This is a genomic window from Pseudomonas sp. SWRI81 (genome assembly GCF_014268545.1).
Lineage (GTDB): Bacteria > Pseudomonadota > Gammaproteobacteria > Pseudomonadales > Pseudomonadaceae > Aquipseudomonas > Aquipseudomonas hamedanensis.
Map to the genome: position 1 here is coordinate 113,620 of NZ_JABWQS010000005.1, position 82,182 is coordinate 195,801.

Annotated in this window: 78 protein-coding genes and 1 pseudogene; 23 read left to right on the forward strand and 56 right to left on the reverse strand. The window is 60.8% G+C overall.

Annotated elements, in window-relative coordinates:
* Positions 1-288 precede the first annotated feature (288 nt).
* From HU765_RS05220 to HU765_RS05295, 16 genes are all read right to left on the reverse strand, one after another.
* Complete coding sequence (locus tag HU765_RS05220) at positions 289-1,809, reverse strand: sigma 54-interacting transcriptional regulator (protein WP_186619284.1); 1,521 nt, start codon at positions 1,807-1,809, stop codon at positions 289-291.
* 10 nt (positions 1,810-1,819) lie between these two features.
* Positions 1,820-4,477 (reverse strand): type VI secretion system ATPase TssH, encoded by a 2,658-nt coding sequence (gene tssH, locus HU765_RS05225; RefSeq protein ID WP_186619285.1) that lies wholly within the window; start codon positions 4,475-4,477, stop codon positions 1,820-1,822.
* An 11-nt stretch (positions 4,478-4,488) separates the two neighbouring features.
* Positions 4,489-5,496: a type VI secretion system baseplate subunit TssG gene (tssG, locus tag HU765_RS05230; RefSeq protein ID WP_186546084.1), complete on the reverse strand. Its 1,008-nt coding sequence runs from the start codon at positions 5,494-5,496 to the stop codon at positions 4,489-4,491.
* A complete protein-coding gene (gene tssF, locus HU765_RS05235) occupies positions 5,460-7,247 on the reverse strand; it encodes a type VI secretion system baseplate subunit TssF (protein WP_186546086.1) in 1,788 nt (595 codons plus the stop codon). Before tssF ends, tssG begins: the two co-directional genes overlap by 37 nt.
* A gap of 69 nt (positions 7,248-7,316) precedes the next feature.
* On the reverse strand, positions 7,317-7,739 hold the full coding sequence (locus HU765_RS05240) for a hypothetical protein (RefSeq protein WP_186531076.1): 423 nt from the start codon (positions 7,737-7,739) through the stop codon (positions 7,317-7,319).
* Between the two features lie 7 nt (positions 7,740-7,746).
* Positions 7,747-8,265: a hypothetical protein gene (locus HU765_RS05245; RefSeq protein WP_186531078.1), complete on the reverse strand. Its 519-nt coding sequence runs from the start codon at positions 8,263-8,265 to the stop codon at positions 7,747-7,749.
* On the reverse strand, positions 8,213-9,142 hold the full coding sequence (locus HU765_RS05250; RefSeq protein ID WP_186531080.1) for a DUF6402 family protein: 930 nt from the start codon (positions 9,140-9,142) through the stop codon (positions 8,213-8,215). Before HU765_RS05250 ends, HU765_RS05245 begins: the two co-directional genes overlap by 53 nt.
* Before the next feature lie 12 nt (positions 9,143-9,154).
* Positions 9,155-9,679 (reverse strand): PAAR domain-containing protein, encoded by a 525-nt coding sequence (locus tag HU765_RS05255; RefSeq protein WP_186619286.1) that lies wholly within the window; start codon positions 9,677-9,679, stop codon positions 9,155-9,157.
* 11 nt (positions 9,680-9,690) lie between these two features.
* Positions 9,691-10,098, reverse strand: coding sequence for a type VI secretion system baseplate subunit TssE (tssE, locus tag HU765_RS05260; RefSeq protein WP_186531084.1), 408 nt, complete (start codon positions 10,096-10,098; stop codon positions 9,691-9,693).
* A 9-nt stretch (positions 10,099-10,107) separates the two neighbouring features.
* Entirely contained in the window at positions 10,108-11,583 is a 1,476-nt protein-coding gene (gene tssC / locus HU765_RS05265) for a type VI secretion system contractile sheath large subunit (RefSeq protein WP_016772499.1), read from the reverse strand.
* 28 nt (positions 11,584-11,611) lie between these two features.
* A complete protein-coding gene (gene tssB / locus HU765_RS05270; protein WP_003229587.1) occupies positions 11,612-12,115 on the reverse strand; it encodes a type VI secretion system contractile sheath small subunit in 504 nt (167 codons plus the stop codon).
* 32 nt (positions 12,116-12,147) lie between these two features.
* On the reverse strand, positions 12,148-13,710 hold the full coding sequence (tssA, locus tag HU765_RS05275; protein ID WP_186619287.1) for a type VI secretion system protein TssA: 1,563 nt from the start codon (positions 13,708-13,710) through the stop codon (positions 12,148-12,150).
* A 643-nt stretch (positions 13,711-14,353) separates the two neighbouring features.
* On the reverse strand, positions 14,354-14,629 hold the full coding sequence (locus tag HU765_RS05280; protein ID WP_003213368.1) for an HU family DNA-binding protein: 276 nt from the start codon (positions 14,627-14,629) through the stop codon (positions 14,354-14,356).
* A 190-nt stretch (positions 14,630-14,819) separates the two neighbouring features.
* A complete protein-coding gene (locus tag HU765_RS05285; RefSeq protein ID WP_186619288.1) occupies positions 14,820-15,968 on the reverse strand; it encodes an FAD-dependent oxidoreductase in 1,149 nt (382 codons plus the stop codon).
* Positions 15,969-15,988: 20 nt separating this feature from the next.
* Entirely contained in the window at positions 15,989-16,156 is a 168-nt protein-coding gene (locus HU765_RS05290; protein WP_003177199.1) for a rubredoxin, read from the reverse strand.
* 19 nt (positions 16,157-16,175) lie between these two features.
* Positions 16,176-16,316: a hypothetical protein gene (locus tag HU765_RS05295; RefSeq protein ID WP_186546115.1), complete on the reverse strand. Its 141-nt coding sequence runs from the start codon at positions 16,314-16,316 to the stop codon at positions 16,176-16,178.
* A gap of 41 nt (positions 16,317-16,357) precedes the next feature.
* Between HU765_RS05295 and HU765_RS05300 the strand changes: the two genes are divergently transcribed.
* Positions 16,358-16,918: a chorismate lyase gene (locus HU765_RS05300; protein WP_186619289.1), complete on the forward strand. Its 561-nt coding sequence runs from the start codon at positions 16,358-16,360 to the stop codon at positions 16,916-16,918.
* Positions 16,918-17,808 (forward strand): 4-hydroxybenzoate octaprenyltransferase, encoded by an 891-nt coding sequence (gene ubiA, locus HU765_RS05305; RefSeq protein WP_186619290.1) that lies wholly within the window; start codon positions 16,918-16,920, stop codon positions 17,806-17,808. Before HU765_RS05300 ends, ubiA begins: the two co-directional genes overlap by 1 nt.
* A gap of 113 nt (positions 17,809-17,921) precedes the next feature.
* Here the strand turns inward: ubiA and HU765_RS05310 are convergent, their stop codons facing one another.
* Positions 17,922-18,305 (reverse strand): hypothetical protein, encoded by a 384-nt coding sequence (locus HU765_RS05310; protein WP_186619291.1) that lies wholly within the window; start codon positions 18,303-18,305, stop codon positions 17,922-17,924.
* A gap of 150 nt (positions 18,306-18,455) precedes the next feature.
* Between HU765_RS05310 and phoB the strand changes: the two genes are divergently transcribed.
* The 3 genes from phoB to HU765_RS05325 all read left to right on the forward strand — a co-directional run bounded on the left by phoB (position 18,456) and on the right by HU765_RS05325 (position 22,033).
* A complete protein-coding gene (gene phoB, locus HU765_RS05315; protein ID WP_007896474.1) occupies positions 18,456-19,145 on the forward strand; it encodes a phosphate regulon transcriptional regulator PhoB in 690 nt (229 codons plus the stop codon).
* Positions 19,146-19,282: 137 nt separating this feature from the next.
* A complete protein-coding gene (gene phoR, locus HU765_RS05320; protein ID WP_189663955.1) occupies positions 19,283-20,569 on the forward strand; it encodes a phosphate regulon sensor histidine kinase PhoR in 1,287 nt (428 codons plus the stop codon).
* A 123-nt stretch (positions 20,570-20,692) separates the two neighbouring features.
* Complete coding sequence (locus HU765_RS05325) at positions 20,693-22,033, forward strand: hemolysin family protein (protein WP_186546126.1); 1,341 nt, start codon at positions 20,693-20,695, stop codon at positions 22,031-22,033.
* Between the two features lie 206 nt (positions 22,034-22,239).
* Here the strand turns inward: HU765_RS05325 and HU765_RS05330 are convergent, their stop codons facing one another.
* The 12 genes from HU765_RS05330 to HU765_RS05385 all read right to left on the reverse strand — a co-directional run bounded on the left by HU765_RS05330 (position 22,240) and on the right by HU765_RS05385 (position 34,585).
* Complete coding sequence (locus HU765_RS05330; RefSeq protein ID WP_186619293.1) at positions 22,240-23,136, reverse strand: M23 family metallopeptidase; 897 nt, start codon at positions 23,134-23,136, stop codon at positions 22,240-22,242.
* Between the two features lie 209 nt (positions 23,137-23,345).
* Complete coding sequence (locus tag HU765_RS05335; protein WP_186619294.1) at positions 23,346-24,290, reverse strand: response regulator; 945 nt, start codon at positions 24,288-24,290, stop codon at positions 23,346-23,348.
* A gap of 167 nt (positions 24,291-24,457) precedes the next feature.
* Complete coding sequence (gene phoU, locus HU765_RS05340; RefSeq protein ID WP_186531114.1) at positions 24,458-25,219, reverse strand: phosphate signaling complex protein PhoU; 762 nt, start codon at positions 25,217-25,219, stop codon at positions 24,458-24,460.
* A gap of 120 nt (positions 25,220-25,339) precedes the next feature.
* Positions 25,340-26,173: a phosphate ABC transporter ATP-binding protein PstB gene (gene pstB / locus HU765_RS05345; RefSeq protein WP_186546130.1), complete on the reverse strand. Its 834-nt coding sequence runs from the start codon at positions 26,171-26,173 to the stop codon at positions 25,340-25,342.
* 126 nt (positions 26,174-26,299) lie between these two features.
* Positions 26,300-27,169 (reverse strand): oxaloacetate decarboxylase, encoded by an 870-nt coding sequence (locus tag HU765_RS05350; RefSeq protein WP_186619295.1) that lies wholly within the window; start codon positions 27,167-27,169, stop codon positions 26,300-26,302.
* A 189-nt stretch (positions 27,170-27,358) separates the two neighbouring features.
* The gene (astA, locus tag HU765_RS05355) at positions 27,359-28,393 is read right to left on the reverse strand and encodes an arginine N-succinyltransferase (RefSeq protein WP_186619296.1); all 1,035 of its coding nucleotides are present in this window, start codon (positions 28,391-28,393) and stop codon (positions 27,359-27,361) included.
* 61 nt (positions 28,394-28,454) lie between these two features.
* Positions 28,455-29,471: an arginine N-succinyltransferase gene (locus tag HU765_RS05360; RefSeq protein WP_186619297.1), complete on the reverse strand. Its 1,017-nt coding sequence runs from the start codon at positions 29,469-29,471 to the stop codon at positions 28,455-28,457.
* 119 nt (positions 29,472-29,590) lie between these two features.
* On the reverse strand, positions 29,591-30,940 hold the full coding sequence (locus HU765_RS05365) for an APC family permease (RefSeq protein ID WP_186619298.1): 1,350 nt from the start codon (positions 30,938-30,940) through the stop codon (positions 29,591-29,593).
* 79 nt (positions 30,941-31,019) lie between these two features.
* Positions 31,020-31,772 carry an N-formylglutamate amidohydrolase gene (locus tag HU765_RS05370; RefSeq protein ID WP_186619299.1) on the reverse strand — a complete coding sequence of 251 codons (753 nt, stop codon included), beginning with the start codon at positions 31,770-31,772 and terminating at the stop codon, positions 31,020-31,022.
* Positions 31,756-33,087: a glutamine synthetase gene (locus HU765_RS05375; RefSeq protein WP_186619300.1), complete on the reverse strand. Its 1,332-nt coding sequence runs from the start codon at positions 33,085-33,087 to the stop codon at positions 31,756-31,758. Before HU765_RS05375 ends, HU765_RS05370 begins: the two co-directional genes overlap by 17 nt.
* Positions 33,084-33,728 (reverse strand): isochorismatase family cysteine hydrolase, encoded by a 645-nt coding sequence (locus HU765_RS05380; RefSeq protein WP_186619301.1) that lies wholly within the window; start codon positions 33,726-33,728, stop codon positions 33,084-33,086. Before HU765_RS05380 ends, HU765_RS05375 begins: the two co-directional genes overlap by 4 nt.
* A gap of 2 nt (positions 33,729-33,730) precedes the next feature.
* Entirely contained in the window at positions 33,731-34,585 is an 855-nt protein-coding gene (locus tag HU765_RS05385; protein ID WP_186619302.1) for a MurR/RpiR family transcriptional regulator, read from the reverse strand.
* Between the two features lie 323 nt (positions 34,586-34,908).
* Here HU765_RS05385 and HU765_RS05390 point away from each other — a divergent pair, with 323 nt between their 5' ends.
* Positions 34,909-35,478, forward strand: coding sequence for a histidine phosphatase family protein (locus HU765_RS05390; RefSeq protein WP_186619303.1), 570 nt, complete (start codon positions 34,909-34,911; stop codon positions 35,476-35,478).
* A pseudogene (gene cobF / locus HU765_RS05395) lies at positions 35,478-36,232 on the forward strand (precorrin-6A synthase (deacetylating)). The gene HU765_RS05390 and the pseudogene cobF overlap by 1 nt, the downstream one beginning before the upstream one ends.
* Positions 36,233-36,454: 222 nt before the next feature.
* Here cobF and HU765_RS05400 read toward each other — a convergent pair.
* Genes HU765_RS05400 through HU765_RS05410 form a run of 3 tightly spaced genes read right to left on the reverse strand, consistent with a single transcriptional unit; the run spans position 36,455 to position 39,036 of the window.
* A complete protein-coding gene (locus HU765_RS05400) occupies positions 36,455-37,636 on the reverse strand; it encodes an acetyl-CoA C-acetyltransferase (RefSeq protein WP_186619304.1) in 1,182 nt (393 codons plus the stop codon).
* Positions 37,637-37,647: 11 nt separating this feature from the next.
* Positions 37,648-38,313 carry a CoA transferase subunit B gene (locus HU765_RS05405; RefSeq protein WP_016774134.1) on the reverse strand — a complete coding sequence of 222 codons (666 nt, stop codon included), beginning with the start codon at positions 38,311-38,313 and terminating at the stop codon, positions 37,648-37,650.
* A 24-nt stretch (positions 38,314-38,337) separates the two neighbouring features.
* A complete protein-coding gene (locus HU765_RS05410) occupies positions 38,338-39,036 on the reverse strand; it encodes a CoA transferase subunit A (protein WP_186619305.1) in 699 nt (232 codons plus the stop codon).
* A 217-nt stretch (positions 39,037-39,253) separates the two neighbouring features.
* Between HU765_RS05410 and HU765_RS05415 the strand changes: the two genes are divergently transcribed.
* Positions 39,254-40,150, forward strand: a complete 897-nt coding sequence (locus tag HU765_RS05415; RefSeq protein WP_186619306.1) for a LysR family transcriptional regulator — start codon at positions 39,254-39,256, stop codon at positions 40,148-40,150.
* 502 nt (positions 40,151-40,652) lie between these two features.
* Here the strand turns inward: HU765_RS05415 and HU765_RS05420 are convergent.
* The 6 genes from HU765_RS05420 to HU765_RS05445 form a co-directional block, all read right to left on the reverse strand.
* Positions 40,653-41,492: an NAD-dependent protein deacetylase gene (locus HU765_RS05420; protein ID WP_186619307.1), complete on the reverse strand. Its 840-nt coding sequence runs from the start codon at positions 41,490-41,492 to the stop codon at positions 40,653-40,655.
* A 54-nt stretch (positions 41,493-41,546) separates the two neighbouring features.
* On the reverse strand, positions 41,547-42,593 hold the full coding sequence (locus HU765_RS05425; RefSeq protein ID WP_186619308.1) for a class I SAM-dependent methyltransferase: 1,047 nt from the start codon (positions 42,591-42,593) through the stop codon (positions 41,547-41,549).
* A 134-nt stretch (positions 42,594-42,727) separates the two neighbouring features.
* Entirely contained in the window at positions 42,728-43,780 is a 1,053-nt protein-coding gene (locus HU765_RS05430; RefSeq protein ID WP_186619309.1) for an NAD(P)/FAD-dependent oxidoreductase, read from the reverse strand.
* A complete protein-coding gene (locus tag HU765_RS05435) occupies positions 43,767-45,950 on the reverse strand; it encodes a hypothetical protein (protein WP_186619310.1) in 2,184 nt (727 codons plus the stop codon). The genes HU765_RS05430 and HU765_RS05435 overlap by 14 nt, the downstream gene beginning before the upstream one ends.
* A 230-nt stretch (positions 45,951-46,180) precedes the next feature.
* Positions 46,181-47,491, reverse strand: coding sequence for a HAMP domain-containing sensor histidine kinase (locus tag HU765_RS05440; protein WP_186619311.1), 1,311 nt, complete (start codon positions 47,489-47,491; stop codon positions 46,181-46,183).
* Positions 47,488-48,228, reverse strand: a complete 741-nt coding sequence (locus HU765_RS05445; protein ID WP_102902756.1) for a response regulator — start codon at positions 48,226-48,228, stop codon at positions 47,488-47,490. The genes HU765_RS05440 and HU765_RS05445 overlap by 4 nt, the downstream gene beginning before the upstream one ends.
* 298 nt (positions 48,229-48,526) lie before the next feature.
* Here HU765_RS05445 and HU765_RS05450 point away from each other — a divergent pair, with 298 nt between their 5' ends.
* The 5 genes from HU765_RS05450 (at position 48,527) to HU765_RS05470 (ending at position 51,789) form a co-directional block, all read left to right on the forward strand.
* Entirely contained in the window at positions 48,527-48,790 is a 264-nt protein-coding gene (locus HU765_RS05450; protein ID WP_016775158.1) for a DUF2790 domain-containing protein, read from the forward strand.
* 32 nt (positions 48,791-48,822) lie between these two features.
* Positions 48,823-49,203, forward strand: coding sequence for a hypothetical protein (locus tag HU765_RS05455; RefSeq protein WP_186551641.1), 381 nt, complete (start codon positions 48,823-48,825; stop codon positions 49,201-49,203).
* Between the two features lie 88 nt (positions 49,204-49,291).
* Positions 49,292-50,503 (forward strand): cytochrome c biogenesis protein DipZ, encoded by a 1,212-nt coding sequence (locus HU765_RS05460; protein ID WP_186619312.1) that lies wholly within the window; start codon positions 49,292-49,294, stop codon positions 50,501-50,503.
* Positions 50,504-50,670: 167 nt separating this feature from the next.
* Positions 50,671-50,943, forward strand: a complete 273-nt coding sequence (locus HU765_RS05465) for a DUF4242 domain-containing protein (RefSeq protein ID WP_186551639.1) — start codon at positions 50,671-50,673, stop codon at positions 50,941-50,943.
* 33 nt (positions 50,944-50,976) lie between these two features.
* Positions 50,977-51,789, forward strand: a complete 813-nt coding sequence (locus HU765_RS05470) for a class I SAM-dependent methyltransferase (protein WP_186619313.1) — start codon at positions 50,977-50,979, stop codon at positions 51,787-51,789.
* A 121-nt stretch (positions 51,790-51,910) separates the two neighbouring features.
* Here the strand turns inward: HU765_RS05470 and pcsA are convergent, their stop codons facing one another.
* Positions 51,911-52,633, reverse strand: coding sequence for a phosphatidylcholine synthase (pcsA, locus tag HU765_RS05475; RefSeq protein WP_186619314.1), 723 nt, complete (start codon positions 52,631-52,633; stop codon positions 51,911-51,913).
* Positions 52,634-52,890: 257 nt separating this feature from the next.
* On the opposite strand from pcsA, the gene HU765_RS05480 reads away from it, so the two are divergent.
* Together HU765_RS05480 and ligD are read left to right on the forward strand one after the other, a co-directional pair.
* Positions 52,891-53,637 carry a tellurite resistance TerB family protein gene (locus tag HU765_RS05480; RefSeq protein WP_186619340.1) on the forward strand — a complete coding sequence of 249 codons (747 nt, stop codon included), beginning with the start codon at positions 52,891-52,893 and terminating at the stop codon, positions 53,635-53,637.
* A gap of 533 nt (positions 53,638-54,170) precedes the next feature.
* Positions 54,171-56,792, forward strand: a complete 2,622-nt coding sequence (gene ligD, locus HU765_RS05485; RefSeq protein WP_186619315.1) for a DNA ligase D — start codon at positions 54,171-54,173, stop codon at positions 56,790-56,792.
* Here the strand turns inward: ligD and HU765_RS05490 are convergent, their stop codons facing one another.
* On the reverse strand, positions 56,793-57,194 hold the full coding sequence (locus HU765_RS05490) for a hypothetical protein (protein ID WP_186619316.1): 402 nt from the start codon (positions 57,192-57,194) through the stop codon (positions 56,793-56,795).
* A gap of 80 nt (positions 57,195-57,274) precedes the next feature.
* Positions 57,275-57,589 carry a DUF2388 domain-containing protein gene (locus HU765_RS05495; RefSeq protein WP_186551634.1) on the reverse strand — a complete coding sequence of 105 codons (315 nt, stop codon included), beginning with the start codon at positions 57,587-57,589 and terminating at the stop codon, positions 57,275-57,277.
* 160 nt (positions 57,590-57,749) lie between these two features.
* Here HU765_RS05495 and HU765_RS05500 point away from each other — a divergent pair, with 160 nt between their 5' ends.
* Positions 57,750-58,403 (forward strand): DUF2238 domain-containing protein, encoded by a 654-nt coding sequence (locus tag HU765_RS05500; protein WP_186619317.1) that lies wholly within the window; start codon positions 57,750-57,752, stop codon positions 58,401-58,403.
* A 4-nt stretch (positions 58,404-58,407) separates the two neighbouring features.
* Here HU765_RS05500 and sodC read toward each other — a convergent pair whose 3' ends face one another.
* The gene (gene sodC, locus HU765_RS05505; RefSeq protein WP_186619318.1) at positions 58,408-58,929 is read right to left on the reverse strand and encodes a superoxide dismutase family protein; all 522 of its coding nucleotides are present in this window, start codon (positions 58,927-58,929) and stop codon (positions 58,408-58,410) included.
* 243 nt (positions 58,930-59,172) lie between these two features.
* Here sodC and HU765_RS05510 point away from each other — a divergent pair, with 243 nt between their 5' ends.
* Entirely contained in the window at positions 59,173-60,786 is a 1,614-nt protein-coding gene (locus tag HU765_RS05510) for a methyl-accepting chemotaxis protein (RefSeq protein WP_186619319.1), read from the forward strand.
* Positions 60,787-60,946: 160 nt separating this feature from the next.
* Here HU765_RS05510 and HU765_RS05515 read toward each other — a convergent pair whose 3' ends face one another.
* Entirely contained in the window at positions 60,947-61,378 is a 432-nt protein-coding gene (locus HU765_RS05515) for a nuclear transport factor 2 family protein (protein WP_186619320.1), read from the reverse strand.
* A gap of 462 nt (positions 61,379-61,840) precedes the next feature.
* On the opposite strand from HU765_RS05515, the gene mqo reads away from it, so the two are divergent.
* Complete coding sequence (gene mqo, locus HU765_RS05520) at positions 61,841-63,490, forward strand: malate dehydrogenase (quinone) (protein ID WP_186551629.1); 1,650 nt, start codon at positions 61,841-61,843, stop codon at positions 63,488-63,490.
* Between the two features lie 89 nt (positions 63,491-63,579).
* On the opposite strand, the gene HU765_RS05525 is transcribed toward mqo, so the two are convergent.
* Entirely contained in the window at positions 63,580-64,008 is a 429-nt protein-coding gene (locus HU765_RS05525) for a nuclear transport factor 2 family protein (protein ID WP_186619321.1), read from the reverse strand.
* Between the two features lie 438 nt (positions 64,009-64,446).
* Here HU765_RS05525 and HU765_RS05530 point away from each other — a divergent pair, with 438 nt between their 5' ends.
* Complete coding sequence (locus HU765_RS05530; RefSeq protein ID WP_186551627.1) at positions 64,447-65,250, forward strand: OBAP family protein; 804 nt, start codon at positions 64,447-64,449, stop codon at positions 65,248-65,250.
* A 1-nt stretch (position 65,251) separates the two neighbouring features.
* On the opposite strand, the gene HU765_RS05535 is transcribed toward HU765_RS05530, so the two are convergent.
* Positions 65,252-66,118 (reverse strand): CAP domain-containing protein, encoded by an 867-nt coding sequence (locus HU765_RS05535; protein ID WP_186619322.1) that lies wholly within the window; start codon positions 66,116-66,118, stop codon positions 65,252-65,254.
* A 246-nt stretch (positions 66,119-66,364) separates the two neighbouring features.
* Entirely contained in the window at positions 66,365-67,135 is a 771-nt protein-coding gene (locus tag HU765_RS05540; protein WP_186619323.1) for an alpha/beta fold hydrolase, read from the reverse strand.
* A gap of 112 nt (positions 67,136-67,247) precedes the next feature.
* Between HU765_RS05540 and HU765_RS05545 the strand changes: the two genes are divergently transcribed.
* Positions 67,248-68,207, forward strand: coding sequence for an aldo/keto reductase (locus HU765_RS05545; RefSeq protein WP_186619324.1), 960 nt, complete (start codon positions 67,248-67,250; stop codon positions 68,205-68,207).
* 167 nt (positions 68,208-68,374) lie between these two features.
* Here the strand turns inward: HU765_RS05545 and paoC are convergent, their stop codons facing one another.
* From paoC to HU765_RS05565, 4 genes are all read right to left on the reverse strand, one after another.
* Positions 68,375-70,573, reverse strand: a complete 2,199-nt coding sequence (gene paoC / locus HU765_RS05550; RefSeq protein WP_186619325.1) for an aldehyde oxidoreductase molybdenum-binding subunit PaoC — start codon at positions 70,571-70,573, stop codon at positions 68,375-68,377.
* On the reverse strand, positions 70,570-71,526 hold the full coding sequence (locus HU765_RS05555) for a xanthine dehydrogenase family protein subunit M (protein ID WP_186619326.1): 957 nt from the start codon (positions 71,524-71,526) through the stop codon (positions 70,570-70,572). Before HU765_RS05555 ends, paoC begins: the two co-directional genes overlap by 4 nt.
* Positions 71,523-72,146, reverse strand: coding sequence for an aldehyde dehydrogenase iron-sulfur subunit PaoA (gene paoA, locus HU765_RS05560; protein ID WP_186619327.1), 624 nt, complete (start codon positions 72,144-72,146; stop codon positions 71,523-71,525). The genes HU765_RS05555 and paoA overlap by 4 nt, the downstream gene beginning before the upstream one ends.
* 285 nt (positions 72,147-72,431) lie before the next feature.
* Positions 72,432-74,183 (reverse strand): L-lactate permease, encoded by a 1,752-nt coding sequence (locus HU765_RS05565; protein WP_186619328.1) that lies wholly within the window; start codon positions 74,181-74,183, stop codon positions 72,432-72,434.
* A gap of 243 nt (positions 74,184-74,426) precedes the next feature.
* Here HU765_RS05565 and HU765_RS05570 point away from each other — a divergent pair, with 243 nt between their 5' ends.
* Positions 74,427-74,633 (forward strand): hypothetical protein, encoded by a 207-nt coding sequence (locus HU765_RS05570; protein ID WP_186551619.1) that lies wholly within the window; start codon positions 74,427-74,429, stop codon positions 74,631-74,633.
* Positions 74,634-74,681: 48 nt separating this feature from the next.
* Here the strand turns inward: HU765_RS05570 and HU765_RS05575 are convergent, their stop codons facing one another.
* Positions 74,682-74,954: a hypothetical protein gene (locus HU765_RS05575; protein ID WP_186619341.1), complete on the reverse strand. Its 273-nt coding sequence runs from the start codon at positions 74,952-74,954 to the stop codon at positions 74,682-74,684.
* A 336-nt stretch (positions 74,955-75,290) separates the two neighbouring features.
* Between HU765_RS05575 and HU765_RS05580 the strand changes: the two genes are divergently transcribed.
* Positions 75,291-76,373: a hypothetical protein gene (locus HU765_RS05580; protein ID WP_186619329.1), complete on the forward strand. Its 1,083-nt coding sequence runs from the start codon at positions 75,291-75,293 to the stop codon at positions 76,371-76,373.
* Positions 76,374-76,705: 332 nt separating this feature from the next.
* On the opposite strand, the gene HU765_RS05585 is transcribed toward HU765_RS05580, so the two are convergent.
* Positions 76,706-76,900 (reverse strand): hypothetical protein, encoded by a 195-nt coding sequence (locus tag HU765_RS05585; RefSeq protein WP_186619330.1) that lies wholly within the window; start codon positions 76,898-76,900, stop codon positions 76,706-76,708.
* Between the two features lie 107 nt (positions 76,901-77,007).
* Here HU765_RS05585 and thpR point away from each other — a divergent pair, with 107 nt between their 5' ends.
* Positions 77,008-77,547, forward strand: a complete 540-nt coding sequence (gene thpR / locus HU765_RS05590; protein WP_186619331.1) for an RNA 2',3'-cyclic phosphodiesterase — start codon at positions 77,008-77,010, stop codon at positions 77,545-77,547.
* 248 nt (positions 77,548-77,795) lie between these two features.
* Here the strand turns inward: thpR and HU765_RS05595 are convergent, their stop codons facing one another.
* From HU765_RS05595 to potA, 4 genes are all read right to left on the reverse strand, one after another.
* Positions 77,796-78,893 carry a polyamine ABC transporter substrate-binding protein gene (locus tag HU765_RS05595; protein WP_186619332.1) on the reverse strand — a complete coding sequence of 366 codons (1,098 nt, stop codon included), beginning with the start codon at positions 78,891-78,893 and terminating at the stop codon, positions 77,796-77,798.
* A gap of 200 nt (positions 78,894-79,093) precedes the next feature.
* Positions 79,094-79,966, reverse strand: coding sequence for an ABC transporter permease subunit (locus HU765_RS05600; protein ID WP_186619333.1), 873 nt, complete (start codon positions 79,964-79,966; stop codon positions 79,094-79,096).
* Complete coding sequence (locus tag HU765_RS05605) at positions 79,963-80,877, reverse strand: ABC transporter permease subunit (RefSeq protein ID WP_186551613.1); 915 nt, start codon at positions 80,875-80,877, stop codon at positions 79,963-79,965. Before HU765_RS05605 ends, HU765_RS05600 begins: the two co-directional genes overlap by 4 nt.
* Complete coding sequence (gene potA / locus HU765_RS05610; RefSeq protein WP_186619334.1) at positions 80,874-82,016, reverse strand: polyamine ABC transporter ATP-binding protein; 1,143 nt, start codon at positions 82,014-82,016, stop codon at positions 80,874-80,876. The genes HU765_RS05605 and potA overlap by 4 nt, the downstream gene beginning before the upstream one ends.
* Positions 82,017-82,182: the final 166 nt, after the last annotated feature.

The window sequence follows — 82,182 nt, forward strand, 5'->3', positions numbered from 1 at the left end:
TCCAGGTGTAGACAAAGCACAAAGCGCCGACCCTTGCGGGCGGCGCCGTTATTAGCGAATTCATTGTTTTGCGAGGCTCTGAACCGGGGCTCAGAGCCAATCCAAGCAGGCGCCACGATCTCCTGTGGCGAGGGGACTTGTCCCCGTTGGGGTGCGCAGCGCCCCCAAAACCTGCCAGCGCGGTCTCTCAGTGAAACCGTATTTACCGGACTGCGACTGCTGCGCAGCCGGACGGGGATAAATCCCCTCGCCACAGGGTATGTTTTGGGTCCGAAGAAGTGCCGTAGCTCAACCATCGAAATCTCCCAGATTGATATTCAAGCGTCCCAGGCGATACAACAGTGTGCGCCGCGGCAGGCCCAGTTCGCGGGCGGCGAGGGTCTGGTTGCCATCGTTCTTGCGCAGGCAATCGAGTAGCAAAGTGCGCTCGACCTGCTCCAGCCGTTCGCGCAGATTCAGGCCGCTGTTGTCCTCGGGCATCGGTTCCAGACGCAGGGAAAAATGCTCGGCGAGCAACTCGCCGCCTTCGCATAAAAGCACCGCGCGCTCGACCAGCGCTTTGAGTTCGCGGACGTTGCCGGGGAAGGTGTAGCCGCACAGGTGTTCCAGCGCGGCGTCCGACCAGCGCACCGGATCGCGTTGCAAGAAGGTGCAGGTTTTCTCGGCGAAGTGACGGGCCAGATCGAGGATGTCGCCTTCGCGCTGACGCAGGGCCGGTAGCTCGATCGGGAATTGCGCGAGGCGGTAGTACAAGTCCTCGCGGAATTTGCCTTCGCTGACCAGCACCGCCAGATCACGGTGCGTCGCGGCGATGATGCGCACGTCAATCTTGTGCGTGTCGTTGGAGCCCAGCGGACGGATCTCGCCTTCCTGCAACACGCGCAGAATCTTCGCTTGCAGCGACAGCGGCATGTCGCCGATTTCATCGAGCAGCAGCGTGCCGCCATTGGCCGCGTCAAACAGCCCGGCGCGATCGCGATCGGCGCCAGTGAAGGCGCCTTTGCGGTAGCCAAACAGTTCGCTTTCCAGCAGGTTTTCCGGGAACGCCGCGCAGTTCTGCACGATGAACGCCTGAGAACGACGCGGGCCGCAATCGTGAATCGCCCGCGCAACGACTTCCTTGCCGGTACCGGTCTCACCGCGCAACAGCACGGTGTATGGGCTGTGCAAGACTTTGCTGATCAGCGAGTAGGTCTGGCGCATTGCCGCGCTTTTGCCGATCAAACCGTAGCCACTGATGCTCGGCACACTGCGCGTGACCGTGGCCGATTCAGCCAACGGCTGGCGCAAGCGCTGCAGCAAATGCAGCTGACCGAGCACGAACGAGCCGAGCTGGCCGAGGGAATCGGCAAAGCCTTGCAGGTCGGTGCGACGGTGGCTGGCGCACAGCAACAGACCTTCAACCGCCTTGTGCTGATTGACCAGCGGCACGCACAACAACGACTGCCACGGCGCGGTCGCCGCCGGCAGGAAACTGGTCTCGTGCAGGCTGGCGCTCAGGTCATCAAGGCACACCACGCGGTTCTGGCACAGGGCGAATTGCAGCAGTTGCTCACCGTTGTAATCCGCCGGCAGACTCGCCGCCTGGCGCGGTTGCAGCGCGCCGTCGAGGCACTCGGCGTTCATCCCCAAACACGTGTGAGTGGCGTCGAGCAGGTACAGCTGAGTCAGTTCGCAACCGCTCAGTTCGGCCAGGCCACGGACGAATTCACCCAGCAACGCAGCACCGTTCGCCGCCCGCGACAGACTGGCGAACTGCGCCAGCAACGCTTCGGCGTAGACCAGTGGCTGCGGCACCTGAGTGAACATCACGCCCACCTCAGGCGAACTCGCACATCACGCTGGCGTTGCCGTCGAGCGTGGCATGCACACGCTTGAGGCTTTCGCCGGTCGCCATCGCGTCGAGCAGACGATCGGCCACCAGCGGCAGCACGTGCTGATCGAGCAAATGGTCGATCAGGCGCGCGCCGCTTTCGCTTTGCGTGCAGCGCTCGGACAGGTGATCGACGAGGTTCTGGCACCAGCTGAATTCCAGCTGACGACGGTTCAGACGCTCGCCGAGACGGCCGAGTTTGATCTCGATCAGCTCGCGCAGCACCGGGCCGCCCACCGGGTAGTACGGCACTACTTTCATCCGCGCCAGCAGCGCCGGCTTGAAGTGTTTGCTGAGCACCGGGCGAATGGTTTCTTCGAGCACTTCGGCGGTTGGCCGCGCGCCGTCTTCGCAGAGGTCGCTGATCTTGTCGCTACCCAGATTCGAGGTCATCAGGATCAGCGTGTTGCGGAAATCGATCTCGCGACCTTCGCCGTCGTTGGCCACGCCCTTGTCGAAGATCTGGTAGAACAGGTTGAGCACGTCCGGGTCAGCCTTCTCGACTTCATCAAGCAGTACCACCGAGTAAGGCTTCTGGCGCACGGCTTCGGTGAGCATGCCGCCCTCGCCGTAACCGACGTAGCCCGGCGGTGCACCGATCAGGCGCGAGACGGTGTGCTTCTCCTGGAACTCGGACATGTTGATGGTGGTGATGAAGCGATCGCCGCCGTACAGCAGGTCAGCCAGGGCCAGCGCGGTTTCGGTCTTGCCGACGCCGCTCGGGCCGACCAGCAGGAACACACCGACCGGTGCATCCGGTTTGTTCAGACCGGCAGCGGTGGCCCGCATCGAGCGATCCAGTGCGTGCACGGCTTGTTCCTGACCACGGATACGCGTGCGCAGATCGGTAGCGAAACTGGCGACCTTGGCGTTGTGCTCACGGGCCAGTTGCGCCAATGGCACACCGGTCCAGGCGCTGATCACTTCGGCGACCAGACGCGGGCACACTTCGAAACTGACCAGACGTTCTTTGACTTGCGCAGCGGTCAGCGCGGCGTGGGTTTCATGCAGCTGAGCTTCCAGCGCTTCGACGCTTTGGCCTTCTTCGACTTCGGCGATCACGGTCTCAATCACGGTGCCTTCGGCGTCTTCTTCAACGCTGACGGTCGGCTCGACGGCTGCGGCTTCGCGGGCCTTGGCCAGTTGCTGACGCAGCTCCAGCAGGCGCTCGGCCAAAGCTTTCTGCTCACTCCACAAGGTTTCCAGCGCGACCATTTCGCTTTCGGCTTCGTCCAGCCGCGCTTCCAGTACGTCCAGCGCTTCGTGGTCGATCAGCAGACCAGCCTCGGCATCGCGGCGCAGGGCTTGGCGCTGACGGCCACCTTCAGCCAGTTCACCGCGCAGGCGCTCAAGGCTTTCCGGGGCAGCAGCAAGACTGATGCGCACGCGGGCACACGCGGTGTCGAGCACATCAACGGCCTTGTCCGGCAGTTGCCGACCGGCCAGATAACGCGCGGACAATTCGGCGGCGGACACCACCGCGTCATCGCGCAGGTAAATGCCGTGACTCTTTTCATAGACCTGGGCCAGACCACGCAGAATGGTCACCGCTTCGCTGACGGTCGGTTCGTGCAACTGCACCGGTTGGAAACGACGGGCCAGTGCCGGATCTTTCTCGAAGTATTTCTTGTACTCGGCCCACGTGGTCGCGGCGATCGTGCGCAGTTCGCCACGGGCCAGCGCCGGTTTCAGCAGGTTGGCCGCGTCGGAACCGCCAGCGTTGCCGCCAGCGCCGATCAGCGTGTGGGCTTCGTCGATGAACAGAATGATCGGTTTCGGCGAAGCTTTGACTTCGTCGATCACGCCTTTCAAACGACGCTCGAACTCGCCTTTGACGCTGGCGCCGGCCTGCAACAGACCCATGTCCAGCGACAGCAGTTCTACGCCCTTGAGCACCTGCGGCACTTCACCGGCGGCGATGCGCGAAGCGAGACCTTCAACGATGGCGGTTTTACCGACACCGGCCTCACCGACGACGATCGGGTTGTTCTTGCGACGACGGGCAAGGATGTCGACCATCTGCCGGATCGCACCGTCACGGCACAGCACCGGGTCGAGTTTGCCGTCGCGGGCCTGTTGGGTCAGGTTGTGGGTGAAGCGCTGCAACAGTGATTCGCCCTGTGCGGCCGGTTTGCCATTGGCCGCCGGTTGCTCCTGTTGCGACAGGGCAAATTCTTTCAGGCGATCGATGTTCAGCTTGGCGAGCAGCGGCTGATAACGGCTGCCGGCATAACGCATCGGGTTACGCAGCAAAGCCAGAATCAGCGCGGCGTCTTCAACCTGGGTCTGGCCCAGTTCAAGGTTGGCCACCAGCAGCGCATCTTGCAGCCATTGCACCAGTTCCGGAGCGAACACCGGGTTGCGTGAAGCGCTGTGCTCGACCCGCGATTGCAGTGCCGCGGTCAGTTCACCGGCATCGACGTCAGCATCTTGCAGGGCGCGGCTGAGCAAGCCGTTCGGACGCTCCAGCAGGCCAAGCAGCAAGTCTTCGACGAGAATCTTGCTGCCGCCACGGGCGACGCAACGCTCGGCCGAACGTTCCAGATCACGACGGGTTTCGGCGTCCAGCGCCTGGATGAGTTGTTGCAGGTCTACGTTGATCATGGCTCACGTCCTTAATGAATTTTGCTGCCCAGGGTCACCACGCCGTCCGCTTTTTCGCGGCCCAGCCAACTGGTCCAACCGAGGCGACAGGCGTTCTGCTCACCGATGCGCAGTTCGCGGATTTCTTCCTGGCGCAGAACCAGGCGAATGTCGTAGTCGAGCGGGTCACGCAAGGTGAACCGCACCAGCGCGCAGAGCGGCTGGTAGCCGAAACCGATCGGCAGGAATTCATGGAATCGCTGCCAGTCGAGTTCGGTAATGTGAATGCGGAATTTGCCGCTGCGGTCGCGCACGTGTTCGCCCAGCACCAGGTCTTCGCCGAGCAGGCTGTTGGCGCGGCCCAAACGATTGCGCTGCTCTTCGAGAATTTCCACGCGGCGCTCGATGCACTGCTCGATGACCAAGTCTTCGTGCTTGAAGTAGTAACGCAGCACGGCTTCGATCAGCGCCGCCGAGTGCGCCCGCAGGCTGAGCAGGCCGAGGTACGGCAGCAGGCGTTTCCAGTTGAGTTCCTTGGCCTTGCGGATCTCGTCGCCACCCAGGCCGATCAGCGCAAACAGCTGCGCCGAGAACGGGTCGATCGCGCCGCTCTGGAAGCTCGCGCGGTAGCGGTACTTGCGCCAGATCGGCAGCATCAGCCGTTGCAGGCGATGATGGAACAGATCGAGGAAATTGCGCGTCGGGTTGCCGTCCTCGCTGTCGCCCAGGGCCTGCTCGCCATAGAACGCCGGCAACGGCGAACCGGAGCCGACCAGGCCGATCAGGTTGAAACGCACGCGCGCGCGCATCTTGCCGTGCTCTTCGAAAAACTCCACGCGATCGACGTCGCTGCGCGGAAAACCCAGGCTCGGGTTGGCCTGGAACTCGACCTGGTCGTACAGATCGTCTTCGCTCAGATGCGGGTGGGCCTCGCGCAGCCGGTCGATCACCAGCAGCACGGCCTGAAACAGCGAGTACTCGCGTATTACCTTGGTCAGCCCGCTTAAAGCAGGGGCTGCAGGCCCATACGTGGTGTCCATTGGTACACCTCTCCCTGTGTGCTTTTTACCCGCAGCTCATGGAATGAATTGAGACTGGCGTAAAGCGCGAAAAACTCGTTGAGAACCGAAGCGAAGACGAACAGATCGCCCTCGCCGATATAGCCTTCCGGGTCGATGGTCAGTTCGGTGCGCAAGCCGCGCACCGGCAGACCGCGATGCAGCCGGTCGACGTGATGATGTTTGATGTGCTTGAGGCCGCCGAGCAGGCGTTTGCTGACCTTCTCCGCGTGCTGGTCGTAGTAGCGCGGCAGGTCGTAGGTTTCCAGAATCACCTTCAACGCATTGACGTCCGCCAGCGACAGATAGTTAAGCGACATGTTGCTGATCAGCTTCCACAGGAAGTCACGGTTCAGCGGCGGCGCGAAACTCGGGGTGGCCGGGGTGATGTTGCGGAAACTGAGGAATTCCGGGGTCTGCTCGCTGGCCATGCAGATGTCGCCGAGCTTGAGCTTTTTCGGCAGGTTCTGATTCGTGCACATCAGCTCGATCGACAGGGTTTCGTGGGCTTCGGTGTGGCGAATGCCGAAGCTCAGGTAAGTGTCGAGGCCGTCGTGCAGCAAGGACGAACGCTGGCGGATGCTGTAATGCGGACGGCTGTTGGGCACGTCGAAACTCGGGTCGTGCTCGAAGGACTCGAACGGCACGTATTCCTGATAACCGAGACCGCCGGGCTTCCAGCCAGTGACGGTTTCCACCGAGAACACGCCGCAGTTTTCCAGATCGAATTCCGCCGGCAGCAGCAGGTACTCGTCCTGCTTGCCGTCGAGGCGGATCGGCAGTGCGTCGTGCTCGAACAGGTTCACAATCGGCGTGCAGAACAGCTTCACGTTGTCCAGGGTCGGACGCATGCGCATGATGCCGCTCTTGCGAATGTCGAAGCGCAATTCAAGACCGCGCATTTGCTTGAGCGTGTCTTCCGGCAACGCCTTGAGGATGTCGAGGCCGTTGACATCGACGAAGAGGAATTTGTCCTGGAAGGCGAAGTATTCCTGCAAATAGCGATAGCCACGGAAAGTGTTCAGCGGATACGGGATCAGCGCCTCTTCTTCGGCAAAACCCACCGGTTTCACCCGGTCGCCGGGGATCTTGAACGCCATCGGCTTGCCGCTGACGCCATCGATCGGCTTGCCGGCGCCGTCGAGCGGGATCAGCTCGATGCCGTCGAGGTTGCGCAGCAGGCTCAGGTACAACATCTGGCTGATGTAACGCTCGCCGGCAAAGTGCAGGCGCAACTTGCTCAGCTCCAGTTCGCCGAGGTGGCCGTCAGCGCTCATCTCCAGGCGCAGGCTGAGCAGCGAGCCATCGCCCTTCACCGAGTAATTCAGCGCAGCCAGATCCAGCGGCAAGACTTCGGTCGGATAGCAGGTGCGGAAGCGGCAGCGCACGTCTTCTATCGGCTTGCTCTCGATCGGCGTATCGCGCTCGACCAGCAGCGCCGGCCCGGAACGCTTGAGCGGATCGAACTGCAGAATGCTGAACGCCGGCAGCGGGCGCATGTAGTTCGGCCACAGCAGCTGCATCAGCGAATGGCTGAGCTCCGGCAGTTCGTCATCGAGCTTCTGCCGCAGGCGCCCGGTCAGAAACGCAAAGCCCTCGAGCAACCGCTCCACATCCGGATCCCGCCCGGCCTGCCCCAGATACGGCGCCAGCGCCGGACTACGCTCGGCGAAACGGCGACCGAGCTGGCGCAGTGCGGTGAGTTCGCTTTGGTAGTAGTGGTTAAAGGACACGGGTTACCTGCCTGGTAGTGGAGCTCATGGAAATACCGACCTGTGGATTACGTTCGACGCCCGACTTGGTCATTGGATTGCACCTTCAGGCCGACTTGGCTGAATGCGACCTGCGATGTTTCGCAAAGCCCAGCGCAACTCGATGACTTGAGTGGTGAGGATCGCCAGCAACGTGACACAGCCTTGGGCCACGCCGTAGAACAGGGCTCTTAACGGGTTGTCGGGTAGCATCCAGAGCAGGATGAAGCCCACCATCAGAAAAAGGATGACCAGCTTGGCAATCAGATTTGGAATCAGCGCAACGATCAGGTTGACGCCCAGAAAAATGTAAAACAGTGCGTAAGTCGCAATGCCGATGGCGACACCATGGGAGGTAAATCCGCCGTTAAAAAGCTTGTAAGCATGCACAACCGCGTCATTAAAAAATGCATAAGCCACGCATCCGAGGGCGTGGGTTAATAAACATAGGGCGAGACGAACGTAGCTGTTCATACTGCTATCAGTTTTCCAGAATCTCGTAGGGTGTATTACTGATGAAAATATTCAGCCAGTTTTCTTCCCATTGCGGCATGGAAATTACAAAAGCCTTATCTTTCTTCTCGAAGGCGATCCAAGTAATTCCAACCTCGGCATCATCTTCGAATGTGCGCATATCCAATGACTGAGTATCATACAGCGGGGTTCGATATACCTTTTCTGGCTCTTTTGAATCGATAATTCTTAAATACGCCATACCCCCAAGCATGAAGATCCTGCCGACACGCACATTCTCAATTGTGTAGCGGCCCGAGGGACTAGCTGTAGTTGTACTTGCAGGATAGCCTAGCATTGCGCTCACGCAATAAACGAGCAATGCAATCAACACCAAGAGCAAACTGATAGGCACTAGCCACTTCTTTTTAAGCGTAGTCATTTTTTCGCCACACCCAGTTCGACAGCGGATTGTAGATGAGTAAAAATGCGCATCATTTATTCCAAACATTAATAACTGTCGTGGGAACGCTTTGATATTGGACATCAGACAAAACCTGGAAATCACCGCCTTTTTTAAATTCCGTCCGATATTTTACAAAGTGAGAATTCGTAATATAGAAATAACGCGAGTTTTCTATTTCCCTAAACATCGCCTGAGAATCTTTCGCACTGATATAGGGGTTTGAAGCGATGTCTGACTTCATCTGCGCCGCACCGGCATTTGCGGTGGCCGCATAGGCAGGGTTGGCTATACCATCAAAGTTCCAGAACCCCAATGGCTGACTGAAATTGTCATCCGGTGCGTCATTGAAGTCATAGGCGTCCTCAGCATAAAACCCAATTCGTTCCACAAACAGCTGAATGCTGTCTACGGAAATCACCAGTTTTCCTTCTGGAAATACGCGGATGTTAAAGTTTGCCAGCGCAGCTCGCAACTCATCAGTCTTCTCTATCAGACCGAATTTAACTGCTCGATTATTACTGTATCCAAACTCTTCAACCTTCCTAGCGCTCGTAAACTTAAAAGGATAGACACCCGGTGCCGAGCCAAGATACTTATCTTTAATCTTCTTGCTTATATTATTACGACCTGCAGTATTATCCCAAGCAGACTTAAGCTCTTCAATGACAGTTTTCGCAGGTTCAAACTGCTTCAACCAGTCCATTTTTACGATGGTGTCATTTACGTAGGCGATGTCAGCAAGAGCAATATGGTCTTTGACCTCTTTACTCATCGCACCATCGGCAGTTGGCCATGGTTTGCCATCAAACCAGTGGCGCATAAGCTTCGCAGCAACTGGCCATTTCATCTTATCCATCGCATCAGGTATATCTGAGATTTTGAATTGACGGACAGCTGCAGACTTACCAGTTTGGTTACTGGCCGGCGTCAGACTTGATGCTATTTTCGTATCCGTCATAACAAAATCCTTTTATCCAATTACGACTTCAGATTGCTGTTCAATAATCAACTCATAGGACTCCGCTATAGAGGACGAGATTTTTTGCGTCTTCCCGTCGGCTCCCGTGACTCCACTGATAACTTTCCCCGAGGCTGTTTTGAAACTGTATGCCACTCCCGCCAGTGGCCTCCCGGAGTCCTGACAATTGATGACGTAGTGCTCGTTAAACGGCCATTTGATCTCCACCGGCAACGGCGGCACAAACGGCGCCGGCGTATGCGAATTGCCAATAATCACCGTCCCGGAACCTGCCGTGACCTTGTTGCCGTGAGATCCAACCGAACCTACTGTCGCAGCCGGCTTGCCGTTGATCAAAACGGTAGTGGCAAGATCGCCGACCATCGCACCACCACACACCGAGGCATCGCCTTGGCGGGCGGCCGCGAGGCCGTCGAAGAACACGTCGCCGGAACCGGCGGCGATCGGGTTGGTACCGTGGCCTGGAAGTGGGCAAGCGGTAGGGTCGGATACGCGTGCTGCGGGTTTGCCAGACATCGGGGATCTCCTTAGGTGACCTTGACTTGACCGCTGCCATCCAGGCGCGCGGAAAAACTGACCTGACGCTTGAAACCCTCGATTTCCAGCAGGCCTTCGATACTGAAGGCCAGGCGGAGCTGATCGTGGTCACGCGGCAGGGAAATGACACGCACGTTGCTGAGACGCGGCTCGTAGGCTTCGATGAAGCTTTCGATGGCCAGGCGGGCCTGACTCAGGGAGTCGTGCAGGCTCAGGCGCATGTCATTGAGATCGGGCAACCCGTAGTCGGCCAGCGTTTGCACGCTGCCGGCCCGGGTGCTGAGCATTTTTGCCAGATGGGCAGCCACCGACGCCATGGCGCAAACCTCGAGGCTCTTGCCATTGCGTAGTTGTGCGTCGCCGTTGAGGCGTTCGAACAGGCTGCCGTATCCGTCCATGAGTCGCTCTTACTCTTTGTCCAGCTTGCCAACCAGCGACAGGGTGAAATCGGCACCCATGTACTTGAAGTGCGGACGCACGTTCAAGCTCACGCGGTACCAGCCCGGCTCGCCTTCAACGTCGCTGACGATCACTTGCGCAGCGCGCAGCGGACGACGGCCACGGACTTCGGCGCTCGGGTTTTCCTGGTCGGCAACGTACTGACGGATCCACTTGTTCAGTTCCAGCTCGAGGTCGGTACGCTCTTTCCACGAACCGAGTTGCTCGCGCTGCAGCACTTTCAAGTAGTGAGCCAGGCGGTTGACGATCATCATGTACGGCAGTTGGGTGCCGAGCTTGTAGTTCAGCTCAGCGGCCTTGCCTTCTGCGCTGATGCCGAAGAACTTCGGCTTCTGCACCGAGCTTGCGGAGAAGAACGCCGCGTTGTCGGAGCCTTTGCGCATGGTCAGGGAGATGAAGCCTTCCTCGGCCAGTTCGTATTCACGACGGTCGCTGACCAAAACTTCGGTAGGAATCTTGGTTTCGATTTCGCCCATGCTTTCGAAATGGTGCAACGGCAGGTCTTCAACCGCGCCACCGCTCTGCGGGCCGATGATGTTCGGGCACCAGCGGAATTTGGCGAAGCTGTCGGTCAGCTTGGTGCCGAACGCGTAGGCCGTGTTACCCCACAGGTAGTGCTCGTGGCTGTTGGCAACGGTTTCCTTGTACACGAACGATTTGACCGGGTTTTCTTCCGGATCGTACGGGTTACGCAACAGGAAACGCGGCACGGTCAGGCCAACGTAACGCGAGTCTTCCGAAGTACGGAAGCTCTGCCATTTGGCGAATTGCGGGCCTTCGAAGTGGTCTTTCAGATCTTTCAGATCCGGCAGGCCGGTGAAGCTTTCCAGGCCGAAGAATTTCGGGCCGGCAGCAGCGATGAACGGCGCGTGGGACATGCACGAAACGCTGGCCACGTACTGCATCAGCTTGACGTCTGGCGAGCTTGGCGACATGTAGTAGTTGGCGATGATCGCGCCAACCGGCTGACCACCGAACTGGCCGTATTCAGCGGTGTAGATGTGCTTGTACAGGCCGGATTGCATGACTTCCGGCGAATCTTCGAAATCGTCCAGCAGGTCTTCTTTGGAGACGTTGAGGATTTCGATCTTGATGTTTTCGCGGAAATTGGTGCGGTCGACCAGCAACTGCAGGCCACGCCACGACGATTCCAGCGCCTGGAAATCCGGGTGGTGCAGGATTTCGTCCATCTGACGGCTGAGCTTGGCATCGATCTCGGCGATCATGCGGTCAACCATGGCCTTCTTGACCGGCTCACCGTTGTTCTGCGGCTTGAGCAGCTCTTCGATGAAAGCCGACACGCCACGCTTGGCGATGTCGTAGGCTTCGTCGTCAGGCGTCAGACGGGTTTCGGCGATGATGCTGTCGAGAATGCTGTATTCGCCGCTGGCGGCGCTCTTCTCTTGTGCTGCGCTAGTGCTCATTGTGTTGGCTTCCTTGGCTACTGGAGTCTCAAGCGTCCGGGGCTGCGGCGTTCAGGCCCAGCTCACCGAGTACGCGACCGCGGGATTCGTCGTCGGCGAGCACGCCTTCGATGGCTTTACGGAACGCAGGTGCGTTACCCAGCGGGCCTTTGAGGGCCACCAGCGCATCGCGCAGTTCCATCAGTTTTTTCAGCTCAGGCACTTGCTCGACCAGGCTGGCCGGGTTGAAGTCCTTCATCGAATTGACGCGCAGTTGCACGGCCAGCTCGTCGGCCTCGCCATCTTCCTGCAGACGGTTCGGCACGCTCAGCGTCAGACCCAGCTCTTGCTTGGCCAACACTTCGTCGAAGGTCATCTTGTCGATGCTGATCGGCTTGCGATCTTCGATTTTGCGATCGTCCTTGCGGTGGGTGTAGTCACCGATTGCCAGCAGCTTCAGCGGCAGTTCAATCTCTTCCTGAGCACCGCCGGTGGCGGGTTTGAAGGTGACGTTGATGCGTTCCTTGGGGGCTACCGAGCCTTCTTTGGCCATGGCTTTTCTCCTTGCGGTTGTGGCCCTGGGGCCTATTCGAGTACCACTTCGAGGTCGAGGTGGCACAGCCTGCGATAAATCTCTTCCTTGCGTTCACGTACGGCATGGTTCTGCGGCAACAACTCGCAGCAACTGTGCAGCAGGTGCAGCACTTGCAATGCAAGATCGGGCTCCCAGGCGTGCAGGCCTGAGTCCAGTAATGTCTGATCGAGGGTTTCCAGCTGGTTCTTGGCCAGTTCGTATTTCTTGGCCAGGAAGCACAGCCGCGCGAGCGCGAACTGCCAGAAGAAGCGTTCGCGGCCACCGTGGGCCGATTGCAAACCCTGCTTGAGGATCTGCACGGCAGGCTTCAAACCTTCCTTGCGCAGAATCGGCTGGACTTCCTCGACGGCTTTTTCCCAGGCCGGCTGGGTTTCGACGTTCTCGCTTTCGACCTTGCGCGGCGCGCTGGCGCTTTGCAGGTGCGGCATGACGTTGGCAGCGATCCACGCCCGTGTGGACGGATCGGCAAACGGCGCGCCGTCATGGAAGCGCAACTCGATGATGCCCGGCAGGCGCTGAATCAAAAGCGCGAAGTGGATTTCCACTTCGCGCATGGCCAGCTCGGCGTTGAGGTTCTGGAGACATTCCCAGACCATCCTCTGGCCATCGAACCAGAACGGCGCCTTCGCCAGGCTCGCCTCCAGTTCCACCAGCAGGTCGGCGTATTTGCCCTGATCGAAACGGTCCTGGTAGAGCTTGAGCTTCTCCAGCGGCAGGCCGCGCAACACGGTGATCTGCTCGGCGTTACGCTCGGGCACCGCGTCGATGGTCATCCACAGCAGTGTGCGATTGAGGCGCAGGGCGCGCAGGTCGGTGGCCTTCTGTTTCAGCCACCAGGCACACAGTGGGCGGGCGCTCTCCTGCTGGGCGCGCAGGGCTTTGTGCGCGTCTCGCTCGTTGTCGATCGGCGCGCCGGGGGTGAGCAACTGGCTCGCTGCCTGCTTGACCTGCGCTACCGCCGCACCGACCACGCCGGGGGCCGGCTGGTTGTCAGCGGCGCGCTGGATCATGGTTTTCAGGCGACGGGAGATCGGCAGCAGCAGCGGCGCGTCATCGCCCAGATGTTCAGTGCAGGCTGCTTCCAGACCGGCCAGGTGCTCGGACAGCTGCCGGAACATCGGCAACTGTTCTTTGATCGCAATGTTTTCGGTAATGACCTGCTCGAGACGCGGCACCAGCCAGCCGATCGCGGCGGCACGGGTGCGGGGTTTGAGCGGGTGAACGTCGGCCCAGTGATTTTCCGACAAATGGTGCAACAGACCGAGGCCGGCGAGCAGCCCGGGGAAGGATTCACGCTGGTACAGCGACCAGGTCAGCCAGGCGCCGACACGCAGATCCTTGGACTGGGTACGCAGCAGATTTTCGCTGTTTTCGCGGATTTTAAGCCAGTCGATCTGCCCGCTTTCGTGCATCGACGAAGCCTTGGCCAGCTCACTTTCCAGCGCCTCGAATTCGCTCGAAAAACGAACGTCTTCGCCCGCGAAATTCTCTTTGGAAACAGAGACTTTGGCGAGTTCGAGGTAATGGGCGGAAAGTTTGCTTGAGTAGGACATCCATGGCCTTTATTAAGGATTACAGTCATGCGCGCAAAGGGAATTGCAGCGACGCGGGACAGTATCGAAGAGCAGTTATGCGACTCATCCAATTGAGATGTGCTCTTTCAAGTGGGCGCATCGTAATCACAATGATGGCCACTAGCAAGCATCCGATTAAACAACAAGACGAAGTGTTCTTTGTTTGTTGTAGGAGGTTTCCCTATATTCCGTCAGGGAATCCCCTACCCCCATTTTTTAAGCCGATCGACCCGGAGGATGCCTGAAAAGCCTGATTTAGAGCGGGCGTACCAAATCCATGAGACATACGGAAAAACGGCAATCAGGATCCGGGCAGAGCATGACGGTATTTGCAAAATCCGGATGTAGGATGATTCCGAAAGATTTCGGTATTGTTTCAACAAAACGCGGCGAGACAATCGATAACTATAAAAGTGCCATCATTATGATGGCCTTTATATATACGCGTATTTCGAACGCATCTGGCGACGGCGAATAACCCACCGATGCGTCGCTGGGTATAAAGGGCAGAACAGTGACTGCATGTCTGGCTTAATCCGCACACATAAAAAATGGGCATTCGACCGCAATCGATATGCCCATTTTTCCTTGCGGTTCTCCCCGTCCGGGGAGTACGCCGCAATTATGGATTAACGCTGTCTTTCAACGATTTGCCTGGCTTGAACGCCACGGTGTTGCTGGCCTTGATCTTGACCGGTTCGCCGGTTTGCGGGTTTTTGCCGGTGCGGGCACCGCGGTGGCGTTGCAGGAAGGTGCCGAAGCCGACCAGCGTCACGCTGTCCTTGCGGTGCAGGGCGCCGGTGATTTCTTCGAGGACGGCGTTGAGGACGCGGTTGGCCTGTTCTTTGGTCAGGTCTGCTTTTTCAGCGATTGCAGCGGCGAGTTCTGGTTTACGCATTAGTGAAGCCCCTTTGACGGTTTTTTGTTGTTATGTCCGTGCTGTTCTCGTTGGAACAGCGCCCAAGGCGCCGCAGGCTCTACTCTGCGGCAGACGGGAGTGAGAATGGCACGCCGCCAACGGCGGCGCCAGTCTCCCCACGACCTTTGTCGGGGCAAAAGAGCGGCGATTGCGACAGAACGGCTGGTATTTACGCCAGCAGCGGCGGAAGCTGTTTGTTCAGGGCCAGTTTTTCCATGACCGCTGCACCGGTCAGGGCATAACCGAGCAATTGTCCGTCGGCGCTGTGGCACAGAACCTTGATATCGGCGCCCTGCCCTTCAACGCTCCAGACGCCTTCGCTGCCCCGTGGCGGCGGCGACACCACCAGCGGACACACCGGGGTTTTCACGGTGATCGGCATCGGGCCGTAGCTCACCGCCGTAGGGTTTCCCGCCAGGGTTTGCGCCAGCGCACGTGCGCAGCTCATCAGCGGCATCACGTAGAGCAGATTGAGCCCGTCGACTTCGGCGCAATCGCCCAAGGCGAAGATGTTGGCGTGGGAGGTTTTCAGGTAGCGATCAACCACCACGCCCCGATTGACCTGCACGCCGGCCGCCGCTGCCAGATCAATACGTGGACGCAGGCCGATCGCCGAGACCACCACGTCGCACGGGATGACCTGACCGTCGGACAGATGCGCTTCCAGACCGCCGGCGACTTTCTGCAGACGGGTCAGCACCGGGCCGAGGTGAAACTTCGCCCCGATACTTTCCAGCCCGGCCTGCACGGCCGCCGCCGCAGCGGGATGCAGCAGCATCGGCATGACTTGTTCGCACGGCGCGACCAGCTGTACCTCGTAGCCACCGAGAATCAAGTCATTGGCGAACTCACAGCCGATCAGCCCGGCCCCGAGCAACAGCACCCGGCGCTTGCCCGCCGATGCGGCACGGAAGCGCGCGTAATCTTCGAGATCGTTGATCGGGAACACCCGGTCAGCGCCATCGCCTTCGATCGGCACGCGCACGGTTTCCGCGCCCCAGGCAAGAATCAGGTCGCGATAAGGTACGGCTTCTTCGCCGATCCACAGGCGTTTGTGGCCGGCGTCGATGCCGCTGACGCGCGTGTGCGTGCGCACTTCGGCGTTCAACTGCTCGGCCATGGCGCCCGGTTCGGCCATGCTCAGGCCGTCGGCGTCCTTGTTCTTGCCAAAACCGGTGGAGAGCATCGGCTTGGAGTAAGAGCGGCCGTCATCGGCGGTAATCAACAGCAGCGGGGTTTCGCTGTCGAGCTTGCGAAACTCCCGGGCCAGGTTGTAGCCCGCCAGGCCGGTGCCAATGATGACGACAGGTGCGCTCATGCCTTACTCCTTGGTTGTACTCAGTTGATTTCGATCATTTCGAAGTCCATTTTGCCGACGCCGCAGTCGGGGCACAGCCAGTCTGCCGGTACGTCTTCCCAGCGGGTGCCCGGCGCGATGCCGTCATCCGGCCAGCCGTCGGCTTCGTTATAGATCAGGCCGCAGACGATACATTGCCACTTCTTCATTCAGGTACTTCCTCAGGGTTCAGGCGTAGTGCCGGCGCGGACGGTCGATGGGTGTTGCGCTGCCATCCGGCTCAGGGCGTTTTGTACTGAGGGTGCCGGGCAGATGCAAGCCTGTTCGGCGCAATGGCGGCCGGCGCCGATCAATATCGTGATCTGCCATGGTAAGCTCGCCGCCTCATTTGCGGCCAATAATGACTCATTGTGCAACATTCAAATGCCTGCCCCGCCCCGCTCTGGCTGACCCAGAACCGCCTGACGCCCTGCCCCGATTCGTTGACCCTCGACTGGTTGTTCGACGAAGGTTCGCTGACCCGTCGCCTGACCCGTTTGTCCAACGATGGCTTCAGCGTGTCGCCGTTGTTTGAAGGCTGGGACACCCTGCGCGCCGATGAATGCGCGGCGCTGGAACTGGCCGAAGGCAGCGAAGGCTGGGTGCGCGAGGTGTATTTACGCGGTCATGGCGAGGCTTGGGTGTTTGCCCGCAGCGTCGCTTCACGCGCGGCCTTGCAGGGCGACGGCCTGCACATGGACGAACTGGGCAGCCGATCGCTGGGCGAATTGCTGTTTTGCGATCAGGCGTTCCAGCGCCGCGCCATCGAAGTTTGCCACTACCCTGAACAATGGTTGCCGCCCGCCGACCGAGCACCCGAGCTGTGGGGCCGGCGTTCGCGTTTCGACCGTGGCGCGCTGAGCGTCCTGGTCGCGGAAATTTTCCTGCCGAGCCTGTGGCGCGCCGCCCGCGCCCATCCGGAGAACTGCTGATGTATCAGAGCCTGCTCAAGTCGCTGAACCGCTTGAACCCGCGCGCCTGGGATTTCATTCAGTTGACGCGCATGGACAAGCCGATCGGCATTTATCTGCTGCTGTGGCCAACGCTGTGGGCGCTGTGGATTGCCGGCAAAGGCTCGCCGTCGCTGGCCAACGTTGTCATCTTCGTCCTCGGCGTGGTGCTGACCCGTGCCGGCGGCTGCGTGATCAACGACTGGGCTGATCGCAAGGTCGACGGCCACGTCAAACGCACCGCGCAACGACCGTTGGCCAGCGGCAAGATCAGCTCGAAGGAAGCACTGGTGTTCTTTGCCGTGCTCATGGGCATCAGTTTTCTGCTGGTGTTGTGCACCAATGCACCGACCATCTGGTTGTCGCTGGGCGGGCTGGCGCTGGCGTTCACCTACCCGTTCATGAAGCGCTACACCTATTACCCGCAGGTGGTGCTCGGCGCGGCGTTTTCCTGGGGCATGCCGATGGCGTTCACCGCCGAGACCGGCGAGCTGCCGGCGGCGGCGTGGCTGCTGTGGATCGCCAACCTGCTGTGGACGGTGGGTTACGACACCTATTACGCGATGACCGATCGTGATGACGATTTGAAGATTGGCGTGAAGTCCACGGCGATTCTGTTCGGCGAGGCGGACCGGGTGATCATCCTCACCTTGCAGGCGCTGTCGCTCGGTTGCCTGATGCTGGCGGGGTCGAAGTTCGAGCTGGGCATGTGGTTCCACCTCGGCTTGCTGGTGGCGGCGGGCTGTTATGTGTGGGAGTTTTGGTACACGCGAGATCGCGACCGCATGCGTTGCTTCAAGGCGTTTTTGCACAACCACTGGGCAGGGTTGGCGATTTTTGTCGGGATTGTGCTGGATTACGCACTGCGCTGAACGCACATCCTTGTAGGAGTGAGCCTGCTCGCGATAGCGGTGTGTCAGCTAACGAAAATGCCGACTGATACACCGCTATCGCGAGCAGGCTCACTCCTACAAGGGGACCGTGGTTATTTGGCTTTGGCGACTTTCCAGGCGCCGTCCATTTTGCCCTCGCCGGTCATGTCGCCGGCTTTCTTGTCCATGACGAAGGTATACAGCGGCATACCCTGATAGGCCCACTGCATCGAGCCGTCGTCGCGCTTGACCACCGTCCAGTCGCCCATCGATTTATCGCCGGCCTCAGCCATCAACGGCGGCCAGTTCGCCGCGCATTTGTCGTTGCAGGCAGACTTGCCAGCGGAATCCTTGGCGAATGTGTACAGGGTCATGCCCTTGTGGTCGGTGAACATGCCGTCCTTTTCCATCGCCGGATCGGCCGCCATGGCCAGTCCAGGCAGAGCCAGCGCAGCCGCCAGCAACAGTGCTTTCAAGCAAACAGTCATCTGAGTCATGGAAACCTTCCGGAGTGGTTGTCAGGTTCGGACTTAGAGCTTAGTCCAGGATCCCGATAATCGCCGCCCGACTAAAATACTGTCACACGACTGCAATAATTCCGTTATCTAATGCGGCGCAAGACAGTTAAATGACAAGAGGATTAAGGCATGGTTGGCAGGAGCATTCTGATCGTCGACGACGAAGCGCCCATTCGCGAAATGATCGCCGTTGCATTGGAGATGGCCGGCTATGACTGCCTCGAGGCAGAGAACTCGCAGCAGGCCCACGCCATCATCGTTGATCGCAAGCCGGACCTGATCCTGCTCGACTGGATGCTGCCCGGCACCTCCGGCATCGAGCTGGCCCGGCGCCTCAAGCGTGACGAGCTGACCGGCGACATCCCGATCATCATGCTCACCGCCAAGGGCGAAGAGGACAACAAGATTCAGGGCCTGGAAGTCGGCGCCGACGATTACATCACCAAACCGTTTTCCCCGCGCGAGCTGGTCGCCCGCCTCAAAGCCGTGCTGCGCCGCGCCGGCCCGACCGATGGTGAAGCGCCGATCGAAGTCGGCGGCCTGTTGCTCGACCCGATCAGCCACCGCGTGACCATCGACGGCAAACCCGCCGAGATGGGCCCGACCGAATACCGTCTGCTGCAATTCTTCATGACCCACCAGGAACGCGCCTACACCCGTGGCCAATTGCTCGATCAGGTCTGGGGCGGCAACGTCTATGTTGAAGAACGCACCGTCGACGTGCACATCCGCCGCCTGCGCAAGGCCCTCGGCGATGCCTACGAAAATCTGGTACAAACCGTGCGCGGCACCGGCTACCGCTTCTCCACCAAAGCATAAAAAGCAGCTGCAAGTTTTCAGCTACAAGCGGCAAGAAAAAGCGAGCCGCTCTGGCTTGCAGCTTGTAGCTTGAAACTTGACGCTGCGGCTAAGGACGCCCCGTGAATCAAAACTGGCATGGCACTCTGATTCGCCACATGCTGTTGCTGGTCACCGCCTGCCTGGTGGTCGGCCTGATCAGCGGCTATTACGGCTGGAGCCTCGCCGCGGGCCTGGGTCTTTACCTGGCCTGGACGCTCAAGCAATTGCTGCGTCTGCATGAATGGCTGCGCCAGCACCAACCCGACGAAGCGCCGCCCGATGGTTACGGCCTGTGGGGCGAGGTTTTCGACAGCATCTATCACCTGCAACGCCGCGACCAACGCGTACGCGGGCGTCTGCAAGCGGTGATCGACCGGGTGCAGGAGTCCACCGCCGCGCTGAAAGACGCGGTCATCATGCTCGACAGCGACGGCAACCTGGAATGGTGGAACCGCGCCGCGGAAACCCTGCTCGGCCTCAAGACCCCACAAGACAGCGGCCAACCGGTGACCAACCTGGTGCGCCATCCGCGCTTCAAGGAATACTTCGAGCAGGACAACTTCGCCGAACCGCTGGAAATCCCCTCGCCGACCAATGATCGCGTGCGCATCCAGCTGTATCTGACCCGCTACGGCAACAACGAACACTTGATGCTGGTGCGCGATGTCACGCGGATCCATCAGCTGGAACAGATGCGCAAGGACTTCATCGCCAACGTTTCTCACGAACTGCGCACACCGCTGACGGTGATCTGCGGCTATCTGGAAACGCTGCTCGACAATGTCGAAGAAGTGAATCCGCGCTGGAGCCGCGCCTTGCAACAAATGCAGCAACAGGGCGGGCGCATGCAGACGCTGCTCAATGACTTGCTGCTGCTGGCGAAACTGGAGGCCACCGATTACCCGTCGGACAACCAGCCCGTGCAGATCGACACGCTATTGCAGTCGATCACCAGCGACGCGCAGCAATTGTCCGGCGCGAAGAACCAGCACATCACGCTGCAAGCCAGTGCCGGCGTGCTGCTCAAGGGCAGCGAAGCGGAGTTGCGCAGTGCGTTTTCCAACCTGGTGTTCAACGCGGTCAAGTACACCCCGGCCGAGGGCAACATCCGCATTCGCTGGTGGGGCGACGAGCAGGGCGCGCACCTGAGCGTGCAGGATTCCGGGATCGGCATCGACAGCAAGCACCTGCCGCGCCTGACCGAACGCTTCTACCGCGTCGACTCGAGCCGCAACTCCAACACCGGCGGCACCGGCCTGGGCCTGGCCATCGTCAAACATGTGTTGCTGCGCCATCGCGCACGCATGGAGATCAGCAGCGTGCCCGGCCACGGCAGCACGTTCACCTGCCATTTCGCCCCGGCCCAGGTGGCCAGCGCAAGGGCTATCAGCGCCGCCGAGTGATGCCGCCCGGCACACGCCACTAGGCAATTGCCCGGTCAGCCGCTACATTGGCTGACTTGTGCCTGCCTTCCAGGCGCTTTTTCCCCTTACTTTCGAATCACACGGAACCCGCAAAACTCCATCATGGACCCTTCCCCTGGCTTGTCCCTCGCTACGCTTTTCGCCGATTTCGGCATGATTCTTTTTGCTCTGATCCTGGTGTTGCTCAACGGCTTTTTCGTTGCGGCAGAATTTGCCATGGTCAAACTGCGCTCGACCCGGGTCGAGGCCATCGCTGAACAACACGGCTGGCGCGGGCACATCCTGCGCACCGTGCACAGTCAGCTCGATGCCTACCTGTCGGCGTGCCAGCTCGGCATCACTCTCGCCTCCCTTGGCCTGGGCTGGGTCGGCGAACCGGCGTTTGCGCACATCCTCGAGCCGCTGTTGAGCGCGATCGGCGTCGACTCGCCCGAGATCATCAAAGGCGTGTCGTTCTTCACCGCGTTTTTTATCATTTCGTATCTGCACATCGTGGTGGGTGAACTGGCGCCAAAGTCGTGGGCGATCCGCAAACCCGAGCTGCTGTCGCTGTGGACGGCGGTGCCGCTGTACCTGTTCTACTGGGCGATGTACCCGGCGATCTATCTGCTCAACGCCAGCGCCAACGCCATTTTGCGCATCGCCGGCCAAGGCGAGCCCGGTCCGCACCATGAGCACCATTACAGCCGCGAAGAACTGAAACTGATTTTGCACTCCAGCCGTGGCCAGGATCCGAGCGATCAGGGCATGCGCGTATTGGCCTCGGCGGTGGAAATGGGCGAGCTGGAAGTGGTCGACTGGGCCAACTCCCGGGAAGACCTGATCACCCTGGAATTCAACGCGCCGCTGAAGGAAATCCTGGCGATGTTCCGTCGCCACAAGTTCAGCCGTTATCCGGTGTACGACAGCGAGCGCCAGGAGTTCGTCGGCCTGCTGCATATCAAGGATCTGTTGCTGGAACTGGCCGCCCTGGATCATATCCCCGAGTCGTTCAACCTGGCCGAACTGACCCGCCCGCTGGAGCGCGTGTCGCGGCACATGCCGCTGTCGCAACTGCTGGAGCAGTTCCGCAAGGGCGGCTCGCACTTCGCCGTGGTCGAGGAGGCTGACGGCAACATCATCGGCTACCTGACCATGGAAGACGTGCTGGAAGTGCTGGTCGGCGACATTCAGGACGAACACCGCAAGGCCGAACGCGGCATCCTCGCCTATCAGCCGGGCAAGCTGCTGGTGCGCGGTGATACGCCTCTGTTCAAGGTTGAGCGCCTGCTGGGCATCGACCTCGATCACATCGAAGCCGAGACCCTCGCCGGGCTGGTCTACGAAACCCTGAAACGGGTGCCGGAAGAGGAAGAAGTGCTGGAAGTCGAAGGCCTGCGCATCATCATCAAAAAGATGAAAGGGCCGAAGATTGTGCTGGCCAAGGTGTTGATGCTGGATTGATCACGATTGCGGGGCAGCTTTTGTGGCGAGGGGATTTATCCCCGATGGAGGGCGCAGCCCTCCCTAAGCCGGTGAATGCGATTCGTCAGGTGAGGTGCGGTTGTAGGATTTGGGACGGCTGCGCCGTCCAACGGGGATAAATCCCCTCGCCACAGATAAATCCCCGCCACAGATACATCCAATCGCCACAGTTGATCCCATTACTTTCACTGTTTGCCCAACGCAAAGTTGGGCAACGCCCCCAGCGGCTGGTTGAACTGATACGGAATCGACACCAGCCCTTCCCCGGTATTGCGCTGCACCACAAAGTGCAGATGCGGGCCGCTGCTGTTGCCAGTGTTGCCCGACAGCGCCAGCGGGCTGCCAACCTTCACGCGCTGACCTTCGCGCACGCTCACCGAACCCTGCTTGAGATGCAGGTACACGCCCATGGTGCCGTCATCGTGCAGGACCCGGACGAAATTGCCCGACGCATCGGTGCCGCGCCCGCTCTGTGAATTCTCGGTCTTCACCACCACCCCGGCCCGCGCGGCGATGATCGGCGTGCCCACCGGCATGGCGATGTCCATGGCATAGCGATTCTTCGGCCCGTAGTGGCTGTACTGGCCGTTGGCGCCCTGGCTCAGGCGAAACGGTCCACCACGCCAGGGCAACGGATAGCGATAGCTTTGCGCGGTGCCTGCGGGGTCACCCAGCGAATATTGGAACTGCGGCGAATACACCAGCGGCTTGTCACCGCTAATCGCCGTCAGCAGCGCCAGACGGGTATTGCTGCGCGCCGGTAGCACCCGGCGGATCGTTTTGGCCGGCGCGCCACGCACGTTGCTCATGCCGATAAAGGCCAGGGCAACCTCGACGGGTGCATACAGATCGTTGCGCGCAAACACCACGTCGACGCCTTTTTGCTTCTTGATGTCCAGGTACACCTGTCGCTCCAGGCGTTCGACCATGCGGTCCTGGAACACGAACACTTTCGCGCCTTTACTCGGCTGGTCACTGTACGAGACCACGCCGTTGGCATCGGTGGATTTGTAGATGGTCATGGCCATCGCCAAGTGGGAGGCCAGGCAAAGACCACAGAAAAACAGCAGGCGCGCGAGCATGGGCAAAAGTCTGTCGAAGGGAGGCCTGGGAATCAGCCTAGCAGCTGAGACAGACCAGGCTAGTCGACAGATGTTTCAAATTGGCCAGCGCAGGAGATGCGCGGTGTTCTTTGACGACCCCTTCGCGAGCAGGCTCGCTCCCACATGTGAAATGCATTCCAGGGTGGGAGCGAGCCTGCTCGCGAAGACGGTGTGTCAGGCGACGAAGGTCAGGCGCCAGGCACGAAGTGTTTTTGCGCCGTGCCACGGGCGATCAGGCGCGAGATGTAGTCGAGCTTCTGCGCGTCCTGGTCGACAAAACGGAAGGTCAGTTGCAGCCAGTCGCTGTCGGCTTTCTGCTCGTGGGCGACGATCGCGTGCAGGTAACCATTGAGGCGGGCGATCTCGGCATTGTCGCCCTGCTCCAGATCGAGCACGGCGCTGTCGAGGATCTGCGGCAGGGTCTCGGTGCGTTTCACCACCAGCAGCGCTTCCTTGATGCTCAAGGCCTTGATCACGCATTGCTGAGTACCGCTCGGCAGGCGCAATTGCCCCTGACCACGACCACCGACTGGCGCTTTCGACGTGCCAGGTGCCTGCACCGGCGGGCTGTTGAGCAGACCGCGCGATGGCGCTGCGGCCGGGGCTGGCGCCGCCACAGCGGGCTTGGCGAACGGATTGGCAGCCGCTGCGCCGACCACGGCAGGCTTGCCGCCAGTCAGTGCGCTCAGGGAATCATTGCCGAACGCCGAATTCATTTTGGTCGGTGCGCTGTTCATCAAGGTGTCGAGCTTGCCGACCTTGTTCAGCGCCTGCTTGACCTTGGTCAGCAACTGCTCATTGGTGAACGGCTTGCTGACGTAGCCGGAAACGCCGGCCTGGATCGCCTGCACGACGTTTTCCTTGTCGCCACGACTGGTGACCATGATGAACGGCATGGTCTTGAGGTTGTCCTGCTCGCGGCACCAGGTCAGCAGTTCGAGGCCAGACATTTCCGGCATTTCCCAGTCGCACAGCACCAGGTCGAAGGCCTCTTTGGCCAGCATGGCCTGGGCCTTTTTGCCGTTGATGGCGTCCTCGGTGCGGATCCCCGGGAAGTAATTACGCAGGCACTTTTTCACCAGGTCACGAATGAACGAAGCATCGTCCACGACCAACACACTGATCTTGCTCATCCAACACCCCTAAAAAAAATCCCGGCAAGCATAACGCTTGAATGATGGCACTTTGCCAAAACTTTTCAGTCACGCCGGGACTTTTCGTTCGCGGGTGCTGCTTTTCAATACAAAAGCCGTAAACAAAAACGCCCGGCCAAAGGGCCGGGCGCTTTTCTCAGGCAATCTTACTTATCGTCAGCTTCGCCCGGAACATTAGCGGTTTCACCGCTTGTGCCTTCAACTTCTTCCTTCATGCGCTTGAGACCCATGTGCCGCACGTCGGTGCCGCGTACCAGGTAAATCACTAGTTCGGAGATGTTGCGCGCATGATCGCCGATGCGCTCCAGCGAACGCAGGACCCAGATGATGCTCAGAACCCGCGAGATAGAGCGCGGATCTTCCATCATGTAAGTCGCCAGCTCACGCAGCGCGGTCTTGTATTCGCGGTCGATGATCTTGTCGTACTGCGCGACCGACAACGCCAGATCGGCGTCGAAACGGGCAAATGCATCCAGCGCATCGCGAACCATGTTACGCACCTGGTCGCCAATGTGACGAACCTCGACATAACCGCGCGGCGCCTCGCCTTCTTCGCACAACTGGATGGCGCGGCGGGCGATCTTGGTGGCTTCGTCGCCGATGCGTTCCAGGTCGATCACCGACTTGGAAATGCTGATGATCAAGCGCAGGTCAGATGCCGCTGGCTGGCGACGAGCGAGGATGCGCAGGCATTCTTCGTCGATGTTGCGTTCCATCTGGTTGATCTGGTCGTCGATCTCGCGGACCTGCTGAGCCAGCCCGGAATCGGCCTCGATCAGCGCCGTGACCGCATCGTTGACCTGCTTCTCGACCAGCCCGCCCATGGCCAGCAGGTGGCTGCGCACTTCTTCCAGTTCGGCGTTGAACTGCGCGGAAATATGATGAGTAAGGCCTTCTTTGGAAATCATTCGTTCGCTCCGCGAAAGTTGCAAGCTTCAAGCCGCAAGCTTCAAGCAGTTATGTGTTAGTCCTGTCAATCACACCGTTTCAAACTTGCCGCTCGCAGCTCCAGGCTTGCGGCTCTACGGTTAGCCGTAGCGACCGGTGATGTAGTCTTCGGTCTGCTTCTTCGCCGGATTGGTGAACAGGGTATCGGTATCGCCGAATTCCACCAGTTTGCCCATGTACATGAACGCGGTGTAGTCGGACACCCGCGCCGCCTGCTGCATGTTGTGGGTCACGATGACGATGGTGAACTTGGATTTCAGCTCGTAGATCAGCTCTTCGACTTTCAGTGTCGAGATCGGGTCGAGGGCCGAGCACGGTTCGTCGAGCAGCAAGACCTCCGGCTCAACGGCGATGGTGCGGGCAATGACCAGACGTTGCTGCTGGCCGCCGGACAGGCCGAGCGCCGACTCATGCAGACGGTCCTTGACCTCATCCCACAGCGCTGCGCCTTTGAGTGCCCACTCGACGGCTTCGTCGAGGACGCGCTTTTTGTTGATGCCCTGGATGCGCAGGCCGTACACCACGTTTTCGTAGATGGTTTTCGGGAACGGGTTAGGCTTCTGGAACACCATGCCGACGCGACGACGCAGCTCGGCCACGTCCTCGCCCTTGCGATAGATGTTGTTGCCGTACAGGTTGATCGCGCCTTCGACGCGGCAGCCGTCAACCAGATCGTTCATGCGGTTGAAGGTACGCAGCAGCGTGGACTTGCCGCAGCCGGACGGGCCGATGAAGGCGGTCACGCGCTGTTTCGGGATGTTCATGCTGACGTCGAACAGTGCTTGTTTGTCGCCGTAGTACAGGCTCAGGCCCGGCACTTCGATGGCGACGGTTTCCTGCGCCAGGTTCAGGCTCTGCTTGTCGCGGCCCAGGGCAGACATGTTGATGCCGTGGCTGTGTGTTTCGTGCTGCATGGGAGGCTCCCTGTGCTGACAAATTCGGTTCGGAACACTGCTTTTGCAGCTTCCATCAATGTTGCGACGGACGCAGTTCAATGTGGGAGCGAGCTTGCTCGCGAAGGGGCCGGTGCAGCGTTCACATCACTCCTTGACGCTCATGTATTCCTTGGCCCAGAGAATGTATTCCTCCGGCTGGGTATAAGTGTGCGTCAACTCGGTGGCGCTCAGGTCGGAGGCCTGGGTGAAGATCTGCCGCTGTTCGCGCAGGCTGTCGTAGGTTGCCTTGATCGCCGCAAAATATGCGCCATGCCCGTCGATGGTTACGCGCACGCCGAGTTCGGCCAGGCGCTTGTCGTCGCGCAGCGCCGGGTTGCCGTAAGTCACCAGCATCAGCGGCACCGTCAGGTGTTCGGCGATTTGTTCCAGTTGATCGAAATCCTGCACGCCGACCATGCAGATGCCATCGGCGCCCGCGGCTTGATATTGGCGGGTGCGGCTGATGATTTCCTGGATCGGCAGGATGCCGGCGTTGGTGCGGGCGATGATCGCCATTTCCGTGTCGACCCGGGCTTCCAGTGCCGCGCGGATCTTGCCAACGCCTTCGGCGACGGTGATCAGGTCAGTGGATTTGCGGCCAAATTGCGCAGGCAGCAGGGTGTCTTCGATGGTCAGGGCGGCAATGCCGGCGCGTTCCAGTTCGACAATGGTGCGCATCACGTTGAGGGCGTTGCCGTAACCGTGGTCGGCGTCGGCGATCACCGGCAACTGGGCGACACGGCCGATGCGTGTGGCCTGTTCGGCGAACTCGCTGAGGGTGATCAGGGCAAAGTCCGGTGCACCCAGCACCTGCAACGAAGCCACCGATCCACCGAGAATCCCCACTTCAAAACCGAGGTCGGCCGCGATGCGCGCCGACATAGGATCAAACACCGAGGCCGTGTGGTAGCAGGTGTCGGAGGCCAGCAACTGACGAAAATTACGGCGCAAATCTTGATGAGAAAGCCTGGTCATACGAGTTCCACCAATACAAAGGAATGGAAAGGCTTGAGCAAAGGTGTCAACGCCGAAGAGTGAAAAGGCTATCACGCGGGTGGGTCAATAATCATGACGAATTTGTCGGGGAGCCGTTTATGGCAGTCCCGAGCTGAAAGGATTCATCTTCGAGCGCGAGCAAGTCCTCGCCATGGGGGGAACGGCGTATCAGGCAGCGGCGGCCTGCTGTTGCTGATGGGGCAGCATCACCGCCCGCACCGAATTGCCCGGTTGCAACTGCAAGCGTTTGGCGGTGAGACGGTCGATCGCCAGGCTGTCGCCGACTCGTCGGGCGCGGGCCACGGTGATTCGGCAGTTCTCCAGACGGCGGTTGTGGATCAGCCACAACGGCGCCTGGTCGTCCGGGCTGCCGAGGCTCAGGGTCAGTTCAAGGCTGTCGCGCACGGTGCGGATATTGCGCACCGGCGCTTCGATCACCGGGCCACCGTCAAAAATATCGATATAGCCTTTGTGGGCAAACCCCTCGGCCTGAAGGATTTTCAGCGCAGGTTCGGTGTTCGGATGCGTCTGGCCGATAGCCGCCTGAGCCGCCTCGGTGAGCAGGCAGGTGTACAGCGGCTGACGCGGCATCAGTTCGGCGATAAAGGCTTTGTTGCCCAATCCCGACAAGTGGTCGGCATGGCAGAAGTCCATCTGGAAGAAGTGCCGGCCCAGGCTGTCCCAGAACGGCGAACAGCCTTGCTCGTCGGCATTGCCGCGCAGTTCGGCAATCATCTTTTCGCCAAACAGGTGAGGAAACTCGGCGACGAACAGCAGGCGGCCGAGCGATAGCAGGCGGCCGTTGCTGCCGACGCGCTGGTCATGGCGCAGGAACAGCGAGCACAGCTCCGATTGGCCGGTCAGCTCGTTATTGAGAAATAACGTCGGTATTTGCCTTTGAATGCCCAGGTCCGGCGCTGAACTGACGGTTACGCCGAGCCGGTAGTTGTACCAGGGCTCGCGCAGGCCGATGGCGCCGGCCATCGCGCTGACGCCGACCACGCGCGATTCGTCGTCTTCGAGCACAAACAGATAATCGGCGTCGGCGCGCTCCACCTGTTCGGCGAACGCGCGCTGTGCCCAGCGCACCCGGTGAGCGAGGCGGTCTTCGTTGGCCGGCAGGGTCGTGAACCCCGGGCCCGCCTGCTGCACCAGGGTCATCAAGGCGGGCAGGTCGCTGACTTTGACCGGACGGACAATCATGCTGTAACTCCTTTTGCGCGCCTGGCGGGGCGCTGTCGTGGGGTTCGGAACCGGGCGCGGTTCACAGGGCAATCAGCCGGATCGGGCTGCCCTCGGTCACGTTCAGCGCCGCACAGAGGGCGGGGGTGAGGCTCAGCGGTTGATCGGGTTGATAATCGAGTTCGGCCACAACGGCTCGAAAACTGTGCAGTGCATCGTTGCTCAGCAGGTAACGCCCGCGCGCATCGATGTGTGGCTGTTGTTGCACCGCGACAGTTTGGCTGCGTGCGATCGAGCGGATGTTCGCGGTGCGCGCATACAGCGTCGGGCCGGCGTCGAACAGGTCGATGTAGCTGTTGGTCTCAAAACCTTCCCGCGCCAGGATGTCGAACGCTTCCTGGCCGTCCGGGTGAATCTTGCCAATACAGTCCTGCGCCGCTTGCGGCAACATCGGCACGTAGATCGGGTATTGCGGCATGAGTTCGGCGAGGAATGTCCGGCTCTGCAATCCGCACAGACGCTCGGCTTCGAGGTAGGGCAAGTCGAAGAAATGTTTGCCCAGTGCATCCCAGAACGGTGAATGGCCGTCTGCGTCGCTGTAACCGACGATTTCGGTAATCACCGTCTCGGCAAAGCGTGGCGCGTGTGCGGCGATGAACAGCAGGCGCGCCCGCGACAGCAGCTCGGAAAATGCTGTGCGCACCAGCTTCGCATCGATGTGGAAACCGCGCAGCAAGGTGTGGCCGCTGAGGTCATGGCACAACGACAATGCCGGCACGCCGTGTTCGATGTTCAGCTCCCGCGAGGCACTGGTGAAGTGACGGTTGCGCAGGCTGTAGAACGGCTCGTTGAAACCGGCGGTGGCGAGGATCTCCGAGCAGCCGAGCAGTTGTTGGCTGTCGAGGTCTTGCAGGACGAAAAAATAGTTCTCCGGGCCCTGCGCTGCCGCTTCGCTGTCGAACGAAGCGCAGGAGGCGGCAATCTTGTCGCGCAGGCGTTCGCGGTCGTCAGGCAAGGAGGTCACGCCGACCAGACTGTCGCGGGCCAGTTGCTGTAGCTGGGGCAGGTCGCTCTGCTCGACCGGGCGTAAGACCAGCATGGATGTAACTCCTGTATCAAAAGGCTTGGCGCGTTCGCCAAGCCTGACTATCACTGTCGGTGTCCACGCGATAAATCGGCGGTCGCCTGATTTGTTGTCAGACGCCGCTCTTTTTCTTGTCAGCCGTTGCTCGGGTCAGGCAGCGCCGTACTGCCGCCAAGCTTGTTGAGGAAAAACAGATACACCAGACCCAACGCAATCCAGATCAGCCCGAGTTTCTGGGCATCGACGCCCATGTTGTACATGATGGCCGCAACGATGCTGAAGCCGATCGCCGGGCAGAGCAGATGGCGTACCACCCGGCCGGACTTCTGCCGACGCCAGTAGTAGTTGATGACCGTCAGATGCAGCAGCATGAAACCGCTGAGCGCGCCGAAATTGACCAGCGAGGTGAGGGTGTCGACCGAGTTGATGAACAGGTAGCAGATCACCAGCGACAGCACCGCCACCAGATAGATGCTCAGGTACGGTGTGTTGTGTTTCGGATGAACCCTGGCGAGCACTTTTGGCAGCTTGCCGTCGCGGGCCATGCCAAACAGCAGGCGCGACACCGCAGCCTGCGACGTGATTGCCACGGCGACGCCCCAGGCGAGAGCGGTTGCCACCGCGGTCAGCGTGGCCAGCCAACTGCCGGCGGCGATTTCGGCGATTTCATAGAACGCAGTGTCGGCGGACTTGAAGCCCATGCCGGCCGCCAGGTCGGTGGCGATCCAGGTTTGCGCCACAAATATCACCCCCATCACCAATAGCGTGATCAACGCCGCTTTGCCGACGCTCTTGCCCGGGTCGCCCTTGATTTCCTCGGCAAGCGTGGAAATTGCATCGAAGCCCAGGAATGACAGCACCGCAATCGACACCGCTTGCATCAGCAGGGCGAAGTTGAAGGTTTCCGGGTGATACAGCGGCGCCAGCGTCAACTCACCATTGCCGCCGCCGCTGTGCAGGGCATTCCAGGCGTAGAACAGAAAAATGCCGAGGACCACCAACTGCGCGAGCAGAAAGACAATGTTCATCCGCGCTGTGAAGGTGATGCCGCGCAGGTTGACGAACGTCGCGCTGACCAGGAACGCCAGAATGAAGCCGACCTTGGGAATGTCCGGATACAGATGGTTCAGCGCCATCGCCGCATACACATACAGCAGCGGCGGAATCAGCAGGTAGTCGAGCAGCATCAGCCAGCCGGCGATGAAACCGACGTGTTGATTCAGGCCGCGCTGCGCGTAGGAATACACCGAGCCCGCAATCGGAAAAGCGCGGGCCATGCTGCCGTAGCTCAGCGCCGTGAACAGCATTGCCACCATGCCGATGATGTACGCCAGCGGCACCATGCCCGGCGCTTCGGCGTTGACGTAGCCATACACACCGAACGGGGCGATGGGGATCATGAAGATCATTCCGTAAACCACCAGATCGGTGAGGGTCAGACTCCGTTTCAACTCTTGTTTGTAGCCGAATTCTTCAATTTCCATGAAGCGCAACTCCTTGTCAGGCAATCGGTCGTTTCAGTTGTTGTGGCGGTCGATCATTTACAGCGTCAGCAGGGTTTTCCTACAACAGTGGTGCGAGGTAATCGGCCCAGCGCGACACGTCTTCGCGGTTGCGCAGCAGGTCGTTGCGCACCTCGATCAGCACCGAGTCCAGGCCCCGGGCATCACCGTGAACCGGCACTGTCATGTCACCCAGCGGGTCGATCCGGTACGGCTGGTTGCCCGCCACTTTCAGCGAGTGTTTGTCGAGACCGTCGAGTACGCGTTGGGCGTAGGCCTGCGCCTGGCCGAACAGCACGCCGATTTCCAGCGGACGCGGCTGGCCGTAATACACCGGGGTGAAACTGTGAATCCCTACGACCCGCACCGGTTGGCCTTGGGCGATGCGCTCGTCGATCAGCGTCTGCAAGCGCGCATGAAACGGCTTGAACAGCTTCTGCCGGCGGTAATCGCGGGTGGCTTCGTCGAGCTCGCGGTTGCCCGGAATCTGATAGATCTCGCTCTGCGTCGGAATACTGTCGGGCGCGTGGCGTGGGCGGTTGAGGTCGATCAGCAGTCGCGAGTAGTTGGCGCTCAACAGCGTCGCATTCAGTTGCTGCGACAATTGCTCGGCCAGTTCGAGGGCGCCAATGTCCCAAGCGATGTGTTCAGCCGCCGCGGCATCGTCCAGGCCCAGATTGTTCAGGGCCTGGGGGATGTAGCGACTGGCGTGCTCGCACACGAGAATCAACGGCGTCGTCGACTGCTCGCGACTAAGGTTATAGACCGGTCGGGTGTATAACCCCAGTTCGGCGGATTCAGTACAGGCGTGCATAGTGCTCACACAAGTCATCGGGCGAGAGCTGTTCCGTCAGCGCCAGTTCCTCGGTTTTAAGGGCGTGGTAGGTGTCGAGCAACGGCTTGGGCAGCCATTCGTTGAAGGCGCCGCTGTCGCGCAGGCAATCCAGCGCCTGCGCCAGCGAGGCGGGCAGGGCAACAATGCCCCGGGCCTTGCGTTGCTCGTCGTTGAGTGAATCGGGAATCTCGTCGGTGATTGCGTTCAGCGCCAGTCGTTGCTCGATGCCCAGGCGGCCGGCGATCAGCAGTGCCGCCATGGCCAGGTGTGGCGAGGCGGTGGCGTCCATGGCGCGGAACTCCAGATTGAATTGCCGGGCCACGGACTTGCCGCCCAGGGTCACCGTCGGGCAGATGCGCAGCGCCGCTTCACGGTTCTGTTGCCCCAGACAGGCGTAGGACGCGCTCCAGTGATGCGGCTGCAAGCGCTCGTAGGACACCGGCGTCGGTGCAGTGAACGCACACAAGGCCGGCAAATAGTGCAAGACGCCAGCGGCCCAGTGTTGGCCAATCTGCGACAGGCCATTGATGGTGCCGGCGTCGTACAGCACCGGCTGGCTGGCGAGGTCGAGCAGACTGATGTGCAAATGCACGCCGTTGCACACGGCATTGGCGGCGGTCTTCGGCGCGAAACTCAGCGCCAGGCCCATCTGCCGGGCGATCTCGCGGCTGATCTCGCGCACGTTCACCGCGCGGTCTGCCGCGGCCACGCCGAGCGTCGGCCGGCAGGTGATTTCGTATTGATGCTTGCCGTATTCGGGCAGGAACATTTCCGGCTCGATTCCGCCGGCGCGTAAAGCGCTGAGCAGCCAGCCGCCGAATTCGGCGCCCTGACGCTGTGCTTCCAAGGAAAACGCCGAATGTTCGGCGATGCCCGCGTGCAGGTTGAATTCGTGTTCGAAGGCAGCATTGACCTGCAAGCCCAGCGTCTCGCGATACCGCTCGATCTCATCGCGCAGCAACGTGCGCGGGCAGGCGCCCCACGGTCGGCCATCGGTCTCGCGAATGTCACCGTGAATGAAGTCCAGTGCCGGCGCGTCGGCGTCCGGGCCAGTGCCGACGGTGACGCGGCTGCTCAGGTCGGGAATCAGGCGCAAGTCGCCATACGCGCCCCACGGGTTGGTTGAGGCAATAATGTCCTGCGGGGTCAACGCGCTGTTGGCCGGCACCCAGCCGCAACCGGCCACTTCATAATGCTCCAGCTCATCGGTGGGAAACGAGCGGCCCCGGGTGATGCCGATCAGGTCGGTGGTCACCAGGGTCGTCATCGGCAGCGGCGTCAGACGGGCGCTCATGGCTGCATCTCCTGGAGACGGCTGAGCACAGTGGCGGTGTCGGTGATCCAGCAGTAACCCTTGATTGCATTCAGGCAGGCGTAATGGCGTTCGGCGCTGTAGGTGGCGCAGGCGTCTTCGACCAGCGTCACCAGATAGCCACGGTCGGCGGCGTCGCGCACGGCCATGTCGACGCACTGGTCGGTGACGATGCCGGCGATGATCAGGTGGCGGGTTTCGAGGTTGCGCAGCACGTAGTCGATGGCGGTCGAGTTGAACACGCCGGAGGAGGTCTTCGGCAAGACGACTTCATTTTCCAGCGGAGTCAGCTCGGCGATGACCTGTGCCTGCGGGCTGCCCTTGGGCAGGTGCATGTCCGACAGCTTGTGGTCCAGCGAGCGGTCGCGGCCATCGGCGGTCAGGCTTTCGATCAAGGTATGCAGGACGTTTTGCCGGGCCTGACGAAAAGCCCCGAGCAAACGCTGCTGATTGGGTATGACCTGCCCGCGGGCACGCTCAAGGAAATACGCCGCGTCCGGGTCATCGAGGTGAGGATCGAACTGCGGTTCGAGCCAGGCACGCTGCATGTCAACCAGGAGCAATGCCGTGTGGTCGGTGACAAACGGCAGATCCCGCGGCGAGCGGTGGGGAAGGCTGAACATCCTTATTTATCCTCCAGCAGGTGGGTGGCGAAGTCGTTGCGCAGGGCGTCGATGCCTTCCAGGCGATCGGCCAGATCCGGGCCGCGCTGGGTCAGGCAGGCAATCAGCGCCTCGACCTGCGCCAGCGCCGGCACCATGGTGTCAAAGGGCGACGCCGATTCCACCGGTGCGCTGATGATCAGATCGGCCATTTCACGCAGTGGCGAGGCATAGATGTCGGTGAACAGCACCACCCGGGCGCTGTGGTTTTTTGCCGCCGCGGCCACGCGCAGGGCCTGGGTCTGATAACGGCGATAGTCGAACACCAGGACCACGTCCTGACGTTGCAGATCGAACAGCCGGTCAGGCAGCAGTGCGTTGTCTTCCAAAGCAAAACAGCCCGGACGCAGCAGGCGCAGATGGTTGAGCAGGTAGGTGGCCATCAGGCTGCTGAAGCGACCGCCAAAGCAATACACCTGATGCCGGGTGTCGAGCAGCCATTCGGTGAGGATGCGCACGTCTTCCGGCTGGGTCAGCGATTGGGTGTCTACCAGCAAGCGATGGCTCTCGCCCAGATAATGGCCCCATACGTCGTCTTTATTGTGCTGGGCGCGCGGTTGCAGCAGCGTGCGTGGCGAACGCAGGCGATGGTCCATGTCGCTGAGCAAGGCATCCTGAAATTCGGCATAGCCGCTGAAACCGAGCTTTTTTACCAGCCGGACGATGGTCGGGTCACTGACGCCGGCGTGTTCGGCCAGCCGCGCCATCGGGCCAAGGCCATTACGTGGATACTGATCAAGCAGCGCGCGAACGACTTTGCGCTCCGACGGCGTAAGATCCAGGCCGGGGTTGGTGATCAGATCTCTAAGAGGGGGCATCCGGGCTCCTGCTGGATGAGGAGGTTGTTGAATTCGCTTCACAATCCGTTAAAAGAGTATTTATGTAACTGTGGCTACATGTCTAGTGAATTTTTGTAGCTGTTTAAGCGGCACCGAAACAGGGCAAACAGCCCGTATCAAAAGGGCTACACGTAAGTCGATCTACCTTGTAGTCCATCGCGTAGGACAGTGTGCGAAATTGCCGTATTTGCGCTTGCCAGCGCTACAGTGCATAACCATGAGGCCCCCTGTTTCCGTCGGTCTACTCCAAAAAACGGCGGTACCTCCTTGATTTTCAATAACCTTCAACCGAGTGAAAGCATGTGCAAAGCAGCCGTTTGACATTGATCTGCCATGCGCGAACCGTCGCACAAAAATTGGCGATATTTCCTACTGATGAGCCTGTTGAAACTTCGTGTCAGGCGTCCGACCTTTTTCCTGCACGTTTCAGCGCCGCACGCCGGCTGATCTGCGGTCCGGAACTGCGTACCCGGCAGACAGCCGCGTGGTTCGGTGCGGATGCTCAAATGGAGCCAGCGTTGCGCGATTGCGATTGGGGGCGCTGGCAGGGCCGAGCGATCAAGGATTTGCAGGTGAGCGAGGCCGATGCGTTGCAGCGCTGGCTGAGCGATCCGCAGGCCGCCCCTCATGGCGGCGAGTCAGTGGCGCAGTTGCGTGCACGGGTCGCGAATTGGTTGTGTGAAGTTCAGCTCAATCCGGGGCATGTGGTTGCTGTGACCCATCCTTACGTGATGCGTGCGGCTTTGCTACACGTGATGCAGGGCGCGGCGTTCAATGCGATTGATGTCGAACCGCTGTCGACTATCGAGTTGCAGTTCAACGGCCTCTGGCGGTTACGTTTGCCTGGGGCTGACCTCCAGGGAGCACGCTGATGAAACGTTTGCTGGTGATCGGTATCGGTGCCGGGAATCCGGACTACATCACAATGCAGGCAGTGAAAGCGCTGAATCGGGTCGATGTGTTCTTCCTGATGGATAAAGGTCAGCGCAAGCACAAGCTGATCGATTTGCGTCGCGAGATCTGCGAGCGCTACATCACGCAGCCCGCGTACCGCTTCGTCGAAGCACACAGCCCGGAGCGCGAGCGTGGCGATGTCGACTACGCCACAAGCGTGGATGAGCTGAACCGCGCCCGGCAGCAGACCTTCGAGCGCCTGATCAATGACGAATTGGCCGACGGTCAGTGCGGCGGTTTTCTGGTGTGGGGCGCCCGGCGTTATACGACAGCACGGTGCGCATCCTCCAGGCGATCCTGGCTGCCGGGACGTGTGTCTTTGATTTTGACGTCATTCCTGGCATCACCAGCGTTCAGGCCTTGGCGGCGCAACACAAAGTGCCGCTGAACGCGATCGGGCGCTCGGTGGAAATCACCACGGGACGTCGCCTGGCGGCGGGGCAGGCGAGTGAGGCGGACAGTCTGGTGGTGATGCTTGACGCAGAGGACGCGTATCAGCGGGTCGCTGATCGGCAGACGGAGATTTTTTGGGGGGCTTACCTGGGCACGCCGGACGAAATTCTGCTCAGCGGCCGGCTGGCGGATGTCGCAGACGAGATTGAACGGGTGCGCAAGGCGGCGCGGGCGCAGCATGGGTGGATCATGGATACCTATTTGCTGCGTAAGCCCTGAATTGTCAGTAGACGTGCCGGCGCTATCGCGAGCAGGCTCACTCCTACATTTGAATTGTGAACCCAATCAATTGTAGGAGTGAGCCTGCTCGCGATGACGGCGGCACATTCACCACAGATTCTGGACAGCAAAAAGAAACCCGGTGCAACGCCAGTCGCACCGGGTTTTTGTTGCCAGCCCACCGCCGATGTCGTGGATCCGCGATTGGCCTTTAACGCTGTATCAGGCGCGTTCCAGCGCCAGCGCCACACCCTGACCGCCGCCGATACACAAGGTCGCCAGACCTTTTTTGGCATCGCGCTTGATCATTTCATGCAACAGCGTGACCAGTACGCGGCAGCCCGAGGCGCCGATCGGGTGGCCGAGGGCGATGGCGCCGCCGTTGACGTTGACCTTGTCCAGGTCCCATTGCAGATCCTGGGCCACCGCCAGCGATTGTGCGGCGAATGCTTCGTTGGCTTCGATCAGGTCGAGTTGGTCAAGGGTCCAGCCGGCCTTGTCCAGGCAACGGCGCGTCGCCGAAACCGGGCCGATGCCCATGATCGCCGGGTCAACACCCGCATTGGCGTAAGCGGCGATGGTCGCCAGCACGGGCAGGCCCAGGGCTTTGGCTTTTTCGGCGCTCATCAGAATCACTGCGGCGGCGCCGTCGTTCAACGACGAAGCGTTGCCGGCGGTGACGCTGCCGTCCTTTTTGAAGGCCGGGCGCAGTTTCGCCAGGGACTCGGCGGTGGTATCGCCGCGTGGCTGTTCGTCAACCTTGAAGGCGACAGGATCGCCCTTGCGCTGCGGGATCAGAATCGGGGTGATTTCATCAACGAAGCGACCAGCCTCAATCGCGGCAGCCGCTTTTTGCTGAGACGCGGCAGCAAACGCGTCCTGTTGCTCGCGGCTGATCTCATATTTGTCGACCAGATTTTCGGCGGTGATGCCCATGTGGTAATCGTTGAAGGCGTCCCACAGGCCATCGCTGATCATCGTGTCGACGATTTGCGCGTGGCCCATGCGCAGACCGGTGCGCGCGCCCGGCATGATGTAGTTGGACAGGCTCATGTTCTCCTGACCGCCAGCGATGATCACCTCAGCGTCGCCGCAGCGGATCGCTTGTGCGCCGAGGTGCAAAGCCTTGAGGCCCGAGCCGCAGACCTTGTTCAGGGTCATGGCCGGTACGGCGTGGGGCAGGCCGGCCCTGATTGCGGCCTGACGTGCCGGGTTCTGGCCGGCACCGGCGGTCAACACCTGGCCCATGATCACCTCATCGACCTGCGCACCGTCCAGACCGGTCTGTTCAAGCAACTGGCGGATCACCGCCGCGCCCAGATCCACCGCTGACACATTGGCCAAGGCACCCTGGAAACTGCCGATCGCGGTACGCGTGGCGGCAACAATGACGACGTCTTGCATTTTCAAATTCCTCACTGGGCAGCGAACTGCATTTCCGGTACGTGATCCGGGACGATCAGTTTACCAGCGGTTTTGGCGACGATTTCCTCGACGCTGACGCCAGGTGCGCGTTCCTTGAGGACAAAAGCGCCATTTTCGATTTCCAGATAGGCGAGGTCGGTCAGCACGCGCTTGATGCAGCCGGCGCCGGTCAATGGCAGGCTGCATTTGGCTAACAGCTTGGACTCACCGTCCTTCGACGCGTGGGTCATGATGACGATGATGTTGTCGGCACCGGCCACCAGATCCATCGCGCCGCCCATGCCTTTCACCAGTTTGCCGGGGATCATCCACGAGGCGATGTTGCCCTCGACGTCCACTTCGAATGCGCCAAGCACGGTCAGGTCAACGTGACCGCCGCGGATCATCGCAAAGGATTCGGCGGAATTGAAGATCGACGCACCGATGCGTGCCGTCACGGTCTGTTTGCCGGCGTTGATCATGTCGGCATCGATGGTTTCTTCGGTAGGAAAAGGCCCCATGCCGAGCAGGCCGTTTTCCGACTGCAGCATGACTTCCATGCCTTCGGGAATATAGTTGGCGACCAGGGTCGGAATGCCGATGCCGAGGTTGACGTAGTAGCCGTCCTGCATTTCGCGGGCGACGCGCTGAGCCATTTGTTCGCGGGTAAGTGCCATGTTGTTGTTCTCCGTAGCCCTGAATTATTTGCGGACGGTGCGCTGTTCGATGCGTTTTTCGAACGTGCCGCAAATGACCCGATCGACGTAAATGCCCGGGGTATGGATCTGGCTCGGGTCCAGCTCGCCGGGCTCGACGATTTCTTCGACTTCGACGACGGTGATTCTGCCGGCGGTGGCGGCCAGCGGGTTGAAGTTCTGCGCGGTGTGGCGGTAGACGACGTTACCGAAGTGGTCGGCTTTCCAGCCTTTGACGATGGCGAAATCACCGGTGATGGATTCTTCCATCAGGTACCTGCGCCCGTTGAATTCACGCACTTCCTTGCCTTCGGCGACCGGGGTGCCGACCCCGGTGGCGGTGAAGAACGCCGGAATGCCGGCGCCGCCCGCGCGCATCTTCTCGGCGAGGGTGCCCTGCGGCGTGAGGATGACCTCGATTTCGCCCTTGAGCAGTTGCTCTTCGAACAGCTTGTTCTCGCCAACGTAAGAGGCGACGACCTTGCTGATCTGACGGTCGGTGAGCAGCACGCCAAGACCGAAGCCATCGACGCCACAGTTGTTGGAGACCACCGTGAGGTCGCGGGTGCCCTTGCGCTTGATCTCGGCGATCAGGTTTTCCGGAATGCCACACAAGCCGAAGCCGCCGGCGATGACGGTCATGCCATCCTCAAGCCCGGCCAGGGCTTCCTCGTAGGAACTCACACGCTTGTCGAAACCTGCCATAGGCACCTCTTTTATTATTTGCGGGCGGCTGGCTAGCCGAATGGTTGGAGTGTCTCTCTGTGGAATATATTTGTTAAGTTGATTTTTACGGTTGATTGATTGATAAAACTCAATAACGCTTTGGTCGTTCCCACGCCGGAGCGTGGGAACGATCAAACGATCAGTAACCGAGGCGTGCAGCTTGACGCTTGCAGCTTATAACTGGAGCGAAGCGACCATGACCATCAAACAGATCCGCGCCTTCCTCGCCGTGGCCCAGAGCCTGAGTTTCGCCGTGGCCTGCGAGCGTCTGCATTTATCTCAATCGGCGTTGAGCCTGACTATCAAGGCGCTGGAAGAAGGCCTGGGCGGGCGTCTGTTCAGCCGCAACACGCGTAACGTGGCGCTGACGGCAGAAGGCGAATCCTTGCTGCCACTGGCGCGGCGGCTGATTGCCGACTGGGACAACGCCGAAGACGAAATGCGTCAACGCTTCAGCCTGCAACGCGGGCGCGTGACGCTGGCGGCGATGCCGTCGTTTGCCGGCAACTTGCTGCCGCCGATCCTGAAGACGTTTCGCGCGCGCTATCCCAACGTCAACGTCACGGTCAACGACGTGATCAACGAGCAAGTGCTGGAAATGGTTCGCGATCGTCAGGTTGAATTGGGCGTGGCATTTGAACCCATGCAAAACACCTCGATGACCTTTACACCGTTGTACCGGGATCGCTTCGTGGCGGTGGTGCCGATGGATTCGCCGTTGGCACAGCGCGGCGAGATCGATTGGCAGACGTTGCTGCAAGAGCCATTTATTACCTTGCAGCGACCGTCGACGGTGCGGGTGATGCTGGAGGAGCATTTGCAGGCGCGGGGGATGAAATTGCCGGTGGAGTTCGAAAGCCACCAATTGGCGACCGTCGGCAGAATGGTCGCCAGCGGCCTGGGCGTCAGTGCGGTTCCGGCATTGTGTGCCGGGCAAATGCAGGAGCTGGGCGCGCACTGCCTGACCCTGAATGATTCAGTGGAGCGTGCCATCGGCGTGCTGACCGAACCGGGCAATGAACTGTCGGCAGCGGCGCAAGCATTATTCGACATTCTCCAGCAGGAAAACCTGAGCGAACGCTTGTCTTCCTGATTGCACCGATCCCCCTGTAGGAGTGAGCCTGCTCGCGATAGCGGTCTTTCAGTGAAAAATATTCAGCTGACGGACCGCCTTCGCGAGCAAGCCCGCTCCCACAGGTTTTCGTGGTGTTTGCGGCTGTTGTGTCTGGCCGCAGTCAATGTAGGAGTGAGCCTGCTCGCGAAGGCGGTGTGGCAGGCGGCGGAGATGTTGACTGTGCAGGCCCCTTCGCGAGCAAGCCCGCTCCCACAGGTTTTTGTGGTGTTTGCGGCTGTTGTGTCTGGCCGCAGTCAATGTAGGAGTGAGCCTGCTCGCGAAGGCGGTGGGTCAGGCGGCGGGGATATTGGCGGTGCAGGCCCCTTCGCGAGCAGGTTTTTGTGGTGTTTGCGGCTGTTGTGTCTGGCCGCGGCCAATGTAGGAGTGAGCCTGCTCGCGAAGGCGGTGGGTCAGGCGGCGGGGATGTTGACGGTGCAGGCCCCATCGCGAGCAGGCTCGCTCCCACAGGGGAGTGGTGTGGTCAGGAAATGAGGCGTTCGGTCAGCAGCGGCAACAGCTGTTCGCAAGACGCTTCGATCTTCAGGTCGAGCAAATCGTCCGCGCGAGTCTTGCCCAGATTGAGCGCAATCAGCGGCTTGCCGCGGTCAGAGATCACCCGGCACAGGCGAAACGCGGAATACGCCATTAACGAAGAACCCACCACCAACATTCCCGCGGCATGCTCTGCCGCGGCCATCGCCCGGGCGGCGGTGTGTTGCGCGACGTTCTCACCGAAAAACACCACATCCGGTTTCAACCGCTCGCCGGCACAATGCGGGCAATGCGGCACCTCGAAGCGTGCCTCGAACGCCGGGTCGAGCAGGGTGTCGCCATCGGGTGCCTGCACGGCGTCCACGCCCGCCAGATAGGGGTTTTGCCGTTCCATCAACTGCTGAATTGCGTCGCGCTCACTGCGCTGGCCGCAATCCAGGCACAGCACACGATGCAAGTTGCCATGCAGTTCGATCACATCAGCACTGCCTGCCTGGTCGTGGAGGGCGTCGACGTTTTGCGTGATGAGGTCGCGGAGCAGCCCATGGCGCTGCAACGCGGCCAAGGCCTGGTGCGCGGCATTCGGATGCGCCTGGCGCACCTTCGGCCAGCCGAGCATGGCCCGCGCCCAGTAGCGACGACGAGACTCCGCGGCCGCGAGGAATTCCTGGTACATCATCGGCTGCCGGCCACGACGTACGCCTTCGCTGTCACGGTAATCGGGAATGCCCGACGGTGTGCTGATCCCGGCACCGGTCAGCACGAGAAAATCGCCATCGGCCATCGCCTGTTGCAGCGTGTCGAGGTCGCGGGTCGGGCTGTCGAGCATGGTCAGCACTCCAGAGTGGGCAGTGCCAGCAGGTTAGCACGCGATCCGCATCGTCTACTTGCGCGCTTCCAGAATCAGGTTGAACGGCGTCTGCGTGGCTCGGCGGAACTGCTTGAATCCGGCCTCGGTAAAGACTTTGCGCAGGCGCATTTCACCGGCTTGCGCACCGAGGCCGAGGCCGACTTCCTGGGACAGCGAGTTGGGGGTGCAAATGAACGTCGAAGCCGCATAAAACAGGCGTCCGACCGCGTTGAAATTATCGTCCAGCTTGTCGTTGGCGAACGGTTCGACCAGCAACACGGTGCCATCGTCTTTCAGCGAGTCGTAAGCGTGGCGTGCGGCTCCGACTGGGTCGCCCATGTCGTGCAGGCAATCGAAAAAACAGATCAGATCGTAGTCGTCGCCGGGGTAGTTTTTTGCCGTGGCCTCGAAGAAGCCGGCCCGGTTGCCGACACCGCCTTCTTCGGCCCGTTGGGTGGCGACCGTGATCGACGGCGCATGAAAGTCGAAACCGACAAACTGCGACAGGGGAAAGGCCTGAGCCATGATCACCGTCGAGGCGCCGTGGCCGCAGCCGATGTCGGCAACTTTGCCACCGCGTTCGAGTTTGGCCACTACGCCGTCCAGCGCCGGCAGCCATTCGGCGATCAGGTGGCCCTTGTAGCCGGGGCGGAAGAACCGTTCGGTGCCGGAGAACATGCATGGATGATGGTCGCCCCAAGGCAGGGCGCCGTTGCCGCGCATGGCTTTGACCAGTTTGTCCTTGTCATGGAAAAACGACGCCACCACCCCGAGCCCGCCGGCGACATACACCGGCGAGTCTTCCACCGCCAGCGCCAGCGCTTGTTCTTCCGGCAAACGGAACTGGCCGTCACGGTGTTCCATGTAGCCGGACGCCGCGTGTGCGCTGAGCCATTCGCGCACCAGACGCGGGTTGCAGGTGGTTTTCGCGGCGAGGGCTTCGGGGCTGATCGGTTGGCTGTCGGCCATGGCCCGGTACAAGCCGAGCTCTTCGCCGACGATGACATTGGCCAGCATGGCCGCGCCGCCCATGTCGTTGAGCAATTTGCCCATGAATTCGTTGAGTTTCGCCTCATTCATCACGTGTGCTCCTGAAACAGGATCACCGTCCGGCGGCGTTGAGTGTCGAGGCAGGCGCCACCGGGCGGTGGTCACGGATTAGGGCAGGGCACCGCTGAAGTCCTGCGTCCCCCTCGACTGGGTAATGAATGAGTCTAGCTCGGTTTTGCCGGGCAACCGAGCCATTGTGGCGGGTAGGGATGCTGGCGGTAGAAGTGGCGCAGTTGGGTCGCGTCGCGTTCAAACCAGGCATGCAGCCATTGCCGGTATTGCGCCTGTACCGCCGCTTCTACTATTGGCCGCCGAAGGCAGTCGTGAACTGCTTGTGCCGCCTGCATGCCGCTCATCAGCGCCTTGAGCACACCGTGTGACGCCGCCGGATCGAGCCGGCTTGCGCAGTCGCCGACCAGAAAATAGCCATTGCCGGCGGCGGCCTTGCTGATACGCCAGCCGACGTCGGCGCCGCGGGTCGGGCCGGCTTGCGGCAGTACACGCAGCGCTTCGGGCAGCATTTGCCGGTCAGCGTTTTGCGCCCGATCAGTTGCGAATGCCAGGTTTGTCCAGTGCAGCAATTGTGTCTGGACCTGAGCGATCCAGGTCCAGCCGTAAGGCCCGGCCAGCAGGTGCGGGGTGTTTGCGTAAGGACGGAGACAGCCGTGGAGATAACCATAGCGCACCTGGAGCGGCGGTGAACCCGCTTGATCCGGCAGCGCCAATTGCCGGCCCAGCCAGCCAGTGGCGCCGCTGGCATCGATCAGCCAGGCAGCGTGCAGGCAACCGCTGTCAGTTTCCAGGCCTGTCACGCGGGCATCGAGAGTTAGCACTTTGCTCGCGCGGCACGGCTGGCGCACCTGCACGCCGAGCCGCCGTGCTTGTTGCAGCAAGGCGCCATCGAGGTCGGCCCGGGCAATCTGGAAACCCCGCCACGGGCCATTCTCATCCGCGCCAAAGGGGCTGAAACGCGGCGGGCCGTCCCAGTGTATCCAGTGCCCGTCAAAACGCATGGTTGCCGGGGAGCATAATTGTCCGGCGACGCCGAGTTGTTGCAACAACGGCTCGATGCCCGGATGCAGACTTTCGCCGGGGCGAAATCGTGGGAACGGCCGGCGCTCGACCAAAGCCACCCGCAGGCCTCGCTGGGCGCAACTGATCGCACAGGCGCAGCCTGCGGGACCGGCGCCGACGACAACGACATCAAACTGCGTCAATGGCGACCTGCCACGGCAAAGCGTCAGGTTTCATCAAAATGGCATCGGCGCTGACCAGCAGAATCACCTGTTCTTCGACCTCGACGTTGCGCAACTTGAAGTCCTCTTCGGCAATCTGCACGGCGCCGCGCTTGTACATGAAAAAACGCAACACCCAACCTTCGAGGATCAGTCCGGCTTCCTGTTGCGCCGTGTCCAGTTCACCGTCGGGACGCTGCACATCGCGCAGCGACAACAGGGGCCAGGCGTTGCGCAGGGTTTTGTCGTTATCAGCGCCGAGCGCGCGGTATACCCGATACATCGACAAGACACGCTGCTCATAGGCCCGCTGCGATGTTTTGCCGGTCATGCTCAGGGAGAAGTGGCCGTCGAGGGCCACCTGGGTGTAGTCGGCGTGGGCATAGGCGCGATACTGAACAATCAGCCGATCCTTCTGGACGATCAGTTGTGGCCCGCGCTGATCGTCCCAGGCAACCGCGCCGTCCCCACCGATTTCCTGATCCGTCAGCGGAATAATGCTGTGCAGGCTTGAGCGGGGTTCGAAGACTCGCGCCGAATCCGGTGCCACCCCCGGCCAGAAGGAACCCAATGCCGCGCAGATTTTCGCATCTTCGGGGAATGGGCTGGCCATCTGATAGCCGGCCAGAATGTTGAGCCATTGCGCATCGGCTGCTGGCCGCCGAACCCAGCCGACTTCCCACCCCGGGCCAAAAACACCGGCAGCGCTGTCGGGCAGCGAAGACGGGCGCAAGACCTCGGGATGTGACCTCTGACCTTGAGCCGGGTCGCCATGCTCGGCCAGCGCGACGATTGCCGTCACGCCGCGATCGGCGGGCGAAAATAACTGGTCTTTCAAGTCGAGGTTGGCGCAGTAGCGCACATTCGATAGCGCTTGCAGTCGGGCGTGCCAGATATCGGGGCTGGCGAGAATCGGTTCGTCGTTGACCCATCGCAGCAATTTACGCTGCGTGCACAGCGGGTAAAAGTCGGGAGGGCCGATCACCGAATAGGCGGCGATTGCTGGCAAGCTGTCCGCCAACGCCGGACAAAGCGGCCGCACCCAGCCATCGGCTGTGGCGTCCTGATAATGCAAGGCCCGATAGCCACCTTGGCGCACGAGCGCTTCGACGTCTTCGCGTTGGTTAAGGTCCTCGATACGGCCATCCGCTGTGACCTTGTGACGCCCGTGAACCATCCCGCCGGTGTTGGCCGGCATCAGGAATGACAGCGGCTGGCCCTGAAACTCGACGGGTTCGACCAGGCGCGTTCGCGGTTGCGGCAGCAGCAGGCCCGGGCCGAAGTCCTCGGCGTCTGCCCAGTGGGCCAGCCCCGTATTCACGACGAAAGGCGGCTGGCTGATTTCCGGTTCTTGCCAGCCCGTGCCGCTGTGACGCAAATGGACGTGGCGCAGCTTTTCGTTGACCTGATGATTCTCCAGCGTCACCGCCAGTGCCATGCCGGCCAGGCACTGCGGGCCATCGAACAGTTTGTGCAGCGGCACCCAGAACTCCAGGCCAGGATCGACCTCGTCCTGAAAGTCCATCGGTCCAAAACGCTGGGCATCGCCGGGCAACTGCATGGCGATCCAGGCGCTGTAGCGTACCGGCATTACGCGGATGCCGTGGGCGTCGTTGTCGACAAACGGCAGAAAGCTACGCAGCCTGGCGTCATAACGGGCGGGCGCGGTGCCGACACGGGCGATGCCGGTGCGCGAAAAGCACAGGTCGGCGTGTCGGCCATGCACGGTGTCGGCGGCGCAGCGATACTCGCTGGCAAACGCGACCACCGCCAACGGCGCGCCCCGGGCGGTCAGGCGCAGTTGCTCCAGCGTGGGCGGATCAAGGCTGTAGACATAGTGCAGAACGGTCTCGATTTCGCTGGCCGTGGGGAATAGCTGCAAGGCCTGACCTTTGTCATCGACCGTCACCCGTGGCGACGCCAGCGCGTGATACAGCAGGCTGTGCGAAGGCGCCGCCGCTGTTACTGCGCGCTCACCGTCCGCGGCGAAGTCTTCAAATCCTGGCAGCGCTCGGTTGATGGCCAGCGTTCGGCCCAGCTCAGCCGCCAGCGGTTCGGCGAGCAGGTCCAGCCCATGGGCCAGCATCAGCGAATGCCAGCCGCCGGGTGCCAGTCGCCGGCAGATCTGAGTGACGGATTCGAGCAGAGCCATGGCGGCACCTCGGTACGATTCGGGCGAATCGTCATGAGACAGCAGAGCGCTGTGGGCCGCTACTGTCAGATCTGACAGTAGCGGGGCGTGAGGGTCACGCCATCAACAGTAAAGCCCTTTGCTCAAGCGCAACAGTCGGTCGATTCCGGCGAGGCTGTAGGCACATGCCCAAGGTGTTGTCGGTGCTGGGGTGGCCTGCAAAACAGCTTTAAACAGGAGGGTTCGAAAGCTTAGCCATGCAGCGGTAATTTGAGTTCGGCACACAGTCCGCCGCCGTCGCGGTTGCTCAAAGTCAGAGACCCGCCCAGCGCCATGGCCAGTTGCTGGGCAATCGCCAGGCCCAGGCCGGTACCGCCAGTGTCGCGGTTGCGCGAGTTCTCCACGCGGTAGAACGGCTCCATCACCTGCGCCAACTCATCCTCGGCGATGCCCGGGCCACGATCCAGGACTTTCACCGACAGACTGTTGCCATCCGCTTCGACCTGCAATTGCGCGGCGCCGGCGAATTTCAGCGCGTTATCGGTCAGGTTCACCAGCACCCGGCGCAGTGCCTGCGGGCGGGTGTCGATCACGGCTTTGCTTTTGCCGCCGAGCTGCACGTCCTTGCCCATGTCCTGGTAATCGAACACCAGGCTGTCTAAAAACGAGTCGAGATCGGTGCGCCGACTTTCCTCGGTGGCGCCATGAATACTCCGGGCGTAGGCCACGCCTTCACGCACCAGATGCTCGATCTCACCGAGGTCGCTGCTCAGCTTGTCTTTTTCCACCGAGTCGTCCATGAATTCGGCGCGCAGTTTCATCCGCGTGATCGGCGTTTGCAGGTCGTGGGAAATCGCTGCGAGCAACTGCATGCGTTCCTTCAGGTAGGCTGCGATGCGCGTCTGCATGGCGTTGAACGCCCGCGCCGCGTGGACTACTTCGGTCGGGCCATGCTCGTCGAGCTTGATCGGGTGCGCGTTGGGGTCAAGGGTTTCCACCGCGTTGGCGAGGCGAGTGAGGGGGCGGATGGCGATGCGCACGGCAAGCCAGGTGCACAGGATCAGCAGCGCCAATTGACCCAGCAGCACCACCGGCAACCACGGTGAAAGTGGCACCATCGCCGGACGTATATCAATGGTCACCGGGCTGCCGTCACTCAGGCGCAGGTGGCCCTGAAAATGCCGCCTTGGCCCACCGGGAATTTCGGTAAAGACCACCGGGTAGGTGGCGCCAATGGCGGCGGTGATCGAGGCGATGGCCACCGATTCATCCCCTGAGGTGACCGGCATGCCCGGCTCGCCTTCATTGAGCAGGTAGGCGTAATTACGCCGCGCCAGGCGCGGCAGCCAGGCCGGGCGTTCCGCGGCGGGCAGGCGATCGAGGATCGCCATCGAGGTCGCGACATCGGTTTCGAGATTGCCGAGCATGGTGCTTTTGGCGCTCTGGTAACGCTCGTAATACTGCGCGCCGAACGACAGACCCTGGGCCAGAATCAGCCCGATCAGGAAAATCAGCGACAGACGCGAGGCGAGGGTGCGCGGCCATTGCAGCTTGAAATTCATGCCGGCGCCCCGAGTAGCTCGACCGGCAGGGAAAACACATACCCCTCACTGCGCACGGTCTTGATGTAGGCCGGCTCGCGAGCATCGTCGAGCAGGCGCTGGCGCAGGCGGCTGACCAGCAAGTCGATGGAACGGTCGAACAGATCGGCGTCGCGGCCCTGGGTCAGGTTCAGCAGTTGATCGCGGCTGAGGACCCGTTGCGGGTGATCGAGAAACACCCGCAGCAAGCGATATTCGGCGCCGCTGAGGGCGACCATGGTGCCGTCCTTGTCCAGCAAATGGCGGGCCGAGGTGTCCAGTTGCCAGCGGCCAAAGGCGAGCAAGCGCCCGGCTTCAGTGACCACCAGATTTGGCGGCAACATCCGTGTGCGGCGCAGCACGGCGTTGATGCGCGCCAGCAGTTCGCGGGCGGCGAACGGTTTGGTCAGGTAATCGTCGGCGCCCATTTCCAGGCCGATGATGCGGTCGGTTTCATCGTTGCGCGCGGTGAGCATCAACACCGGCGTGGCCTTGTGTTTGCCGACGCGCAGTTCCCGACACAGCTGCAGGCCATCGTCGCCGGGCATCATGATGTCGAGCACGATCAGGTCGACGGTATTGGCTTCGAGAAAACTGCGCATCTGCCGGCCATCGGCGACCACTGTGGTACGCAGGCCGTTTTTCTTCAGGTAGTTACCCACCAGTTCACGGATCTCGCGATCGTCGTCGACGATGAGAATGTGATCGACATGTTCCATCGGTTGCAGCCTCTGTGGGAAGGGGGAATGCCGTGCAGTCTATAGCGCCGTTAACCGCACGCCTGCCTGCCTTTGTATTGCAGTGTATCTGCCGCAACGGCGGATACACGATGACGCAAAAACGCGATTTTTTCGGGGTTTTGTATCGCTGTGTATCTATGCCGGACGTGGATACACAGCGAGTGATTCTCGTCCTTTCCTGACACAGACGCGATACCTCAAGAGCCTCAAATAGGCTCCATCGAGGCACACACAGATCGCCTCGGCTCAAACCCACTGAAGCCTTGAGGACACCACCATGAACAACAAATCCGTATTCGCCGCCTGCCTGTTCGCCGCGCTGAACATCTGCACTCTGTCGGCCCACGCCGAAGCTGACGTCAGCCGGCAAACCTACACCTACGGCACGCATCTGGATATCCAGAAAGTGCTGTCGATGACTGAGGACACCTCGGTGACCTGCGGCATCACCGAGGCGCGCATGACCTACCTCGATTCCGCCGGCAAGACCCGCGAGCTGGATTACAGCAAATTCGCTGACGGCTGCAACAACCAGAACTGAGTCATCCCCAACTTTCTCCAAGGAGTTTTGCCATGAACAACGTCTCGCGCTTTTTAACCGCTGTTGCCTTTTCCTTCGCCGGTGTTGCGGCCCATGCCAACAGCGCCGTCGAACAGAGCAGTTGCGCCAGCAGCACCTGCTTCCAGCTGACGACGGTGGCGAAGGAGGGCAGCGATGCACTGATCGCGGCCGACGGTTCCAGCCGCACGCCGCAGGGCCAGATGGTCGCCGCCGATGGTTCCAGCCGCACACCGCAGGGCCAGTTGGTCGCCGCTGATGGCTCCAGCCGCACGCCACAAGGCCAGACCCTCGCCGCTGATGGCTCCAGCCGTACACCTCAAGGCCAACTGGTCGCAGAAAACGGTACCAGTCGCACGCCTCAAGGGCAGTTGCTCGACGGCCAGAACGTATGAGTCACGGCGTCAATAAAGCGAGCTAGCGAGGGGGTGTTTCCCTCGCTGGCCGGTTGCGTGCCCAGCCCTCATTCAAGGTGACCCCCCTATGTACCTCATTGCATTTCTCGGCGGTCTGCTGACCGTCCTCAGTCCCTGCATCCTGCCGGTGGTGCCGTTTCTGTTCGCTGGCGCCAACCGTACACGTTCCTCGATCTTGCTGACCCTCGGCGGCATGGCGCTGACCTTCGCGCTGATCTCAAGCCTCGCCGTGGTCAGCAGCGAGTGGGTGATTCAGGCCAGTAACACCGGCCGCCACGTTGCCTTGGTCGTGATGGCGCTGTTTGCCCTGTCGCTGATCTCGGCACGCGTCGGCGACTGGCTGACCCGGCCCTTTGTTGCGCTGGGCAATCGCCTCGACCAGGACACCCGTAAACGCGCCGGCCCGATGGGCTCGATCATGCTTGGCGTCGCTACCGGTCTGCTGTGGGCGCCGTGTGCGGGGCCGATCCTCGGGGTGATTCTCACCGGTGCGATGCTGCAAGGTGCCAATGCGCAGACCAGCCTGTTGCTGCTGGCTTACGGCGCCGGCAGTGCCTTGTCGCTGGGGACATTAATTTTCGCCGGACGCGGTCTGGTCAATCGGCTGAAACCGTCGATCCCGTTCAGCGGCTGGTTGCGTCGCGGTGCCGGGGTGGCAGTACTTGCGACCGTTGCAGTGATCTCGACGGGCGCAGACAAAACCCTGCTCGCCGGCACGTCCTCCGAGGGCGTCGCCAGCGTCGAGAAAAACGTTCTGGAAAACGTACCGAAAGTGGTCGATTACTTCGTCAGCAAGGTCCGCGCCGATTCGATGATGGATGAAGCCAAAGGCGCCATGCCGTCGCTGTCCGGCGCCGTGCAGTGGCTCAATTCACCCGAGCTGAGCCCCGAGTCTTTGCGCGGCAAAGTGGTACTGGTGGATTTCTGGACCTACGACTGCATCAACTGCCAGCACACTCTGCCGTACGTCAAAGAGTGGGCCAGGAAATACGAGAAGGACGGCCTGGTGGTGATCGGTGTCCACACTCCCGAATATGGCTACGAGCGCATTATCAACAACGTCAAGGATCAGGTGAAAAAGCTCGGTATCACTTACCCGGTAGCCATCGACAACAACTACGCAATCTGGCGCAACTTCAACAATCAATACTGGCCGGCGCATTACCTGATCGACGCCAGGGGCCAGGTGCGTTACAGCCACTTTGGCGAAGGTCGCTACGAGGCGCAGGAGCAAATGATCCAGCAGTTGCTGAAAGAAGCGAAGGCGCCCGAGGCGTAAACCCACAACCTGTTGCAGCGGCTTAACAGATTGCCACCACTCATCGGCAAAGCCGCTGTTTTACTGCTCTGCCGGACGATCGGCAAGGACGCCGCAGCGCCTCGGCGCGATAGTGAGGGAGCAGGGCCACTGCCGACCCTGCGACACAGCAAGAACGCGAGGTTGCCATGCCCAGATTCGTGATTGAACGCGAGATTCCGGGTGCAGGGACGCTGTCGGAACAACAACTCAAAACAGTGTCACAGACCTCCTGCCAGGTATTGCGTGAACTCGGCCCGCAGGTGCAGTGGCTGCACAGCTACGTTACCGCCGACAAAATCTATTGCGTCTACATTGCACCCGATGAAGACCAGGTGCGCGAGCATGCCCGGCTTGGTGGGTTTCCCGCCAACAGCGTGGCACGGGTGATGCGGGTCATCGACCCGACCACGGCCGAGTAACGGCATACCCAATCTGTAGCGGAGCTCGAAGCCATGAGTACCCCGATTGATCTCACAACCTTAAAGGAACGCCAGAAAGTCGCCTGGGCCAGTGGCGACTACGCCGTGATCGGCACCACCTTGCAGATCGTCGGTGAAAGCCTCGCCGAGGCGTGCGATCTGCGCTGTGATGAACAAGTGCTGGATGTCGCGGCCGGCAATGGCAATGCGACGCTGGCGGCGGCGCGGCGCGGTTGTGTGGTGACCTCGACCGATTACGTTGCGGCACTGCTGGAGCGCGGCCAGGATCGTGCGCGGGCCGAGCATCTGGAGGTGATCTTTCAGGTGGCCGATGCCGAAGCGCTGCCTTTTCCCGATGAGAGTTACGACGCTGTACTGTCGACGTTCGGCGTGATGTTCGCACCCGATCAGGTCGCGGCCGCTGCTGAACTGGGGCGGGTATGCCGACGCGGCGGACGCATCGGCCTGGCCAACTGGACGCCGGAAGGTTTCGTCGGCCAGATGTTCAAAACGCTCGGCCAGCATCTGCCACCGCCAGCCGTTGCTCAGCCACCGTCCAATTGGGGCTCGGATGCGTGGCTGCACAAGCACTTCGACGATCGCGACTTTGTCGTCCGCGTGACCCGCAGCCATTTCAATTTTCGCTACCGCTCGGCGGCGCATTTCATTGACGTCTTTCGCCACTGGTACGGGCCTGTGCACAAAGCGTTCGCGGTGTTGCCGGGGGAGGGCGGGCAGGCGTTGGAGGATGATTTGACCGAGCTGCTCAATCGCTCGAACCGGGCGGGGGAGGATTCGCTGGTGGTGCCGAGCGAATATCTGGAGGTGGTTATTACCAAGCGCTGACTTTGGATTAACGGAGATCCCCTGTAGGAGTGAGCCTGCTCGCGATAGCGGTGTATGACAAATAATGGTTGGCTGACACACCGCTATCGCGAGCAGGCTCACTCCTACAGGGGAGATGTGATTATTTCACCTGCGGTCGATCAAACCACTCCAGCGCCGTGCGCCAGATGCAGATCCCCAGGAAGTAAGCTGACATCAACAACCACAAGCCCATCACCAGCGGGTTGATCACCGGGTGATTGAGCACCAGTGACAAGCTGCACAACAGCCAGATCGCCGTCACCGCAATGTTGATCGGCATGAACCGGCGTACGCGGAACGGGTGCAGAAACTTCATCCGCGTCACGGTCAGCAATGCCAGACCGATCACCGTGAGAAAGGTAATCCACGGACCCGGGCCAATGATGTACAGACACAAGGCAACCACATTCCACGCCGCCGGAAAGCCGACAAAGTAGTTGTCCTTGCTCTTCATGTTGACGTTGCAGAAGCAGAACAGCGACGACACCAGAATCAGCGACACCGTCAGCAGCAGGGTGTATTCAGGCAAAGGAATGTAGCGATAGATAAACAGCGCCGGGATGAATACGTAGGTCAGGTAATCGATCACCAGATCGAGGATCGAACCGTCGAAACTCGGCAGTACCGATTGCACGTTGACCTTGCGCGCCAGCGCGCCATCGAGGCCGTCGACGATCAGCGCCACGCCCAGCCACATCAGGCAATGGATCGGCTGGTTTTCCAGCAGGGCCAGGGTGGCGAGGAAGGCGGTCACCACGCCGGTCGCGGTAAAGCCATGAGCGCCCCATGCTTTGAGCCTGGCAATGTGTACGGTCGATATCACGGGGGCGTTCTCCAAAAAGTGAAGCAAGCCGGGTATCGCCCTGGGAAAAAGGGCGTCGGCAAACCGGGTCGGGTTGCAGCTATCGACCGGTCTGGCCGGGATAAGGTTCACCACCCTTGAATCTTAGCTCGCTGACGAAAAATGTCCTGCGTGACAAGCCATCGGCGAGCCGGCGTCAGCCCAACGGTGCTGGCGCTGTGGCCACGGCGGTCTATCGTTGCCTGACGCAATGGGGCAAGGCCCTTGAGGAAGACGTCATGAATACCAGCGATTTGCTCGAACAATTACTGCGAGGCCAGGCCTCGGCGGGACAACAACGCGGGGCTTCGGCCAGTGACGGTTTGGGCGGACTGGGCGGATTGCTCGGCGGCCTGTTGGGCGGCGGCAGTCAGGCCGGGGCGGGTGGTGCGACTTCTTCTGGCGGGCTTGGCGGCCTGGGCGGTTTACTCGGTGGCTTGCTCGGCGGTGGCGGGCTCGGCGGTGCACTGGGCGGCGGCAGTCGAAATCGCGCCGGTGGCACGAATTACGCAGCATTGGCATCGCTGGGAATGATGGCCTACCAAGCGTATCAAGCCTGGCAACGCAGCCAGGCCAGCACGGCGCCGCAACAGATGCCACAAACCGCCGACTTGCTCGCCGGCCCACAAATCGAAACCCACAGCCACGCGGTACTGCGCGCCTTGATCGCCGCCGCCAAGGCTGACGGACGCATCGACGCATCGGAAAAGCACCGGATCAGCAGTGAAATCGGCAAGCACACTGCCGACCCGCAATTGCAGCAATGGCTCGACGCTGAAGTCGCCAAACCGCTGAGCCCTGCTGAAGTAGCGCAGTCTGCGCAAAATGACCCAGGCGTAGCCGCCGAAATGTATCTGGCGAGCGTGATGCTGGTCGACGATCAACAGGGCGCCGAACGCAGATATCTGGATGAGCTGGCGTCAGCGTTAAAAATCGATCCTGACCTGCAGGTGCATCTGGAACACCAGGCCAAACGGCGAGCCTGAAGCAACATCAAAAGATCGCAGCCCACAAAGGGTAATCCCAAGCGCGCAACGAGACGGCGCGAGCAGGATGGCTGACGCTTTCGCGAGCAAGCCCGCTCCACAGGGTACCGGCGATGTTCGGGGATTTTCTGGCTGGCACGGGACCCGTGTGGGAGTGGGCTTGCTCACGAAGGGGCCGGAGCATTCACTACCGATGTGTCTGACCTGACGCCTTCGTCGGAACGCCGCCCGGAGCAAGCCCGCTCCCACAGGGTACCGGCGATGTTCGGGGATTTTCTGGCTGGCTCAGGACCCGTGTGGGAGTGAGCTTGCTCACGAAGGGGGCGGTGCATTCACCATCGATGCTGGCTGACCTGACGCCTGCGCGAGCAAGCCCGGACACAGGGAATTTTTTGCCAGCCGATGCAATTACTGGATGTGTCGCTACCAGCCCCGGCCGCTCCATCCGTCCGGGGCTTTTTTACGTCGATTGAATTTTTCCGCTGCCGTGTCGCTCTTCTGCATAACAGAACCCGTCTGCAATCGGTGCGCCCATGAACAGCAACCTCGACGATTACAACCGTATGCGCGATTTTTCGGCGACTTCGGAACCGGCGGCGGTCAAGCGCCCCGGTCGCAGGGCCGCCAAAGACCATGCCTTGCAGTTCTGCATCCAGAAGCACGACGCTTCGCACCTGCATTACGACTTTCGTCTGGAGCTTGATGGCGCCCTCAAGAGCTGGGCGGTGCCGAAAGGGCCTTCGCTCGATCCCAAGGTCAAGCGCCTGGCGATTCACGTCGAGGATCATCCCCTGGATTACGCCACGTTCGAGGGCAGCATTCCCGAGGGGCATTACGGTGCCGGTGACGTAATTGTCTGGGATCGCGGTGTATGGATTCCTCTCGAGGATCCGCACAAGGCCTACGCCAAGGGCCGGCTCAAGTTCGAATTGCAGGGCGAGAAACTGGCCGGGGTCTGGAATCTGGTGCGCACGCACATGCCGGGCAAGAAAGAGCAGTGGTTCCTGATCAAGCATCAGGACAACGCCGCGCGCCCGCAGGATGACTTCGACGTATTGGTCGCCGAGCCCGACAGCGTGCTCAGCGAGCGCACGATTGTCGGTAAATCTGCGCCTGCCGCCGATAAGGCCAAACCGATCAAGAAAGCCCCGGCCAAGCCGCGCAAGCAAGCGTCCGGCCAGCTCACCGGTGCGCGCAAGGCCAAGCTGCCGGCGCTGATCAAGCCGGAACTGGCGACCCTGGTCGACAGCGCGCCCGAAGGGCAGTGGAGCTACGAGATCAAGTTTGACGGCTACCGGATCATGGCGCGGATCGACCACGATGAGGTTCAGCTGTTCACCCGCAACGGCCATGACTGGACGCACAAACTGCCGCAACAGGCCAAGGCCCTGGCCGCGTTGGGTCTGGAGTCGGCCTGGCTCGACGGCGAAATGGTCGTCGCCAACGAGCAGGGCGTGCCGGATTTTCAGGCCCTGCAAAACGCCTTCGATGCCGGGCGCAGTGGCAACATCGTTTATTACCTGTTCGACGTGCCGTATCTCAACGGCGTTGACCTGCGCGACGTGCCAGTCGAAGAGCGTCGCGCCGCGCTGAGCACCATCCTCGGCGCGCAGCCAGAATCCTCGCTGCTGCGCTTTTCCGAGGCTTTCGAAGAAACTCCCGATGCGCTGTTAAATAGCGCCTGCCAGATGCAGATGGAAGGGCTGATCGGCAAACGCCTCGGTTCGCCCTACGTGTCGCGGCGCAGCGGTGACTGGATCAAGCTCAAGTGCAAACATCGCCAAGAGTTCGTCATCGTCGGCTACACCGATCCGAAAGGTGCGCGCAGTGCGTTCGGGGCCTTGTTGCTTGGCTTGCATGACCGTGACAGCGGCGAGTTGCGCTACGCCGGCAAGGTCGGCACCGGCTTCAACGAAACCACGTTGAAAAGCATCCTCGCCCAGCTCAAACCGTTGCACGCCAAAAGCGCCGCGGTGGTCAACCCGCCCAGCGGTTTCGAGGCCAAAGGCGTGCACTGGCTGAAACCCAGGTTACTGGCCGAAGTGGCGTTTGCGGAAATGACCAAGGACGGCTCGGTGCGCCACGCCGTGTTCCATGGATTGCGCGACGACAAACCGGCCAAGGACATTACAGAGGAGCGAGCGAAGCCTGTGAAAGCTGCCAAGTCTGAAAAACCCGCAAAGAGCGAAACAACCAAAACCGCCGCGAAGAAACCGGCAAAGAAAACCGCTGCCAGCAAAGCCGAAACCGCGCCGTCGCAGTCGGGGCTGGCTGGTGGCAAGGTGCGCATCACCCACCCGGATCGGGTAATCGACGCGGTCAGCGGCACCACCAAAATGCAACTGGCGCAGTATTACGCCAGCGTCGCCGAATATATCCTGCCGCAACTCAAGGATCGCCCCGTGGCGCTGGTGCGTGCGCCGGATGGCATCGCTGGCGAACTGTTCTTCCAGAAAAACGCCGAACGCCTGGCGATCCCCGGCATCACTTCGCTGGACAAGGACCTCACCGGCCAGCCCGTGATGCTGATCAACAATGCCGAGGCGCTGATTGGTGCGGTGCAGATGAGTACGGTCGAATTGCACACCTGGAACGGCACGACCGTCGACCTGGACAAGCCTGATCGCTTTGTCCTCGACCTCGACCCGGACCCGGCGTTGCCTTGGAAAAGCATGGTCGAAGCCACCGCGCTGACTCTCACCGTGCTGGACGAATTGGGCCTCAAGGCCTTTCTGAAAACCAGCGGCGGCAAGGGCATCCACCTGGTGGTGCCGCTGACCCGCAAGCACGGCTGGGACGAAGTGAAGGACTTCAGCCACGCCATTGTCAGCCACATGGCCAAGCTGTTGCCGGACCGTTTTTCTGCGGTGTCCGGGCCGAAAAACCGCGTAGGGCGGATCTTCATCGATTACCTGCGCAACGGTCTGGGCGCCACCACTATTTGTGCCTACGCGGCGCGCGCGCGCGAAGGCATGCCGGTGTCCGTGCCGGTGTTTCGCGAGGAAGTCGCCGAGATCAAGGGCGGCAACCACTGGAACATCCACAACGTCCATGAGCGCCTGGCCGAGGTCGGCGAGGAGCCTTGGGCGGACCTGAAGAAAACCCGACAGACCATCACCGCAGAAATGCGTAAACGCGTCGGCCTGAAAAAATGATCAGGTGTCGCGTAGCAAGTCGTGGGCGTTGAGCAGTTCGAAGGCGATTTGCGGGTGGTTTTCCAGGCCCTTGCGAATCGCCGCCGGGATCGCCGCGCGAGTCTTGCGGCACAGGCCGGGCAAGTCGTCGATGTGGATGGCGATACCGCGCATGGTGCGCACTTCGTTGAAGCCGGGAGCAACGTCGACGCGGATGCCCAGTTGCTCAAACATGCGCTGCTGCAGGCGTTTGAGATCGTCGAGGTCTTTGAGTTGTTCCAGGCGCGCCAGGAGGATTTTTTCCTCGGCGCGAGTCAGGCGCAGAATGCGCAGATCCGCACCGGGCGTTTCCAGCAACGGATCGCGCCCGCAGATGCAGGCGCCGGGTGGGCAGGGAGAGCGCAAGGGCACGTTCGTCGTCATGGCCTCCATCATAGAGGCCGTCGGACAGTTTTGCCTATGTGCACTCAGCGGCCGTCCATCGGCCGCTGCTTCCCTCGTGGCTACTGATGCAGGCCTTCGTATTGCACCAGAATGGCGTTGGCCAGGTCTTCGTCACTGGCATTGAGGCCAGGGTTGGCCTGGCGCACCTGTTGCAGTACCGACTCAAGATAAACCCCACGGATGGCCCCGCCGCTGGCGACAAAGGCAGACACGTCGTCACGGGCCGGAATCACCATTTTGTCGTCCTTGAAGGTCGAGTACAGCGACGCGGAGACACCCGCCGAGGTGGCAACATCACCCGCATCGACGCGGGCCAGCGCCGAACCGACCGGCAGACAGAGAAGTAAAGAAGAAACCAGGACTAACTTGCGCATGACGTGTTCCTCCACAAGCGCGAAGCAAAAAGGAAGGGACTGCATAACGTCAGAGGTAAACCGCGCGCGGGAGTTCCGTACGCGACGAAAACGCAGCGGTGAGGAACCGGGCGAAGCGGCGAAGGGTCTACCGCATGCCTGCATTGCCGAGAAACGAATCATGCTCGTCAGAGTCAGCCACAACGTTGTACGCCCCGCAGATCCGCGAATCGAAGCCGCATTGTTCGGCGCATTTGTCCTGTTGACCATCGTGCTCGGCATTGCCCCGCGCAGCCGCGTCGACTGGTTGCTGGAGAATGTCCTCGCGGTGGCGCTGGTGTTGACCCTGCTGCTGGCGCATCGGCGTTTTCGCCTCTCGACACTGTCGTTGGGGATGATCTTCGCCTTCCTGTGCATCCATGAAGTAGGCGCCCATTACACCTATTCGCGAGTGCCTTACGATCAGTGGAGCACGCTGCTGACCGGCGTCAGTGTCAACAAGACCCTAGGCCTGGAACGCAATCACTATGATCGGCTGGTGCACCTGAGTTACGGATTGCTGTTGGTCTGGCCGATACGCGAAGTGCTGCTGCGCCTGACGCCATTGCGCGGCGCCTGGCTGACGCTGCTGGCCTTGAACGTGGTCCTCGCAACCTCGGCGTTGTACGAATTGATCGAGTGGGTGGGCGGCGCCTATCTGGGGGATGACACCGGCCAGGCGTTCGTCGGCGCGCAGAACGATCCGTGGGATTCGCAGAAAGACATGGCCCTGGCGCTGTTCGGCGCCGGGCTGTCTTTGCTGGTATTGGCAGGTTGGCGCCGAGCGCCGCGCTGAAGGCTCAGACCACCCCACAAGCCATGCGATCGCCGCCACCGCCCAGTGGTTTGGGCGTATCGGAATGGTTGTCGCCACCGGCGTGAATCATCAGCGCGTGGCCTTCGATCTCGGCGATTTTCTTCAGGCGCGGGGCGAGCACCGGATAGTTGGCCACGCCGTCCGCCGTCACGTACACCGCTGGCAAGTCTCCCAGATGGCCGTCGGCGTAGGGCCCGAGGTGCTTGCCGGTTTTCTGCGGGTCAAAATGTCCGCCAGCCGCCAACGCGGCACCTTTGACGCCGTCCTTCACGCCGGCCTCGCAACTGCCGTTTTCATGGACGTGAAAGCCGTGAACGCCGGCCGGCAGCGATTTCAGATCGGGCGTGAACAGCAGACCATACGGGGTCTCGCTGACCGTGATCGAGCCGATCGCCTGCGGCGCACCGTCGGCACTGACCAGGTTGATCGCGACTTTTTCCGTTGCTGCCTGTGCCGAACCGATGGCGAAGGTGCCGAGCAGACCTAACCACAATGCGCGTTTCATTAGCGTTTCCTTTAGCTGCATGAGTGTTCTTGACGACGGACTCGATACCTTGCCTGTGTTAACCGGCGATGAAGGCGAATCCATCGGCGCTGCAAAATGTGACTGGCCGCTCAAAGCAAAAGTTTTGCCGGATTCAAGTCGGTGCTGACATCAGCCGATACGCTCTGTGTCGGCAGGTATAGCGAAATAGGCTTAACTGAAACCCGACAAGCGCAATTCCGCGTGTCCAGGGGAGATTCCACGGTGTCGATCAAACTGCGTTTGGTGTTGCTGATTGCGACCAGTCTGTTGACGGCGCTGATCGTGAGTCTGGTCAGTTATGTCGGTAACCAGCGGATGGCTGCCGCCGTCAGCGACAATGCCGCCAGCATGAGTGCGCTGCGCAACCACATGGAAGCGGACATGATGCACGACGCCCTGCGCGCCGATGTTTATTCGGCGCTGCTGGTCGGCCTGGGCAAAAGCACCAGTACCGCCGCTGAAGTGCGTGAGTCGATTGCCGAGCACGCCGGGCATTTTCACCAGGTGCTCGAAGACAACCTGAAACTGCCGATCAACCCGACCTTGCGCACGGCGCTGGAGCAAATCAAGCCGAGCCTCGACACCTACATCAAGACCGGCGAACAGATCGTCGCGGTGGCGCTGGACAATCCGGACGCCGCCCAGCAACAGCTTGGCACCTTCAATAGCGCGTTTACCCAACTCGAAGAGCAGATGGGCGCGCTCAGCGAACTCATTGAAAGCAACACCCTGCACACCAGCGAAGGCACCGAAGCTGCCATCCGCCATGCCAACCTCGCGTTGGGCGTGGTGCTGATTGCTGGCCTTGTGTTGCTGCTGGGGCAGGGGCGCTGGGTCATCCTGAGTATCATGGGCCCGCTCAAGTCCGCCAGCCGCATCGCTGAAAGCATCGCCCATGGCAATCTCAGCGAACCGATCATCGAACCCGCCGGTAAAGACGAAGCCAGTGTTCTGATCCGCACGCTGGCGACGATGCAACGGGATTTGCGCAACATGATCGATGTGGTGCGGCGCAACGCCCACGGCGTCAGCGGCATGAGCGAGCAACTCAGTCAGGGCTGCCATCAGGTCGCCGACAGCAGTCAGCAACAAAGTGTCGCCGCCGGTACGATGGCGGCCGCCGCCAGCCAGATGACCGCCAGCATCGAAGAAATCACCCGCCACGCCGAGCGTGCCCTGCACATGGCCAATCAGGCCGAAACCCTGGCCAAGGAGGGCGGCGGGGTGATTCATCAAGTGGTCAGCGACATGGACGACATTGCGCGTTCGGCGCAACAGTCGGCGCAGGTGATTCGCACGCTGGACCAGGAATCCGAGGCGATCTTCAACATCATTCAAGTGATCAAGAGCATCGCCGACCAGACCAACCTGCTGGCGCTCAATGCCGCAATTGAAGCCGCACGCGCCGGCGAACAGGGCCGCGGCTTTGCCGTGGTGGCCGATGAAGTGCGCAGCCTGGCGGCGCGCACCAGCGCGTCGACCCAGGAGATTGCCGCGATGGTCGCGCGCATTCAAAACAGCACGCGCGAAGCGGTCAGCAGCATGGAGGCCGGCGTGGCGCAAGTCGACAAGGGCATGGCAGTGACGGCCGAGGTGGAGCGGGCAATTCGCGAAATCCTTGAAGCCACACTGAACACCACGCAACTGGTCAACGACATCACCCGCACCATTGGCGAGCAGAGTCACGCCAGCAATGAGATTGCTCATCAGGTGGAAATGATTGCCGGAATGTCCGAGGGCAATAGTCGGGTGATCGGGCAGACAGCTACGACGACAGATGAGTTGTCGAATCTGGCGGGGCAGTTGGCGCAGTCGGTGGATCGGTTTCGGCTTTGAAATTCAGTTGAAGCAGGCAGTTTTTATAGCGCCTGGCCGGCCGCCTTCGCGAGCAGGCTCGCTCCCACAAGGAACTCAACACCACCAAACCCTGTGGGAGCGGGCTTGCCCGCGAAGAGGCCCGCCCAGACAACATTGAATCAGGCCAATTGACCTTCGATCAGAACTTGAACGCCTGCCGTCCGATCAACAACCACTTGCCATCCTGCTTCTGCCAGATCTGAAAATTTTCGATCTCGGTCGGAATCACCTCGGTACCCTTCAACGCCTGCGCGGAAAAATGGTTACGCACCAGCGCGGTATCGCCAGACAGGGTGATGGTCTGTTTTTGCATTTCAAGGGTCTTGAATGCACTTCGGCCGGTTTCGATGTCGGCGATGAATTCCTTTTTGTCCTGGATTTTGCCGCTGGAGTGGCCATAAGTCAGGTTGGGCGCGGTGAGTGCGTTGAGCTCGGCAATGTCCTTGTGCAGCATCGCCTGGGTCAGGTGATCAACCGCTTGGGCGACATCTTTCTCGGCCGGGGCAGGGGCGGCGATGGCGTAGCCGCTGAAGGCGCAGAGAAAACCGATCAGGAGGCGGGTCTTGTTCATTGAAGATTTTCCTTGTTGTTATGGGTTGTTGACTGCTGAATTCGTCAGTCATCGTACAACGTAGCAGGTTCTTTCGGGATTGTGCAGCGTCGACGGGTCATGTTCGGCGCTTGTCGGCCGATAAGTGCCTGAGTGCAAAAAGACTTTCAGGTCAGAAGCGACGCGCGAGTTTGCCCTGACGTGATATTCTTCGCGCCAACTTGGTTTGACCTAATTCGGTTGGCCTGCCTTTTGGGGCGGGCCGACGGGATCCCTGTCGCTCAAGCAGCTGAAGCCAATAACGATAAGAAGTCAGTTCAGAAGGGACATTAACTGGGGTCGATGCGGCATGTCGGCCTTGTGTGCCCACCCGTCAATATTGAAGTGTGCCGTCATCCGCGACGCGAGCCTGAGCGTCAGCCAAGCGGAGCGCATACAGATAACAGCGGCGGGCGGAAGGCGTTTTATCCATAGGTGCAACAGATGTTTAAAAAAGTGAACACAGCCTTGCTGGGGCTGGCTTTGGCGATGGGGATGTCGTCCGCCAATGCTGAAGAAGCAAAGAAAGTTGACGTCCTGCTGATCGGCGGCGGCATCATGAGCACCACCCTGGGTGTGTGGATCAATGAGCTGGAGCCGAGCTGGTCGATGGAAATGGTCGAGCGCCTCGATGGCGTCGCCCTGGAAAGCTCCAATGGCTGGAACAACGCCGGTACCGGTCACTCGGCGCTCGCCGAGCTGAACTACACCCCGGAAGACGACAAAGGCAACGTGACGATCCCGAAAGCTGTCGAGATCAACGAAGCGTTCCAGGTGTCCCGTCAGTTCTGGGCCTGGCAGGTTCAGCAAGGCGTTCTGAAGAACCCGCGCTCGTTCATCAACACAACTCCGCACATGAGCTTCGTGTGGGGCGATGACAACATCAAGTTCCTGAAAAAGCGCTACGAAGCCCTGCAAGCGAGCCCGCTGTTCGCTGGCATGCAATACTCCGAAGACCCGGCTGTGATCAAGAAGTGGGTCCCGTTGATGATGGAAGGGCGTGACCCGAACCAGAAAATCGCGGCCACCTGGAGCCCGCTGGGAACGGACATGAACTTCGGCGAAATCACCCGCCAGTTCGCCGCGCACCTGCAGACCAAGCCTAACTTCGACTTGAAACTGTCGAGCGAAGTCGAGGACATCACCAAGAACGCCGACGGCACCTGGCGCGTCAGCTACAAAAACCTCAAAGACGGCAGCAAAACCGAAACCGACGCCAAGTTCGTGTTCATCGGCGCTGGCGGCGGTGCCCTGCACCTGCTGCAAAAGTCGGGCATTCCTGAAGCCAAGGAATACGCAGGCTTCCCGGTGGGTGGCTCGTTCCTGGTGACCGAGAACCCGACCATTGCCGAACAGCATCTGGCCAAGGCCTACGGTAAAGCCTCGGTTGGCGCGCCACCGATGTCCGTTCCGCACCTGGACACCCGTGTCCTGGACGGCAAGCGCGTCATCTTGTTTGGCCCGTTCGCGACCTTCAGCACCAAGTTCCTCAAGGAAGGCTCGTACCTGGACCTGCTGACCAGCACCACCACCCACAACATCTGGCCAATGACCAAGGTCGGCATCAAGGAATACCCGCTGGTCGAGTACCTTGCCGGTCAACTGATGCTGTCGGATGAAGACCGTCTGAACGCGCTGAAGGAGTACTTCCCGAACGCCAAGGCTGAAGACTGGCGCCTGTGGCAAGCCGGCCAGCGCGTGCAAATCATCAAGCGTGATGAAGCCGCGGGCGGCGTGCTGAAACTGGGCACCGAGATCGTTACCTCGCAAGACGGTTCCATCGCCGGCCTGCTGGGCGCATCGCCAGGCGCGTCGACCGCTGCACCGATCATGCTGAGCGTGCTGCAGAAAGTCTTCAAAGACAAAGTCGCGACCCCTGAGTGGCAGACCAAGCTGCACCAGATCGTGCCTAGCTACGGTACCCAGCTGAACAGCGATCCGGCCAAAGTGGCCGCAGAGTGGGCCTACACCGCCAAGATCCTCGAACTGCCGACGCCTCCGGTGATCGGTCAGGCCGCTGCTCCGGCAGCCGGCGCTGCGGCTCAGAAGGCTGTGGCACCGAAGGAAAGCGCTGCACGTGACATGGCTCTGTAACTAGAACCCTGACACACAAAACCCACTGAACCGGCGACGGTCAGTGGGTTTTTTTGTGGCCTGGATTTGGAAGGAGCGTAGGGGGGAATTCAGATTTTCGCGTTCGCCAGGTAGGCACCCAACCGCCGGCCCATTTCCTCGCCCAACGCCTGCAACCCGCTCAGCGGCCGCACCATCACTTCAAACTCGATAATCTTGCCGCTGTCGTCGAAGCGAATCATGTCGATGCCTTTGAGTTCTTTCGTACCGACCCTGACACTGAACTCAAGAATCACGTTCAAGCCATCAGCGGTGGCCAGCTCGCGGTGATAGGTGAAATCCTCAAAGACCTCGAACACGGTGTTAAGGATCATGGCCACCACCGGCGCGCCAGGGTAGGGCGTGTGGGCCATGGGCGAGCGAAACACGGCTTGCGGATCAAGCAGTTCGGGAAGGGCGGTGAGATTGCCGCTGCGAATCATCTCGTGCCAGCGCTCGAGGGATGCGCTGACATTGGGCTGTAAGGCGAGATCGGGCATGGTCACTCCTGTTTTTTATTGTTGTTCGACGGCAATGACTCTAGATCAGTCCGGCTGAAATGGGATCCTTGAATATTAAATTGAATACCTGCCTATGTCGGAAGCGGATCAGATGCGCATCTGATCCGTATTTTTCAGTCTCATCTGCCTCTGTATCTAACACAGCCACACGCTCAAAATGCCCGGCAGTGCGGTCACTCGCGACAAGTCTTCATCCCGAAGCGTCCAGTGCACCGCAGGTTTGGCATTGAGGAGAGCTGTATGTACAAGATGGCGTTTTTTCTCGGCGGTTTTCTGACCCTGACCATTCTGATTGGTGTCCTCGCTACGATTTCTCCGGTCTGATCCCGGCGCATTTTTTCGAACTCTGTCGTTCTCCTGCTTTCAGTTGCAGAACAGGGCAAGCCAGCCCGCCACTGAATGATCGAGGAGCGAAACATGCGTAGCACGACCTTGCAGGGACGTTGGGTTCCCGTGGGCTTGATGGTTGCGGCCCTGACCGGTTGCGCGATGAGCAACACCGATTCGCCGGTGCAGACGCCCGGTCAGGCCAAAGCCTCCGACACAGAGATGCTCGAAGTCGGCGCGCAGTGGCTGCAGGACAAGCCGCCGATCCGTGCGTTGAACATGTACCTGGATGGCTTCCATTTCTACAACGGCCATCCTGACGCCCAGATGGAAGCGCATCACTACTGTTCGGCGCTCAACGAAGAAGTGTTTCAGTGCGTGATCTACGATGGCAACACCACCGAAGCCAAGTTGATGGGCGTGGAGTACATCATCAGCCAGCGTCTGTTCACGCAGTTGCCTGCCAAGGAAAAGGCGCTGTGGCACAGTCACGCGCATGAAGTCACCTCAGGTCAGCTGATCGCGCCAGGCATTCCACAAGTGGCGGAAACCCGTCTGATGGAAAAACTCGCCAATACCTACGGCAAGACCTGGCACACCTGGCACACCGATCAGGACAAGCAACTGCCTTTGGGCGTGCCGCAATTGATGATGGGCTTCACTGCTGACGGTCAAGCGGATGCGCAAATGGTCCGCCAGCGCGATCAGCGTCTGGGCGTCGACAGCGCCGAGAAGAAACAGGCTCGCGCCGGGATCAAACCGGCGCCTGTTGCGCCTGGGGCTGACGCCTGGCAGAAGGGCAACGTTGTGCAGATCAAGGATCCGACCGGACATCAGCACGTCATGCCGCGCCCGGCCACCCCCGGCGATGAAAACGCCCGGAGCCAGCCGTGACTTACGGCGCGCCGAACAGCATCGTCCAGTAGACGCCTTTATCACTGCGCGATTCACTGGTGAACCCCGCGCCCACCTGCGTGAAGATCGGGCTCATCAGGTTGGCGCAATGGCCCGGGCTGGCCAGCCAGCCCGCCATCGCCTTGCCGGGCGAACTTTGTCCGGCGGCAATGTTCTCGCCCACTTGCCGACCACGATAACCGGCAGCCCGGGCGCGATCGGCGGGCATATCGCCGTCAGGGTCGCGGTGGGCAAAGTAGTTGCCATACGCCATGGCTTTGCTGTGTCCCTGTGCCGCTGCGCCCAGTGCGGCATTCCAGCTCAGTGGTCGGGCCGCGGCGAAACGCTGGCGTCCGCACATCCGCGGACGGGCGCGGGCGGCGTTGACCTCGGCGAGCAAAGCTTTGCCAACGCTGCGGTTATCGCCGACGCGACGGTCGAGCACCGGTTGCGCGAGCACCACTTGCCATTGATTGCGCGATCGGCTGACGCCGATATCGGCATAGCTGGCATCCAGCAAGGCGGCGCAGTAATCACTCTGCAACAGGTCGAAAGCCTCGTCGGCGTCCTCGGCACCGACAATGCGAATGCTGCGCACCGCGACGGCCGAATACCCGGACGACTTCAACGCTTCCCGCATGCCGCCGCCATAGCGATAGCCGATCGGCAAGGCCAGATTCGCCTGCAACGTCAGAGGCGCCAGGCGTTGTCCCGGCCGGCGCTCGCAGCGCTGCGGATGCGCACGATAGTCGTTGATGGCGGCCACCAATTGTCGCTCTGCTCCGGCATGGGCAGTTGGCACAAACAGTGGCGACAGGATCAGCAGGCACAGCGAAAGCAGGCGAGACGAACGAACGGCGTGGCGCATGGGACGGGCAGCTCAAGGGGGGACAGCGCTAAAGTGGGAGAGCCGCGCAGGGCGGCGCGAATAGGACTGGGGTTTGCGGACTTGGTTCAGGGGCGGCGGGGGCATTTTTAAACTCGCAGAATGGTGTCGTCTGGACCGACGCCATCGCGAGCAGGCTCACTCCTACAGGTGCAAGGTATGCCAAATGTAGGAGTGAGCCTGCTCGCGATAGGGCCAGTGGAAACAACTCCTCACTCAGGCCCGACCTCAGCGATTCAACACATCCCCCATCCACCGCCAATATTCTCCCCGCCCGGAAATCGAGTTATGCCCCGAATCCGGTACCACCTTCAGCGTCGCCACGCCTTGAGGGAAGCTTTCGAACAACCGCTGCGTGCTGCTGCGTCCAATCACTTCGTCATCACTGGCCGCCAACAACAACGTCGGCACGCGGATATGCGCCGCGTACTTGCCCGATTCGAAACGATCCTTGAGTAACCACTTCACCGGCACCCATGGGTATTGCTGCTCGGCGATTTCCTTGAGGCTGTTGAACGGCGTCACCAATATCAGCTTCTGCACCGGCCGCTGGCTGACCAGACGCACCGCCACGCCCGAGCCCAGACTTCGTCCGACCACGGCAATTTGCGGGTGGCTCGCATACACCTGATCGAACAATGCCAGCGCATCTTCGGCAATCGCCGCTTCGGAAGGTGAGCCAGTGCTGCCGCCAAAGCCCCGATAGTGCAAAAAATACAGCGCGTAATCGGGAAACGCCTCGGCAAATTCCTCAAGATTGCGCGAAACGTCTTCGGCATTGCCGCCGAAATAGATCAGTGCCCGCGATCCGCTGCGCTCGCGAGTGGTCACCCAAACCTCCGCGTCCGGCATCGACAGCTTCAGCCGTGAATCTGCTGAGGTTACTGCGGCAGGCTGTGGAAAATAGATCAGCGAACGCTGAAACACGAACAGCGCCGCACACAGCACCAGGTACACGGCAGCGATGAAAACGACGAGTGACATCAGCGTTCGGGACATTCGGCTACTTTTAACGGGGTGAGGGGGTTTGCTGTCGCAGTGTAGTTCAGCAACTGCGCCTGACAGCCGTCGCACACAACATGCAACAGATCCGCGCAGCAGGAGGACCCGCATGCGCCACACTGAGGGTTACTCCCGTCGTCGCTTGCTGAGGCTGGCTGCCGAGGCGACGGCGGTTTTTACGGTTGATCGGGCGCTGGCCACTGTCTTGCCGCCAACCGTCACTTCGCCGGACAAGGCAGGAGAGCAGACTATGCAGACCCGTACCATCCCTTCCAGCTCCGAGTCGCTGCCCATGGTCGGGTTGGGCACCTATCGCGGTTTCGACGTCGCCCCGGGTGATCCGGCTTACAAACAGTTACCGGCGGTACTCAGCGAACTGTTTCGCAAGGGCGGCACGGTGGTCGACAGCTCGCCGATGTACGGCCGCGCCGAGCAGACCACCGGCGAGTTGCTATCGATTCACGAACCACGCTCGCCGGCCTTTCTGGCAACCAAAGTGTGGACCCGTGGACGTGAGGAGGGCATCGCGCAGATGGAGCAGTCGTTCAACCTGCTGCAAACCGAACGCATCGACTTGATGCAGATCCATAACCTGCTCGACTGGAAAACCCACCTGCCGACGCTGCGCGAATGGAAAGAGCAGGGACGGATTCGCTATATCGGCATCACGCATTACACCTCCTCGGCCTACGACGAAGTTGAAGCCGTCCTGAAAGCCGAAAAGCTCGATTTTCTGCAAATCAATTACGCCCTCGACGACCGAGGTGTCGAGAAACGCATTCTGCCGCTGTGCCGCGAACGTGGAGTGGCGGTGATTTGCAACCGGCCGTTTGGTGGCGGCGATTTGCTCGCCCGGCTCAAGGGCAAAGCCCTGCCGGCGTGGGTCTCGGATGTGCAGGTCAACAGTTGGCCGCAACTGGCGCTGAAATTTTTGCTGGCACATCCAGCGGTGACCTGCGTGATACCGGGGACCGGCAATCCGCGTTACATGGCCGATAACGCCGGGGCGGGATTCGGGCCGATGTTGACCGATGCGCAGCGGCATCAGTTGATTGCGCTGGTGGGCTGACCCCGCACAAACGTTGCTGCCCCAGCGCAACGCTTCGAGCAACAACGCAATTACCGTGAAGTGGCGCCACCTGTAGGAGCTGTCGAGTGCAACGAGGCTGCGATTCTTTTGATCTTGCTTTGAACATCAAAAGATCGCAGCGTGCCGCAGCGCCCACAGGGACGTTTTCAGATCATCTCCGGCAACGAATCAAGAATCTTGTCCAGCGTAATCGGATACTCCCTGACCCGCGCCCCGGTGGCGTTATAGATCGCATTCGCCACCGCCGCACTCACGCCGCAAATCCCCAACTCACCGACACCCTTGGCCTTCATCGGCGAAGAAATCGGGTCGGTTTCATCCAGGAAAATTACCTCCTGATGCGGAATGTCGGCATGCACCGGCACTTCATATCCAGCCAGATCATGGTTGACGAAAAAGCCCAGGCGTTTGTCCACCGCCAGTTCTTCCATCAATGCCGCGCCGACGCCCATGGTCATCGCGCCGATCACCTGACTGCGTGCCGACGTCGGGTTGAGAATCCGCCCGGCAGCGCACACCGCAAGCATGCGCCGCACGCGCACTTCGCCGGTGGCGGCATCGACGGCGACTTCGACAAAGTGCGCGCCGAAGGTCGATTGCTGGTATTTCTCGGCCAGATCACCGAACTCGATGCTGTCCTCGCCGACCAGTGCGCCGTCTGCCGCCGCGTTGCGCAGCGGCAGGCTTTGGCTGCCGACGCGCACTTGCCCGTCGACGAATTCGGCCTGATCCGCCGCCAGCCCCAGTCTGGCCGCCACCGCTTCGCGCAGTTTTACGCAGGCAGCGTAGACGCCTGCGGTCGAGCAGTTACCGCCGAACTGGCCGCCGGAGCCGGCTGACACCGGAAAGTTTGAATCACCCAGACGCACCACCACATCATCGAGGCCAACGCCCATCATTTCGGCCGCCGTCTGCGCGATGATCGTGTAGCTACCGGTGCCGATGTCGGTCATGTCGGTTTCCACGACGACTTTGCCATCGCGCTCCAGCCGTACGCGGGCGCCGGACTTGACCAGCAGGTTGTTGCGAAACGCCGCGGCGACGCCCATGCCGATCAGCCAACGGCCTTCTCGGTGCGTGCCCGGCTTCGCCTTGCGCTGATTCCAGCCGAACTTCTCGGCACCGGTCTGCAGGCATTTGATCAGTTGGCGTTGGGAGAATGGCCGCTCGGTTTTCACCGGATCGACCTGGGTGTCGTTGAGAATGCGAAATTGCACCGGGTCCATGTTCAGCTGTTCGGCCATTTCGTCCATGGCGATTTCCAGCACCATCAGCCCCGGCGCTTCGCCGGGCGCGCGCATGGCGTTGCCCTCGGGCAAGTCGAGCGGCGCCAGGCGCATGCTGACGCGGCGGTTTTGCGCGGCGTAGAGCAGTTGGCTCGGCTGCGCGGCGAGTTCGACCTTGCCGTCAGCCAGGTTGCCCGACCAGCCTTCGTGGGCAATGGCCGTGAGCTTGCCGTCAGCGGTTGCACCCATGCGGATGCGCTGAATCGTCGCCGGGCGGTGGGTGGTGTTATTCGCCATCTGCGGGCGAGCCAGGGCGACTTTCACCGGTCTGCCGGCCATGCGCGCCCCGAGGGCGGCCAGGATCACGTCGGCGCGGATGAACAACTTGCCGCCAAAACCACCGCCGATGTACGGCGAGACCAAACGGACATTTTCCTTCGGCAGGCCGAGGGTTTTCGCGATGTCACCGACACTCCAGGCGACCATCTGGTTCGACGTCCACACGGTCAGCTGATCGCCTTCCCATGCGGCCAGTGTCGCGTGCGGTTCCATCATCGCGTGGGACTGGTCAGGGGTGGTGTAGGTCTGATCGAACTGCACCGGCGCCGCGGCAAACGCCTTGTCAAAATCACCGTGATTGACGTCAGGCAACTCGTCTTTCGGCTCGACGCCCAGATCTTTGACGCTGGCCAGATCGAACTTGCCTTCCGTGGTTTCGTAATCAACCTTGACCCATTGCGCGGCGGCGCGGGCTTGTTCGAAGGTCTCGGCGACGACCAGTGCGACGGCCTGCTGATAGTGCTGGACTTCAGGCCCGGCGAGTAGGTGCGCAGCGTTGTAATCGCCCTTGGCGAGCTTGCCGGCGTTCTCGGCAGTGACGATCGCCAGCACGCCCGGCGCGGCTTTGGCCTCGTCCAGATGAATCGCTTTGATCCGGCCTTTGGCGATGGCCGAATCGACCATGAAGCCGTAAGCCTGGTTGGCTGCTGCCTCATGTTGCTCGTAGGCATAAGTGGCCTGGCCACTGGTTTTCAGCGGACCTTCGATGCGCTCGGTGGGGTGGCCGACGACCTTCAGGCGGTCGATGGGGTTGGTGGTGGCGGGCGTGTCGAATTTCATGCCGTTTCCCTCGCTTGCGCCAACACCGAGGCCAGCGTGCGCTCGACCAGTGTCAGTTTGAATTGGTTGTCAGCGGTGGGTGTCGCGCCTTCGAGCAGGCGTTCGCTGACCGCTTTTGCGCCTTTTGGCAGCAGCGCCTCGGCGGCTTCGACCCGCCACGGTTTCGGCGCGATGCCGCCGACCGCCACGCGGCCTGTGCCGTCCTTTTGCAGGATCAAACCCACCGAGACCAGCGCAAAGGCGTAGGACGAGCGATCGCGCACCTTGTGATAAATGTGCGTGCCACCGACCGGAGGCGGCAGCGTTACGGCGGTGATGAATTCGCCGGGCGTGAGGCTGGTTTCGATATTCGGTGTGTTGCCCGGCAACTGATGAAAGTCAGCCATCGGGATACTGCGCGTGCTGCCGTCGGGTTTCACCGTTTCAATCTGCGCATCGAGGGCGCGCATGGCGATGGCCATGTCGCTTGGGTGGGTGGCAATGCACGCGTCGCTGACGCCGATGATCGCCAATTGCCGTGTGACCCCGCCGATGGCTGCGCAGCCGCTGCCGGGATTGCGTTTGTTGCAGGCTTGGTGCGTGTCGTAAAAGTACGGGCAGCGGGTGCGCTGCAACAGGTTGCCGGCGGTGGTCGCCATGTTGCGCAGTTGCCCGGACGCGCCGGCGAGCAGGGCGCGGGAAAGCAGGGCGTAATCCTTGCGCACGCGGGTATCGGCGGCCAGGTCGGTGTTGCGCACCAATGCGCCGATGCGCAGTCCGCCCTCGGGCGTGGCTTCGATCTGATCCAGGCCGAGGTGGTTGATGTCGATCAGGTGCGCCGGGGTCTCGATGTCGAGTTTCATCAGGTCGAGCAGGTTGGTGCCGCCGGCGATGAACTTCGCGCCCTGGACTTGCGCAGCTTGTGCGGCGGCTGCGGCAGGCGAGTCGGCGCGGCTGTAATTGAAGGCTCTCATGCCGGCACCTCCGCGACTTCAGTGATGGCTTCGATGATGTTCGAGTAAGCGCCGCAGCGGCAGATGTTGCCGCTCATGCGCTCCTGCAATTCGGCGGCGATCAGCTTCGGCGGCTCGGTCAGGCTCGGGCTGACGTGGCTGGGAATGCCGTCGCGGATTTCCTTGAGCACGGCGACCGCCGAGCAGATCTGCCCCGGCGTGCAATAGCCGCATTGATAACCGTCGTGCTTGATGAATGCGGCTTGCATCGGATGCAGTTTGTCCGGCATGCCGAGGCCTTCAATGGTGGTGACCTCGCTGCCCTCGTGCATGACCGCCAGGGTCAGGCAGGCATTGATCCGCCGCCCGTCGGCGATCACCGTGCAGGCGCCGCACTGGCCGTGGTCGCAGCCTTTCTTGGTGCCGGTCAGGTGCAGGTGTTCGCGCAGGGCATCGAGCAGGGTGGTGCGGTTGTCGACATCCAGCGTTTGCGGTTTACCGTTGACGTGCAGGGTGACTTTGCTCATGGCCGTTTGCTCCAGACTGGCCGCGTAGGCCTTGAGGCTGATGAAAGGGGGCATTGCGAACGCCGTCGCGGTTACGGCGCCGAGGATCATGAAATTGCGTCGGGAAATCGGCATGATTCGATTCCTTGTCTCATCGGGCGGCAGGATTGCAAAAAGGCCCAAAGGGGCGCGCCGGCATGCATGCCAGTCTCGTTAAGGAGTGACCGCCGGAGAGGGGAAAAGGTTTTGTCGGATTTGCGCTAAAGGGTTATGTGCTGGATTCATCAATCTTCAAAACAACACAAAACCCCTGTAGGAGTGAGCCTGCTCGCGATAGCGGTCCGTCAGTTGATACTGATTTGACTGACAGACCGCTATCGCGAGCAGGCTCGCTCCTACAGTGGAGATGTGTTTCTCCAGTTAATGCCCCACCACCATCGAAGTAAACGGCGGCACATACGCCTGCAACGTCACCAGCCCGCCAACCAGGATCGCCAGCACGATGGAGTGGAAAAACACGTAACGCAGGATCTCGCCCTCATGGCCGTACCAGCGGGTCGCGGTGGAGGCGACGACGATGGATTGCGCGTCGACCATTTTGCCCATCACGCCGCCGGAACTGTTCGCTGCCGCCATCAGCACCGGGCTGATCCCGAGCTGTTCCGAGGTCACCCGTTGCAAGCCGCCGAACAGCACGTTCGACGCGGTATCGGAGCCGGTCAGTGCCACCCCGAGCCAGCCGAGCAGGGTGCCGAACATCGGGTAGAAAATCCCCGTCGCGGCGAACGCCAGCCCCATCGTCGCATCCAGCCCCGAATACCGAGTGAGAAAGCCCAGCGCGAGCATCGCCGCAATGGTGATCAGCGAAAACCGCACCACCCACAACGTGCGCAGGTACTGCTTGATCAATTGCGGGATCGAATAGCCCATCAGCAAGCCGCCCACGATCGCCGCCAGCAAAATCCCGCTGCCGGTCGCGGTCAGCCAGGTGAATTTGTACACCGCTTCCTCGGCTTTCGGTGCCGCGACCACTGGCGGGACTTTTTCGATCTGCAGGTGCAGGCTGGTAAAGGTCACTGCCGGGGCGAAGAGCGGATTGGCCTCGCGCATGGGTTTGCCTTGCGCATCAAGCTTGGCCGACTGCGTGACCGGATCAATCACCGGGCGCGTATCGAACATGTTTTTGAAACCCTGGGTGCCCCAGGCAAACACGAACACGGTGAGGATGATCCACGGCATCCACGCGCGCATCACCGCCGGGCGCGCCTGATCGCTGAACGCGGCGCTGGCGGTGATGTTTTGTTCATCAACCTTTGAATTGTCGACGCGGCCGGACAGCGCCGCCGATGTGTGGATGGTCGCCGGTTTCCAGGCTTTCAAAAACAGCGTCAGACAGGCCATGGAAATCAGCGCGGCGATCACATCCACCAGCATCGGCCCGTGGTAGTTCGACACGACGAATTGCGGGATGGCGAAACTGACGCCGGCCACCAGAATCGCCGGCCATACCTCAAGCATCTTGCGCCACCCGGCAAAGGCCCAGATCAACCAGAACGGCACCAGCACCGAAAAGAATGGCAACTGCCGCCCGACCATCATCGACAGCTCCATTTCGTCCAGCCCGGTGACTTTGGCCAAGGTGATGATCGGCGTGCCCAGCGCACCAAACGCGACCGGCGCAGTATTGGCGATCAGCGCCAGGCCCGATGCCGCCAGCGGCGAAAAACCCAGGCCGATCAGAATCGCCCCGGTCACCGCCACCGGGGTGCCGAAGCCCGCCGCGCCTTCGAAAAACGCGCCGAAGCAGAAGGCGATCAGCAACAGCTGCAAGCGGCGGTCATCGGTGATGCGCGCCAGAGAGTCCTGCAGCACTTTGAACGAACCGTTCTCGGTGGTCAGGCGATGCAAAAAGATGATGTTAAGGACGATCCAGCCGATCGGCAGCAGGCCATTCGCCGCGCCGAACAACGCCGCCGAACCGGCCATGCCCGCCGGCATATCGAAGGCAAAAATCGAAATGAGCAACGCTGAAGCCAGCGCCAGCAACGCTGCCAGATGCGCCTTGACGTGAAAAAACGCCAGTGCCGCGAGCATCACCACCACCGGCACGGCGGCCATCAGCGTGGAGAGCACCGGGTTGCCGAACGGGTCATAAATTTGCTGCCAGACCATGGTCCACCTCTGCTTGTTGTTATTGAGGGCGCAGATCCGTTGCGTGGGGGTTGGTTGCAAGCAGTATAGGAGGCATTTCGCCGCTGTTCGGTCAGCGCAGGCGGGGCGACAAACGGTCGATAGTGGCCACTGAATCATCGACCGATTGCCCGGTCGTATCTGCGGCTGCGCGCAGCGTGTCCCGACGACACCGGCAGCGCGGCGATTTCTGTCGTCAAGACCTTGGTTTTAGGGAAGTGTTGAATGAAGCGCGCGACAACGATGCTGCTGACCGTTTGCGCCGCCGTACTGCTCGGCGGCTGTATTGCAGACTTTGATGATGACCACCGGCATGGCCGGCATTACGACCGTGATCATGGCCGCTATTACGATCATGACCGGCGCTGGGATGACCGCGATGACGATCGCCGCGACGGGCGTCGTTATTACCGTGATCGCGACGATGACTGATTGAATGAAAAAGAGGGCGTTCATCCGAAAGGGGAACGCCCTCAACGGTTAAAAATGAGCGCTCGCCCGGACGCTGGATCGCGCAGGCACGGCGGCCTCGATGTCCAGCAAATGGGTGGCGAGGATGTCGCTCAGAAAACGGAACTGATCGTTGAAGCCGACCACTTCATTGCTGAAATGATTGCTCGCGGCGGGCATCAGAAGATCTTCGAAATCTTCGTTGAACACCAGGGTCGGCACCTTGCGGTTCACTACATGCTGTTCGTAGTAGTTGCTGCCGAACACCGGGAAACTCACGCAGAGGGTGATTGGGGTATGCATTTTCATGTGAACGCCTCGTTGTGTGTCGGATGCGCTAATCGTGCCTTTCATGAACGATGGGCGGAAGGCAATCGTGGCGATGGTGAATATCGACAGTAGTGATGGTCAGCGAATATCCCCGGTGGGAGCGGGCTTGCTCGCGAAGGCAGTGTGTCAGTCAATGCATGTGGTACCTGACACTCTGCATTCGCGAGCAAGCCCGCTCCCACATTTGAAATGCGTTCCAACCTGTGGGAGCGAGCCTGCTCGCGAAGAGGCCGCTGCATCCACCATCACCTTTGACTGACCCACCTATACTCAAATCTGCACCTCCCTCATCCAAAGGACACCACCACCGTGAACCCGCGCGCGCTGGTTGTCGTCGCACTGTTTCTGCTGGCCGGCTGCGCCTCCTCGGCCCGGACGCCGGTGAGTGCGCCGCAAGCCGTGGTGGTGTCGCCGCAAACCTGGCAGCAAATCGACCGCGACATCCTCAGCGCCTCGCAGCAGGCCACCGAGCAGGTCAAGCTGTTCGCCCGTGGTTCGATGGAACATTGGCGCACGCGGGTCTATCAGCAAACTGAAGAAAATTTCATCCCGTGGTTCAGCAGCTACTGGACCCAGGAATGGCTGTCGATGAAGGTCAGTTGGTACACGATCAGCGCCGGCGGCGAGCAGGACGCTTCGGCGAAACGGCTGGCGGCGTATCTGCTTGAGCAATATCAGGAAAGAGTGCTGGCCCCCGTCGCTGTAGAGATCGATCCGGATGCGATTCTCGCCCAGGCCACGGCGTTCTATGCGCAGTTGATGGCGCAGCAGATGCTGCTCATCGCCCAGCGCCATGGCGTGCCGGTGGCGCAGCTGAACGGGCGCTTGCAGAAGATTTCCGCCATCGCCCTTGGGCCGCCGCCGGCGCGGGATGCTTCCTTGTTCAAGGTGATCAGCACCGAGCCGCTGAACACCCTGCCAGCCTATGCCGCGCTGATTGACAAGATCCACACCGACGGCGGCGCCAAGGGCATTTCCTCTACCGATGCGGCGATGGCCCCGGTCGCCAAGCGCGCCAGCCAGCGCATCGAAGCGGAAATGGCCCCGCGCGGCGCGGCCAGCGCAGTAGCCGCTGCCGCGGGAAAGCTGGCCGGGGCGATGATCTCAGTGGGGGTGGCCGGTATTCGCGCAATTATCCAGGCCAACGACCGCCCCGACAGCGAATCGCTGATTCGCAGCAGTCTGGGCAATACCTTCGACAAGGCCTGGCTGAAGCTGGTGCAAAACCCGACGACCGGGGTCATGGCCGGCACGCTGCACATGGCCGGGCACATCGAGCGCAGTCTCGGTGCGGCTGATGAGCCGCCGGTGGGGCTGGGGGTGAACCGTGTCGGATGGCGCCCGGGGCAGTCGATCAGTCAACCGATCGAACCCGACATGCAAGGCGAATGAAAGAAGTCGGTGTCTGAGCCACCGCTTTCGCGGGCAAGCCCGCTCCCACACGATCTGTGGATTGCCGAAATAGTCATTACACAACAAGACCCTGTGGGAGCGAGCCTGCTCGCGAAGGCGGTAAATCAGTCACGTTTCTGCGAACTGACACACATTCGCGGGCAAGCCCGCTCCCACATGATCTGTGGATTGCCGAAATAGTCATCACACAACAAGACCCTGTGGGAGCGAGCCTGCTCGCGAAGGCGGTGAATCAGTCACCTTTTTGCCAACTGACACACTGCATTCGCGGGCAGGCCCACTCCCACAGGATGAGTGTTCACGGGCTGTATTCACTCGGGTGAGGGGGTGATGCGGCAGCTTTTGCGTTGGCGTATGTCCTCGTCGCTTGGACGCTCGCGCACGAATTCAAAGCGGGGTTCACCCTCGCTGTAATGCACCAGCCAGCCCCATTCCAGCTCGCTTTCGTCCTGTCCGGGATGTGGTGGCCGGGCCCACCAGGGTTCTTTGCTGAGGATCTCGCGCATGGCAGCCTCCGGTTGTTGGCAATCCTTGAACTATAGCTTCCTGTCGCAAGTCGTCAGAACAGGCTGTGTAGAATCGCACGTATCACAATGAGCGAGGGGGCAGGGCGATGATGGATGAGGTGCGCAGGGACGAACCGTCGAAGCGGCTGTTTTTCGCCCTCGGCTGCCAGCCGGCTCAGCGCAAGGCGATTGCGCAATGGCGTGCGCAGTTGGCTTTGCGAAGCGGTAAACCGGTGCCGGCCGACAATTTTCATCTGACCCTGCTGTTTCTCGGCGCGGTGCCGTTAGCGCAGATTCATGGCGTCTGCGAAGCGGCTGGCAGCGTGCGCACGCCGGGGCAGGCGTTGAGGGTTACGCTGGATCGTTTACAGGTCTGGCAACGTGCGGGGGTTTTATCGCTGGCACCCGAGCAGGCACCGCCGGCGTTGTTGCGTCTGGTCTACGCCCTGGAGCAGGCGATGTTGCCATTCGGCTTTGAAGAGTCCACCCGGGAGTTCCGCCCGCACCTGACCCTGGCGCGCGAATTCCGAGCAGCGGAACCGGAAGCAAGCACACCGCCGGAATTCTTGCTGCGCGCTGAACGCTTCGCTTTGTTCGAATCACACAAGGGGCGCTATCGGATGTTGCAGGACTGGTCGCTGATCTGAGCGCACAAAAAAAGGCGCCCGAAGGCGCCTGCAAATTCACCCGAGCCGAGGGAGCCAGGTGAGGCCGTTCAGAGCAGGGTGCAGCGGTGGTAAGGCGCTGCGTGAACGGAAAAACGTTTGCCGGCACAACACCGATTTATAGTGGGAGCGGGCTTGCTCGCGAATGCGTCAGCACATTCAGTATCGCAGTTGGCTGACACGCCGCTATCGCGAGCAGGCTCACTCCTACATTTTGATCACTGGCGTGCTTATTTACCGAGCTTCACCCGGGTCCAGCCCCGAGTCATGATCCGCTGCGTAGCAATTGGCTGATCCGGCACCGCATACAGCGTCGCCATCACCGCTTGCGACGGGTACGAGCCCGGTTCGTTGCGGATCGCTTCATCGACCAACGGCGTCGCGGCGGCGTTGGCGTTGCTGTAGCCGATGCTGTTGGTGACTTCGGCGATGATGTCAGGCCGCATCAGGAAATCCATGAACAGATAGGCGTTGTCGACGTTCGCCGCATCGCGCGGGATGGCGACCATGTCGTAGAAGCTGCCGGCGCCTTCCTTGGGAATGCTGTAGTCGATCACCACGTGGTTGCCCGATTCCACCGCACGGGCCTTGGCCTGCAACACGTCGCCGGAGTAACCGACGGCCACGCAGATGTTGCCATTGGCCAAATCCGAGATGTACTTGGAGGAATGGAAATACGCCACGTAGGGGCGGATCTTCATGAACAGCGCTTCGGCTTCGCCGATGTGTGCCTTGTCCTTGTCGTTCACCGGATAGCCCAGGTAATGCAGCGCGGCCGGGAGCATTTCGGTCGGCGAGTCGAGGAAGCTGATGCCGCAGGCTTTGAGCTTTTCAGCGTTCTCGGGTTTGAACAGCAAGTCCCAGGAGTTGGTCGGGGCGTTGGCGCCGAGCACCTCCTTGACCTTGGCCGGATTAAAACCGATGCCGATCGAGCCCCACATGTACGGGAACGCATGGGCATTGTCCGGATCGCTGGCGGCGGCGTTTTTCAGCAGCACCGGGTTGAGATTCTTCCAGTTCGGCAGTTTTGATTTGTCCAGCGGCTGGTAAACGCCGGCCTTGATCTGCTTGGCCAGAAAACTGTTCGACGGCACGACAATGTCGTACCCGGATTTGCCCGCCAGCAAGCGCGCCTCAAGGGTTTCGTTGCTGTCGAAAACGTCGTAGGTCACGCGGATGCCGGTTTCGTCTTCAAACTTCTTCACGGTGTCTGGCGCGATGTAATCGGACCAGTTGTAAACACGCAGCACCTTGTCGTTGGCCTGGGCGCCCATGATCATCGCGCCCGTTAAGGACAGTGTCAGCAGAGTCCTGCCAAACATTTTCATCGGTACAACTCCATTCTTCTTATTCAAAAACACAAAGCCAAAACCCGGTGCACATAAACCTTGTGGCGAGGGGATTTATCCCCGCTCGGCTGCGAAGCAGTCGCAAAACCCGAATACAGAGTTTTCAGGTAGAACTGCTGGGTCTGCTTCGCAGCCCAACCGGGATGAATCCCCTCGCCACAGTTATTCATCAATGTTGCTTAGGCGGTCGCCGCACGTTGCGGCTGCCACGACTCGTTCGCGGTCTGCTCCATCGCTTCTTGAATCGCCCGCTTGCGGTTGGCTTCTGCCTGACGGCCGAAGTACCAGACGAGGAAAGTCACCATCGACACCGCCAGCAGAATCAGGCTGGCCACGGCGTTGATCTCAGGCTTGACGCCCAGACGTACCGCCGAGAACACTTCCATCGGCAGGGTGGTGGAACCCGGCCCGGAAACGAAACTTGCCAGCACCAGATCGTCCAGCGAGAGGGCGAACGACATCATCCCGCCTGCCGCCAGCGACGGCGCGATCATCGGAATGGTGATCAGGAAAAACACCTTGAACGGTTTGGCGCCGAGATCCATTGCCGCTTCTTCGATCGACAGGTCCAGCTCCCGCAGACGGGCGGAGACCACCACTGCTACATAAGCGGCACAAAACGTGGTGTGGGCGATCCAGATCGTCACGATGCCGCGTTCCTGTGGCCAGCCGATCAACTGCGCCATCGCCACGAACAGCAGCAACAACGACAGACCGGTAATCACCTCAGGCATTACCAACGGCGCCGTCACCAGCCCACCGAACAGCGTACGGCCCTTGAAGCGCGTCACGCGGGTCAGCACGAACGCCGCCAGCGTGCCCAGCGCCACCGCCGCAATCGCGGTGTAGCAGGCAATTTCCAGCGAGCGCACCACCGAACCCATCAGTTGCGTGTTGTCGAGCAGGCCGACATACCACTTGATTGACCAGCCGCCCCAGACCGTCACCAGTTTTGAGGCGTTGAACGAGTAAATGACCAGGATCAGCATCGGCAGATAGATGAACATCAAGCCGAAGATCAGCATGAATTTCGAAAAATTGAAGCGTTTCATCCCCGTGCCTCCATCTCTTTGGCCTGGCTGCGGTTGAACAGCAGAATCGGCACAATCAGGATCAACAGCATCACCACCGCCAGGGCGGACGCCACCGGCCAGTCGCGGTTATTGAAAAACTCTTGCCACAGCACGCGACCGATCATCAGGGTCTCCGGGCCGCCGAGCAGTTCCGGAATCACGAACTCACCGACCACCGGAATGAACACCAGCATTGCGCCTGCAATGATGCCGTTTTTGGCCAACGGCACGGTGATTTTCCAGAAGTTGTTGAAGTTGCTCGATCCCAGATCCTGCGCGGCTTCCAGCAGGCTGTTGTCGTGCTTGACCAGATTGGCGTAGAGCGGCAGGACCATGAACGGCAGATACGCGTACACGACCCCGATATAGACGGCGGTGTTGGTGTTGAGGATCTCGATCGGGTGATCGGTCAGCCCGGTCCACATCAGAAAACCGTTAAGCAGACCGTTGTTGCTGAGGATGCCCATCCACGCATACACGCGGATCAGAATCGCCGTCCACGTCGGCATCATGATCAACAGCAGCAGGACGTTTTGCGTTTCCTTGCCGGTCCTGGTGATTGCATAGGCCATCGGGAAACCGATCACCAGACACATCAGCGTGCTCAGCGCCGCGACCTTCAGCGAACCGAGGTACGCCGAGAGGTACAGCTCGTCTTCACCCAGCAGGGTGTAATTGCCGATGTTCAGCAGCAGCTGGAATTTCTGCTCGGCGAAGGTGTAGATCTCCGAGTACGGCGGGATCGACAGTGCCGCTTCCGAGAAGCTGATCTTCATCACCAGAAAAAACGGCAGCATGAAGAACAGGAACAGCCAGATGAACGGAATGCCGATCACCAGTTTTCGTCCGCTGGGCACCAGGCGCAGGAATTGCTGATTGAAGGTTCTCATGAGCGCAGTACCACGCCGCTGTCGTCTTCCCACCAGACGTAGACCTTGTCGTCCCAGGTCGGCCGCGCGCCACGGCGTTCGGCGTTGGCCATGAACGACTGAACGACCTTGCCGCCGGGCAGCTCGACGTAGAACACCGAGTGGCCACCGAGGTAGGCGATGTCATGCACCTTGCCTTCGGACCAGTTGTAGCGGCCCTCGGGCTGGGTGGTGCTGACAAGCATTTTTTCCGGGCGGATCGCGTAGGTGACCGACTTGTCCTGCACCGAGGTGCTGACGCCGTGGCCGACGTAGATCTTCTGCTGCAAATCCGGGCTGTGAATGATCGCGTGGCCTTCGAGGTCTTCCACCACGGTGCCGTCAAAGGCGTTCACGTTGCCGATGAACTCGCAGACCATGCGGCTGACCGGCGCTTCATAAATGTCGACCGGGCTGCCGATCTGCGCGATCCAGCCCAGGTGCATGATCGCGATGCGCTCGGCCATGGTCATGGCTTCTTCCTGGTCATGGGTGACCATCACGCAAGTCACGCCGACGCGCTCGATGATCTCGACCAGCTCCAGTTGCATCTGCGAACGCAGCTTTTTATCCAGCGCCCCCATCGGCTCGTCGAGCAGCAGCAGCTTCGGCCGTTTCGCCAGTGAGCGGGCGAGGGCGACGCGTTGGCGCTGACCGCCCGACAACTGATGCGGGCGGCGTTTGGCGTATTGGGTCATGTGCACCAGGCGCAGCATTTCTTCGACGCGGGCATCGATTTCGCTGGTCGGCAAACGGTCCTGCTTGAGGCCGAAGGCGATGTTCTGCGCGACCGTCATATGCGGAAACAGCGCGTAGGACTGGAACATCATGTTGATCGGCCGTTCGTACGGCGGCATGTCGGTGATGTCGACGCCATCAAGCAGAATCCGCCCCTCGCTCGGCCGCTCAAAACCGGCGAGCATGCGCAGCAGGGTCGATTTGCCTGAACCTGAGCCACCGAGCAGGGCGAAAATTTCGCCCTGATGGATCTCCAGGGACACATCGTCCACGGCGACGGTTTCGTCGAACTTCTTGGTGACACGATCGACCTTCACCAGCACCTTTTTCGGTTGCTGATGACCTTCAAGTGCCTTCCTGTAAGTGCTGGAGGCGTTTGCCATGTGAAACTCCCAACAGGTTTCAGTTGCCTGGCCAATGTGGCCGGGCTTAAGTGGATTGCAAGCCTGTAAGTGCAATTTCAGTCTTTACGCATCCCCTGTAGGAGTGAGCCTGCTCGCGATGAGGCCATGTCAGTCGACATCTCTGTTGACTGGTCTATTGCTATCG

Excerpts from the sequence above, each read along its gene's own strand:
- HU765_RS05370 (WP_186619299.1), bottom strand. The coding sequence starts at position 31,772 with ATGCACGCCTGTACTGAATCCGCCGAACTGGGGTTATACACCCGACCG.
- thpR (WP_186619331.1), top strand. The coding sequence starts at position 77,008 with ATGATGGATGAGGTGCGCAGGGACGAACCGTCGAAGCGGCTGTTTTTC.
- mqo (WP_186551629.1), top strand. The coding sequence starts at position 61,841 with ATGTTTAAAAAAGTGAACACAGCCTTGCTGGGGCTGGCTTTGGCGATG.
- HU765_RS05380 (WP_186619301.1), bottom strand. The coding sequence starts at position 33,728 with ATGTTCAGCCTTCCCCACCGCTCGCCGCGGGATCTGCCGTTTGTCACC.
- HU765_RS05310 (WP_186619291.1), bottom strand. The coding sequence starts at position 18,305 with ATGACTCAGATGACTGTTTGCTTGAAAGCACTGTTGCTGGCGGCTGCG.
- tssC (WP_016772499.1), bottom strand. The coding sequence starts at position 11,583 with ATGAGCACTAGCGCAGCACAAGAGAAGAGCGCCGCCAGCGGCGAATAC.
- HU765_RS05375 (WP_186619300.1), bottom strand. The coding sequence starts at position 33,087 with ATGAGCGCCCGTCTGACGCCGCTGCCGATGACGACCCTGGTGACCACC.
- HU765_RS05515 (WP_186619320.1), bottom strand. The coding sequence starts at position 61,378 with ATGAACAAGACCCGCCTCCTGATCGGTTTTCTCTGCGCCTTCAGCGGC.
- HU765_RS05255 (WP_186619286.1), bottom strand. The coding sequence starts at position 9,679 with ATGTCTGGCAAACCCGCAGCACGCGTATCCGACCCTACCGCTTGCCCA.
- HU765_RS05480 (WP_186619340.1), top strand. The coding sequence starts at position 52,891 with ATGAATACCAGCGATTTGCTCGAACAATTACTGCGAGGCCAGGCCTCG.
- tssE (WP_186531084.1), bottom strand. The coding sequence starts at position 10,098 with ATGGACGGATACGGCAGCCTGTTCGAACGCCTCAACGGCGACGCACAA.
- HU765_RS05540 (WP_186619323.1), bottom strand. The coding sequence starts at position 67,135 with ATGTCCCGAACGCTGATGTCACTCGTCGTTTTCATCGCTGCCGTGTAC.
- HU765_RS05350 (WP_186619295.1), bottom strand. The coding sequence starts at position 27,169 with ATGACCAGGCTTTCTCATCAAGATTTGCGCCGTAATTTTCGTCAGTTG.
- HU765_RS05285 (WP_186619288.1), bottom strand. The coding sequence starts at position 15,968 with ATGAGCGCACCTGTCGTCATCATTGGCACCGGCCTGGCGGGCTACAAC.
- HU765_RS05495 (WP_186551634.1), bottom strand. The coding sequence starts at position 57,589 with ATGCGCAAGTTAGTCCTGGTTTCTTCTTTACTTCTCTGTCTGCCGGTC.
- HU765_RS05595 (WP_186619332.1), bottom strand. The coding sequence starts at position 78,893 with ATGAAAATGTTTGGCAGGACTCTGCTGACACTGTCCTTAACGGGCGCG.
- HU765_RS05450 (WP_016775158.1), top strand. The coding sequence starts at position 48,527 with ATGAACAACAAATCCGTATTCGCCGCCTGCCTGTTCGCCGCGCTGAAC.
- HU765_RS05280 (WP_003213368.1), bottom strand. The coding sequence starts at position 14,629 with ATGCGTAAACCAGAACTCGCCGCTGCAATCGCTGAAAAAGCAGACCTG.
- HU765_RS05585 (WP_186619330.1), bottom strand. The coding sequence starts at position 76,900 with ATGCGCGAGATCCTCAGCAAAGAACCCTGGTGGGCCCGGCCACCACAT.
- HU765_RS05220 (WP_186619284.1), bottom strand. The coding sequence starts at position 1,809 with ATGTTCACTCAGGTGCCGCAGCCACTGGTCTACGCCGAAGCGTTGCTG.
- HU765_RS05500 (WP_186619317.1), top strand. The coding sequence starts at position 57,750 with ATGCTCGTCAGAGTCAGCCACAACGTTGTACGCCCCGCAGATCCGCGA.
- HU765_RS05535 (WP_186619322.1), bottom strand. The coding sequence starts at position 66,118 with ATGCGCCACGCCGTTCGTTCGTCTCGCCTGCTTTCGCTGTGCCTGCTG.
- HU765_RS05400 (WP_186619304.1), bottom strand. The coding sequence starts at position 37,636 with ATGCAAGACGTCGTCATTGTTGCCGCCACGCGTACCGCGATCGGCAGT.
- HU765_RS05360 (WP_186619297.1), bottom strand. The coding sequence starts at position 29,471 with ATGCTGGTCTTACGCCCGGTCGAGCAGAGCGACCTGCCCCAGCTACAG.
- HU765_RS05425 (WP_186619308.1), bottom strand. The coding sequence starts at position 42,593 with ATGAATGAGGCGAAACTCAACGAATTCATGGGCAAATTGCTCAACGAC.
- HU765_RS05460 (WP_186619312.1), top strand. The coding sequence starts at position 49,292 with ATGTACCTCATTGCATTTCTCGGCGGTCTGCTGACCGTCCTCAGTCCC.
- ubiA (WP_186619290.1), top strand. The coding sequence starts at position 16,918 with ATGTATCAGAGCCTGCTCAAGTCGCTGAACCGCTTGAACCCGCGCGCC.
- phoU (WP_186531114.1), bottom strand. The coding sequence starts at position 25,219 with ATGATTTCCAAAGAAGGCCTTACTCATCATATTTCCGCGCAGTTCAAC.
- HU765_RS05555 (WP_186619326.1), bottom strand. The coding sequence starts at position 71,526 with ATGAGAGCCTTCAATTACAGCCGCGCCGACTCGCCTGCCGCAGCCGCC.
- HU765_RS05575 (WP_186619341.1), bottom strand. The coding sequence starts at position 74,954 with ATGCATACCCCAATCACCCTCTGCGTGAGTTTCCCGGTGTTCGGCAGC.
- tssB (WP_003229587.1), bottom strand. The coding sequence starts at position 12,115 with ATGGCCAAAGAAGGCTCGGTAGCCCCCAAGGAACGCATCAACGTCACC.
- HU765_RS05545 (WP_186619324.1), top strand. The coding sequence starts at position 67,248 with ATGCGCCACACTGAGGGTTACTCCCGTCGTCGCTTGCTGAGGCTGGCT.
- HU765_RS05455 (WP_186551641.1), top strand. The coding sequence starts at position 48,823 with ATGAACAACGTCTCGCGCTTTTTAACCGCTGTTGCCTTTTCCTTCGCC.
- HU765_RS05470 (WP_186619313.1), top strand. The coding sequence starts at position 50,977 with ATGAGTACCCCGATTGATCTCACAACCTTAAAGGAACGCCAGAAAGTC.
- HU765_RS05525 (WP_186619321.1), bottom strand. The coding sequence starts at position 64,008 with ATGCCCGATCTCGCCTTACAGCCCAATGTCAGCGCATCCCTCGAGCGC.
- HU765_RS05385 (WP_186619302.1), bottom strand. The coding sequence starts at position 34,585 with ATGCCCCCTCTTAGAGATCTGATCACCAACCCCGGCCTGGATCTTACG.
- ligD (WP_186619315.1), top strand. The coding sequence starts at position 54,171 with ATGAACAGCAACCTCGACGATTACAACCGTATGCGCGATTTTTCGGCG.
- tssH (WP_186619285.1), bottom strand. The coding sequence starts at position 4,477 with ATGATCAACGTAGACCTGCAACAACTCATCCAGGCGCTGGACGCCGAA.
- HU765_RS05365 (WP_186619298.1), bottom strand. The coding sequence starts at position 30,940 with ATGGAAATTGAAGAATTCGGCTACAAACAAGAGTTGAAACGGAGTCTG.
- HU765_RS05600 (WP_186619333.1), bottom strand. The coding sequence starts at position 79,966 with ATGAAACGCTTCAATTTTTCGAAATTCATGCTGATCTTCGGCTTGATG.
- HU765_RS05605 (WP_186551613.1), bottom strand. The coding sequence starts at position 80,877 with ATGAGAACCTTCAATCAGCAATTCCTGCGCCTGGTGCCCAGCGGACGA.
- HU765_RS05325 (WP_186546126.1), top strand. The coding sequence starts at position 20,693 with ATGGACCCTTCCCCTGGCTTGTCCCTCGCTACGCTTTTCGCCGATTTC.
- HU765_RS05410 (WP_186619305.1), bottom strand. The coding sequence starts at position 39,036 with ATGGCAGGTTTCGACAAGCGTGTGAGTTCCTACGAGGAAGCCCTGGCC.
- HU765_RS05435 (WP_186619310.1), bottom strand. The coding sequence starts at position 45,950 with ATGGCTCTGCTCGAATCCGTCACTCAGATCTGCCGGCGACTGGCACCC.
- HU765_RS05565 (WP_186619328.1), bottom strand. The coding sequence starts at position 74,183 with ATGGTCTGGCAGCAAATTTATGACCCGTTCGGCAACCCGGTGCTCTCC.
- HU765_RS05530 (WP_186551627.1), top strand. The coding sequence starts at position 64,447 with ATGCGTAGCACGACCTTGCAGGGACGTTGGGTTCCCGTGGGCTTGATG.
- HU765_RS05490 (WP_186619316.1), bottom strand. The coding sequence starts at position 57,194 with ATGACGACGAACGTGCCCTTGCGCTCTCCCTGCCCACCCGGCGCCTGC.
- HU765_RS05290 (WP_003177199.1), bottom strand. The coding sequence starts at position 16,156 with ATGAAGAAGTGGCAATGTATCGTCTGCGGCCTGATCTATAACGAAGCC.
- HU765_RS05405 (WP_016774134.1), bottom strand. The coding sequence starts at position 38,313 with ATGGCACTTACCCGCGAACAAATGGCTCAGCGCGTCGCCCGCGAAATG.
- phoR (WP_189663955.1), top strand. The coding sequence starts at position 19,283 with ATGCTGTTGCTGGTCACCGCCTGCCTGGTGGTCGGCCTGATCAGCGGC.
- HU765_RS05335 (WP_186619294.1), bottom strand. The coding sequence starts at position 24,290 with ATGAGCAAGATCAGTGTGTTGGTCGTGGACGATGCTTCGTTCATTCGT.
- astA (WP_186619296.1), bottom strand. The coding sequence starts at position 28,393 with ATGATTGTCCGTCCGGTCAAAGTCAGCGACCTGCCCGCCTTGATGACC.
- HU765_RS05240 (WP_186531076.1), bottom strand. The coding sequence starts at position 7,739 with ATGAACAGCTACGTTCGTCTCGCCCTATGTTTATTAACCCACGCCCTC.
- HU765_RS05415 (WP_186619306.1), top strand. The coding sequence starts at position 39,254 with ATGACCATCAAACAGATCCGCGCCTTCCTCGCCGTGGCCCAGAGCCTG.
- HU765_RS05570 (WP_186551619.1), top strand. The coding sequence starts at position 74,427 with ATGAAGCGCGCGACAACGATGCTGCTGACCGTTTGCGCCGCCGTACTG.
- HU765_RS05245 (WP_186531078.1), bottom strand. The coding sequence starts at position 8,265 with ATGTCCAATATCAAAGCGTTCCCACGACAGTTATTAATGTTTGGAATA.
- HU765_RS05465 (WP_186551639.1), top strand. The coding sequence starts at position 50,671 with ATGCCCAGATTCGTGATTGAACGCGAGATTCCGGGTGCAGGGACGCTG.
- potA (WP_186619334.1), bottom strand. The coding sequence starts at position 82,016 with ATGGCAAACGCCTCCAGCACTTACAGGAAGGCACTTGAAGGTCATCAG.
- paoC (WP_186619325.1), bottom strand. The coding sequence starts at position 70,573 with ATGAAATTCGACACGCCCGCCACCACCAACCCCATCGACCGCCTGAAG.
- HU765_RS05330 (WP_186619293.1), bottom strand. The coding sequence starts at position 23,136 with ATGCTCGCGCGCCTGCTGTTTTTCTGTGGTCTTTGCCTGGCCTCCCAC.
- pstB (WP_186546130.1), bottom strand. The coding sequence starts at position 26,173 with ATGCAGCACGAAACACACAGCCACGGCATCAACATGTCTGCCCTGGGC.
- tssG (WP_186546084.1), bottom strand. The coding sequence starts at position 5,496 with ATGGACACCACGTATGGGCCTGCAGCCCCTGCTTTAAGCGGGCTGACC.
- HU765_RS05445 (WP_102902756.1), bottom strand. The coding sequence starts at position 48,228 with ATGGAACATGTCGATCACATTCTCATCGTCGACGACGATCGCGAGATC.
- HU765_RS05250 (WP_186531080.1), bottom strand. The coding sequence starts at position 9,142 with ATGACGGATACGAAAATAGCATCAAGTCTGACGCCGGCCAGTAACCAA.
- HU765_RS05440 (WP_186619311.1), bottom strand. The coding sequence starts at position 47,491 with ATGAATTTCAAGCTGCAATGGCCGCGCACCCTCGCCTCGCGTCTGTCG.
- phoB (WP_007896474.1), top strand. The coding sequence starts at position 18,456 with ATGGTTGGCAGGAGCATTCTGATCGTCGACGACGAAGCGCCCATTCGC.
- HU765_RS05420 (WP_186619307.1), bottom strand. The coding sequence starts at position 41,492 with ATGCTCGACAGCCCGACCCGCGACCTCGACACGCTGCAACAGGCGATG.
- tssA (WP_186619287.1), bottom strand. The coding sequence starts at position 13,710 with ATGTCCTACTCAAGCAAACTTTCCGCCCATTACCTCGAACTCGCCAAA.
- HU765_RS05295 (WP_186546115.1), bottom strand. The coding sequence starts at position 16,316 with ATGGCAGATCACGATATTGATCGGCGCCGGCCGCCATTGCGCCGAACA.
- sodC (WP_186619318.1), bottom strand. The coding sequence starts at position 58,929 with ATGAAACGCGCATTGTGGTTAGGTCTGCTCGGCACCTTCGCCATCGGT.
- paoA (WP_186619327.1), bottom strand. The coding sequence starts at position 72,146 with ATGCCGATTTCCCGACGCAATTTCATGATCCTCGGCGCCGTAACCGCG.